Origin of the sequence: Eubacterium sp. AF16-48 (genome assembly GCF_003479405.1) — a bacterium.
Classification (GTDB): Bacteria; Bacillota; Clostridia; order Lachnospirales; family Lachnospiraceae; genus Eubacterium_G; species Eubacterium_G segne.
This window is the reverse complement of record NZ_QUHB01000003.1, coordinates 1-101,953: the sequence shown is the minus strand read 5'-3', so window position 1 is coordinate 101,953 and position 101,953 is coordinate 1. Positions and strand designations below refer to the sequence as shown.

Genomic DNA, 101,953 nt, shown 5'->3' with positions numbered 1-101,953 from the left:
TTTTACATGATTTTTTTTGTTATATTTTCAATTTTAATGTACCTACGTTCTCTGGAGCTTCTCTCAAGCCTGTGAATCTGCTTTTTTTACATGAATTATTTGATATATTTTCAATTTCAATGCACCTACGTTCTCTGGAGCTTCTCTCAAGCCTGTGAATCTGCTTTTTTTACATGAATTATTTGATCTATCTTCAATTTCAATGTACCTACGTCCTCTGGAGCATCTTTAGATTTGTATGGAGTTTAATATTTCTTTGTTAAGAGTCAAAAATACCCGGATATGAATTATAAATCCATTTTCCGGGTATTTCGCCGAATAGCTATTCCCATCTAACAATAATATTTCAACGTAAATCATTACAACAAATATTTCCATATAAAATAGATCATTACAACAAATATTTCCACATAAAATAAATCATTGCAACAAATGTTTCCATATAAAATAAATCACTACAACAAATGTTTCCACATAATTTACATCATAAAAAGTGTCCCTATATATTACATCATAAACTCTTCCTATGCTTTTCTCCTGTCTAACTTCTTAGACAAAAGCATTCCTACCCACTGCATTATTTGTACCAGCAATACAAGTATAACAATTGTTACAAGCATTATGTCTGTCTGGTATCTGTAGTATCCGTATCTTATGGCAATGTCACCTAAGCCACCGCCTCCTACTACACCTGCCATTGCGGAATATCCCAGAATTGTGCCAAGGGCTATGGTGACTCCCACCAAAAGGGATGTTCTCGCCTCTGCCAAAAGAACTTTCCATATTATAGTGAAAGTTCCGGCACCCATACTCTGGGCTGCTTCAATCACTCCACCGTTTACTTCCTTGAGAGAAGATTCCACCATTCTGGCAATAAAAGGTGCTGCTGCTATTACCAAAGGTACAACAGTAGCTGTGGAGCCATATGTTTTTCCCACAATGGCTCTTGTTATAGGAATAACTAAAATTAATAAAATAAGAAACGGAATACTTCTTAATATATTCACAATTATATCTAATATCTTATATATAAAAGCATTTGGCTTTATGCCGTCTTTGTCAGTAACTGCTAATATGACACCTAAAGGAAGTCCTAATACATATCCGAAAAAAGTGGATGCCAGTGTCATATATAAAGTATCTCTCACGCCTTCTAAAAGCATTGTTATTGTTGCGTTATCCCACATATTCATCCAACTCCTTCTGACTTAAATTAACACCTCCACCAATTAACACAAGTTTTTTTGCTATATTGGTTTTAGGATTTTCAAATAATTCCTTTACTGTTTCAATTTCCACTGCTTCTCCATTTTCCATTACTGCAACGTTGTTGCAAATATCCTTTACCACACTCATGGAATGAGTAATTATAACTATGGTAATGTTTCTTTCCCTGTTGATTTTCTTTAATAAATCCAAAATAGATTTTGTAGTCTGAGGGTCTAAGGCACTTGTTGCCTCGTCGCAAAGAAGTATTTCCGGGTTGTTAGAAAGCACTCTTGCTATGGCAACTCTCTGCTGCTGTCCACCTGACAACTGTGCAGGATATGCCTTTGCCTTATCCTCCAATCCCACTGTTTTCAGCAGTTCGTACGCCCTTTTCCTTGCCTCACTTTTCTTAACTCCGGCTATTTCCATTGGAAAACAGACATTGTCTAAAACATTTCTCTGCATAAGTAAATTAAAATGCTGAAAAATCATGCCGATATTTTGTCTTGCCTTTCTCAACTCCTTGTTAGGAAGCTTTGTCAAATCTTTTCCATCTACGAGAACTCTTCCTGAAGTTGGTCTTTCAAGGAGATTCAGGCATCTTACTAATGTACTTTTTCCTGCTCCGGATAATCCGATTATTCCAAAGATATCTCCCTTTTCCACTTCAAAGCTTACATTTTTTACAGCCTCAACATTTCCGCTTTTTGCATTAAATGTCTTATTTAAATTTTCTACCTTTATTATTGGTGTCATAATTTTCTCCTAATTTAAGCACCTAAAGGGAGCCTCGGCTCCCTTGGTTAATATTGTATTTTTTATTTAAAAGGAACAACGGCTCCGTTAAATTTTTCATTAATAAACTTCTTTATTTCATCTGATTTAAGAACTGAAATAAGTGCCTTAATTCCTTCATTATTTTCATTGCCTTCCTTTACCGCAATTACATTTACATATGTTTTTGCAGCTTCTGAATCAGACTTTTCATATGCAATTGAATCTTTTTCAACTGAATATCCTGCTTCAAGGGCATAATTTCCATTTAATACTACAAATGCCACTTCATCTTTTACTCTTGATACCTGAGCAGCCTCTAATTCCTGAATTTTAATGTTCTTGGGATTTTCTGCAATATCCTTAACTGTTGCCTCTAATCCGGCACCATCTTTTAACTTAATAATTCCATTATCCTGTAATAGCAATAATGCTCTTGCCTCATTTGTTGTATCATTTGGAACTGCTATTGTGTCCCCTTCCTTTAATTCGTCAAGCTTCTTTTCTGTTCCCGGATAAATTCCAAATGGTTCGTAGTGGATTCCTCCGGCATTAACAAGATGTGTTCCTTTTTCTTTGTTAAAGTTTTCTAAGTAAGGTATGTGCTGGAAATAGTTTGCATCAAATTCACCACTTTCAACAACGTTGTTTGGCTGAACATAATCATCAAATACCTTAATTTCCAAATCCCAGCCCTGCTTCTTAAGCAATGTTTTTGCTTCTTCTAAAATAATTGCATGAGGTGTAGCTGATGCTGCCACTTTTATGGTTTTGCCCGCTGCTTCCTTTGTTCCTGACTCCTTATCAGATGAACCGCAGGCTGTTAATGTTCCAATTGCTAATACTAATGCTAATAATAAATATGTTATTTTTTTCATAATGAATACCTCTTTCTTTCTTAAAATTAATCTATGTAAAATAGTACCTGTGTACTAATTGCTTTCCATGTAATTTTCCCCAATTGTTATTCCGGCATTTTTAAACTCCTTAAACATGAAAAATGGGAAGCACTCACCGAATGCTTCCCAGATATTACTCATATATTTATTTGCTTAAGGTCTAAAAATCCGACGCACACAAACAAGGCATGACGTAATATCTGCGAAAGCAGCACATCATACAGCACATGTATGTATCTTTTACAAGTCTTACTATTGTATGCATCTTTTTTCCTCCTTATACTTATCGTAATTCCTATATATTTAATAGGTTTTGTTTCATGTGTGGTATCTTATCATCTATTTCCTACGGTGTCAATAGAAAATTTATATTTTTTGAAATTAAATATAATACATCTGGTCATCAGTAGCATTATATTCTAAATAATCCTTTTCTAAATCAGCCAACGTAATATTAAGAAGTACATTGTCTAGCTGATCATTGATTATGTCAATAACTGACTCCTGAATTATTCTGTCAGCAACCCTTTCCTCTTCTTCATTTCCTGTAACATCATCCTCAATTCTATATGTTCCATCTAATGCCTCAATAATTTCTCCCACTGCTATTTTTTCGGCTGGCTTGTTTAACAGATAACCTCCCTGAGCCCCCTTAATGCTTTTTACTATTCCGTATCTTCTAAGTCCGGCAAATACCTGCTCTAAATACTGTGGTGATATATCATTACGCTCAGCAATACTGCTTAAAGACACGTGACCGCTTTTTGAATTAATTGACAGGTCTATTAATGCAGTAATACCATATCTGCTTTTTTTTGATAGTTTCATAATTTAGTTCCTCTTTTTATACAATTCCTATATGTTTAATGGGTTATAAACATTCTATTACTGATTCATATTTTTGTCAACTAATTTATTAAAAGAAAAAGTTATCCCAACCCTTAGGTCGAAATAACTTTTTACTGTCTCATTGCTATTTATTACTTACATTCCTGTCAAATCTTTTATGACTTCGCCTGCTATTATTAGCCCCACTACAGATGGAACAAAAGCATTACTTCCCGGCACCTGTCTTCTCTGGGTGCACTTTCCGGCAGTTCCCGGAGGGCATATGCAATTGCTTTTACAGCTTATTGCCATATCCTCTATAGGTGTCATGGCTTTTTCCTTTGAATACACCACTTTTAACTTTTTAATGCCACGTTTTTTTAATTCTCTTCTCATTACCTTGGCTAAAGGGCATACTGATGTTTTGTAAATATCTGCCACCTCAAAGGCTGTAGGGTCCATTTTGTTTCCTGCACCCATGGAGCTTATTATAGGCACATTGCAGCTATTTGCCTGCATTACAAGCTGTATTTTTCCTGTTACCGTATCTATGGCGTCCACCACATAATCATAAGATGAAAAATCAAATTGTTCCGCTGTATCCGGCATATAAAATGTCTTATATATATTTACCTTTGCATCAGGATTTATGTCCAATATTCTATCCCTTGCAACATCTACCTTATACTTACCTACAGTGCTTCTTGTAGCAATTATCTGTCTGTTGATATTAGTAAGACACACCTTATCATCATCAATTAAATCAAGTGTTCCCACTCCGCTTCTGGCTAATGCCTCAACTGTATATCCGCCTACACCACCTATTCCAAACACTGCTACTCTGGCATTCTTAAGGTACTCCATTTTCTCTTTTCCTAATAATAATTCTGTCCTTGAAAACTGGTTTAACATTTATTCCTCCATGGCCTTAATTATATCCTGCTCACATGAACGCACGGTAAGTTCATATCCGTGGCATACCACTCCATTATACCCTCAACTGTAAGTGCATGCTAAATGTGAAATGGTTCCTTATTGTATTTTTTCAACAACTCCAATGCATCTTTCCTTGAAATATGTTCTCTCATTTCAGTTCTCCCTATCCTATTTGACTAATAGGATTTTACTCCTATGTGTCATCAATTGTCAACAGAAACTATTTTAGCCTGCAATAATCCTGCAATAATCGAAAATAACAAATTTAACCACCTTTTCAAAGCTTGACTACATTCATCTTAATAAGCTTTCGTCGCACAAAAAAGAGACTGTTTCCACCGTTTATTACGGTTTTAACAGTCTCCATATTTGGATCATTTAAATATTTTATTTTTATAAATTACCACTTCAAATCAATAACAAGGGCATCTGCGTTGTCATACTGAAGTAATGTACTTTGATCATTTACATCGTCGTAACAGAAACCATATGCCAATCCTACTACTGAATTTTCATGGAAGAATCCTGCATAATAGTTATTTATTGAATTCTTGTAATATTTATTTGGCTTATACCAATTAGAAGGCTCTGTTGCCACACCTCTGTTAAAGGCTGCACAAAGCTGTGCTTCAATGGCTAATTCTACTGAATTACCCCTGGCAAATGCACCTTTTCCTTCTAACACATCCTGAGTTGATGGCTTATCTACCACATAAACAGTGCTGTCACCATCTCTTCTAAACTGAATCTGATTTCCTACAACACGTCCTCTAAAGGAACCTGCCTCGCTACTAAATACTAAATCTTCATTTGTGTACTTAGCCCAGAATTCATTAATATATCCGTCGAAGTAATTAGCATATGCCTGACCTGAATTTAATGCTGCCTTACATGGTGCCATAATACGTTTGTCATTTACACAATACTTATATGCTTCCGGTGCATTCTGTAAGAACTTAGCAAATATTCCATCTCTTGTACCGATATCACCAACTACCTTATCATATGTTTCATACTGTGTATGACCAATAAGTCTTGTAATCATTGGGAAGCTGAAATAATCAACTCTTGTTGTATTACCCCAATAATACTTGCCATCAATTGTAAATTCAGCAAATTCAAATAATGTATTAGCATTAGGATCTGATGCATTATTTAAATCCGGACCTGCAAAACCAATAGTTCCATCAGAAGCCTGATTGAAAGTGATGTAAATAGGCTTTTCATAGCTTAAATACATTCTTCCTGACTTAATAGATGGTACATATACATGGTCTGCTTCTTCTAATGTATAGCATACATCTGCAACCATTCTGTCCCCTACCTTAACGTTGTTCATTCCCATATTAGCAGGGATAAGATTTCCGTTTTTATCCATATAACAAAGCTGATGTGCAGCATTATATCCTAATAAACACCAATATACCTGACTGTTTGAATACTTGCCATTAGTCTTATTGTTAAGCTGCATTAAAATTTTATCATCCCTAAATGATAAATCACTTCTAAGCTGTGGTTTTAATTCCGGTGGACATGTTTCCGGCTCGGTCTCCTTTTCACCAATTCCCTTAACTGCAATTGTCATTTCAAGTCTCTTAGATTCTCTTGTTCCTACTACTGTAGTAATTGCTACCGTATGGGTTCCTTCAAAATAAACCGGCATTGTTATTGACTGTGCCTTAACACCTGTACGCCTGCGTTCACCATCAACATAAACATTGTAGCAGTTTACGGTTCCCTGTCCCCAAACCACATTAACAGCACCATCGTATGGAGAACTTACTACCATTCCAAATGGCATTGCTATTGAATCATCTGTTGTAAAATCTATTGAAGATGTTTCCTGCTGAGTAGGCGCCTGAGTCGGTACTACTGTCGGAGCCTGAGTCGGTACTACTGTCGGAGCCTGAGTTGGTGCTGCCGTAACAGGTTCTGAACTACCACCAACTGTAACAGTTGCTGTCACTCTTTCAGATTCACTGCTTCCTACTACTGTGGCTACTGCTACTGTATATGTACCCTGCGCGTATCCCTGATAATCATATGATGCACACGATACTTCTTTTGAAACTAATACTCCATTAATATATACATTATATAAATCTATGTCACCACGTCCCCAAACTATACTTATGGTTCCGTTAGAAGGTGAAGCTGCCACTAATCCAAATGGCATTGCTATTGACTTATCAGTTGTATAATCACCTGTAGACGGCTTAGCTGTCGTTGCTTCAGTAGCCTTAACTGTAGTTTCCTCTGCTGTACCCGGTTTAACTATAGTTGAAGAGCCTTTGAAATCCTTCTTAACATATGAAGAATCTACAAATGACAAAATATTGTTATACAGATAGTCATGCTTTGCTGCATTTCCCATTAACTGATTCTGATATAAAACATCAGCTATCTGATAAACGGATTTTGATACAATCTCTCCATATGCATAAGTTCCATCTTTTAACTTTGCATATGGTCTTACGCTAATCTGATTTTTAAAGAAATCAACATTCTTAACAAATTCCATTGTCATTACATATGTTTGTGCACTTTCCATTTCACTATAGCATATGTTATTCTTTCCTTCTGCTGTAGCTGAATGCGAGTATACTGTGTTATTTGTGCTTCCTACCACCATATCACTTTCACTCACATATTTTGTAAGTCCGTACACAAGACCTACCTCTTCCACTTTGTCTGAAGGGTCAGAAACAGAATACAATGTTCTAAACGCCTCCATGGATGTGTTAATCTGGTAGCCGTTAATTTCCAAACCAACACTGTCATCTGCTTTTACATTGGCAGAAAATCCCACAACCTGCCCAATCATAAAAACAAACATGATTGCCGACAAAACATACTTTCCCATTTTTGAAAATAGTTGCTTTTTCATAAAACTTCTCCTTTATAAATTATTGTATAATCCCTCCTATAATTTCGGATAAATTATAACGCTCATGTAAAGAAACAATTCTTTACATCTTACATTCAGTTTCTCTAATTGAATTGTTTTTATCAAGGTATAATATTTACAAAAACGGGTTCATTTTTTACTTATAGCTAATATTTTTTATATTTTATCACTTTTTTTGTGCATTATTTACAATTACATAATATAAATTCTATTTTTTCAAATAAATCTTTTCCTTGGGTAAAAAGCTTACTGCGGTCTCCGCCATTTCTTCAGGAGTTTCCTGCATACCCTTTTGTACCCAATTTTCCAAAACTGATATACAACCAAAAATAATATAGTACCTGTAATATTCAAATTGTTTTAACGATTTATCCTGAAATTCGTCTTTCCATCTCAGCATATATTTTTCATGTAAGTTATTTCCTATTTTTTCCTGACCACTAATGTTGTTTATGGGAAAACTTAGCAATTTGCCCTTTTGTGGGTTATTATAAAAATAATTAAACAGTCTGTTGAAAAAACCGTAGGCATCTCCTCCTTCTGTTTCTAAAACAATTTCTTCCACATCATAGGTGATTTCATTTTGAAGAGTTTCTAACATTTCCACAGGACTTTTATAATACTGATAAAATGTTGCTCTTGTAATATCCGCCTTTTTTGCCAATTCACTGACCGTTATATTTTCAACACTTTTTTCCTTCAGAATAGAAATAAGAGCATCTACAATTAACTTTTTAGTTCTTATAATTCGTCTGTCTTTTTTTTCTTCCATAAACTACCTCACAACAACTTATGTTATAAAAAATTTTTCCCCCTTTGTCAACTTTACCATCTTAAAACAACTCATCAATTACATTTTTTACAGTGCTAATATCCTTCTGAATGTATGCTTTCGCCCCACAAAATAAAAGTGCATTTTCAATATCACCCTTTGCTGCTGCGATAAGTCTCTCAGTAATACAATAATCAATTTCTTTAGGATTACAATTTTTCAAGCATCTAAGACATTTTGATGGTGGAAATTTTTCACCCTTTATAACTTTCTCCATAAATGAATTAATTATCGCCCTTCCCGGCATTCCCACAGGACTTTTGACTATAGTAATATCTTCCTTATTTGAACTGACATATGCGTTTTTATAACGTATATCCCCATCACATTCTACCGTAGTAACAAATTTTGAAGCTACTTGTATTCCGTCCATTTCTAAATCAAAAGCATGTTGTACATCATCTTTGCTCTCAATCCCCCCAGCTAAAATTAATGGTATATGTTCTCCATATAAATTTTCATATTCCATGACTACTCTTTTAATTTTTTTAACCTCATCGTCAAAATTTAAGTTGCTATTGTATTTTATAATTTCATCTTTTGAAAATCCCAGATGTCCTCCCGCCTTTGGTCCTTCTATGACAATAAAGTCAGCCGTTCTTCCATAATATTTGTGCCAATATTTTAAAATAACTTTTACTGCCTTTTCTCCCGACACAATCGGGGCAATTTTCACATTACTTTCCCCTATATATTCCGGTAATTTAACCGGCAGTCCGGCTCCCGAAATAATGACATCGGCTCCCGCCTTTACCGCTTCCATGACCTGCTCCTTATAATGGTTAAGTGCCACCATTATATTAAATCCTATTATTCCACCATGAGCTATTTCTCTTGCTTTTTTCATTTCGCTGTTTATTGCCCTTAAATTTGCCTGCAAAGTATTACTATAAAAATCCGGTTCTCTGTATCCTATCTGTGCTGTGGAAATAACACCTATTCCACCACATTTTGCCACTGTTCCTGCCAGAGACGAAAGAGATATTCCCACCCCCATTCCTCCCTGTATTAATGGAATCCTTGCTGTTAAATCTCCTATTTTTAATGTTTTTACTTTCATTGTTACTCCTACATTCTTCTAAATCTGTCATATCTTTTTTCCACAAGTTCTAAGGCATTTAATGACTCATATCTGCTAAGGAATCCCTGTATTTCTTCATCTATATTTTTTATGGTTTCTTCCATATTTTCAACAGAATAGTGCTCCGGTTCGTCAATTATTTTTTCTATTATATTTAATTGTAATAAATCAAAAGACGTAAGTTTCATTAGTCCTGCAACTTCTTCCGGCTTCTTCGTTCCCCTAAACAATATACTTGCGTATCCCTCAGGAGATAAAATAGAATATACCGAATTTTTCAGCATCCACACCTCATCTGCCACAGCCAGCGCCAATGCACCTCCACTTCCCCCTTCTCCAATTACAATGGACAAAACAGGCACTCTTAAGTCTGACATTTCAAAAAGATTATTAGCTATTGCCTCGCCCTGCCCCCGCATTTCCGCTTCCACACCACAAAAAGCCCCTGCCGTGTCCACAAAGCAAATTATTGGTCTTTTAAATTTTTCTGCCTGTTTCATAAGTCGTATGGATTTTCTATATCCTTCCGGATTTGCCATTCCAAAGTTACGCTTTAAGCTATCCTTTGTATTATGCCCCTTTGTATTGGCAATTACTGTTACCGGCTTTCCATGAAAATATCCTATTCCACCTACAATTGCCCTGTCATCTCCAAAATATCTGTCACCGTGAAATTCCATAAAATCATCAATTAACCCATTTATATAATCTAAACCTGTAGGTCTCATCTTATCCCTTGCCTTAACAACTCTTTCCCATGGAGTAAGCTTGTCCCTGACTACATTATCTGTTTTTGTTTGGCTTACATAATTTGCATTTTTGTCACTTTCATAATGCATCTTTATAATATAAGAAAGGGTATTTTTTAACTTATCTCTCTCAACAATTGCGTCAATAAATCCATGTTCTAATAAAAACTCTGAGCTTTGAAAACCTTTTGGAAGTTTCTGACCGATAGTCTGCTCTATTACTCTTTGGCCTGCAAATCCAATAAGAGCGTTAGGTTCTGCTAAAATAATATCTCCCAGCATGGCAAAGCTTGCAGTAACACCTCCTGTTGTAGGATCTGTCAGTAAAGAAATATACAGATTTCCACTGTTTCTATATTTTTTTAATGCTGCCGAGGTCTTTGCCATTTGCATAAGAGAAACTATTCCCTCCTGCATTCTGGCACCACCTGAACAGGCAACTATTATTAGGGGAAGATTTTCCCTTTGGGCTTTTTCTATTGTTTTCGTAATTTTTTCCCCTACTATGCTTCCCATACTTGCCATCATAAAACGTCCGTCCATAATTGCTATGGCTGCCGGACTCCCCTTTACCGAAATTTTCCCTGTTATAACAGCCTCGTCAGTTTTAGTTTTTTCCCTTGTGTCAGTCCATTTTTTCATATAGGCTGCATCTTTTAAAGGATTTACAAAATCACTATTGCAAAACCATTCTTCAAAAGACTTTTTATCGGCTATAATTTTCAATCGGTTTCTTGCATTTAATCTGAAATATCCACCACACTTAGGGCATACATAACTATTTCTTTTTACATCATCAGCCAATACCGGTGATTTACAGCTTTTGCATTTTACATATAATCCCTTTGGCACATCCGCCTTACTTTCTCTTATTTTTATGTCCGATTTTTTTATAAGATTTTTTATTATCATTTTTGTTTCCTATTTCTACCTATATAATATCAGGGCAAATTTCTTTGCCCCCTTCATCAACCTTTATTCCAATTAAAATGTTCAAGAAAATTTATATCAAAATTTCCTGAAATATAATCTTTGTTATTAATAATGTCATATGCATAGTCAATATTAGTGTGAACCCCCTCAATTACCACTTCCCCTAATGCACTTTTCATTTTCTTTATTGCCTCATTCCTGTCTTTTCCATGCACAATAAGTTTTGCCAACATTGAGTCATAGTATGGCGGAACTGTATATCCTGAAAATGCTGCTGAATCTGTTCTTATTCCGTTTCCTCCCGGAAAATGAAGAGCAACTATGGTGCCGGGACTTGGCATAAAATTCTTTTCAGGAATTTCTGCATTTATTCTGCATTCTATGGCATGTCCCGTTAATTTTATATCATTTTGTTTTAACTTAAGTTTCTCTCCCTGGGCAATCAATATTTGTTCCTTTACTATATCAATTCCGGTAATGCTTTCAGTTATTGGATGTTCTACCTGAATCCTTGTATTCATTTCCATAAAATAATATTTTCCTGTTTTATCCAACAAAAATTCTACTGTTCCTGCATTTTTATATCCCGCTGCCTTAGCTGCTCTTACTGCCATTTTTCCCATTTCTTTTCTTTGATTTTCACTTAAAACAACAGATGGTGCTTCCTCAAGTATCTTTTGATGGTGACGTTGTATGGAACAGTCTCTTTCCCCTAAATGAATGACATTGCCATAATTATCTGCAAGAATCTGAAACTCTATATGTCTTGGATTTTCTATAAACTTTTCCATATACATGGTATCATCCCCAAAGGATGCCATGCTTTCCTTACAGGCAGCCAAGAATCCCGATTTTAATTCATCCTTATTATAAGCAACTCTTATGCCTTTTCCTCCCCCTCCTGATGCCGCTTTTACTATTACAGGATAACCTGTTTTTTCTGCTTCCTGTAATGCATGATTTAAATCCTTTATCTCATTATTAGTCCCCGGTACTACAGGAATTTTAGCATTAATCATAGTTTGCCTTGCAGCAACCTTATTTCCCATTTTTTCAATTACAGTGTAATCAGGGCCAATATATGTTATATTGCATTGTTTACATAACTTTGCGAACTGGGGATTTTCAGATAAAAATCCAAATCCCGGATGTATGGCATCTGCCCCATGAGTAACCGCAGCACTAATAATACTTTCCATATTAAGATAACTGTCTTCAGAGGAAGCTCCGCCAATGCACACTGCTTCATCTGCCAACTGTGTATGTAGTGCTTCTTTATCTGCAACTGAGTAAACAGCCACCGTTTCTATTTCCATTTCACGACAGACTCTTATGATTCTTACTGCTATTTCTCCCCTATTAGCAATCAGCATTTTTTTAATCAATTTAAATCACCTCTAAAATCTACCCAACCATAAAGGTTAGTTCTCCTTTTGCCACTATTTCTCCGTCAACTGTTGCCACGGCACTTCCAATTCCTATGGGACCCTTAGAAGATATTATTTTAGTTTCTAATCTAAGCTTATCTCCCGGTTTTACCATTTTCTTAAATCGGAATTTATTTATCCCACCAAAAAACGCCGTTTTCCCCTTAAATTCCTTTTTACTTAAAATTGCCACTGCCCCTACCTGGGCTAATGCTTCAACTATAAGAACTCCCGGCATAACCGGCTGATTAGGGAAATGTCCCTTAAAGAAATCTTCTCTAAAGGTCACACACTTATATCCTACTGCAAATTCTCCCGGCTTAAAGTCCTCAATATAATCTATCAGTAAGAAAGGGTGCCTATGGGGGATTATTTCTTCAATTTCCTTTATTCCTAACATATTTTCACTCCTCTATAATAAACAATGACTGGGCGTACTCCACTGCCTCACCGTTTTTTACACAGATTTTCTTAAGTGTTCCGCTACAATCAGCCTCAATTTCATTCATTAATTTCATTGCCTCAACTATAGCCACTATCTGTCCTTTTTCTATCTTGTCCCCCACACTTACAAAGGGTTCCTCATTTTCCCCCGGTGCTAAATATACAGTTCCTACCAGTGGGGAAATTATCTCTTTTTCATTTATATTTTCTTCTTTATTATCCATGTTAATATCTGCTATGTCAGTTTTTGTAATATTCTTTTCAGTAGAAATATTTTCTGAAACATTATTTCCACCGGAGTTTTTTGATATGTAAACTCTTGTATTATTTTCCTCATATTCAAATGTATCAATGTCTGCCTGCGACACTTCTCTTATAAGATTTTTAATATCATCTATTCCCATTTTCTAATCCTCAATAAATTTTTTAATAATTAAACTGGCATTGTGTCCTCCAAAGCCAAGGGAGTTAGTCATTGCCACATTTACCTCTGTGTACTCACCCTTTCCTGCCATATAATTCAAATCACACTCTTCATCAGGATTTTTAAGTCCCACTGTCTGATGAATGTAATTATCCTCTATGCTTTTAACGCAGGTAATAAATTCAACACCTCCTGCCGCCCCCAGCAAATGACCTATCATAGACTTGGTAGAATTGATTTTCACATTATATGCAGCATCCTTTAATGCTAATTTAATTGCCCTTGTTTCAAATAAATCGTTATGATGAGTGCTTGTTCCATGTGCATTTATATAATCAATCTCTTCAGGCTTTACTCCTGCCTCTTTCATTGCAAAAATCATTGCCATTGCAGCGCCACTTCCATCTTCTGCCGGAGATGTAACATGATATGCATCACAGGTTGCACCATATCCCACTATTTCACAAAGGATTTTGGCTCCTCTTTCTTTTGCATGTTGTAATTCCTCTACAACCACCACTCCTGCTCCCTCTCCCATAACAAAACCACTTCTGTTTTTATCAAATGGAATGGATGCCTTTGTTTTGTCTGTTTCTTTGGTAAGAGCCGTAAGTTTATTAAAACCTGCTAATCCAAGAGGTGTAATGGAACTTTCAGTACCACCGGCTATCATTACATCTGTCTCACCACATTGAATGCTTCGGTATGCCTCCCCAATCGAGTGGGTTCCTGTGGCACAAGCCGTTACAACATTAATACACTTTCCCTTTGCTCCTAAATCAATTGCAACATTTCCTGCTGCCATGTTAGATATCATCATTGGCACAAGCATAGGTTTTACCCTGTCATTTCCCTTAGTCATAAGTTTTTGGGCTTCTTCTTCCATATCACCTAGTCCTCCGATTCCGGAACCGATACTTACCCCTACTCTATAAGGGTCTTCTTCCGACATATTTAATTGTGCCTGATTTACAGCCTGATTTGCTGCACAAACAGCATATTGAGAAAAGGCAGACATTCTTTTTGCCTTTTTAAAGTCCATATGCTCTTTTGCCACAAAATTCTTAACTTCCCCTGCTAATTTAATCTCATATCGGGATGTATCAAATTTAGTAATATTGTCAATTCCAATTATGCCTTCTTTAATATTCTCCCAAAATTCCTCTACTGTATTTCCTATGGGGGTAATTGCCCCTAATCCTGTTACAACAACTCTTCTCATTTCTGCCTCCCATATTACATAATCATTCCACCGTCAAGATTTATAACCTGACCTGTTATATAACTACTTTTATCTGATGCTAAAAAAGCTGCCAATTCTGCCACATCCTGTGGCGTTCCAAATCTTTTAAGGGGAATTTGGGATAAAATATTTTCCTTTACCTTATCTCTTAATACATCTGTCATTTCTGTCATAATAAATCCCGGTGCAATGGCATTAACATTTATGTTTCTTTTGGCAAGTTCCTTTGCAACTGATTTGGTAAGTCCTATAATCCCCGCCTTTGAAGCTGCATAATTAGCCTGTCCCGGATTTCCTGCCACTCCTGATATGGAAGATATATTTATAATTTTTCCATATCTGTTTTTAATCATTGATTTAGACACAAATTTAATACAGTTGAAAGTTCCTTTAAGATTAGTATTAATTACACTGTCAAAATCCTCTTCACTCATGGAAAGTATGAGACCATCTTTATTTATTCCGGCATTATTTACAAGAATATCTATTTTTCCAAACCTTTCTACGATATCTCCAATAAATTTCTCACATTCCTTAAAGGATGCCACATTGCATTTTACAGCCTCAGCATTTCCACCTTTGTCCTTTATCTCCCTTACCACCTGTGCGGCCTTTTCCTCTGAGCCATTGTAATTTACAATTACATAAGCTTCTTCTGCCAGTTTCACAGCTATTTCTTTTCCTATTCCTCTTGATCCACCGGTTACAACAGCTATTTTTTTATTATCCATTTCTTCTTTTCCTTTTGATATTCCTATCTTAAATCATCTAATTTTTTTAAATCTTCAACTGTGGAAATATTAATGTGTCTGACTGTTTTATCTATCTTTCTAATAAAACCTCCAATTGTCCTTCCGGGACCAATTTCCACAAAAGTATCCACACCATTTTCAATCATACATCTTACACTTTGTTCCCACTTAACCGGGGAATATACCTGCTGTTTTAATAATTCCTTAGTGTATTTTATATCGTCCACATATTCTCCGGTTACATTGGAAACATATGGAATGCTAAGGTTGTTAAAAGTTACCTTTTCCAAGTCCCTGCCTAATTTTTCTCCTGCTTCTTTCAAATATGGAGAGTGAAATGGCCCTCTTACCTTTAACTTTACGCATCTTGCTCCTAATTTTTTTAAATCCGGAACAGAACTTTCTATGGCTTCCACACTTCCTGTTATTACAATTTGTCCCGGGCAGTTATAATTAGCCACTGATACGCCATCCTTTTCTCTTAAGACATTATCAATATCTTCTTTATTAAGTCCAAGAACTGCTGTCATGCCTCCAAAGCCCTCCGGCACGGCATTATTCATATATATGCCTCTTTTCCTTACCAGACTTATTGCCTCTTTCTCATTCATTCCCCCTGCTACACATATAGCCCCATACTCTCCAAGACTTAACCCTGCAGTAACATCCGGGAAAATTTCCCTTTTAATAACTTCTCCTGTTATTGCCAGATAGGTTGTAACTAATGCTGCCTGAGTATACTCTGTATTGTTTATTAAATCATTTTCCTCAAAGCATACCTTTTTTATGTCAAAATCAAGAATACTTTCTGCCTCATTGTATATTTGTTCAGCTTCTTTGCTTTCCTTATAAAAATCAGCTCCCATGCCGGGGTTCTGCACTCCCTGTCCCGGGTAAACAAACGCCATTTTACTCATAATTTTCTCCTAACATTTCTAGCAATTTACAGCCCTTTTCCACAGTGTCCTTTATGATATCTTCACAGCTTTTTTTCTCTTTAACAAGACCTGCTATCTGACCTGCCATTAAGCTTCCCTTTACTGCATCTCCTTCTACCACAGCCCTTCTAAGGCCCCCAAGGGTTAGCATTTCCAGTTCATTAAATTCGGCACCTTCTGCCTCTTTTTTTATATATTCATTTGACATTTGATTTCTTAAGACCCTTACAGGATGTCCCGTAGTTCTTCCTGTTACCTTTGAATCAATATCTTTTGCCCTAATTATTTTGTTCTTATAATTTTCATGAACATTGGCTTCAATGGATGCCACAAAAACCGTTCCCATTTGAACGCCTTTAGCTCCAAGGATTATGGCTGCCATAAATCCTCTTTCATCTGCTATGCCTCCTGCTGCTATTACAGGTATGTTGACAGCATCTGCCACCTGTGGTACAAGACACATGGTTGTTATTTCCCCTATGTGTCCTCCTGCTTCACAGCCTTCGGCTACAACTGCATCAGCACCACATCTTTCCATCATTTTAGCCATTGCCACGCTGGCAACTACAGGAATTACCTTAATTCCACTGCTTTTCCACTGTTCCATGTACTTAGCCGGATTTCCTGCACCGGTAGTAACTACAGGCACCTTTTCCTCAATAATCACTTTTGCTATTTCATCTGCCTCAGGGTTCATTAACATAATATTTACACCAAAGGGCTTATCTGTTCGTTTTTTAACTTCTCTTATTTGCTCTCTGACCCAAACAGCCGGTGCACCGCCGGAACCTATAATTCCAAGCCCTCCGGCATTTGAAACGGCGGCAGCCAAATTAAAATCTGCCACCCATGCCATTCCACCCTGAATAATAGGATATTTAATTCCAAGTAATTTTGTAATTTCAGTAGTCATTTTCCACTCTTCCTTACTTGTTTTCATTAATGTAATTTACAATATCTTCTACTGTCTTAATTTTTTCCAGATTTTCTACAGGGATCTTTATGTCAAATTCATCCTCAAGTGCCATAACCATTTCAAATAAATCAAGGGAATCTGCATTTAAATCCTTTTCAAATGATGCATTAGGGGTTACTACTTCCTCATCCACTCCTAACTGTTCCACAATTATTTCTCTGATTTTTTCAAACATTTCTTTTCTCCTAACAAAAAATTTATTTACAATCCGGATTTACCGGTAATTGCCTCTTTTAAAATTCTAAATAAGTTGCCCCATAAGATAAGCCGGCGCCAAATCCTGCCATTATAATTTTGTCTCCTGCCTTTATTTCGTCTAAACCATTTAACTTATCTAGAAGCATTGGTATACAGGCTGAGGAAACATTGCCGTAATCCTCAATATTTAAAGGAATTTTTTTCAACGGAATTTTTGACCTTTTTGCTATGCCTTCTATTATTCTGCTATTTGCCTGATGCAAAAGATACTTATCAATTTCACTTTTATCCATATGGATTTTTTCAAGAAGCGCCTCTATACATTCCGGAACTTTTTTTACGGCGAACTTAAATATTTCACCGCCATCCATGTTTATGTATGTTTTGTGAACATCCTGAAAGGATATATCAAATTGCCCTTGATGATTTTTTCCCAAATTAGTTTTCCTTAATGCAAAGGGATTTTCCATTGTAAGGGCATCTCCATTTTTTCCATTAGAAAACATTACTGTTTCAAACATGGCATTTTCATCCTTTTTTATCACTACAGCTCCTGCTCCATCACCAAATAATATGCATGTTTTCCTGTCACTCCAGTCTGTAATTTTTGACAAGCTCTCCGCCCCGATTATCAAAGCGGTGTTTATTAATCCTGTATTTATAAATGTCTGGGAAATATTATATGCCGTTATAAATCCCGTACATGCAACATTTATGTCAAAGCAAAATGCATTTTTTGCATTTATCGCTTTTTGAACAAAACATGCCGTTGAAGGCAAAACAAGATTTGAAGAAACAGAGGATACAATAATCAAATCAATTTCATCAGGTAAAAGTCCGCTGTTGTCCAATGCTTTTTCTGCAGCCTTAACTGCCATATCGGCTGTGGTTTCTTTATCTCCTGATATATGTCTTGATTTCACACCTGTTCTTTCCCTTATCCATGTATCATCAGTGTCAAGATATTGTGCCAAATCCTTATTAGTTACTATTTCCTTTGGTACATAAGACCCGGTTCCAATTATTTTTCCAAACATTTTCTTCTCCTTGTCACAAATTAGTTGCTAGTATATCCGCACAAACCATCATCGTCAATACTTTAAAATGATGATTTACAAAGGGAAAAAATGTTGTTTAATATCATACATTTTCAAGGATTTTTGTATAATAATCCGGTAATTTATGTTTTTTAAGGCAGACTTTTTGAGGATAGAGTTATCTGATATTTTGCTTATCAAACCGGAACAACCCTTAATCTGTATCATCAAAAACTTTGATTACACAAAAAAAATCCATCTAAAGCACGTAGATTTTATCTATATGCCTTAGACGGATTTTTTTCTATTAAAATATATAATAAGCTATTGACGAAGAATCTTTTAAGACATACATTTTACTCCATCAATAGCTTATTATCTTATATATCATTATTATAATTTGTGTATTTTCAAAAAACTAATTTATTTCACTATATACTTTCTCAATTTCATCATTAAACTGATTACTAAGTTCTTCATAATTGTAATCTTTCCTGTTCTCTGCCTCCTTTAATATTCCCTTATACTTATCTAATACAGGTGTTAATTTTTTAATTCTATACTCTGCATCCGGAATCTTATCCTTTGGCATTGAACCTTCCGACATTTCTCTTTCCATATCTGATATTGCAACTTCTATTGTTGAAATTCTTGCATTCAGCTCTTCCTTATAATCAAATAGGCCATATTCAATTTGCTTATTTCCTAATTCCTCTATAGTTTTATTATATTCTTTTGCATCTTCATCACTAAGTCCTTTTTTGCTCAATATATCTTGTGCCTTATTCCTCAGTGATTCAATCTCCTGTTTTTGTTCCTTTACTGTTATGGGCTTTTTATAGCCTTTTCTTATGTTTCCTTCTGCATTATTGTAAGTAAAAAACAATAACGAAGATACCAAACATACGCCTACCATACTAACTACTACTTTTTTCATAACATACCTCCTATCGCTTTTCAACTATTTCTTCTTTCCCGTGCTGTTCATCACATTGTCATCGTATTTACATTGTAACGTGCTTATTTTTTGCTGTCAATATGTTTTCAATTAAGAATCTTCTCCTATTTAACCATAAAGTCTATTACTTCCTTAACACCCTTTTCATCATCTATAGGCAACATTGATAACTCTGAAATATTCATATGCTCTTCTTTGTCTATGTTATAATTTACAATCATATTCGTATATACATTTGTCCAATTAGATTCATCCCCTTCAATTTGAGGAGTCACCTCAATTCGCATAAAAAATCCTCCTAAAGCACCTAGATTTAATCTACACGCTTTAGAAGGATTATTTCCTGTCATTAAATTATTTACACATTATATTGTCCACAAAGTCTTTTTATTTCCTCTTTAACATCATCCACCACATACTGTGGCGAAACAATGGTTGCCCCATCTCCTAATGCCATTATCCAATGAATAAACTGTTTACTTACTACCACATTAACATTTACATTAAAATGTTCATCTCCATCAGGCACTATAATTATGTCTTTGCCAAATCTGTCGATTATTACACCTGCTAATGCATTTTCGCAGTGGATTTTTACCCGTTCTTCCTTCCCACTGTACATTCCAAAAACTTTTCTGGCATACACAGCCATATCGAATTCACTGAAGCACTCTTTTCCTTCACGTTTATCCTCAGTAATTTCTATATGCAACATTTTATCCACTCTGAAATGCTTAATTATTTTTTCAGTATCATCATATGCCACAAGGTAATAGTTTTCATCATCCCAGGATAATGCCCAAGGGCTTACCCTGTAATACTCGCCATTATGCCTTAATTCCATTTCCTTTTTAATATTCCACTGAAAATACTGAAATCTAATCTGCCTGTTTCCTGCAATCGCCGTATGTATGTTGTCAACGTTATAATAAATACTCTCATTCATAGTCTTAACCCGCTTTGTCACATACACCTGACGTTGAAGCTTAGATGCCTCATATTTACTGGCAAGACCTTCTATTTTCTTAATGAGTTCATTGGACTTCTTTGTTGTAAGAAACTTTGCCGACTGAACAGAATCCACTAATAGTTTCAACTCCGCCAATTCAAACTGACGGTTTGCCACATTATAATAATAGGTTCTGTCCCTTTGTACTCCAACAATGTCCACTCCGTATTGTCTAAGACTCTCTAAATCATTATAAATGCTTTTTCTTTCTGCCGTAATGCCATAATCCTTTAATTTTAAAAGAATATCCGACATACTTATAGAATGAGTTTCATCTGTATTTTCCATTAGAATCTTAAACAAATACATTAGTTTAAGCTTCTGATTAGACCCCTTTGCCATATTCTACCTCCCGATTAAATCTGTTTATAGAATATCATGCATTGGTTATTATTTCCACTGTTTTTTAGTTTGCAAGTACAACATCCGGTACTTTTCTTTTTATCTGCTGTGTAATAATTCTTCTATTTCTTCCTTTGTTGGCATTACACACAATGCTCCTTTTCTTGTGGTAATTATAGAAGCTGCCGCATTTGCAAAATTAAGCATTTCCCGAAGGTTATAGGTGTCTAAATTATCAAGACCTTTATTTAAAATATAATGAAGTATGCAGCCTGTAAAAGTGTCACCGGCTCCGGTAGTTTCAATGGTATCTTTTGTTAAAAACGGATTTGCTTCCACTACCATACCGTTATAATAAGCCCTGCTGCCTTCTTTTCCCATAGACACTAATATAAGATCTATGTCATATTTTTCCCTGATTTTCTGTACACCGTCAGAATAATCTTCCTCTCCTGTAAGCCATTGTATCTCATTATCAGATATTTTTAGAATATTACAATATTCTAAGCCTTTTTTAACCTGAGTGCGGGCATTTTCCATGTTATCCCATAAAGGCTCCCTTATATTAGGGTCAAAGGAGATTATACATCCGCTTTTTTTTGCCACCTCTAATGCCTTGATGGTTGCCTCTCTTACACCCTGATGAGTCATGGATAAAGTGCCAAAGTGAAATATCTTAGAATTTTCTATTAATTCTGAATTAACTTCATCTGCCCTAAGCATCATATCCGCTCCCGGATTTCTGTAAAATGAAAAGCTTCTGTCTCCATCTTCTGCCGTATGTACAAAAGCTAATGTAGTATTAACTTCCTTATCCACTACAAGATTTTCTATATTAATATTCAGTCCTGAAACTCTTTCTTTAAGCATTTCTCCAAATATATCGTCCCCTACTTTTCCTATAAAGGCTGTTGAATGCCCCAGGTTAGTAAGCATTGACAATACGTTACATGGTGCTCCTCCGGGATTTGCTTCTAACAACGGGTTTCCCTGATTACTTATTCCATTTTCAGTAAAATCTATAAGCAGTTCACCCATTGCGGTAACATCAATTTTACTCATATCAAATCCTCCTTATATTGTCTCCATCTATTTAATGGTTTCTTTCAACTCCCACATCTTTATTTCCCTAATATTAAGACATCCCTCATCAGTCACAATATAGTTGCCTGTCTGACTGCTGTCTGCAAAAACATTGCAGCTACAGTTGGTTTTATAGTCATCCGTATACACTTCAATAGAACTTTTATCCACAAAAGCCCTTATTTTCATGTTCTTTTTGTCCTTTAAAATCAACGGTCCTCGGGCAATGCCTTCACTCCAGTTATCAGAATTGTTTCTGTCAAAATATAGCATCTGATGTTTTAAATCGAAAGTTACTTTTGTTTTGTTGTTTTCATTGCATCTTAAAAGCAATGAAAATTTATCTGCTGTGGTACTTTCCAAATCAATATCCATTTCCATTTCAAAGCAGTCACTTTCTATACAATTAAACTGTTCCTCCTTAGTTACAGATATCTCTTTAATACACTTTTCTTCTTTTCGTATATTTTCAATTTCCTTTATTGGAACAAACTTAAGGGTATTATCCGGACACAAAACCACCTCTCTTGGTAAGTCAAAGAATCCGCACCAGCCTTCCTTAAAGCTTGGACCCCAATCTTTCCACCATGGCATCCAGTCCCAGGCATTTGCCCAGCCTACAATAATTCTTCTGCCTTTATTGTCTAAAAATGACTGAGGAGCATAATAGTCAAATCCATAGTCAATCTGACCTACATTGGTATATGTAAATTTTCCCGTGTCATAATTCATGTCTCCTACTAAGTACACTGATGTTCTCTCATTTATTCCCATAGGAGAAAACATAAGTACGTGTTTATCTCCTATTTCATAAAAGTCGGGACATTCCCACATATAACCGAACTCTCCTCTGCTCTCTGCAAGAACATTGAAAAACTCCCAGTTTTTTAAATCCTTAGACCGATATAACAGGGCACTTGCCAAATTATTTTTCTTAGAACCACAAACTAAATATAAGTAATCACCATGTTTCCAAACCTTAGGATCTCTAAAATTACTTTCATCATAGCCTTCCGGCGGGTGTGGAATAATAGGATTATTTTCATATTTTTCAAAATGAACACCATCCTCGCTGTATGCCAGACACTGTGACTGGATAAATCCGTCTCCATAGTTTGTTGTTCCTGTATATACAAGGTATAGCTTTCCATCATGTTCAATGGCACTTCCAGAAAAGCATCCACCTTCCTTATGATTGTCATATGGTTCGCTTGGAGCCAATGCCACCGGGAGATACTCCCAGTGTAGCATATCGTCGCTAATGGCGTGTCCCCAGTGCATTGCTCCCCAATACGCATCATAAGGATTGTATTGATAGAAAAAGTGATATTTATTCTTATAATATATCAGACCATTTGGATCATTAATCCAGCCCTGTTGTGCCATAAAATGATAATTTTGTCTCATTTTTCCTTCAGACACTTTATCTTTTGTTTTCTCAATTTCTTCCTGAGCCTTTTTTATATTCTCATTTAACAATTCCTGTGACATGATATATTTTCCTCCTAATCAATATGTATTGCCCCCTCCCTTCGGTCGGTGGCATTTCGTCGGAAACATTTTTATAAATGAACTTCGTTCATTTGGTTTCCTCCTGTATGATTATTTGTCGTATTCGTCTCTTAGTTTCTTTGCAAATTCAGTATTAAGTTTTGACTCACGTCTTGCCTTTGCTTCCTTAATTCTAAACTGCTCATCTCTTGCCGGCTTGTATACTTCCCAACGTTTTTCGTAGCTTTCTATAGCTGCCTTCATTTCCTCGGTAAGTTCAGGCTTTTCTAACTTTCTTTCAGGAAGTACCGGTACTACAGGAAGTCTGTCTTCCACCGGTGGCATTTCCATTTTCATTGTTGTTGGAAGTACCTGATACCAGTAAGCTGTTGAACTCCAGTCATCTGAAAGATGGTTTGCATGTCCATGCTCAATAGTAACTTTAAGACTATTTTCAAATCTTACAGGGTCAGTAATATGGAATCTGTAAGATACCTGGAATCCGTCAGTATCTCCTTCATGAACTATTGTTCCAAAGAACGGATATGCATTTCTCTGCATTCCCCATGCATGGTTAAAGTAATCTTCCGTTCCGGTTCCGTTAAGGCTAGGATATTCTTCTCCATCTATAAAAAACATATCATTTCCTTCGCCCCACCAGCTTCCCTGGAAGTGTTTTACCGTAAGGTTGCATCCTACATAATGTCCTTTTCCTTTTACATCTAACAAAACGTAGTTGTTTTCACCTTTATAATTTGTAACATTGTTTACTTCCGGTGAGTTTACCTGTAACTCAGGTCCCCAGCCTTTGCAAGGGTTCTCTCTATGCCAGCATGCATGGAAGTAAGCTGTTTCCTCATCAAGAGGTTCCTTATACATTTCATAATCAATATTAAAATAAAGAATAAACGGTAATTCATTTTCGTTTATAATTTCAATTTTTGCCTTTTTGTTAAATGGCATTGGGAAGTAACATGATACTGAGCAAGGTGCTCCATATCTTCCTGCCTCTTCCGGTTTTAATGATACATTAAAAGGTAATGATGAGAAATTGCCCGGATAGCAGTTTCCTATACAGAAGAAGTCTCCAAAAGGTACATATACACTTGGATTTTCCTGATCATCCCATGTCATTTTAATTAATACTTTTCTATAGTAATATGGATCATAATCATCCCATATTACGCCAAGAGGTGGTGCAATTTCCATTACCGGTGCTGCTGATGCATTTAAAACCGGATCAAGTATACTAGGTGCCTTTACTCTTCTACATGAAGATGTCATCCATATATGTGTAATACATCCGGGACCTTCTACTTCCCCTAATGTAATTGATTCACCTGCAGGTATTTCCCAATAATCCTGATTTTTTCCTCTCTGATCCCAACTTGCAAGTCTTCCGTTTCTTGCCTTCTTTACTGATGTTAAATCTTTAAATAATCCTGATACGCTGCTCATTTTTTTCTCCTCTCTTTAACCTTTTACTGCGCCTGCCGTCATACCTTCTACGATGTTCTTCTGGAATAATCCATAGAATATTAATTCAGGTACGATTATCATAATACTTGAAGCTATAATTCCGCCGTAATCTACTGTGTATGTACCTTTAAAGAATGATGCTCCCATGGATAACGTATAATCTGATGCATCTCTTAAGATAACCGATGCAAACGGATACTCATTCCAGATATAAAGAACATTAAATATTACAACAGTGGCTATTACCGGCTTTGTCATTGGTAAAATTACTTTAATAATTAACTGCCTCAAATTACATCCGTCCATTACTGCTGCCTCATCAATTTCACTTGGAAGGGATTTTAAATAACCAACTAAAAGTAAGGTATTAAAGGATATTGATGTAGCTATGTATGGAAGAACCAATCCTACCTTTCCGCTTAATCCAAAAAATACATTTATTTTATATACCGGGAAAAGCAATATAAATGGAGATATTGCCAATCCTAAAATCAGATAACTGTAAACTGCCTTTCTGATTTTCTCATTCATCTGCATTCTTGCTAAAACAAATGCACTTAAAAAGGTAATTACTAATTCTACTACGATTGATATGATACATACAAAGAATGTGTTACCATACAATCTTGGGTAATCAAGCACCTCCAGGGCATGCTTGAAATTTTCTAAGTTAAAACTCTTTGGTAATGCCAGGGGATTTGACATAATATCTGAGTTAGTTTTAAAGGATAGCAAAACCATCCATATAAAAGGAAACACAATTATAAGTGTGATTAATGCCATAACAATGTACATTGCGATTTTTTTCTTTTTATTAATCATATCTTTATGCCTCCTTGTCTCTTTCTCTCATTAAAAACTGGAATACAAACATTATTATAAGAGAAATAATAAATGTTATTGTTGCCAGAGACATTCCATATCCATATTCACCATTTCCAAAAGTTGTTGAATAGCTGTATGTAACTAATGTTTCTGACATATGGTTCGGGCCACCGCCTGTAGTCTGCTGTACAATTTCAAATATTTTAAATATTCCTGTTATAAGTAATACGGCAACTGTTGATATGGTAGATTTCATCATAGGTATTGTTACATATCTAAGCTGCTGCCATGAAGAAGCACCGTCAATCTTAACTGCTTCTATTACATCGCCTGGAATCATTCTAAGTCCTGTTATATATATTGTGGTAAGGTATCCCAGTTGCTGCCAGAAATATATAAATCCGATACAATAAGGGGTGAGTTTATTTCCCCCAATCCATGTCTGTTTAAGTCCCGGTAATCCAATGGCATCTAAAATACCATTTATTAAACCAACATGAGGATCTAATATATAAACCCATATAATACCAACTATAATAGGTGCTATAATTGCCGGAGAAAATATCAATGCCTTAGATGTGTCAACAAACTTTAAGTGATTATTTAAAAGCAATGCCACAAAAAATGCTCCCACCAGCAACAGCACAAATGCCACACCAAATATAATCATTGTATTTTTAAATGAAATCCATAATGTATCATCCTGCAAAAGTCTTTTATAATTTGTTAGCCCGTTAAACGTTGCTTTTCCTATTCCGGAATATTTTGTGAAACTATATCCTATAGCCATTATTATCGGTGCAATAATATACACTGTATAAATTATTAATGTAGGCAACAGCAGTCCTATTAAATATCTCTTTTTACTCAACCAAGACACGTCTTTGCCTCCTTTCTCCCAACATTCTCCTTCCTCGCCCACATTCCGTTGTGAAATGTGGGGAAGAGGAGAATCTAATTATAATAATATTAAAGAATTTTAATAGTTCATTTTCTCATCAATTTTTGCAAGGGCATCCTTTGGTTCATAGTTACCTGTAATTACACCAAAAATTGAATCATATAACTGACTCTGAACAGATGATGAAAGCATCAAATCCGGCTGTTTTGCAGGGCTTGCCCATCCTTCATTGATTGATTTCACTACCTCATTTAATGTATGCTGTGCATCTGCCACTTCAATTCCTGTATAGTTTGTTGCAGGGAATACAGAGCCTTCATATGACATCTTTGCTGCTTCTTCGCCATAGTAATATTCAAGGAACTTATAAACCGCTTCTTTCTTTCCACTATCATCTGCTACCTTTGAGCTTACACAAATAGGATTTGATGGTACTTTCATAGCTGCCTTTTGTTCGTAGCTGCTGTCTGAGAATGTAGGTCCCCACCAGAAGCCAACTTTGTCGCCCATCTTTTCATCTAACTCTGCACTATCCCATGCACCTGAATTGAATAAAAGTGCCTTGCCTGACTCAAATGTATTCTTTGCATCAAAGTATTCCTGGGTTGCCATGTTCTTTGCAAATGCTCCTGCCTTTGCAAGACTCTGTAACTTTTCAAAACATTTAAGTAAATCGTCATTGTTAAATTTCTTCTTGCCATCAAGAATATCATTAATGTAATCTGAGTATCCGTAACGGTCTAACATTGCAAGATAACCCCAGATTGCATATGAGCTGTTTTTATTTCCCTGAGCAATTGCTGTAATTCCTTTGTCATTACATTTCTTTACAATATCAAGTAATTCGTCAAAAGTTGTTCCGTTCTTAATTTCAACTCCTAACTTTTTTGCAACTTCTTTATTGTAGAAGAAGCCTTCAACATTACACTGATATGGAAGTCCGTACTGGATTCCATCCTTAAATGCTTCCTTAACACTTGCATCAAGAGCTGAATCTGTACTAGTGTATTCTTTTAAAAAGTCTGATAAATCAAGTAAATACCCACCCTCATTATATTCAGAGGTCTGTGATGCATCCAACCAGAATATTTCAGGTAATTTTCCACTTGAAGCTTCAAGCTTCAGATTCTTTAAATGTGCTTCCGTGTCTGCTGCTTCAAATTCAACTTTGTACTTTCCTGAATACTTTTTGTTAAATTCCTGAACAATTTTGTATGTAACTGTCTCCTGTGTTTTTGGATCAGCAACATGTATTCCAAACTTAATTGTTACCTCTCCGTTTCCTTTAGCGCTGTCATCTGACTTAGATGAACTTCCACAGCCAACCATCATTGCTGCTACCATGGTTACTGCCATTACTAATGCTATAATTTTCTTCATTTTCTTTCCTCCTTTAGCATTTATTAATTTGCGGAACCCTTTTCTTGACCCTTTTCCACATTTTTACAGTGTGTTATTTGTTTTTGTGATTTTTGTATGTGGAACGGGTTCCATTTGATAGCTTTATTATATATTTTTACTTATGTTTTGTCAATATCATTTTTAACCTTTGTGCATATTGCTATATATTCTCTCTTTTAATTGGTTATTAAGTATATATTTTTCATTGTTCAAACGTTTTCATTGTTATTTTTTTAACATTAAAATATATCAAAAAATAAAAAAAATAAACTTTATACCGGCGATTTTATTAATCGCCAACATAGAGTTTATTTTTTTACCTGTTATTTATATATTAATTTGTAAATTATACTCTGGTACTGTCTCCTCTTATAAGTACAGTTTCTAAGTATATATTTTTTTCCGTAGCAGCATTTCCATCTATGGCTCTTGTAATTATTCTTGTTGCCTCTTTCGCCAGTCTTTCAATAGGCTGCTTAATCTTCGTAAGGGAAGGATGTGCCATATCTGTTACATATGTTCCGTCATATGCAATAATTTTTAAATCTTCAGGAATTTTTCTGCCTTTGCTTAACGCATACTTCTCAAACAGCATGGCAACAAGGTCCGTTCCAAACATTCCATCTGCATCCGGATACATATCGTATACTTCTTTTACTACCTGAGCGAAATATTCCGTATCAAATTTGTTCCACTCCATTTCATAAGTGTACACTTGAATTCCTGCTTTCTTTAATTCCCGCTGAAAGTATTCATGTCTCTCCAATGCCGGAGACTGAACTTTCTTAGCTCCCTGGAGTTGAACTACCTTTTTGCATCCACATCTTATAAACTCCCTTGCTGCCATAATTCCACCATGTCTGTGATCCACTGACACTATGGTAATCCTGTCGTCAATATATCGATCTAATGCAACAATAGGCATATCGTTTATAAGATATTCATCCACATTTAATGAATGAACACCGGTTATAATACCATCTACAACACATTTCTTAAGCATCTGCAAATACTCTGTTTCATATTCGCTATTCTTAGCTGTGCTGCACACCATAGTTTTATATCCCTTTTCATGCAATGCACTTTCTACCTGATTCACAAACTCCGAAAAAAAAGGATGTTCCAAAGCAGGCACCAAAACTGCAATTATACCACTTTTGTTTCTAAACAAATTTCTTGCCAATTCATTTGGCATATAATCCAGCTCCTTCATTGCTTTTTCAATTTTATCTTTTGTTTCCTCAGAAACATAACCACTGTTGTTAATAACTCTCGATACGGTAGCAACTCCTACTCCCGCTCTTCGTGCCACATCCTTAATTCCAGGCATCTTTTTCCCTCTTATTCTCCAAATTTCACTGATACTGACTCAAACATTTTAATATATGAATTGCCCTTTACATAAACATATTCATTATTATCAAGCTGTGCCTTTTTGTATCCTGCGTCTAACAATTCCTGATAATTACTTATTGTTGAAAATACTATATTATCCTTTGTTAAATTCTCCGGCTGTTTTGCATATATGGTGTATTCGTTTAAAATCAGTTGATATGCGTAAGTGTTTCTCTGTACTCCACTTCTTTCATAGTAATCCACTACATAAATATCTTTTGGTACATCGTAACCTTTCTCCTCTAGCGTTCTGACCACACCTGTTCCTGCATCGCTAACTTTTTTAACATTAGTACAGTAATTATTATCCCAAACTGTTGCACCATAAATATATTCGTAACCAAATAACAGCGTAAGAATAACTAGTGGAATCATAATTTTTTTCTTGTAATAGCTAATTAAAAATATTACCAGCAATACGACAGTAATAACTGTCGCCATTAAGTAATATCTGGTTCTCATAGGCACTTTGCCGCCTATGTCATAACCGCTAAATGCATTGTACACTTCTGAAGCCACTCTTGATCTTCCCATTTTAGGTAAAATAAAGCATACCCATACTGTCTGGAATGACAAAAGAAGTATTGCAAATCCCACAAGATATTTTCTAATACTTTCTCTTTTCTCATATATCATAGCAATGCCTGTCATAAATACCGGTCCTAAAAACGGTCCCACATATCGTACATAAGTAAGAGCCTTAAATCCGTAAGGATTTCCACCATCCAGTGCCGGTACCACACGCTTTAACCATGTAAAACACTGGGCAAACATTACAGCTCCAATACACATAATAAATAATGCTGAAATTACAAGACAAAATGGTTCTGCATTAAAGTTTCCTTCTTCATCCTTCACTGCCAATGCTTTTTTTGTAACTATAAGCTGTGCTATTGTATCCTTATATCTGAAAATAAGCATTATAAGTATAAGGGCAAAAATGCCTCCTGAAAATACCAATACAGTATTAATCTGCCCGAAAATTGTAGAACCTACTGCATTCCACGTTTTTGGATTTGCCAACTTCTGTGGTGTTATATCCATTTTTGCCTTTGTATTTCTCAAAAACTTTCCTTCCTGCCAATTCCAGATATTTTTTTTAACCATGGTATTAAACTTACCTGCCGCAAAATAAAACACTCCAAGGGAAATTATTCCTGATATTGGTTCTACAAGCCACTTTCTGTAGAATATAAGATAACATACAACAACAATACAGAAAGCAATAAGAATAACCTTTGTTCTGGCATGGGTTGTAAGCAAATATGTAATTAAAAACATAATGCCAACCGTGTATATGATTTTTTTCTTTTTATTGTTACCATATTCAATTAGCTTGCAGGCAAACAAGGTTATAATCCATACACAGCCAATAACTATATGTTCATTAAACACTTCCATTGCTCTTGTTACTACCATAAATGAACATGCAATGGAGCCTATAAATAAATAAGCTCTTTTATCAACCTTAAGGTATTTCTTCATAATGTAGTAGCTTATTGGTGCGCTGATACTTTGTAAAATTGCACACACGCTAAGGATTGTTCCATAAATTACTGTTACGTTATTTGTCAAATAAAACAGTGGTGCAAATAGTATTGTAAAACCGCCACCGTAATAATATTTTGCAAATGTAGTTAATGCTGTCCAGTCTTTTCCACCAAAATATGCACCTGTTGACAATGTTCCTAACTCGTCCATAGGTGTTCTCATTGGAGAACTAAAAAGCGCAATACAAATAAGACGCGGAATAAGTGCAATTAAAAATACCCACAGCAAATCATATTTTTTTGCCTTCATTTTAATTTCTGTCTCCTTCTTCATATAACTTTATTGACTTTCTGACTCTAAACGGGAATAACAGCTGGCTTCTTATTACCACTGAATGATGCTTTTTCTTGGAATTTAAAGCATTTTCAAGCCATGCCATTGATTTCTTTCTTTCGTTGTTTAATATTTCATTAACCTTAGTGTAATCTAATTTCATTTCGTTGTCAAAAGTTCCCAATTCATTAGGATCCCACACAAATCTGTCCATTAAACCAAATTCTTCCATTAAAGAAATAAAGCGGTCTGCTCCTCTTCCCGGATTTGAAATAGCATAAAAAGGCTTTTCAAATAAAATTGAAATACAAGTTCCATGGAAAGAATCAGTAACAACCATATCACTATGTTTAAAATAGAATAACCAGTCATCTACTTCCACATCAGATACTACATATTGGTCTAAATCCATTTTTTCCCTATTAGTTTCGAACAAATGTGGCCATCCGTCCAACATAACTACCAAATCTTTGTTATATTTTTTTGCAAGCCTTAATAATGCTTCCCTCTTTTCAGGGGTAGGATCAAGTATATAAGCTGCAATGTAGTTTGACTTTACTTTTCTGTCTGATTCATTAGCTATGTCTCCTAAGCAGTTGCTTTCACATAAAAGCACCGGGTCTAAAACGTGTTCTGCACGGATTCCCAAAAGTTTTTCGCACATATTTACGTTGACCTTTTCCCTTACGGAAACATAATTCATTCTTCTTAAGCATTTTACCGCTTTCCACATATATTCCTTTGGAGCCTTAAATCTGTCAGTACCAAAGGATGTGGCATAGGATATTTTTTTATTCTTACGATTTACAAAATCCAGAAAATAGCTGTGTCCGAATATTTTAGTAACATTGTATTTCCACAACTGATCAGCTCCTAAAACAAAGGCATCACATACATCATTCAACTTTCCTATTTCATCCACATGATAAGCAGGACTTATATCGTAATGTGCCCTGGCAAATCTTAATGAATGTCTGTCTTCCATTGACGCCTCTTCAAAATGATCTAAATATGGTCTGTGAATCATTAAAACTGACTTTCCCATATTTTTAATTGCATAATATAATGAATAATAAGTCGCGATGCTTCCATAATTGCATCCAAACCATACTCCAAGTATTCCCACATCATACTTTTTCTTCATTCTGCGCTCCATTCTTTATCACAAATTACTTTAAATTAATTACTTTTTTATCTTTCTTAAAACTACCTTCAGACGCCACTTAACTCCTGCCTCAATTCTGTATAAGCTCCACTTATCTTCATAGCTTAGTTTTTTCTTTAATTTATTAATAATCTGCTTTTTTTGTTCACCATCAGATTCAGGGATCTTTATGTTATCAGGCAAAAGCTTTCTAACATTAATCTTCTTTGCACCCTTTGCCACATTAGCCTTACCCCATGTTACATATTCTTCATTAGTAAACACGAAGTTTCTGCATCTTCCCTGAACACCCAGTGCCTCGTCATCATTTTTTATTTCCACATAAGCCGGAAAATGTTCCCTTACAAATTCATATACCTGGTACTTAAGAGGACTTATTTCCTCATTTCGTCTGTCCCATACTAACAGCACTGAGAAATTTCCCATGCTTATTAATTTATATTCTTCCAATGCCCTGTATGCATCATCCATATTTTGTGGTTTTAATGCAAAGTAAGCATAGTCAAAAGTATCCTGTTCACAGCATTCTAAGCATTTAGTAAATGAGGCATACTTTGCCATGGACATAAATCTGTCCCTTAAAGGCTCTGCATGAAAAGGTTTATCAAGAGGCTGTCCTCTTCTTAAAACAAAATCAAGAGGAACCGTCTCAAATAACTTAAGCTTTGATTTTATTCCTGATAGCACTTCCATTCCCTTATCATTATTGGCAATTATAAGAGAGGTTCCCTTGTCATCATTAAAATCCGGGTTATATTTAAAAACTCCCCAGAAATCTCCAAGAGTAATATCTCCCTGCCTTGGAAGGGTTGCATAATTACAGGTCTGACAATGAGGTCTCACAGTAAAGGCTCTTGTAAAAGCACGGTAAAACTTATCTTCCGCCTTTATTTTTCTGTATTCACTTCCATCTTCATACTTAACTGTCATTCCTGTGGAATTAATTTCCCACTTGTAAATGTCTTTATCTCTAAATCCTACGTATTTGACCTTTTTATCTTTATGAACATCATCCATATATTTCTTAAAGCTTCCCGGTGTGGGCCCACCGTGGCATAAAAGGTCAATAGTTATAAGTTTGTCGTATTTTTTTCCAAGAAATCTTTTAAATCCGGCTATCTGGCATCCGCATCCTGCGTACAATGCACTTCTTCCTTCATCTAAGGCTTTCTTAACTTCCTTAAAAGTGTCTTTTGTAATACTTTGTATATATTTAGAGCTTCGTAGTTTTTCCAGACCTTCTTTTGTGTCAACTACAATATGGGAAATATTGAAATCATCATCAAAAGCTGCTCCGCAAACTACTCCTCCCTCATCTATAATTTGTTCTGCAATAATGGTAAAAATGCCACCTGAAGAACTTTTCTTTCTTATTTCGTCATTTCCAAATCCCGCAAAGCATTTAGGCTCTTTAAAATTATCTGAATAAGGATGTAATCCCGGACAGGTTCTTGAACACTTGCCACACTGAATACACTTGTTAAAGTCTATTTTAGGATAAATTGCTCCCTCATCATCAAATTCCATTGTTATGGCATCTACAGGGCATACCCCATAGCATACTCCACATCCGCAGCATTCTTTTTTAAGCACCTTTTTAACTGTTTTATCTGTATCCTTCGGCTTTTGAAGTGCCTCTTTAAGCCATGTCATCGAACGCTGTTTTTCCATGGAAATAATCTTATTGTGTTTGTTTCTATCGTATGTTTCTAACAAGTCACATCTCTTTGTGATTTCACCGGGACCGGTAAAATATCTGTCTTTTATGTCTAACATTTCAGAAAGTGAATTAAATCTTGCGGCACCACGGTTTTCATTGTTTATAATCACAAAAGGTGTTCCAAATATTGCCGCAAAGCTTGCCCCATGACAGGAATCAGTAACTACGCATTTAGCATTTTTAATGTAATAAAGCCAGTCCTGGGTAGTTATGTCCGAAACAGTATTTGGAAGATTTAAAGCCTTCTTAAATCTTTCAAATTTGTTTGGATTTCCATCTAATATATTAATAAGCTTCAGATTTTTCTTTTCTGAAATTTTTAAAAGACTTTCCCTGATTTCATCTGTAGGATTTAAAATATAAGCCAGCATGTAATCTTCCTGTATGTCAAGATTGCTTTCCTTTACTAGCTCATTGTAGTCATTTTCATCTAATAAAAAAACAGGGTCTAACACCTGGGTTCCTTTTATTCCAAACTCATCCTTTAAAACCCTTACACCGCTTTCTTCCCTGACAGATATGGCATCAAACTTCTGAAGTTCCCTGGTAACTCCTGCCACCTTTTCTAAAGGCGTAAAAGAAACTTCGTGTCCAAAAGATGATGCGTAGGCAATTCTTTTTTTGTCAGAATTTGCAAAATCAAGATAGTAATTGAGTCCATAGCTTTTTGCAATGGTGAAATTCCACACCTGGTCGCATCCTAACATAAAAGTGTCACAGTAATTGTTTAGCACTTTCATGTCCTCTACAGGAAGGGATGGAGCAAAATTCTTATAATGTGTCTTTGCAAAAACCCTTGCATGAGATGTATCATCTAATTCAAATTCAAAGCCCTTTGTTTCCACTGCCTGTTTATCCAACATTAAAACTGAATAACCAAGTCTTGACAAAACAGTATTAAGGGCATAATAGGTCATGACGCTACCGTAGTTAGCGCCATACCACATGCCCATTATTCCAATATCAAATTTTTGTGTTCCCAGTATATCAAATACTTTCTGTTCACTTTCCGTCATGAAACCACCTGTTAATCTATTCCAAGATATTTTTTCCAGAAGTCTTCGCTTACAAGTTCCTTGTATCTTTCCCTATAGCTCTTTGCCGCTGCATCATACTTTTCGTCTATAAGCTTCATTGCCTGCTTCATTACTTTTCTGCCACGGAAGAATTCTTTTCTGTCCCTTGCTATATAAATTGCGTTCTGGTAATTGTCTGTAACAATATATTCCCCAATTCTGAATAATTTATAAACGCTTCCATAAGGTGCGTTAACGGTAACCTTATCCTTTTTAACCGGGAAGAAATATCCGTTAAGGGTTATTTTGTGGAGCAATCTTGAAATAAACGGAAGCTTGTAATCTCCCTGCTCGCCACTTACTAATTCTTCCTCTGTAAGTCCCTTATATCCGATATAATCTTCAATCTTTTTAGCCTTATAATTCATTCCTATAAGTTCCTTGTGAAGCTTCTCACTGTCTGTTTCTAACAACCAGTCAATTCCCTTACAGAAATCCTCTGCCGCCCTGTAGTTATATTCAATATACTTGTAACGGTATCTTGAAATATTAACCCATATTGCACGCTTAACCGCTTTCTTAAAATCTTCCTTTGTGTAATCAGGGCACTGAATTGCATTAATAATAGCCTCATTTCTAATGTCATAATAATCTAGCATTCCAGGCATTTTCCCTGCAAAAGCTTCATGCCAGATACAAATTCCGTTAATAAGAATAAATCTGCCACGTCCTACTCTTAAACCATACTCAATATCATCTCTGTGAATAAATATTGGTAACGGAAGATTGTTATCATCAATTTCTGAAAGTGGTATACAGCAGTACCACCATCCTGTATATTCAATAGGCTTGTCTTCAATTTCTGATTCAAGCACCATATCTAATTGTCTAATATCCAAATCATTCTTTAATGCCTTTATTTTACCTTTATTCCACTGTGCTCCTGCTTCAAACTGAAGATATGGAACATTAAGAACTAAAAGTTTTCCTCCGATTGTATGTCCGAAGTATTCAGGCTTTAAATATGATAATAAAATATAATTTAATTCTATTGCAGCTGAACTGATAGTTGCATCATCATCCATTAAAAGTACATGGGTAAATCCCATTTCCTTCTGGCGTCTCTTTGTTTCAATAATACCTCTTGTGAAACCACCAACTCCACCAAGGTTTGCGTTCTTGCTTACTGTTATAAATTCATTTGAATCTACAATTCCGTCAAGGGATGATGCATTATCTGAAATGTGAATCCACAGATTTCTGTATAAAGGTGAATCCTCATTTTCCAAAATATCATGGAAAATAATTCCCATATTTCTCTTAACGTACTTTTCACGCTTAAATGTACATATATCTATGGCAAGCTTTACTGTCTGTGTAGGCTCCATGTCTACTGTGTCATATGAACCGCCATATATTGTAACTTCACTATCCTTTGCTTCGATTTCAGCATAATAAATTCCTTCATCAGCCAGTTTACCAAAATCAAATACTGATTTCTGTCTTGTTTCATTGTTTACATCAAAGGACTTAATTTCATTAACTTTAATGTCATTACCTTCTTTTTGTGCATGCATTAATTTAACAGTGGCACTTCCTTCCATGTCAAGTAATAATGAAATAGTATCAATTACTGTGTACTTTGCCCATTTTCCAACAGAAAAACTGTTTGAGTAAGTATCAAGTGAAACCTTTCCTCCTTTATGGATTTTTATGCCGCTTTCGTCGTTTCCGAAAAACTCAGCATTTTCCATTCTGCAGTAAATTGATGCAGTCTCTAAATCATAGCCTTCCTTGTTTTTCATTAACTCTTCATCTGCGCATATAATTTCTTTATATGCAATGTCCTGTAAAATTAATTTCTGTATTCTCATCTTTTCTTCTCTCTTATTCACTTTCTATATTTTTATAGGTTATGTTATTAACCTTTACTAACTTTTTTGTTTAATATAATAACAAAATCTTGCCAGCGGATATGCCTTGTATCCTGTTTTTCTAAGTATCCTTACAGCCGAATTAATATTTGACTGATAGATTGCAGGATAATTGTTCTTTATTTTTTCATCAATAACTTTCATATCCTTAGAAACCTTTTTTGAAAATGGAAAACTTAAATATATTTTCATTCTGCTGGCCACTAATCTTGCAATTACATTTTCAATGTATTTTTTCTTTGAATCTGCAATGTTTAGTTCTACATTTTCATCGTAGAACTTAAGTAATGCCTTAAGCACCCTGTCAAAATTAGTGGAATTGCGTTTCATTTTTTCCACATTCATGCTTTGGTTTGGCAACCCTATTCTGTACTGATATACAAAATCCGGAATAAACTTTACCGTGTTTATATATGGTATTGGATAAACAACAAATTCCATATCAACATAAAAGCAGTTTTCATCGATTTTCCTTATTTGTCTGAGAATATCCGTCTTAACAGTATATCCGTGCATTTTGAGGAAAATTTCATGGGGCAGCTTTTCAAAATTATATTCCCTGTTGTAAACCACACCATCAAAAGGCTTTTGAAATTCCACTGTCTTCTTTCCTGTGTCATTGTCTACCCAGTAATAATTGGAGTAAACCAAATCGCAATCATCTTTTTTAAGTGTTGCTATAAGGTTAATCATAGATTTTGTATCCACCCAGTCATCACTGTCTACCACTTTAAAATATTTTCCCGTGGCATTTGCTATTCCTGTATTTATGGTTGAACCGTGGCCACCATTTTCCTTATTTATTAATTTAAAAGTATCCGGATATTTCTCTGTATATTCCTTAGCAATGATAGGAGATGAATCTGTAGAACCATCGTTTACTATTAAAATCTCCATATCATCTATTATTTCCGGTATTATAAAAGAATCCAGACACTGTTTTAAATATCTTTCCACATTGTATGTTGGAATTGTTACTGACAATATCTTTGACATTTTATCTTCCCTTCACAATTCTTGCAAGTAATCTTGGCAAAACCGTTATGGCATGTCCCACTTTATAAGAAAAAGAATCATACACTTCCTGCACTCTGCCTTCAAGCTCTCTCTTTTCTTCTTCCTTTACTCTTAACTGTTCATCCCTGTCTTTTATCTGATTTTTCAGGTCTTCAATTTCACCTTTTAAATTATCAATCCAGTTAACATGATTTTTTATGTCTTCTTTTATTTGCATAATAATAGGATTATATACCTTATATATGTCCCTATTATTTTCATCTAACATATTAACATCTATATAATTCATGGTTTTAAGCATCTCTTCAAAAACATCACAGGCATATTCCTCAAAGAAAATACTGTCTCCTAACAACTGTCTGTACTCATCATTTAATCTTCGTATTGTCAGGTTATGAAGCTTTTTCAATCCATATTTCGATGATATCTGAAGATTATCACTTATTCCCTTTAATAAATCACAAACCTTTTGTCTGTTCCATTTTATTTCAGTATGACCATATCTGTAACAATATGCCGGCTTATCTACTCCGTAAAAACGCCTTGCCGCTATCATTGCCTCCACAAAAAACGGTGGATCCTGATATCTCACATATTTTTTAAAGCTAATATGATTTTCCGTCAAAAGACTTTTTTCAAATATAAATCTCTGATATCCGAAATCAAACTGATAATCAGTATATTCAATAACACCGTCTTTTTCAAAATGATAGCCAAAATATCTGTCAGGGAATTTTTCATTATAAATTCCATCGTGATAGTCCATAAAACTTCCACCTGCAATGCTGACATTATTTTTCTCAGCTCCCACATAAAGCGTTTCCAATATTTCCTTATCAGGATACCAGTCATCAGGATCCATGAAAATAACATATTTTCCGGATGCTTCTTCTATTCCCAGATTTCTGGCACAAGAAACCCCCTGATTATTCTGTTTTATAACTCTGATTCTGGAATCTCTGTTACAATATAGCTTTAAAACTTCCTCTGAGCCATCTGTAGAGCCGTCATCAATACACAATATTTCTATTTCCCTTAAAGTTTGAGACACTATACTGTCTAAACACTGGGGAAGATATTCTTCCATATTGTATATTGGAATTATTACAGAAATTTTTATCATTTACTTAATCCTTCCCTTTAATTATTTTCCATACTTTTTAAACCCATTGTAGGTATACGCACAAAAATAGAATGCGGTCTTTATTAATCCGTATCCTAAATATCTGTAACATCCTATCTGCATCTTTGCTGACTTAAATTTGTTTCGGGACTTTCCATTTTCACTTAATCTGCTACACAAAAACGGAACATCTATTCCATATACACGATTATATTTCCTTAAAATCTCCATCCACATAATGTAATCTTCATGGAGTTCATCGTGACACATATAAAATTCCTCTGCCAGTTCCTTTTTCATTACAACTGACGAACACGGTATATAATTTGTCCTAAGCATCATTTTATATGTTATTTTTTCAGGGATAGGAATTACCTTTCCTGTTGTACTGCCATCAGCATTCATTAATTCTCTTCCGGTGGCTGTAAAAGATAAATTATTTTCTTTCATAAAAGCAATTTGCTTTTTTAACTTGCCTTCCTTCCACCAGTCATCTGCATCTAAAAATGCAATGTATTCACCTTTTGCTTTTTTAATACCAAGGTTTCTTGCCTCAGCCACACCCATGGACCTGCCGCTAGTTAACAACCTTACGGAAACACCGTTATTAAGATTGTTTTCTCTAGTGGAAATCCTGCATGCCATATCTAAAACTATATTTTTTGTGGCATCGGTAGAATTATCATCTATAACTAATATTTCAATTGAAAAATCCCCCTCCTGTGTGCAAACGGAGTCTAGAGCCTTTTCAATATATTTCTCTTCATTGTATGCTGGCATAATAACCGAAATCATTGTCATTTTTTTATTTTCTGCCATTTTTCTTTCCTATATTTAATACGAATAATTCTTTTCCTATCTCTTATACCATATTTACACTATGATAACAAGTAAATTTGCATAATAAACCTCTTTAATTATACTGTCTATTGGCAAAAAAGTCATCATAAATTTTATCCGTTGCAAATACCACAATGTTATTGCGTCAAATGTCTCATTGATTTATAATCTTAACTAGTTATATTTTTACATATAAGACTGTAATGCCTTTATTTTTGCAGTCAAAAGGAGATTTTCTATGAAAAAAGATTACTTAATGGGTAACGGTGCCATTGCCCTTGGGGCACTTGCCGCAGGAATAAATCTTGTGTCAGGCTACCCCGGCACACCGTCATCTGAAATACTTGAAACAGTAAGTAAATATAAGCAGGGAGATGTACACGTAGAATGGTCTGTCAATGAAAAGGCAGCCTTAGAACTGGCGGCTTCTGCTTCCTATGCCGGAGCCCGTACTTTAGTTACCATGAAGCAGGTGGGACTAAATGTTGCCTCTGACCCCCTTATGTCTCTTGCATATGTTGGTGTAAAAGGTGGTATGGTTATAGTTTCTGCTGATGATCCCGGCCCAATTTCTTCCCAGACAGAACAGGACACAAGAATGTTTGCATCATTTTGCCGCATTCCTGTTTTTGATCCTTCCTCACCGGAAGAAGCATTTTCAATGATTCAGGATGCCTTTGACTATTCCGAAAAGTATAAAACACCTGTACTTTTCCGCCCTACTACCCGTGTATGTCACGCATATGCGTCTATAGACATTCCTGAAACAACAACGCCTAAATTGTATGATGGCTTTGTAAAAGATTCAAAACGTTGGGTTATTTTTCCAAAGCTTTCATTTATGAATCACGCCATGATTGAAAAAAGAAATCCTCTTATTGGTGACGATTTTTCTACATATTCTAAAAATATTGTTACAGGCAGTGGAAAGAAGGCTGTTTTTACAGGTGGTATAAGTTATGCTTATGCTAAAGAATATCTACAGGATTATCCTGAAGTTAAGCTTTGTAAAATTTCCACTCCTTATCCATTTCCTGAAAAGTTTGTTTTATCATGCCTTGAAGGAGTAGATGAGGTTATATGCCTTGAAGAGCTTAGTCCTTTCATTGAAGCTGAGGTGACTAAATTAATTGGTAAGCACAGGCTTAATATAAAGGTATATGGTAAGGAAAGTGGTTATGTTAAAACCAGTGGAGAAAATTCAGCAGATTATGTGGCTAAGGTTTTAAGTGATTTTCTTAAAATTCCTTCACAGGAAGCAGGAATTTATTTAGGTGATATGCCTGATTTACCTGTCCGTCCTCCTGTTTTATGTGCAGGATGCCCCCACCGTGCCTCATTTTATGCAGTGAAAAAGGCAATGGAAGGTAAGAATGCTTATTTTTGTGGTGATATAGGATGTTATACCTTAGGAAATGCAATGCCTCTTGACATGGTAGACACCTGTCTTTGTATGGGTGCAGGAATTACAATGGCTCAGGGTTTTCACTGGGTAGATAAGGAAGGTACCTGTTTTGCCTTTGTTGGAGATTCCACGTTTTTTGCCTCCGGCATGACTGGTATTGTTAATGCTGTATACAATGAAGCTGACATGATTCTTTGCGTTCTTGACAATTCAACCACAGCCATGACAGGACATCAGCCTCACCCCGGAACCGGAAAAAACATGATGGGTGATATTGTTGATAAAATAAGTATTGAACATATATTAGAAGGCATGGGAGTTAAGAAGATTGTTACGGTTAATCCTCTTGATTTAAATAAATCAGTTGAGGTTATTAAGGACTGTGCCTCTCTTCCGGGTGTAAAAGCCATTATTTTTAAATCACCATGCATTGCACTGTTTAAGCCTGAAAAGAAGCTTTGTATATCCGATAAATGTATTCAGTGTAAGAAATGTATTCGGGAAATCGGTTGTCCTGCAATAAGTACGGTAAAGGGAAAGGTTACCATTAACGAAGACCTTTGTACCGGTTGTGGCTTATGTAGTCAGGTATGCCCGGTAAATGCTATTGGAGGTGATTTAGATGAATAAAGATATTTTATTATGTGGTGTAGGCGGTCAGGGAACTGTTCTTGCCTCAAAGCTTATTGCCTCAGCTGCAATGCATTTGGGAAACACCGCCCACTCTGCCGAAACCATTGGTATGGCTCAGCGTGGTGGTTCAGTTACAAGTCATATCAGAATCGGTAACAGAGCATTTTCGCCTCTTATTCCTTTAGGAAAGGCAGATATTATTTTAGCTTTCGAGCCTTCAGAAGCCGTTAGAAATCTTTGTTACTTAAAGCAGGACGGAATTGTTATTGTAAATAGCGTTCCCGTTAAACCTACTACAGAGTCATTAAATGATTCAACTTACGACGGTGTGGAAATGATAGAATATTTAAATAAAAAATGTAAATGCGTTGTGGTTGACGCTGATGAATTATGTAAACCGTTTGGCAGCTCAAAGTTTTTCAATGTAGCTATCTTAGGGGTTGCAGTGGGAACTAATGCCACGGGGCTTAATGCTGATACTATTATGTATGAGATTGAACACAGGGTACCGGAACGTTTTGTAGAAACAAATAAAGCGGCTTTTCTTGCCGGCATAAAGATTGGAGAAAAATATGGAATTAACTAATATTCAATTGGAGCAGGTTGATGCTCAAATTAAACGTCTTTTAAATACAGACAGTTATTATGGAAATATTTATCGGAAAAAGGGAATTGACGGTGTTACTTCTCAGGAAGACTTTGAGAAACTTCCTTTTTCAAGTAAGGATGACTTAAGAAATGCTTATCCTTTAGGCATTCAGGCTGTGCCTGATGAAGATGTTGTAAGAATCCATTCTTCTTCAGGTACTACGGGAAAACCGGTTATTATTCCCTATACAGCCAAAGATGTGGATGATTGGGCAATAATGTTTGCAAGATGCTACGAAACTGCCGGTATCACAAAAAAAGACCGTATTCAGATTACTCCGGGATATGGACTTTGGACAGCAGGTATTGGTTTTCAGGCAGGTTGCGAAAAGCTTGGTGCCATGGCTGTTCCTTTGGGCCCGGGAAATACTGAAAAGCAGTTACAAATGATGATAGATTTGCAGTCAACTGTTATTACCGCCACTTCATCTTATGCCCTTCTTTTAGCCGAAGAAATCAACAGACGTGGTCTTAAGGATAAAATCAACTTAAAAAAAGGTGTATTCGGTTCTGAACGTTGGAGTGACAAAATGAGGGAAACCATTCGTGAAAGCCTTGGTATTGAACTATATGATATTTATGGTCTTACGGAAATTTACGGACCGGGTATTGGTATTACCTGTAAAAACGAATGTGGAATCCATTACTGGGATGATTATGTTTACATAGAAATCATTGACCCAGTTACCGGAAAGCCCGTTCCTGATGGAGAAGAAGGAGAAATTGTTATTACAACCTTGGTTAAAGAAGGAGCTCCTCTTATTCGTTTCCGTACCCATGATATTTCAAGGATTATTCCCGGAACATGTGCCTGCGGAAGTAAATATCCAAGACTTGACATTATTAAAGGTCGAAGTGATGATATGTTTAAGGTTCACGGTGTTAATATGTTTCCTAGCCAGATTGAAGACTTACTTTCAAATGTTGATGGAGTTTCATCTGAATATAATGTTACAATTGCTCATGACGATTCTAAAAATAAAGATATCATGATTGTAACTGTTGAAGCGGAAGGACGTGTTGATTTTGAAAAAACCGGAGCTACCATTAGAGAATTGTTTAAATCCAGAATTGGTGTGACTCCCAAAATCACAGTTGTTCCTGCGGGAACTCTTCCAAGAAGCGAAAAGAAAACAAAACGTGTTATTGATTACAGATATAATAACTAAATATTTATTGAATATAAAAGGGGCTGCGAATTGCAGCCCCTTTTACATCTATTCAGCTTTTTGCTGATAATTATTTAAAATCCTAATAAACACAATAAGTCCTACCATCAATGCTATTGCTATTGGAAGTACAATCCATGGATTCTGAATAAAACCTGCCAAAATAAAGGATAGGAAAGATACTGCTGCTGCAACTATTGCATATGGAAGCTGTGTAGATACATGATTTACATGTTCACATTGTGCCCCTGCTGATGCCATAATAGTGGTATCCGAAATTGGTGAACAGTGGTCACCACATACAGCTCCTGCCATACATGCTGAAATAGCTAAAATCATGAGTTCATAATTGTCCTTCTGGAAAACAGCCACAACAATAGGTATTAATATGCTAAAGGTTCCCCAGGATGTTCCTGTTGCAAAAGCAAGGAAACATGCAACAAGGAAAATAATTGCCGGCAAGAAATTTACGAAATCTCCTGCTACTGACTTCATGGAATTAGCCACGAAGTCACTTGCTCCAAGGGAATCTGTCATAGCCTTAAGTGTCCATGCCATAATAAGTATCAAAATAGCAGGTACCATTGCCCTAAATCCCTCAACAAGGCAATCCATACATTCCTTAAACGGTAACACCCTTCTAATTACGTATAACAATATGGTAATTACCAATCCAAAGAAACTTCCCAATGACAAACCTACTGACGCACTACTGTTGGAAAATGCCTCAATAAATCCTACTCCACTGAAGAATCCACCTGTATATATCATTCCAATAACACAACATACAACAAGACATATAATTGGAATTAACAGGTCTTTAACCTTACCTTTTTTCTCAGCACCATAATCCTCTGATGAATCAATTTCCTTTCCTGTTGTAAATAAATCACCATTTTTTGCATTTTTTTCATGCTTTGCCATTGGTCCGAATTCAACTTTAAGTAAAACCATTGAAACCATCATAACAATTGTAAGAATTGCATAATAGTTATAAGGAATTGCTTTTACAAATAACGAAAGACCATCTTCTCCCTCTACGCATCCGCTAACTGCTGCTGCCCATGAAGAAATTGGTGCAATTATACACACCGGTGCAGCTGTTGCATCAATTATGTACGCAAGCTTCGCACGGGAAATATTATGTTTATCCGTAACAGGTCTCATAACACTTCCTACTGTAAGGCAGTTAAAATAGTCATCAATAAAAATCAAAACTCCCAATAAAATTGTTGCTAACTGAGCTCCCACTCTTGTTTTAATATGCTCTCCTGCCCATTTACCAAAAGCTGCCGAGCCACCTGCTTTGTTCATAAGTGCAACTATAGTTCCAAGGATTACAAGGAATATTAAAATTCCCACATGGTCACCGTCTGATAACACACTTACGAATCCACCTTTAAAAGCATGCATAACAACCGTTTCAGGATTTGTTCCATACAAAATTGCCCCTACTAAAATCCCTATAAAAAGTGAACTATACACTTCTTTTGTAATTAATGCCAATGCAATAGCTACCACCGGTGGCAAAAGTGCCCAAGCCGTAGCATATAATGACGGAACGTAATCTGCATCGTCCCCTGCCACAACTACCGTTGCACATATAAGTGTCATTAGTGCCACCAATGACATAAATACGGAAATCTTTTTAAGTTTCCATTTCTTCTGTGATTTTCCCATAATTTCCTCCTGTGGTATGTCAAATACGACTACCAAATATATTTGCACCTTCTATTGTAAGATACAAATATATTTTTCGCAATTAAAAATTAAAATATTTGTTACATTTCCGTCAGCTTTAATATTGTATACTCCAACTGCTTCTAAATTAATTGAAATAAAGGTCATCGCCACAATAACAATTAATCCAATTAATTTATTATCTAATTTCTGTTTGCTACTTCCTATGTAATTGCTCATATCTTCTCCTCTCATTCTACGCTACATAAGTTAATACCAAATTTAACCTGTTTTTTATGATACAATATTTTTTGAATTTTGGTGAAGCCATTAGGTAATGATTAAAACCGGCTTTGCACTAAATATAAGTAAAACCGCAGTTTCCTGTAAAAATACACTTAATGTACTTGCACATAGAACTACGGTTTTTATAATTTTAATTTATTCTATTTTATTTTAACTTTTTTAACTTTTGACCATTTCTTTGCTCCTACTGCCATTACCCTTACATAAAGCTTTTTCTTTCCCTTAAGCTTTCTGCTCTTTATTACCACGGTAACTTTCTTCACGGTCTTTTTAAGCAAAACTTTCTTAAATTTCTTATTAGAGGCAATCTGAACTTTATACTTCTTTGCCCCTTTAACCTTCTTAAATTTAAGACTTAACTTAGCAGCTTTTTTCTTCTTAACCGCCTTAGTTATCTTAGTCTTTGCCAATGCTTTCTTCAGCGAATTAGGTTTTTTATTGCCATTATTAGTAGGCACTTCCACTGCATTCTTTGTTGTAGGATTTTCCACTGCCGGCTTTGTTGTAGGATTTTCCACTGCCGGCTTTGTTGTAGGATTTTCAGGAGTCTTTATTCCTAATTTGTAATCACCGTACAGGTGGTCATGGGCTCCATCAGTAGTAACTCCCTTATTCTTGTCCGGTTTCTCATCTTCTGTGTCTCTTAATATTTTCTGATATACCCTTACATAATCTACCTTCATAAGCCCTGATGTAAAACTATCATCAGGAACGTAACCGCTGTCAAAAGTTCCTCCTGCAGCCAGATTTAAAATCAGATAAAATCTCTGGTCAAAAGGTGCATAGGCATTTCCTCTGTCTGAGCCTGAATACCATTCCCCGTATGTGCATTTAAAATAGCACTTACCGTCACAGTATATCTTTATTATTTCTGCATCCCACACAACGCTGTATACATGCCAGTCTGCAATTCCTGTTTTTTTCTTTCCATCCTGCACCATATTAAATACATCTGATGTGTTTATATTGTTAGGCCACTGTGCGCCATAGTGAAGAGTACCAAAAACCATATCCGGTGTTCTTCCACGTCCCTCAAATACATCTATTTCTCCTGAAAGAGGCCATGAGCCATATCTTGAGTCATTTGGAAGCATCCACATTGCCGGCCATACACCTGTTCCTGTAGGCATTTTTGCCCTGAAATCCACTCTTCCGTATTTAACGGAAAATTTATTTTGAGTTGTAATTTTTCCTGATGAATATTTTGCAGTTGCCTTCTTTGTGGAATCATTTTTCTGTGAAAATTCCTTTGACTGCTTTTTCATAATAATATTCAAATTGCCATCTGAAACAGATACATTATCTTTTGTATAATACTCTAACTCCTGATTTCCCCATCCGGCAGTGTTAATATCATTTTCATCTAACAGAAAACCTTCCTGATAGTTCCACTTAGTTGTGTCAAGTTTATTTCCCGTAAACTCATCATTCCAAATCATTTTCCAGCCTGATGGTGTATAAGGATTTGAACTGTCTTCTACTGTTATATCTGCCATGTCTGATGGAAGCTTATCTTTATATGATGAATTTCCTTTTATTGTATATGTTACGGAATTTCCACTCATATCTCCGCCTTTCTTTCCATCTTTTGGGTAGCTTATTCTAATCTCTGTATCCCTCTTAACAGGCTGGAACCATAATCCATATATGTTATCAACAAAATATCCCCATTGCTGGCTTATGGAACTGTTATTAAATCCATTTCCCTGATAAACCCATCCGCTTGTGGCTACATCCGTAAGAGGAATCCATACATTATTTACCTTAACTTCATATTTAAACAGTTCCAAATCCTTTTTAATTGCACTGGTTCCTCCAATTTTAGGAAGTGGTATTCCTACAGATGCTGTTTCTACGGAACCTGCATCATAAGATGTTTTTCCATCGTAAGATGTAAGATTATAATTACTTCTTGCAGGCTCAGTATATGTAACATTTACGTCCTGATAAATACTGCTGTTACCTACTTTTTGGAAACGAAGGGTAAATGACCAGCCTATATTTTTAAACCAGTAACCTCCGTCACCCTCTGAATAATAACCAAAATTCTGATCCCATAAAAATCCTGATGAAGCATTGCTTAAAAATTTAACAAATCCCTTTCCATCATGATTATCTACCAAAATGTTAATATCATCCTGAACCTGTTCATATTTAATGTTTTTATCACCATTAAAAGTCCAAAGTCCCCAATGGGTTGCTGAACCTCCTGTTGAATCAGCTGTTATATTTGCCTCTGTTGTTGTAATACTTGTAAGCTTAAGCTTATCAAGTTTGTTTAATACAAGGTTATAAATTAAGTCAACATCATTTGTTTTTCCATGAAATTTAAGTTCAGTGGTTTCAGTTAATTTCATCCAGCATACCCAGCCACCCCAGCTTTGGTACTCCCATGCCCAGGTGTCATTCCATTTGAAATACTCAACATCTTCTATTTTTTTCCACTGTCCCTTTGTACCTTCCTGCTGTCTTACATATACCTGCAAATCCTTTTCCACGTCGGCAATTGACAGTTCGCTGCTTTCCTTGCCGTTAAATTTAGGCATAACAAATCCGTAACTTGCCTCTCCTACTGCCGAATGGGTAATCGTAGGGCCATTTTCTCCCGGATAATAGCTCATGGATGTAATTGCGGTAGTTGCTCCTAACACTTCTCCCGGCTGATTCCATCCGGGAACATTTGCCATTCCTAAAGTCAGCGCACAGGTTAATGCAACTGCCATAATTTTTTTTAAAAGCTTACTGAAATGTTTTTTCTTCCTTTCCATAATTTCCTCCTTTTCTTCCGCTCCTTGACTTTAATGTCATTTACAATACCCATTATACCAGTATCATTTTTTTATTACTATGTTTCATTTTTTATTTTAGGCGCAAAAAAAAAAGTTCCCTGACTATAGCTTATTTGCCATAATCAGAGAACTGCTTTACTTACTTATTTATTTAGGTCTTACTACAATACTTCCCCAGTTGTAATCTACCGGTTTGTATTCAGGGTCAACCACCTTTAATATGTTATTGTACAAATATTCGTGAGCTCTGTTGGTGCTCATCTTGCAATTATCATACAATAATTTTGATACTCTATATATTGAAAAATATGAAACACTACTGTATACATAACTTCCATCTGAAAGTTTTGCATATCCTCTTATTCGGTATTCCTGAGTATATGCCGCCTTGGTGCTTCCATTATCCTTCATTGTCATTACATAGTTGGTTGCCGTATCTGATGCAGAGAACTTTTTGTTAATAATACCTTTTTCCGTAGACTTAAAAGCCGCAACATATTTACTGGTGCTTCCAACTACCATATCTTTATTTTTAACTTCTCCGTTGTCTACAGCATAAATATTACCATACTCTACTACTTTCCTGCCATCGATTTCAGGTTCTACAGAGGAAACCGTTCTTAAGCCCCAGTTAGTCTGACTTATCTGGAATCCCTCAATATTTATCTTATCTGAAATAACAACATCTTCCTTTCCCTCAACACTTTTTACATCAAAGGCAATATTGTCAACATTTGCCACATGTTTATGTGAGCCATCATTCTTAAATACAATATATACATCATGAAGACCACTTATGGATTTTTCAAGCTGCTGACTTACAGTAGTATATGTACTCCAATTATCTCCTGTAACCGGAAGATTAATAGTTGCTACAGGTTCTCCTACCTTGCTGTCTATATACACCTGTGCATATCCGCCTGCATCACTCTTTTGTCCCGAATAGTTAAAGCTTACCTGAGATGCCAAACCGTTAAAGTACACACTGTCATATCTTACCCATGTATTATTTTTCACTCCACCAATGTTTTTGCCATCATTAACTATATGGTCGGACTTTGCATCAAACTCTTCTGCTTCTACTTTGCTTGCATCATGTATTTTAATTGTCTTCTTCTCAATGTCCACAATTCTACCCAATGACTGATAAGCTTTTAGAATTTCATCATCTGATGCTTCTCCATTATCATACACACTGCATGCCTCTTTTAAATTATTTTCAAGACGTTTTGCAATAGGCAGATATTCACCTGTGGTGTCTATTGATTTTGCTACATCAATGGCATTTTTTAAATCACTCTTTAATATTCCGTTATCCTTATATCCCAGCATCTCAACTTCTGACAAATAAGCATCTGTTCCTGTAAGAACAACTTTATATCTTGAGTATTTGCCCACTTTGTCTGCACTTATTCCAAATGGTCTTGTATACTTGCCCCAAACATTAAAGAACAAGCTGCCACTGTCATGGTAGTCTCCCAGTAAAACCCAGTTACCATCTTCATTATCGCCATACACCTGTGCCCTATCCGGTGTTCTTCCTGATTTTGATGATGTCAGAGTCAACATTCTTACAGCTTTTTTATCGGTAAACTTAAACATAAGTGTAGTTGTATTATCAACCTTTGTCTCTGTATCTGAATTATCATCAAATAAGTTATCCAATGTAGTCACTCCTGTACTTGAAGACTTATCGGCATCCTTTGAATAGTCCGTATATACTTGTGGCTTATTGTCACCTGTAGTTATGGATGTAAGGCTATCCTGTTCAAGTCCGCGCTCTTTATTAGATGTTGAGGACATATTAAATTCAATTGTTCCACCTTTAATTAAATCCTCGTATTTTATAAATGTTTTATCATACTTTTCTCCATTAACGTACATACTGTCTACATACACATTTTCCCTACTATTGTTATTTGCCTTAATTACCAGTTTTTTATTTCCTTCCAAATTAACAGTTACTTCTTCAAACTGTGGTGAACCGATAGCAAATTCATCATTTCCCATTGACAATGGATAAAAGCCGATGGAAGACAATACATACCATGCTGACATTTCACCATTATCTTCATCACCAATATAACCCTGCCCAAAGGTACTTCCTGCATAACATCTTGCAAGAATGTCTCTTACATACTTCTGTGTCTCCCACGGACGGGATGAGTACAGATACATATATGGAATATGATGGGCCGGCTGATTGCTGTGTCCATACTGACCCAGTTTTACTTCTCTTGCTTCCCTCTGTTCATGAATACCGCCAACACCATCCATGGCGCCATATCCAATATATCCTCCATCAGTTGTAAAGATTGTATCAAGCTTGTCTGCCAACTGGTCGCGACCGCCATATAAGTTTGCAAGTCCAAGTCCATCCTGTGGTACAGAAACTGCCATGTTAAATGCATTGGTTTCTGTATAATCTGCCCCCCACCAGAATGGATTAAATCCCGTATTATTGTCACTGTTTCCTAAATTCAAAGAACCGTCAGCTTTTCTTCCTCTCAACCATTTTGACGTGGCATCAAAACCAGAATTGTCAAATAAGAGGGAATAGTTCTTTGCTCTGTTTAGATAGTAGTAATATTCAGACATATAGTTTGCTTTCTTTGTTGCATCGTTCGTCTGACTTGCCAATTTCTTTGCCATCTGAGCAATTCCGTAATCGTTAATATATCCTTCCATGGACCATGAGAAATTTTCATTTTCATCAGCAGGTACATATCCGATAAAGTTCGAAATATTTAATTTCTTTCTTCCTCCATTTGTAAGGTTATCGGATACAGTAGCTGCATTTCTCAATGCGGACTTGTATGCATTTTCATAATCAAATGATATGCCCTTCACCATTGCATCGGCAAAAATAGCATCACTGCTTGTTCCCACCATACTGTTGGTTCCACCCGGTGCAATCCATCTTGGAACCCATCCTTGATCTTTATAATGCTGTACCAAACCGTTTAACAACTCTGTTGCTTTGGACGGTGTAAACAGTCCATACCCTGACCATGCAGTACGATATGTATCCCAGAAACCATTATTAATATAAATCTTTCCCTCCACAGGAGCTGCATTATCATCTTTGTAAGGGCTCTTGTATTTCCAAACCGGATTACTGTTTGACCCTGTATTTTCTGACATAAGATTTGGATAACAATACATACGGTAAATACAAGAATAAAGTGTAACTAACTGTTCATAATTTGCGCCTTTAACATCTGTGATAATTCCAAGCTGATTATCCCATTTAGACTGTGCCTTGTTATAAACCGTTTCAAAACTGTCTCCCCCAATTTCAAGCTTCAAATTCTTCTTTGCCTGATCATAGCTGATGTATGATGTGGCAAGTTTCATTGTAACTGTATTGGAATTAAAGGATGCAATACTTTTCCTGTCATTTATTTTAGTTCCCTTAGGAGTCTCACTAAATTCTCCGTAAATGTACATACGCTTCGAACCATTCCCTGTATGGTCAGAATATGTTTTAAATGTATTTCCACTATATTCGGTCCTACTTCCACCATTGGCACAATCAAAGATAACACTCTTGTTTGCCGTGTTATTATAAGTAAACCGTACCACTGCACCATGAGATGTCGGTGTCAGCTCTATCTGTGAATTTGCTGCATCGCCTCCATTGCCATCAAAAGAAACTTTATAATAATGCGCTTTTGCTACCTCATTATCATGACTAAAGTTTGCTTTTAACGTTCCCAATCCATAATCGTCATTTGTATTATAATCTTTGCTGGTATTTACCATAAATTGCCAGGTTCCTCTATCACCAACCCATATAGACGGTTCATGGCTTATTCTCATACAACGAAATTCATCTGTTTTCTGATATTCATAAGCCGAATTACTGCTTGCGTTGGTTGCAGGAATCCAAAAGTTGAATCCGTTTGGCACTGTTACTGCCGGAATTGTCAACCCTCTGGAGAAGTTTCCTGTATTGTTCGTTCCTCTTAGAATATTTACATAATCTGATAAATGAGAATATACCGGATAATCCTGATTATATATTTCAATGTCATCAAAATATGTCTGGAATTTTGCTAAAGCCCCCGCATTATGAGCTTTCATATCGTACACAACCAAAATCTTTTCAATGACTTTTCCCCTTGCCACATCACCAATTTTGCTGTAAATTTCATTCCACTGTTGTGCCACCAGTGTACGACTATCTCCCTGAGACTGTGCATCCACCTTATTTCCATTTTGATCAATTGCACCTAACTCACTTAAATAAGTTCCATCCTTAAACTTTAAATCCACAGCCATATGCATCTGTGTATATTCATAGTCATATTCGTCTCCATTAGACATGGAAGGAAAAATTACATATCTTAAATTTGTATTATCACTTACTGTAAGATTCAAGTTGTCATAAATAACATTATAAGAATATGCATGACCAGTTCCTACATGAGCTCCCTTGCATACAAGAGAGTGGCTTCCTGTCCAACCCACATTGGATTTTTGATTCCATGCATCGCTCGGTCCGGAAGTAATCTCACTATTCATTTTGCTAATAGAAGCACCAACTTCCTGACACTTGCCTGTTGCAAGAATAAACTCTGAAAATTGTGTCATGGAACCACCATTTTTATTTGCTGTAATCCGCAATCTATACTGGCTATATGCTGTGCTGTTATCCAATTCAAAATAATTTTGTTTATATCTGCCATTAAACACCTGATTTGTTTTATTGTCGATGGTTACCCAGCTTTCATTATCCGAATTTCTACCCTGAAGACTCCAATTCTTAGGGTCTCTTCCGGAAGCATCATTCGCAGAAGTTATCGCATACGATTTTATAACCTGTTGACTCTTTAGTTTTACAATAACTTCCGACGGCTTTGCCTCAGTTAAATATTTTGTTCCAGAGTCTCCGTCAAACAAATTTTTCAAAACTTCATTATCATTTTTCGCGGCACTTCCCGAGTAACTCTCGATTTCACCGGATAAATTTCCATTTATCTGATACCTTAGTTCATTTGTCGCAATATTGGCGGTGCCCTTCTTATCATCTACTGTAGAAGTTTTAAATCCATCTGCTGATTCAAAGGATGTAGACCACAAAACGTCCTTATTATAATCCGAATCAATCACTTTTGCTTCTACTGATGTCTCTCTGTATGACATGCCTACCGGAAAAGTCATACTCAAAACTAAGGCAAATGAAACAACTTTTTTCAAATGCTTTTTCATCATATTTCCTCCTCCCTTTCCTTTTACATTTACCAGGCGTTTGCGAAACGCCAAAATCACTGGCATTGCATATGCCACTATCCTTTTCATATAGTTCTCCTTTCTAGGCGTTTGCGAAACGCCAAAAGCCGCATAAATACGGCATTTTTTTGTTGCTAAAATCAAAAATCTCCTCACGGTTTGTGATATAATAGAGTTGACTAAAAACCATAAATCACGCCCGAAAGGAGACATTACTATGATACCACAAAAACAACTCACTTTGGCAGATATTTTTGAAGATTGTAAAGAAATTTATGATTCTGACAAACCTCAGTTTCTTACTCTGCTTGAAAATCACATTGACCTTGATGAACATATCAGAAGCTTAAAATCTTCCATAGCCTAGGACTTACCATAAAATGCCATATCACTTATGCCGTATAATCATTAAAATACATTTTAATTTTACTTAAATTGTTGTTTTCAATAAATACTTTCTAAAATTCAGATACTAATAACAAAAAAAGGCTACTGCATTTCTTCTTTAATGCAATAGCCTATACTTATAATTGCTTTTTATTCCTTTCCATCCCAACAGAAAGTACATAATTTACTTTTATCAATTCCTACTGAATCAAGCATATCATCTAATCTGTTAAATCTAAGAGATGTAAAATTCAATTCTTTTCTGATTTCTTCAACCATGTTTTCGTATTTCTCAGATTCAGGATCAGCGTACTCCTGCAATACTTCTTCCGTTACCTTTCCATTTTCTAATCTTTCTATTACACGCCTTGTAATTAAGTCCATATCAGAACGGGAACGGGAAAAGTTAAGGTATTTACATCCATATAATAATGGAGGACATGCCGGTCTTATGTGTACCTCCTTAGCACCACTCTGATATAAAAACTCCGTTGTTTCCCTTAGCTGTGTTCCACGTACTATTGAATCATCTATTAGCAAAAGACTCTTATCTTTAATTAAATCCTCTACTGCCAAAAGTTTCATTTTAGCTATCATATCCCTCTTGCTTTGCATTGTAGGCATAAAAGAACGGGGCCATGTAGGTGTATACTTAATAAACGGTCTTGAAAAAGGTATTCCTGATTCATTGGCATACCCTACAGCATGGGCTATTCCTGAATCCGGAACTCCTGCAACAATATCAGGGTGAACATTATCACGCTTTGCCATTTTTTCGCCACAGTTATAACGCATTTTTTCAACACTGATTCCTTCATATGAACTTGCCGGATATCCATAATAAACCCATAAAAATGTACATATCTTCATGTCATTATCAGGCTTATATAATGTAACACAATTCTTTGGAGTCATAACAATAATTTCTCCCGGTGTTAATTCCTTATAATCTGAATATCCAAGATTCTTATAAGAAAAGTTTTCAAAAGCAGCACAAAAAGCATCTTCTTTTCTTCCTATGGCAATAGGTGTACGTCCCATTTTATCCCTTGCAGCATATATACCTGCCTCATTCATTAAAAGAAGTGACAGGGAACCGTCAATTTTTTCTAAGGCATAATTAATTCCATCAATTAAATTATCTTTCTGGTCAATAAGTGTGGCTACAAGTTCTGTGGCATTAATGTCCCCTCCGCTCATTTCCTGAAAATGAGTATGCCCGTTTTTAAATAAATCCTTTATAAGTTCGTCAACATTGTTAATCTTGCTAACTGTTGTAAGAGCATAAGTTCCATGAATAGAACGTATTATTAATGGCTGTGACTCATAATCAGAAATACAACCTATTCCATATGTACCCTTCATTTTCTGTACATCTTTATCAAACTTTGTTCTAAAAGGAGAATTTTCTATATTATGAATTGCACGGTCAAATCCGTCTTCTCCTAATACAGCCATTCCTCCACGCCTTGTTCCTAAATGTGAATGGTAATCAATACCATAAAATAAATCAAATACGCAATCTTCTTTAGATGCTACACCAAAAAAACCACCCATTTTTTCTCTCCTCAAATATGTATTTTTACAAAATCTCCTCTATATCTTACCTTGTTTTGCCACTAATTTCAATGAATATCCGTTTTTTGATAAAAAAGCTGCTGCCAAAACGTACATAACCCGCCTTAGCAACAGCTTCCTTTTTAATAATCCCTATTATTTATTGTACCTTATAAAAGTGTTTGTTTTATTTACATTCCTTTTAACTAAAGATTTAAGTTTCTTTATTTTTGAACCCTTTACGTATCCGATTACCCCATTACTAAATACCACCTGATAGTAACCATTAATTTTCTGACTGTTAAGTACAAGTCTTGTATTTCTTGAAACAATACCTAACTTTCTTCCGGTTCCTCTGGCATTTGAATAAATTGCCGTTTTGCATGAAACTCTTGCAGTTCTAAATAATGTTACATTCGGTGTACTACTTACCTTCTTCTTTGTGATTTTTTTAGAAGGTGTAGCAATACCGTACTTAAATCCACTATCAAGACTTACACTGTTTACTGCAACATATCCTGTTCCAAGTGCATTAGTACCGTACTTTATCTTATAATAATTTCCAACCTTGTTTACTACCAACACTCTCGTTCCCTTTGGAGCCTCAGTATTAAACCCTGTTCCTACTCCCGTATAAATACCGGTAGTTGATGATACTACTGCATTAGATTTATTTCCTTTATAACTGCTGCCTGTTGAAGTTAAAACCGTAACATATGCACTTCTAAGATATGCATATCCTGATTTGTATTTTATTTTATACCATTCTCCAACTTTTCCTACAATTGTAACCGATACTCCGGCGTTATACTGTCCTAACTGAACTCCCTGTAAACTTGGAGATTTTCTGATATACAAGCCATTAACATTTGTAACACCGTACTTAATCTTGGTCTTTCCCTTCTTTACAGTAAGTTTGCATTTTGCTCCATATCCATCTGTTGTAAGTGCTGTTATTGTAGCCTTTCCTTTTTTATGACATGTTACAATACCAAATTCATCAACAGATGCAACTGCTACATTTGAACTGGTCCAATATATAGCCTTATTATAAGCATTTGACGGTTTCACTGTTGCTGAAAGCTTAAACATATTACCCACTTTCTTTGTGAGTTTTGATTTTGAAATCTCAATACCTGTTGTTCTCTGCTTAACCACAACCTTAACCCTGTCACTTACATTTCCAAAATGTGTATCATTGGCGGTTACAGTTATGTAACATGTTCCTCCACTAACAGCAACTATTTTCTTTGATGCTGTATCGTAATATGCTACATCTTTGTTAGTTGACGTCCATGTTACTGCCTTTTGTGTAGTGTAATCAGGATTAAATGTATAACTTATATTTTTCCTTTCTCCACTGTAACATGTGATACCATGTCTGCTAAGTTTAATGCTCTTTGGAGCAGCTATTACATTTATAAATATCTCTGCTCTCTTTCCATTATATGCTGTAGCATAAACCCATGTAGAGCCAAGTTTCTTTGCATAAACTTTTCCATAACTATCCACTGATAATATGCTACTGTCCTTTACACTCCAATTAATATTTGTATCTGATGGTACAGTTGTTCCTCCATTAAATACCGGTGAAAGGTTTACATCTTCATATATGTACAAGTTCATAGAAGATTTTTCAAATTCAATGGTCTTAACCGGTGTTTTAACGTATACCAAAGCTTCAGCCTTATACTCATCTCCATCAACTAATTTCATAGTTGCAGTTACAGTTATAAGTCCTGCTGATGCGTCAGGAGATACCGTAGCATATCCCTTTGAATCAAGGCTTATATCACTACTGTCAGCTGACCATGTAACCTTACCTTCAACAGCATTTTCCGGTAGAAGATCTGCATCAAATTTAATCTGTTCACCAGGATATACGATACTTCTTTCCGGTGTAATGTTAAGAGAATATTCATCTCCACCAACTATGATTTTAATCATACCTACTGCCGGTGTACCATTTCCATCCATACCATATCCGTCGCTTGTGCACTTTGCATAGATATAAGTTGTTCCTTTGCCCTTTGTAGTCACAATTCCATTTGCGTCTACTGTAGCAATACCGTCATCCTCTGCACTCCATAAAACCTTTTTGTCATATGCATTTACAGGAGTAATAACAGCTTTTAACTGAACTTTATCACCTATTTTCTTTGAGTAAATTGTATCCGGTGAGTCTGTACTTACAGTTCTTATTTCAACTGATTTTACACTTGCTTTTACCAATACTTTTACTTTTCTTACTATAGTTGCCTGATTTCCATTTTTATCTGTATATTTTGCAGTTACAACCACATTTGTCTTTCCGCCTGAAATAGCTTTAATCTCACCACTTGCATCCACTGTGGCAATGCTATCATCCTCTGATGAATACTCAACCTTTTCATAATCTGCATCTGCGGGTACCGGAGTTATCTCAATATCATCGCTTTCTCCTTCCCACAGGGAAATACTGTCTTTAGAAAGAATGATATTTTCTAACTGCTGTAATACTTCTATGGTAATCTTAGCACGTTTGTTATTATAGCTTTGAGCATAAATAACTGTCATTCCTGCTTTTTTAGCTTTTATTATTCCTGCTTTATCCACAGAAACAACCTCTTCATTGGCACTAGTCCATGTAATGTCCGTATTATAAGGTTCAGACGTTCCTCCATTCCATAATACTAATGAAGATAAATCAAAAGAATCTCCTGTATATAGAATCTTATTATTTTCCGTAAAGGTTATGCTATCTACATCCTTTAATGATTTCACTGATAATTCAGCTGTTTTAGAAAATGATGTTCCATCAGCTGTAACTCTTGCCTTTACTATAAAATTACCGTTTACGAGCGGTGTAAAGGTTATGCTGTCACCATTTTCAGCAAGCATATATGTTGAAGTATCAGCTGTTTGGCCGTCTAATTCTACTTCATATGTTACATTTGCATACTCAGGAGCAATTTTAACCGCCACATCTACTGCTGTTCCTTCCACAACTTCTGCCTTATTAAATCCAAATGCTACAGTAGGTTTAACTAAAACATTAACGGAAAATGTAACAAAATATCCGTCCTTTGTAGTAGCAGTTATAACAGCCTTTCCTCCGCTTACAGGGGTTACCATACCATTTACTACTGTTGCCACTTTTTCATTATCAGATGACCATTTTACATTTTCCGAATTAACCTCCGGTGCACTTAAAACCCCATCCTGAACTAATGAAATACTTGGAATAAGATCCTTTGGTTCCTGTCCCAATACCATATCAAAACTCTTTTCAGCATTTGTGGTATACACTATTCTGATAGGTTCCGGTACTGTTGTATCAATGACATGGAATGTAAACGTAATCTTCTCATTTCCTGCTTTTGCAGTAACATAAGCAATTCCAACATTCTTAAATGTAACAAATCCTGAGTTATTTACATCTAATATTGTATTGTTTGATGTTTCATATGTAATTACTTCGTTGGAATTTTTAAGGCTAATTACTGATGATAAGTCAATTCCAAAACCTGCTATGGCATTAACATCCTTCATGTCAACAGTATATTCCGTTACACTGGCAGAAAGCTCAGGTTTTCCTATTACAGTTACCGGGAAAGACACAGAATATCCGTCTGCTGTGTAAGCTATAACAACAGCAATTCCCGGATTTTTTCCTAATACATATCCGTCTACAACCTGTACAATGCTTTCATCACTTGAACGCCATGCTAAATCTTTATTTACATCACCATTATTATTTTTAAATGAAATATACTTCTTTAAGTTCTCACTGTAATATTCACCGCTTACAACTTCAATTGATGAAACCGGCTGATTTAATTCAATTTCTAAAGATGAAACTTTAACATTAACAGTAAATGTTACATACTGACCATTTGGAATAGTTGCTGTAATTATTGCTGTTCCTTCTCCGTTGGCAGTAATAATTCCATTAGTAACACCTGCCACCTTTGTATTATTACTTTCCCATGATACATCAGAAATACTGTACTCTGTTACGCTAACTTCAGTTTTTACTGTTGCTCCAACTTCACTTAAAGAAAAGCCGTCAGCTCCATTTATGCTAATTGTTCCACTGTCTTTTTTTGTAGTATCTGTTACATGGAAAATTATAGTTGTATTTGCACTTCCTGCAGTGTTGCTTACACTTGCCTTGACTGTATAATATCCCACTTCACTGAAGCTTATTATATCATTTGCAATTTGTGCTTTAGGACTGGAAATATCATAAGTAATTACCGGTTCAGAAGACGTAAGAATTGACTTTAAGTTAAATGAATCTGTTTCACTTAAATTAATATCAACTTCTTTTACACTTGAAGATATAGTCGGCTTAGGTGTCTGCTTTTCTACTTTAACTACCTTGTAAATAATACTTGCACTTACATTACCTGTAGGAAGTGTAGCTGTAAGAGTATACATGCCCGGTTCATGGAATGTAATGCTATTTTCACCAAGCTCTGCTTTTGTTGCATCATTTGGTGTTAATGTATATACTACCGTATCATTGGTGTTTGATGTATTTGCCTTAAATGTAACTACAGGATTTGGATTATCCTCAGTTATTTCAACTGTCTGTTCTAATCCTCCCACTAAGCTTATTTCCGGCTTTGCAACTGTTATATCCACATCTTTAGTATACATATGTGAATTACCATAAGTATCCTGAAACTCTGATTTAACCGTAATAACTGCTTTTCCCGGAGCAACTGCTGCAACTGTTCCGTTATTATCCACTGTTGCAACATCATCCCTACTGCTTGAATAACTTCTGACAACTGTTGCCATATCCATTTCATCACAAATTTCGACAGGTGAAATCTTTAATGATTCTCCTACTAAAAGTTCTCCACTAGAAGGAGTAACATTTAATGTACCCGCAGGCTTCTTAACAGTTACTGCAACACTCTGAGTCCCATTCAAAGTAATAACACCACTTGAACTTCCGCCTGCTACCTCATATTCTGCAGCAACCTTTACAACAGCTGTTCCTTCCTTCTTTAATATGTATGCGCCATCACTATCCACACTTATAATATCACTATCCGTAGATGTGTATGATACACTTACAATATGTGTTATTACTGTGGCTCCATATTTCACTACAGGCTTAATTGTTCCCTGCTCACCTGAAGTTCCGTTAATCTGGTAGCTATTTAATTCGATATCAATACCCAAATCATCTGCAGCTACGCTAAATGAACCTGTAGGAAGCATTGTCACAACCATGACAACTGCCAAAACCATTGAAATTATGCCTGACACAATTTTCTTTGTTCCTTTTTTCATATATAACTCCTTTCATCTTTTTCAGCATTCCGGTGCTTTTAACGCTCCACGTTATTTATATGCACAGTTAGCTAATGTTATTAACAATTATTGTTTATTTCAATACAAATATCAACGAATCTGACTCAAGCGGTTAATTTCTTACTTAAGTGGTTTATTATGTTTTTTACCTTTTATGGTTTATGTGTTATAATAATTCATGGTTTTCAACCTATTTCATACAAAAAAGGAGAAAAATTTGAGAGCGGCATTTGTAGACAATAACAGACAGGATATGGACACCTTAATTTCAATGATTACAAAGTATTCCAATAACTCTTTTAACATTACTTCCTATGACATATATTTAAATGGTGAAAGCTTTTTATCGGAATTTTCCACTAACAAATATGATATTGTTTTTCTTGATATATTTATGGACAAGCTTACCGGTGTGGATGTGGCTTTCGAGCTTAGAAAAACAGACAAAAATGTTCAAATTGTATTTTGCACCACCAGTAATGAATTTGCCACTGAAAGTTATCAGGTTGATGCTTTTTATTATCTTGTCAAACCCTTCAGTGACAGCAATATACAAAACCTTATACATAAATTAAGCTCCTTTGATTTTGAATTGTCACAGTTTATAACCCTTCCCGGAGGTATTAAAATATATCCAAGAAATATTATATATACTGAATACGAAAACCATAAAATTATTATCTATCAAAAGGATGGTAATAACCCGTGCTTTCGCATGTCACAGCATCAATGGGAAGAAATGATATGTAACTACTCTTATATAGTTAATTGTTTCAAGGGTGTTATTGTAAATCTTTATGAAGTTGAATCTAAAACCGACAATTCCTTTTCTATGTCAAATGGTGAGACTCTTCCCATAAGCCGTAGAAATATTAAGGATATAAACACCATATACTCTGATTTTCTATTTCAAAAATTAAGAAAGGATATGTTAAAATAATGTCACAGGGCTTTTCTACTGAAGAATTAATAGTTTATTCATTATTAAATTTTTTACCCTATGTTACCGTAGCGTTGTATCCATTTAGGGATTCCTTTAGATTTTCCAAAAAAAATACAGCCCTGCTTATTCTTTTAGCGTCATTTATTCAGATAATTTTAGGACTATGTGCAGGATATGGCTCAGATAATGCCATTTCTTTGATTTCTTTAGTGAGTACCTTTCTTTACATATTTTTCTATTTTCTTTGTGTAAAGGCAAAATTTGGCAAGTCCTTATTTGTTCTTTTAATGCTTTCAAATATTTCAAATTTCATAGTTTCCCTTTCAAAATGTATAGAGGGACTACTATTTCCAGATATGGCTTCTGACATTTACAGGTGGACTTTCTGTGTAACCACATTATTTACCCAATTAGTGGTTTTATCGGCAGTATCCCTTTTTATAAACAGGATTTTAAGACCAGTACTTTTACTTAGAAATCAGGATTACATATGGCATTATTTATGGCTTGTTCCATCCACCTTTTATTTAATCTGGTATTACAATATATACTTTAATTCTACTTTATCAAGTTTAAAGTTGGCTCTTAACCCTAAAAATAATATAATTTCTTTTTTAATTAATTTAGGTGCCTTTTTGATTTATTACATAATTGCCCGTATGCTATCTGAAAATAATAAAAATATGCAACTTGAAAATGCTAATCACAGTTTAAAAATGGAACAGCTTCAATTTGTTAATCTTCAAAATAAAATCAGTGAAACCAGAAGAGCAAGACACGATTTAAGACATTACTCAACGGTTATAAGAAGTTATATAGAGCAGGATGATTACCCTCATTTAAAGGAATATCTTGAATCTTTCTTAAATGTTTTGCCTGATGATACTCCTATGAGCTTCTGTGAAAATACAGTAATTAATGTTTTAATATCTCATTTTTATGGCATTGCCAAGGACAATAACATTGATTTTGAAGCAGATGTAAACATTCCCGCTTCCATACCTGTGGAGGATGTTGACCTTACTGTTGTTGTGGGAAATCTCATAGAAAACGCAGTGTATGCGTGCATTTCCAAACCTGACATGCCTAAAAATATAATAATAAAGGGAAAAGTTCAAAATAATGTTCTTCTATTTACAATAGATAATACATATAGTAATGCAATTAGAAAAGATAAAAGTGGCTCCTACTACTCCACTAAACATGAAGGGGTTGGTATCGGTCTTGAATCAGTTGCCGGAATTATCGAGAGATATAACGGAGTATTAAAAATAGAGCAGCACAACAACGTATTCTACATTTCTGTTATGCTGCAACTTCTATAATTCTTTTTAAACATATGTAACCTAAATTCATTTATCTTCAAGCAAACGTTTTTTCTGTTCATAAACCCTTTGCAGTTCCATCTCAAAATCCTGCCTGTTTTTCTGCATCATTGTTTGTAGCATAAGACCTGCAAAAAATGACTGAACAGCTGTCACTACCATAAAACCACAAACAATTAATGTTGGAAACTTAGGAACCAGTCCTGTTTCTAAATATATTTTCATAACAGGTACAAAATTAATTAATGCAGTGATGCATAATAATATTGCAATTGCACCAAAAAAGCCCATGGGTTTGTATGTTCTATACAATTTTACAATTGTTTTCAACACTTTCATTCCGTCTGAATATGTATTTAATTTAGATTCGCTGCCCTCAGGCCTGTCACGATAATCTATAATTACATTTTCAACATACATATTTTTTTCAACGGCATGTATACTCATCTCCGTTTCAATCTCAAATCCCTTTGATAAAACGGGAAATGTTTTTACGAACTCAAAACTAAAGGCACGAAGTCCTGTCATTATATCCTTAATATCATTTTTAAATAATACATTTATACTTTTTCTAACGAGAGAATTTCCCATGTTGTGAAAAGGTCTCTTATTCTCCTTAAAATATGTAGACGATAAACGATCCCCTACAACCATATCAACATTCTTTTTAAGCACTAAGTCCGCCATTTTTCCTGCTGATTCTGCCGGATATGTATCATCCCCATCCGTCATTATGTAACATTGTGCATCTACCTCACGGAACATTCTCCTTATAACATTTCCTTTCCCCTGACGATGTTCATAACGCACTATGGCACCGGCCTCTTCTGCTATTTTATCAGTTCCATCTGTAGAATTATTATCATATACATATACCACAGCCTCCGGGAGTACCCTCTTAAAATCTTTTACCACCTTACTTATTGTACTACTTTCATTATAGCATGGTATTAAAACTGCAATCTTGTCCATAATTTTCCTTCCTCATTAACATCATAATACATAGTGATACGGCAAAAACAGATATTGCCAGTTCACGATATGCAAACCAATAATGAATGTATGAATGGTTTTGAATAAGAACATACCATGCAATAGGATAACACGCCATTATGGCATATGGGATAATATTGTTCACCTTAATATGCCTTGTTTTATATAATGTTATAACAAATATAACAATTAAAATAATCAATGCTATAACCACCCCTATTTGATATGAAGCCTTAAACTCTCTATATAATACATTAACAAAATTGATTTTCTCTTTAGCCGCACTTGAGGATGTTCTCACCTCAATAGTATCAAATGCATTTCGTATTATGTTTTGCCCTGTTATTATGCTTCCAAGAAGCCATTTCAGTGCCCACATTCCGCCGTATCCAACAGCCCAAAAAAACGACTTTTCCACAATATTCATAATATCGCCCTTAACTTTATCCCTCTGATACATACACACCCACAATGTTAATGGTACGCCTAGGGTTATCAATGGGAAAGTAAGCAAATCCATATAACTTGTAATAATTCCTACAAACATAAAGAAAATATTCCATAGGAATAAATTCTCCTGCCATTTCCTGCTTTTACATAAAATAAATAACATTGCACAAAATGTTATTATAGTCACTGAACCGAACTGCAATGACATCATTGTTGACACAGGGTTCAAAAAAATCCATAAAAAAATTATTGGGAATATAAGTCTTTTATTTATAGTCGAAGATTTTGATACTAATAATGCAAATAAACCTATTTGTAGAAACATTAACAGATATCTGATTGTACCATAATCAAATAAAGCTATTAAAGGTTTTAAAAAAACAAGGTATCCATGCCAATATCTTGAATATTGGACCTCACTATAACCTTTTCCCTTTCCCAGATAATTGTCCACTAATACCTCATCCGGTTTTTTATCACTCCTATAGTATCTCGATACATTAATTGCCCCTTTCCACGCATTCTCTGTTGTGGGATGAGATGCTGTTAAAAGCATTAATGAATCTGTATAATTATCCAGCTGGGAATTTTCCCGGTTCATAGTTCTAAAATATCTTCCCTCTGTTTTGATTATCCCGGCACTTTCAGACATATTGCCTTTCATATAATCTGTCGGAATACCATAAGCCATAACCAACAGCATATATCCCACAAGGCAACTTAAAATCAATAATATGGCCACTAGAGCAATCTTCCCTTTTATGTTCAATTCATTCATTCTCTTATTATTCATATCACTTTTTTCCTTGCTTACATACCTCCACACAATATACCACGTTATATGTCAAAATACAACACCACTAATTGGCATAAGCCTGGAAAATCTACGTATTAATTTTCCCTGTGGATTAAAATTTTCTAACATATTATTACCTATTCCGATACAAACCTTGACATTATTTTCAGCAAAATTATACTATATTTTAGTTAGTAATATTTTAGGGAGTGATAATATGGTTCAAAATAATATTAAAAAAAATCATATGGATATTTATTGGCATGACTATGCTGACAGTTTGGGAAACATTCCTATTACAAATGCCGGTCTTGTTGAAAAGGCATCAATAATCGGACGTACCGGTCTTATGCTTTTATCCTGTGGAACAGGAGCATGGCGTGTGAGAAGTTCCATGAATACTTTGTCTGAACAGCTGGGAATAACATGCACCGCCAACATTGGTCTTATGTCTATAGACTACACCTGTTTTGATGGTGATAATTGTTTTTCCCAGTCTCTCTGTCTTACAAATACAGGAGTAAATACATCCAAACTTAACCGTTTAGAGCATTTTATAAATGACTTTTCATCAGAAGGTATTAAAATGTCCGGTGAGGAACTTCATGTCCACCTTGATGAGATTGAACATATACATGGTCTTTACTCACCTGTTGCCCTGGGACTTGCTGCGGCACTTGCCTGTGGGGCATTTACGTTTCTTCTTGGTGGTGGACCCTTTGAAATGATTTGTGCTTTTTTAGGAGCAGGAATGGGAAATTATTTGAGATGTAAGTTATCAGAGCATCACTTTACACTTTTTTTATGTATTGTTTCATCTATAACATTAGCATGCCTTGTATATGCCGGAATACTCAAATTTGCCGAAGTATTTTTTGCCATTTCACCTCAACACGAGGCGGGTTATATATGCTCGATGTTATTTATAATTCCAGGATTTCCTTTTATAACCAGTGGTATTGACTTGTCAAAGTTAGATATGCGTTCAGGCCTTGAGCGACTTGCCTATGCCATTGTTATAATTGTTGTGGCAACAATAACAGCGTGGATAATGGCTCTTATATTAAATCTGAAGCCTCTTAATTTTCCTGAACTTTCCCTTAGTGCAACGGCACTACTGCTTCTAAGATTACTAGCAAGCTTCGGAGGAGTATTTGGTTTTTCAATAATGTTTAACAGTCCTATTCCTTTAGCAGCATCAGCAGCCGTAATAGGTGCCATTGCCAATACATTAAGACTTGAACTGGTTGATCTTGCGGCATTTCCACCGGCAGCCGCCGCATTTATCGGTGCATTGACCGCCGGAGTACTTGCGTCTCTCTTAAAAAATAGTTTGGGATATCCCCGCATAGCAATCACTGTTCCTTCCATAGTAATTATGGTACCGGGACTTTACCTTTACCGTGCAGTATACAATTTAGGTGCTATGTCCCTTACAACCTCAGCCTCCTGGTTTGCATCAGCAATGCTTATTATTCTGGCACTTCCTCTTGGACTGATTTTTGCAAGAATTATCACAGACAAATCCTTTAGATACTGCACCTGATATTTTGACTATAGTTTTTCTCTTTCAAAGTCAATAAACATTAAAAAGAATACAAAGAATAACAGTGCGGAACAACATAAAATTGCTTTTTCCTGCAATATGTGAATAAATAAATTTCCAATTATCGCACCTATTACAAAGCATGCAATTATACCATAATAAAGCAATGAGCTTTTAAAATATTCAATGTCTTTATTATGGAAGTAATTGCATAAATTCTGCGTACCACTTCTCAAATTTCCAATACACATAGTTGTTGCTATACCATTTCCACGTATCTTTCTAAAGCTTTCTACCTGTATGCCACAGGCAAAGGATGTCAAGGAATTTGCCAACAGGTTTAAAGATAATGGGAAAAAGCTGACTCCCACAAGCATCACTGCTTCAATAAGAACTGCCGCCTGCCTCCAATGCAAAATTTCCAATTCCTTAGTATGTACTATTTCTGCTAACGCAATTCCCAGTGCAAATGCCAGTACCGGCAGAAAGTAATGTATTGCCATTTTAAAATTTCCCTCTGACAAATTTACTCCAAATAATAAAATATTACCTGTCTGGGCATTTGCAAAAACGTGTCCACGCTCAATATATGAATATGCATCCATAAATCCTCCTGAAATTGCCAAAAGCATTCCAAGTCTTATGGATTCAGACATCTGCTTTGTTTGTTTCATTCTATCCTCCTACAATTCAAGGCTGTCCTCGCCGGCTTCTTCCATCATTTTTTCTCTGCATGATAAAACTATTCCGTCAATTTCCTCTAAATGATGTAACATTCTTTTCTCAAACTGATGTATCGGAAGTAAAATTCCTATTTCATCAAACTTCTTTTGATTTTTCTTCCCTGTTTCCTGTCCATAATAAACCATTGCAGAAGGAGCTACACTTTGAATCATTCTAAAAGTATCCCATATAATTGCATATGCCTGTGCCTCCGTCATTCCCAATTTTACCGTATCCGGAAGCGCATACAATATCATTATTCCACGACGTCTGTTTTCTAATTTTTCTTCAATTTCCATATCCTTAGTGTAATATCTTGCTATGTCAAACCCGTCTGCTAAATACAATTTAGACCTTGGTGCACATACATGATTTTCAAATATTTCCTTAAATTTAGTATATTCGTGATGTGACACAGGTTCTTTAATATCCTTTAACAATTTTCCCTCCACATCAGAAAGAAGTATTGGATTTCTCCCATTTTTTCCATAAAATCTTTTCGGAATAAGATATGCCTCTCTTAACAAATCAAACATACTTTTTTGGCATACCTCTAAAAGCAAAGCACTTATATCCTGAGTTTCATATGCTGAAAATAGTATTTTTGCAAAGCGTTCCGAATTTGAATCCACCACTAAATGATCATCATTTAGGTGCTCATAAAAAGTCTCACTTAACCGTTCACAGGCAACAGGTGATTGAATAATTTTTGAAAAAATAGCTTCCACTGCCTCTTCTCTTGGTATTTTTGAAATTTTCGTAGACATATAAATTCCTCCTTAAATATTATTTTCAAACAAATTATAAAACTGTAAAGTTGATGCGTCAATGTTTATCCTTACATTATTTTAATCCCAAAACATAAATTTATTTTTTACATTTTTAAGGGGATATAATATAATGATGTAAGTATTTTAACGTTAAATAATTGTTTAGGAGATTTGTTAATATGAGCAAAATTAAAATTATAAAGAAAAACAACGATTATTCCATGGAATATGAAGTTGGCGATATTTTTGAAGTTGAAGGTACCTGGTATGGAGGAGTACACATTTCCGGTAAATCCGGAGCACCTGTTTCCCTGGATAAGGAGGAATATGAGGAATTGCCGGATACAGAAAAAAAACCGGATATTGATACTGATGTATACAATAATCCGGATAATTTATCTACCCATAACATAAAAGTTGGGGATATAGTAAGGCATTTCAAGCGTGAGCTTGTTTCTTCTAATACCTCTGAATATTTATATAAAGTTCTGGCCTTTGCCGCCCACACGGAAAATGGTGAAAGGTTAGTTATTTATCAGGGATTATATGCACCTTTCAAGGTATGCGCCCGCCCCTTTGATATGTTTACGAGTGAAGTAGACCACAATAAATACCCTGACATTAAGCAGAAATACAGATTTGAAAAAATTGAAGTATGATTAATTTATTCCATACATTTCTTTAAAAATATTTCTTATTTCATCAAACTTCAGCACTTTATCGGGATGGTCTTTATGAGGTGCAATTATTTTTTCCATCCATACCATATTGTACCATCTTCCGAATTTATAACCACAATTATAAAATTCTCCTACCATCCTGTAACCTAAGTGCTGATGATACTCTACACTGTTTTTTGTAAGATATTCATCCTCCTCTTTAGGATATGCTATACAGGCATACAAATTGGTAATTTTCTGCAGTTCAAGTGCCTGTTCTAAGGCCTTATACAGCTTTTTTCCCATTCCCCTATGTTTAAGATTTTTATCCATATAAATAGTAGTTTCCACAGCCCTGTCATATGCCGCTCTTGACTTAAATTCCCCGGCATATGTATAACCTAAAATTTTTCCTTCTTCCTCTAAAACTAAATAAGGATATTTTTTTAATGTATTTGAAATCCTATCACTAAACTCTTCAACTGATGGGACATCATATTCAAAGGTTATAGCTGTATTTTCAACATAATAAGAATAAATTTTAAGTAGCTCTTCTGCGTCTTCTCTTTTTGCAACCCTAATCATAAATTCACCTTCTTTAGTTGTTTAAAGCTTCTGCTTTGTGCTTTTTTGTATTTATATATGCAATTACGGATATTATTGTGTCTGCGCAGAAAACAAAGGAGAAAACAGACATTACAAGCTGTATTCCATCGGTAATCATTCCTTCATTTTTCATGCAGCTAAAACATGCAATGGCAAATAGTCCTGTTAAAATTATGCTAAAAGCATCGAAAAGAAACAGTGCTATGGAAAATGCAAATGTAAAAATAGTTAGCAAACATAATAATCCCATAATAAAAATTCCAATATATGCCGGAATCTGGACTAGTTTTACAATCATGTGGGTTCGTGCCATAACTGAAGCCTCATATTTTAATTTTCCCACTACCACCAATGTCAGGAAAACAATATTCATGGCAAGCCACACCGCGCCGAATATAATAAAAGCCAATATCATTATGTACACATCATCGAAAAACAGATTTTTCATAAGGTACATTCCTGTAGGTGTATTACTTCCAAATATCATGGCAAGCATTCCCAAAATTAAATATACATATAAAACATTCCCAATTGCTACTATCCTTCTCATACCGTTACCTCCTGATAAAAATTAAATTTTCTATGCCCCTAAGGGATGTTATTTCTTATCCATATCTACACATCCCTACATTTATTTACTGTTTAGTATAACAATTGTATTCATTTTTTTCAATTTAACTCCGCAACATATGTTATAATCTGTTATAATTGTGACATATTATGAATAAGGTAGGTGATAATTATGGCAGGTAGTCATATTTCCATTCCAACTATTCTAAAAGTTGGAAAAAATACTTTAGAAAATCTTGGTTCATATCTTAAAAGCAGTGGTTTTAAAAATGCCGTTTTGTATTTTGGGAACGGTTTAATCAGCATGTTTGGAAATGAAATAATGGATTCTCTAAAAAAAGATGGTATAACAGTTCTTGATTATATGGAATTAGATACAACTAAAATAGAAGATATTATTAACTTAGCTTTTAACATTGATTCTAAAGCTCAGGTTATTGTTGGAATCGGAGGTGGCAAGGTTATTGACACTGCAAAATATGCGGCATACCTTAGGAAACTGCCTTATGTAAGTATTCCTACATCTGCTTCCAGTGACGGTTTTTCCAGTGCCAGTGCCTCTCTTTTAGTCAATGGTCGTCGTACTTCGGTGCCTGCCAAAATGGCTTATGGTATTGTTGCCGACACTGAAATTTTGAAAAGTGCCCCTGAAAAATTTATCTTTTCAGGTATTGGTGACATGGTATCAAAAATTACGGCATTGTATGACTGGAATTTTGAAGCTGAACGGGGATATTCAGAAATGAATGATTTTGCCGTTATGATTGCAAAAAAGGCAGTAAACAGTTTTGTAAGAACTCCTTTTGAAACAATACATGATGACCTTTTTTTAAGGGAACTGGTGGACTCTCTTGCCATGAGTGGAATTGCCAACGAAATTGCCGGAGGCAGCACTCCTACTAGTGGAAGTGAGCATCTTATTTCCCATTCCCTTGACAAAATGCTTGAACATCCTCAATTACATGGTATTCAGGTGGGGGTTGCCACTTACCTTATGAGTCGTGTTCAAAATCACAGATATATACGTGTTAATGCAATTTTTGAAAAAACAGGATTTTGGGATTATGTAAGTACACTTAATTTAAACAGGGACGACTATATGAGAGCTATTGATATGGCTCCGGAAATTAAGCCTCACAGACACACATATCTCCACGAGGAGCAATATAGAGAACTGGCAAAAAAAATATTATGTGAAGATGACGTTTTAAAACGTGTATTCGGATAGATTGGAGTAATATATGAAATATGATGGTTTATTATTTGATTTAGACGGCACCCTTTGGGATGCCACGGAAAATATACGCACATCCTGGAATATTGCAATAAAAGATTTTATAGGGTTAGAAAACCGTGAACTTACTGCTGAAGAATTGCAAGGGGTTATGGGGCTGCCCATGGATGAAATTGCCGCTAAACTTTTTTCAGAATATCCAAAGGAAAAACAGCTGGATATTTTACAGCATTGTTGCGAAATTGAAAATGAATACTTAACAAACCATGGCGGTATTTTGTTTCCTAATGTAGAAAAAACTCTTAGTAATCTCTCTAAAAACTTTAAATTATGTATTGTAAGCAATGGACAGGCAGGATATATTCAAACATTTCTTACCTCCCATAACATGAATAAATACTTTACTGATTTTCAGAACTGGGGTGACAATCAGGTTCCAAAGGGCGAGAACATCAAGCTGGTTATGAAACGTAACTCCATTAAACATGCCGCCTATATTGGTGATACATTAGGGGATTTCAATGCTTCAAAACTAGCCGGCATTGACTTCATATATGCAAAATACGGTTTTGGCGAAGTGGAAAAACCTGATTATACAATTAATTCCTTTGAGGAGTTGGAACAAATAGTTGGTTAGATGTATAAAAAATAGTGGAATATTATGAAAACATAAAATTCCACTATTTTTTCATCTAAGACAATTTATATATCGTCTCTTTTTCTTTTTAATTTAAACATTGACGGTAATGCCAGTGCTACTGCAACCGCAAGTATTATTTCACAACTATTACGCTCCAGTCATAATCAACTTTCTTGTAATTGCTGTCCACAACCTTCAAAATATTATCATATAAATACTCGTGTCCTGCGTTTGTATTCATTTTTGAATTATCATATAAAGTCTTTGCCACATTAAATATGGAAAATTTTGCAACTTTACTATACAAATATGTTCCATCAGATAACTTTGCATATGCCCTGATTTTATAGGACTGTGTAAGCGCCGGCACTGTCTTTCCATTATCTGTCATTGTCATAACATAATTAGTAGCTGTATCTGACTTGGAAAACTGTCGGTCAGTAATTCCATTACTTGTTGAATTTACAGCTGCCACAAATTTATTTTCCACTCCTACATACATATCGTCATCGGATACACTGTCAACATCCACTGCATATATATTTCCAAATTCAACAACATTTTTTCCATTAATAGATGGCTCAACAGAAGAAACTGTCCTTAAGCCCTCTAAAATGTTACTTATCTGGAATCCTTCCACCTTAACATCATCTGAAATTGTTATACCTGATGTATCATTCTCTGTTGCTTTTTCTGTTGGTGCTGCCGTAGGAGCATCTGTAGTAACTTCCCCTGCACTATAGAAATTAAAGCACTCCCATGCGCCCCCTATATTATCGCTAACTGCCTTTAGCTGTCCCTTATCTGATGAATCGTCAAAATCTGCCTTTACATATTTTCCATTTGCAATGGAACGAAGGGCATATTGATTTCCTGTTACATGGACAGGTTCAAACTGTTCCCACAAACTTATATTATTACTTCTTGCCAACAACTGATTATTTTCATCTATAACTGCGCATACATACTTTCCGTTTGCCTTTGATTTTAAGGAAATTGTTCCATTACCATTATTAATTACTTCCAACACATCATCTGTGGATGAGTACGATGATTTGTTTGCTGATAAAGGACTGTTACCACTATTTACTGCCGTTACAATATTATCTGTACACCCTAAATAGTAACTTCCCTCATTCATACATTCAGGTTCTGAACTTGAAATCACTCCCGGAGTGTATTTCTTAAATACGTTTGTAAGGGATGTATTTAAATATCCTGAACCCACATTAGACCATTTTGCCAAAATAGTATCATAAGAATCACTCTCTGCATTGACACTTGAAACTGACTGATTAACCAGTCCCCAGTTTCCGTATGTGGATACGCATTTATATGTCCAGTTTGTCCAATTTAAACCACTGTCGTTTAACAGCTTAAGTCCCTGCTCCCATGTAGACGGACTATTAAAGTATGAAAATTCTCCCATATAACTTGGAACATTATAATTTGCACTGTTTATGTTATTTATACGCTTTTGCATATTGGCAATCTGCTGACCATTTGCATTCTCATAATCATCATATAAATAATTATGATACTCATACATAACATTTTCCCATCCATATGTATCAGGATTTGGCAAATCTGTAGGTTCCCATGTTGCTTCCATAATAATAACATGGGTTGGATCCTTTGCTCTAATTCTTTTATATGCATTATCATAAATATTCCACAACCATGAATGTAACTGATCGTCTGAATATCCTGAATTATAACGATATTCATTATAAGGTTCATTTAGCAAATCATAACCTGCCACTACAGGATTGCTATTATAGTGTTCAGCTATTTTTTCCCACATCTGATAATACTTCTCCTGATTAGAAGCTGCATTACTTCCAAAGAAAAACTCAGAAGCACCTTTTTTATCGTTTCCTCCATCCACGCCTGAATGGTCGCTTCCGTTTTGTGAACCATAGGCACCGTGCATATCTATAATTACATAGATTCCTCTTTTTCCTGCCTGTTCAACAAACCAGTCAACCCTGTCAAAAGCATTGCTGTACCAGTTATTGTTTTCATCAACAAAATTCCTGTACCAAATTGGAAGTCTTATACAATTTATCCCCAGACTTGCACATGTATCAAAATCTGATTCCTTCCAGTAATTACTTTCATATGTGTTAATAAGAGTTTTTGCGGCATCACTGCCAAATCTGTTAGTTAATGTATTAATCAAATCTGTCTGGTCTGTTACATTAGCAGTATAATCCGTAGGCGTAAGCCAAAACTCCTGTAACATATATCCCCCTGCATTTGTTCCCCTAAGATATACGGTATCCCCCTGTCCATAATTATTCTTAAGAACCTTACCGTTTGCTTTTAAGAAATCCTTATATTTAATTTTGTTTGTAGTTGTAGCACTTACATCACTTGTTTTATATACCGTAATACCGGTAATTGACATTGCTGCTATAAGCATATACACAGTGATTTTCTTAATTAATCTTTTCAAAATCTGCCTCCTTACTTTGTCCACTACTTACCAGGATCATAAAGGTTGTCATTCCATCCGTAATCCACTTTTGTTGATAAATAGTATTTATTACCGCTTATTCTGCTTAAAATCGTATCATACAGGTATGCATGTCCATTATAGTTTGATGACATTGCATTTTTATAGAAATAATAAGCTACCTCCGGTATAGACATTGACTCAACATTATTTCCATATATAATGGTTCCATCTTCTGCCACTACAAAAGCTCTTGCATGGAAAGAGTTAGTAATCACATTAAGTGAGTTATCACTTCCATAATATGAATTATTTCTCACGGTTCTTACATATTCCATATATCCGTCTTTATTACTTAAAATACCATCATCCGTAGCAAGATATCCTAATGTGTAATTATTACCATTGTACTCTTGAGCTCCAATATATGTATGAGCTGCTCCTGATATCTGACTTGTATTCAACACTGAATAGGAGCTGTCAAATACATCTTTTGTTTCATCGCCTGTAGCGTTAGGATCAATTGTATATATAATTCCAACATTTTTAACCTTATAAGACTTGTCTGATACGGTAATTGTTTCTCCTACTGCCGGTGCCCTGCATATTGTTCTAAATGCTACTTTTTCCGCACCTTCCTCATCAAATACAACTTCTCCACTTGCATTATAATATCTGTTTCCATTTGTTTTTATCTGGAAACCTTTAATGCTGATTTTATCAGTCTTTATAATAGAAGATTCTGTTACTACTTCAACTTCGTTAGATATATCTTCACTAGAAACTGCCTCATCAACAGACGCCTGAATACTCACACTATGTTTTCCGGCTTCCACATTAGCTATTGTAGCTGTTGCTGATGGACATATAAAAGTAAAATCCTTTACATTTGCAATATTTCCACTGGTATTATTCACAAATTTCATATATACCGTATGCTTTCCTGCACTTAATGGCTTATACAAATCTATTGTAGCTGTAACATAGTCTGACCATGATGCTTCAGTTTTCGGCGGTGTCACCTTTAATGAACCAATTATTTCTCCGTCCATGGAATCCTCATATAAATAAATCATTCCGCTGTTTCCTTTAGCACAGGAATAATTTATTGAAAGTGATGTTGCCGGTGAACTTAAGGAAATATCGTCATATTTAGTCCAGGCACCGTTATGGGTTCCTCCTATATTATAGTTAACACCATCTTTTTTATCATTTACTATTCCATATTGGTTTGAATAATCCGTAGCCTCCTTAGTCACCTTTGATACTTTAACAACTGATTGATTAACTGTCATTGCAGGAGTTGTAGAACCGTCAACGTATATATTATACTTTGGGTTACTATCCATATCAGCCTTAGGATACCATGTTACGTTAATGGAATTAAGCATTCCCTGAGCATTTACACCTGAAACTGATTTTACCTTTGATGTAGCAATATTTTCTACTACTCCCGGAAAATAATCTTTAATTTTTGATGTCAATCCTGTATTTTCAGTGCTTTCTCCTACTTTTGACCACTTGCTTAATATAGTATCATAAGAATCATTTTCAACATCCGCCCAATAGTTATTAGTATCTGAATCTGAGCCGTTTCCCGGAGTATTGTATAATCCCCAGTTTCCATATTGCTTTGTACACTTATAATTCCATATTGTCCAATTCAGATTGTTGTCATTAAGCAGCTTAACTCCTGTATTCCATGTATCGTTGTTGCTCATGTAATTAAACTCACCAATATAGCTTGGCACATTGTGTGCTGCACTGTTAATGCTGTCGATTTTGCTTTGCATAGAACTTATTTGTGTTCCTGATGCATTGTCATAGTCATCATACATATACTGATGATATTCATAAACTACATTTTCCCAACCCTTTTCTGTAGGGTTTGGAAGTGTATCAGGATCCCACACTGCTTCCATCATTATTATATGATTTGTATCAACTGTTCTTATTCTTTTATATGCCTTGTCGTAAACATTCCACAAAATCGACAATCTTTCCTGCTTAGTTTCATTTAAACCTGAATCACTCATATAATCTGCCATAGGTTCATTTAACAAATCATAACCGGCAACAACAGGGTTGTTTTTATAATGGTCTGCTATTTTGTACCACATCTCATAGAATTTTGCCTGATTAGTAGCTGCATCTGTTCCAAAAAATAATTTTGAATTATCCCTTTTCTGCTGATTGGTACTTCCACCATATATTCCTGAGTTATGACTTCCGTTTTGTGAACCATAGGCACCATGCATATCTATAATTACATATATTCCATAACGTCCTGCCGTTTCAATAAACCAGTCTAAACGGTCAAAAGCATTACTGTACCAGTTTCCATTTTCGTCCACTAAATTTCTATACCATATTGGAAGTCTTATACAATTAACTCCCAGTCTTGCACAGTTTTCAAAATCCTTTGATGTCCAATAATTTTCCTCATATGTATTAATCAGCTCTGCTGCTCTTTCACTTCCCAAACGGTCTGTAAGTTGATTGATTATGTCCTGTTGACACCTTATATTTCCACTGGTGTCGTCACTTGTTGCTCCTTTTGTGGCACATAGCCATATTTCCTGTAGCATATACCCTCCGGCATTAACACCTCTTAAATATACTGTGTTACCATTGGTATTTTTAATTTCTTTTCCTTCTGTTTTCAAAAAATTAGGATAAACTTCCTTTTGTGTTGAAGCAGCTTTTACCGTATTTAACGTCATGGTATTCACATTAATACCTGTAATTATTAATGCAATACTTAATAATAAACTGCTTATCTTTTTCAATATATTCATAACTGTTCTCCTATAGATACAAAATCCACTGTTACTTTAGTCAAAAAGGTCTCCTATGTTTCCTCCTGTAACTTCCGGTGGTGAAAACCAATCTCTTGTTTCAGTGTCCCCAGGGCCATCCGGAGACGCAGTTGTCTCCGGTGTAAGGCTCACCATCATATTTTTATTAACTTCAAATTTTGTAACTATTACTTCCGGTGTTGTATATAATTTTCGTTTAATCATTTGCTTTCTCCTTTTCAACGCTACTTTCTTATATAGATTCCACCATTCCACTCATACTGGACTTTTCTATAATATCCTTTATAATTTCCTATCTTTTCAACTTCATTATAAATCCATTGGTTTAAGTCCGTATAAGTTGTACCTCGTGCATTGTTTAATGCATCTAACAGTTCCTTATTTTGTTCTTCCGTCAGATTTTTTGAATAAAATTCCTCTCTTTGTGAGTATTCACCCTTATAACTATTCTGACAGTAAATAAAGTCATTCATGTCTCTATATACTGTATTTAACAGGTTATAATACTTGCTACTGGTACTTGTAACATTAAGAGTTTTCATCATTGCCTTAGCAATTCCGACTCTGTTATGCTGCATATCAACCAGATTTAATACATTATCATATAAGAACCTGTGTCCCTTTAATGTACTCATTTTCTGATTGCTGTAAAGATGCTTAGCTATCTCGTACATATCAACAGTATAAATATTATTTCCATATTCTATTTTTCCGTCTGCCATTTCAGCATATGCCCTTACAGTAACTTTTTCCTCTAATGTGTCAAACATGTAGCTTAAACACTTAAAAGTTAAACCATAGTAACTCCAATATTTTGTAGAGAACTCTGAACCGTCCTTTGTACTCCAATCTGCATACACACCATTTGGTGTTTCCTCATGTACTTTTACGTTACTATTGCCTGATGCCCCTTCTTTTGTCATTAATTTTTCCAGCTGTTCCCTATCCTTTCCAACTGTTTCTCCTTTAATGGCATATACAACACCAAACTTTTTAACTTTCTTTCCTTTAATAGTATTTTTGCTTACTCTGCATACTACCCTGAAAGACGGACTATATTCAGATACTCCTCCTTTATCTTTATTTCCATTCATTTGGAAGCCCTGTACTTCCACATCACCTAAATCATTATAAGTATTGGTGCATGAAAGAACTGTATCTCCGGTTACTTTATTTACCGTAACTTCCCTTCCGTCTGTGCTGTCTCCCTGATTTATAACCCAGGAGGTTTTGTAATACTCATCACTCCATATGTTAGTATCAACATCTTTTTTACTATAATCGTCCTCTGTTACTGTAACCTTACAATTGTTATATACGTATAACTCTATTTCTTCAGAGTGCTTTAAGCTAAACCTGTACTTTCCTGTTTCAGTTTCTGTAAGTCCTGTATTAGGAAGCTTTGCGGCATCTATTGCTTTTCCATCCTTTTCAATGGCTATTGTAAAGTTAAAGTTTTTATCCTTCTCAGCCATATTCCCTGATACATTTTTCTTTATGGTAACTTTTCTAATAGGATTATAAATATTTATAAACTCAACAGAATTACCCTTAGCTGATGAATATGTAAATTCAGCAGTATATGCAAGATTTGTCCCATTAATATGGCTTATACCAACCTCTTCCTCTGTTCCGTTTTTATTAACTTTTTCTAAGTAATAAGGAAGATAATTGTTGCTTACAATCACCTCTTCTACTGTATATTGATTTTGATTTGTTAATTTTGCTCCATCGAAAGTAACGGTCTTAAAATATCCGCTTGCCTCTCCTCCCTGAGCCTTTTCTATCTTGACAAAATCACTTTGATTAATAGTTTTACTTTGTAAAATATTACCTGATTTATCTTTCAGTTTTGCAACTATGGTGTAGCCATCAGGTATTGTATCTAAACCTTCTACCTTAACTGTTGCAACTACAATTCCACTTTTGTAATAAAGCTTTAATACATTGTGGTTATATGCCACCGTCATGTTTCTGTCGTTTTCATCTACATAGAAATCTTTAGAATCAGCATCATTTTCACCACTTATTTTTGCCTGATATAATGTAAGTTCACTAACTTCTGACGGACTAGGTACAGCCACTCTGTCATAAGGATTAACAGTACCATTTACTGTTAAATTATCCTGTTTTTGTCCATCAACATAATACTCAATGGTGTATGACTGTCTCTGCTCAAATGTTACATTATCCAATAAACTTCCTACAGTTTCATTTGCTGTATCACTTTCATTTCTCTTTGCACCTCCTGCTGAGACAAAGAAGAAACGTGTAATGTAGTTTTTATCTCCTGATGGAGCATTGTATATACCATTATGGTCGTTCCACTCTCCTGCATTTTTCTTACTTGTTACCTTCCACATAGTTGCAGTAACTCCGTCAGATAATGTAAGAGTTGTACCTGTTGTTCCCTCCTTATTGGTTTCTATAGCCTTAACGTCATCTTTGCTTATTAATGCCTTAATCTGCTCAGCTGTCGTATAATTTTTTGCATCTTTAGCTGACATTGCCACAACATACATACTGTTCTGACACCAGCGTCCTGCATAATCCAAATCCCAATAACACTGTGAATTAGGTGTTGTTAAAATATCCTGATATAATGCACCTACATTTTCACAGTTAAGCTCTGCAAACTGGTCTCCATGAGCATTGTTTTTGTACATTTCATCCTGTGTTACGGAGAACTGGGATACCTGTTCGTTTTCTCCTGAGGTTTTTAACTTTCTTCCATTTACAATTTCAATATCATGTCCTACACGGTTACTATTTGGCCCGTTAGTCCATCCCGGTGCTGTTGTTTTCCACATTAAACCTTCATATCCGTTAGGATACTGCTGTTCATCACCATTTGAGTTAAATGGGAAGATTTTTCCATCTTCATCTGTTGAAAACATTGCCGGATACTCAAAATCTCCATTTTGTATATTGTTATAATATTGTACTTTGTAAGAATGTGACCACTGTGTAGTGCCACTTTTTCTTACTCTGTAGTATTTACCACCGCCTAAATCTTCTGCAACGTGAACAATGTCATTTGTTATTCCATCCTTAATGTTTCCCAATATCTCAAGATCATATCTCTTCTTTGCCACATCAGTCCATGTTTCTCCGTCACTACTCTTTTGCCACTCATATGTACAGCCACTTTCAGGATTCTTAACACAAAGACTACCATTTTCGCTTAATTTATCTTCTATAATAATTGCCGACTTCCAAACTCTTACTTTATAAACCAAACTAAACTTTAGACTTTCCTTGCCTGAATCAGCTTTTTCAAAAATCTGACATCCTATTTGTGTCTCAACATAATCTTTGTCTCCAAAATCAAGGTTTGCCGGTAGCTTATACTGAACAGTTGCCTGCTGTTGCCCCTTATAGGAAACTATTCCCTCATCATGACTTTCAGCACCTCTTAATTCATCACCTGAATTTCCTGATGACCAGTAAATTGTATGCTTTGATGCTTCATAATACAATTCTCTCGGGTTTACATAAAAATATAAATCCTTATTTGCTTCATATACAACGTCATATGTATCCCCTGTACCTATTACATCATCCTGTACAAGACTGCTGTCAATCATTCCGGCTTTTTCCGTATCCTGTAGTGCTGATATGGGATAAATTCCATAATTTTTCTTAGACTGATTAGTCCAATAATCTGTCTTATCTGTTTCTTTTCCCCACACTTCAAATTCATAAAGGGATAATCCCCAGCTTCCACCTCTTACTTTTTCATCTGTATATAATCTAACGTATCTTGTTTTTACATTATCCATATGAATGCTGTTTCCTAATTCAAGGTTTGCATAATAGGCATCTTTTTGAATTTCATCAGCATCTCCCGGCTCTGTCCAGTTTGTAACAGTCCGATAATCAGTCCATGTTTTTCCGTCATCTGAAATCTGAATTTTAAAACTTTTTGCATAAGCACGCTCAAATTTCAAATCTACCGAATCTATTGCACACTGCTTTCCTAAATCAATCTGATACCATGGATTAGCGTCTTTCTTCGGTGCTGCCCATCTTGTGTCATCCTTTCCGTCTACTGCATTTTTAGGATTAGAAGTAGTTGCTCCATTGTCAGAACTGCTTACCTTTACATCCTTTCCTACTGAAAGGTCTGACAGCTCTCCCTTAACTGCTGTACCATAAACTCTGATATCTCTTATGGACATTTTATCATGATATGCCATTTTTATACAACGTACTTTTACATATCTTGCCTTTCCTAAACATACGCCATCCGACTCATATTTAAGTTTGTCTGTATCTGTTGTTTTAAAACCTCTGACTGTTCTTGCAACAGTCCAATTCACCTTATCTCTTGAAACAAGAATCTGAAAATCATCAGGATACGCTTTTTCAAACATAATGCTGACTTTTTCAATTTCATATAATTTTTCAAGGTCAATTATGAAATATCCTTTATCACCAATTTCACCACTTCCCCATCTTGTGTCTTCATCTTCATCTACGGCATTTTCTGCGCCAAAATTAGGCTGTGAACCGGATGCCTCCACCGGTTTTCCAAAGGCAAGGTTATCCTTATCAGTAACTCTTTCCAACTTGAAATAGTCTACATTTGCCTGCTGCCATGAATTGCTTTCAGAATAAGGAATATTAGAAGCACCTGTAATATCAATTACATTTACTCCCTTATTTAAGGTAACTTCAGTAGATATTGTTTTAACTGTTGTCCATCCACCTGTAACAGGTGCTGAAATACTTGTCCAACTGGAATTACCTGTACTGTTAATTCTGCAATCAATGTTTGTATCTTTTGAACTTCCTGATGCATACGCAACAGTGAGTTTATACTTTCCTGCATGTTTTACGTCAACATAAGAAGTAAGGTACGCCCTGCCATTATCCGGCCATGCGTTCATTCCACCTACTGCTTTTCCATTAGAAAACGCATTATCTTCCTGTATATTATGTTCGCTATCTGCATCTCCCTGAATGTAAGCATGGGCATTTTCTGCTTCGTGCTTATCATTACTGTCTGAAACCGTTTCCGGTTCGTACTCAAACTGGAAATAATCAAGATTACATGCTCCCTTTGAGCCATCTGCAACAAATTTTAAATATATTTCATGATTTCCTGATGGAATACTAATGTTTTCTGACGTATCAACATAATTTTTCCAGTCAGAACCTGTTCCCGTTGTTTGCACTGTAGCAACAGGCGTTCCTGACATTGAGCTGTCATCAACATATATTTCAACTTTTCCACCATTATCATTTTTTACGCTGTTTCTTAAATATATCTTTGATACCTTCCTATCAAAGAAAACATTGTATTCTGCCCATTTTCCATTTCTAAGTCCTCCAAGATTTGTTCCATCTACATAACTGTCATTTTCACCTTCTACTGTTATATCCCCTGAACTTTTAGAAAAAGCCTCTGCCTGTATTTTATTTCCTTTTAATGTTGTATCTAAAACGCCTGAAAATGCCAATTTAACATCTTCACTATATTCCAATGTAAAACAGTCTATGTTTAACCATTCGTCCCAGACATTGTTGTTATCCTCACGACCATGTTCTCCGCCTTTCCAAACCCATACTGCTCCTGAAATATCAATTTTATTAATTCCCTGTTTTAATTCAGCATTTACATCTACAGATTTTACCTCATCCCATGAGGAACCTACATCTGTTATGTCACAGGTGTTCCAACTGCCATTATTTATTCTGTATTGAAGTGATGTGGTCATAGTTCCGGAATACTTTATTTTCATATTATAGTATCCTGCATTTGCAGCTTTAACATAGGTAGTTAAATATGAACGGTCATGTTCCATATATGTATTCATTTTTCCTATTGCCGCACCATTTGAGTATTTATCGCTTAACTCTTTAGATACCTTATTTCCGGCAGTGCCTCTTACATATGCATGAGCCTTTTCTGCCTCATGCTTTATATTTGCATTTTCCGGCTTATATTCAAACTGGAAATAATCAAGATTACATACATAATTCTTTCCTGTGTCTGTAGTGAATTTCAAATATATTTTGTGATTTCCCGCAGGTATACTAACCTCACCGGATATATCAGTATATGTGCTCCAACTTCCTGTGGAACTTACATTTATAGTTGCAACAGGTGTTCCTGACATTGTGCTGTTGTCAACATAAACATCTATTTTTCCTGCTGAATTTTCATTACCACTATATCTTAAATATATTCTGGATGTCATTCTGTCAAAATTAATGTTATACTGAACCCATTTTCCGTCTGACAGTCCTCCTATATTTTTGCTTCCACTGGCTGAGGAATTATCATCATCTTTTACTCCATCAGCTCTACTGTCTGTATTCTCTGCCTCTATTTTATTACCAACAGTTTCTTTATTTCCAACAGAAAATTCTTCAAAAGCTTTCTTACTATAAGATTTTTCCTGCTCATTTCCGTAAATACCTACCTCATAAAGGGAAATTCCGTTATACTGTCCTCCGTTGTAACCACTTTTTTTGTAGGTACGCTGTACAGCTTGTATTTTTATATATCTTGCATTAACTGCACTAAATTCTATTTTATCCACCCTTGCATATGAATCCGAATCATAGGCTTCACTGTTGTAAACTGTGGTAATAAGGCTGTAATCTGTTCCATTTTCTGATTTATAAATATTATATACAGTGGCATTGGCCTGCTCCCAGCTTAAATATACCTTCTCCACACTGTATGTTGCCCCTAAGTCCACAGTATAGTATGTGTCATCACCACTTGGATTATACCATCTTGTATTTGCATCATTATCAATAGCCCCACTTATAGGAGTACTGCTATTCTCCTCTCCACTGGCTGTGGCAGATACTCCGTTATTTCTCACATAGTTATAATACTGGTCATTTAAAATGTCTGAAAAAGCCTCTCCTGTATTATTTGTCTTTTTTGTAAAGACTCCGGTGTCACTAATGGTACTTTCTACCGATGCTTTAGCCTCACTTCCAAATATGCCTATTTCCCATATAGATACACCATAACGTCTGTTGTTGCCTGAATCTGCCAAATAAGAATCACCAACATCTGTTATTTTTACGTATCTTGCAGACACTGCATTACTTAATGCTACAGTATCCACCCTGTTTTTAGGGTCTGTATAATCACTTATTTTAACCCTTGAAACTTCCTTGTAACTTCTTCCATCATTTGAAATTTCTATTTTGTAGTCAATGGAACTTGCTACTTCCCAGCTAATCCCAATTTTAGACACGGAATAACTTTGCTTTAAGTCGATTTGAATCCAGTGTCCGTTTGTATGGTTCGAGTTAGCCCATCTTGTATCTGTGCTTCCATCAACAGCTTTAGATGCATCCCTTCCATCCTCAACACCATCATCAGAACTTGTATTGACGCCATATTTAATATAATTATATAAGTCTCCGTCTTTGCCGCCAAATGCCTTCTTAGTATTATCCTCCATGGTGACATCTGCATTGGTTGCCGTAGCAGATGCCGCGGCTTTAACATTGATATTCGTCACTGAAATACTTGTCATCGTCATACTTACGGCAAGAACCGTCGCAAGCACTTTTCTTAGTAACTTCTTCACTTTTTTCTCCTCCAAAATATTTAATAAAAATCCCTTTTGCACATAATATATTATACTGCATTTATTTTCCAAAATCACTTTGATGAAAGTATCAATTTTTCATTATCAGTATCAATTTTTCATTATCAGTGTCCTTTTTTTATAATTGTGCATAATAACGCAACGATATCTGTATTTTTATCTGTGTGTTGAAAGATACACTATAAAAGGACAGCCTTCCTATTTTGGGGAAATACTGTCCTTTTATCTTTACTATCTTATTCTTTTATTTACATACTTTGCCTTGTATTTAGAATAAACTATTGTCTGATCTTTATATAAACCATAGTATCCTGACAGGGCATAGCTTATTGATATGGCAATTAAATAATATGATACCCCCTCAAATCCAAATAATTCAAAGGAAATGAGCATTGATGTAACAGGACAGTTGGTAATTCCACAAAACACCGCCACCATTCCTGCCGCTGCAGCTAATTCCGGTGGAAATCCTATGATTTGTCCACATACACATCCAAAGGTTGCACCTATACAAAATCCCGGAACTATTTCGCCTCCACGGAATCCTGCCCTCATGGTTATTGCAGTCAAAACCATTTTCCACACAAAATCAAGAGGTCGTGCCCTACCGTTTATAGCACGGGCAATTAACTCACTTCCTGCTCCCATGTAATCACTCGTATTTAGGAAGAGCGTTATCACAATTACAACACATCCTGCCACAAAAACACGAATATATGGATTCTTAAGGCATTTTGTATAAATTTTGGAGGCTATTTTTAGTGCAATACAAAACAGTATGCTTACTGCTCCGCACCCTGCAGCAATAACGCCCATTTTTAATCCGTTTTCAATGGTGATTTCAGGAATATTGGTAACATTAAAAACTTCCGGATGAATTCCTAATCCTGCTGCAAACTCTGCTGCTATTATTGATGCTATAACACAGGGCAGCAATGCGGCATAATACATAACTCCAACACTTACTACTTCCATGGCAAAAACTGCCGCTGCCATGGGAGTTCCAAACACCGCTGAAAACGCGGCACTCATTCCACACATTACCATAACATGCTGGTCAAATTCATCTAGCTTCACTATTCTCCCAAGCTGATTGCCTATGCTTCCACCAAACTGTATTGCCGCACCCTCTCTACCTGCCGAACCTCCTGTTAAGTGGGTTAGCAGGGTTGCCACAAAAATCAAGGGAGCTGATTTAATGGGGACATCATCTTTAGACCTGATGGTGGATAAGACCTGATTTGTTCCCCTATCATCCTTGTCTAACATCTGATACATAAAAACAATAATCAGTCCGGCAATGGGAAGAAACAGAAATACCCATGGGCTGCCGGTTCTAAACTTTATTGCTCCTTTTATGCAACCTGCAAACACGCTACTTGCTCCACCTACTATAACTCCTGTAAGTATGGCAAGAATTATCCATTTGAAAAAAGTAGTAATATCCTTTTTCATCCTGCCTTCATAATAATGAACTACTGCCTTATTTCGTTCTTCCCTTGTCATATTTTTGCTATCTATATGCATTGTATTTTCTCCCTGCACGGAGATAAAAAGTCCGACATCACAGAACATAACCGGCATTCTGTAACGTCGGACCTTACATGGAAAACTCTTGTATTTTCCTACAAACTCCGCTGTTAATTACCCTCTAAAATATATTTATTTTAATTATACACTGTATTTTCAGAGTGTCAATTAACAGTATCTCTTCCTTATTATATATAATCTTTTGTTTTGTGCATCAGACATTAATCTATGCTTCTGTACTTTCCTTTTTAGCACTGAATAATTTCTTTAAACAACTGAATGCAACCAACACTCCAAGAACCATAAGAAGTACCGCAACTATAAACTGAAGTCCGTCTACAAGGAATGTAGCATTGCCATTTACCATATTAGCAACTAATGCAATTGTCTTCTGAACTAATGCCGTAAAGGTTACTGCTAACATTACAAACATTGGTATGTACAATGTCCAGCCTGTTCTTCCTGTTGTTTTAAGGAATACTGCTAATGCAATTAAAACTAATGCTGCAAGAAGCTGGTTTGCAGAGCCAAATAAAGGCCATACATTGTTGTATCCACCAAGAGTAAGTAAATATCCAAAGAATAATGTTATAACTGTTGCAAAATATTTATTAGTTAAAACCTTCTGCCATACAGGCATTTTGGATGTGTCTGTTGTGTCGCCATAGAATAATTCCTGGAATGACATTCTTCCGATTCTGGCAACTGAATCTAATGATGTAAGGGCTAATGCTGATACACACATTGTCATGAAAACTGTTGCAACCTGTACAGGTAATCCTAATTTTTCCAAAAATCCTGCAACACCATTTGAAAAGATTGCAAAAGGTGTTCCATCAGGCTTTGTTCCATTTACTGCAACTGCGCCTACAACTACAAGAGATATTATTCCCAGCAATGATTCAACTACCATGGCTCCATATCCAACCATCGGCATATCTTTCTCATTGCTAATTGTTTTTGATGATGTTCCTGATGATACAAGGCTATGGAAACCTGAAACTGCACCACATGCAATTGTTACAAATAATGTAGGAAACAAATAATTTCCTCCTACGTTAAATCCGTTGTAGGCATTTAACTGCATTGTAGGATGTGCAACTACTACACCAATTACTGCTCCTGCAATCATGCCTAATAACATAAAGGTTGTCATGTAGTCTCTAGGCTGCATTAAAAGCCACATTGGCATAACTGATGCCAGGAATAAATAAGCCATAACAATGTATATCCAAGCTGTTTTTGTTGCATAAATAGGAAGTTTCATACCTATTGCAAACATAGCTACCAAAAGTGCAATGGCAATTACAGCACGTACTATTTCATTCATTTTTCCTACACGTTTTTGAATTACTCCAAAAACAACTGCTACAACAATAAATAACATTGATATGGAAGCTGCTGCTGAATTTGCGTAGCTTACGCTTTCTTTCATTCCTGCAACTCCTTTACCTACGAAGGTTCCTGCAACCATATCTGTAAATGCTGCAATTACCAGTAATGTAAACAACCAGCAAAACAGCATAAATAATTTTCGTCCGCTTCTTCCGATATATTTTTCAATAATCATTCCCATGGATTTTCCTTCGTTTTTAACTGATGCATATAATGAACCGAAATCCTGAACAGCTCCAAAGAATAATCCACCAATTACTAACCATAACAAAACTGGAACCCATCCGAATACTGATGCAAGTATAGGCCCTGTTACAGGTCCTGCTCCTGCAATTGATGAAAACTGATGTGCAAATACCGTAAATTTAGATGATGGCACATAATCCTGTCCGTCTTCATGAGTGTATGCCGGTGTTTTTGCCTTAGCATCGATTCCCCATTTATTTGCCAACCAACGTCCGTAAAATAGATAGCCGGCACCTAAAACTACAATTCCGATTAAAACAATAACTAAACCATTCATTTCTTTCTTTCGCAAAAATGCGACTCCTTTCTTATATTTGCAAAGAGTCTATATCGAAGGGATTTCTATTAAGTAAAAAAACCTCCGTCCTTATTCTACATAAAGACGAAGGTTAAAACTTCCGCGTTACCACTCTACTTGTCATTTCCATGACCACTCAGTCTCATCTCACAAGCCTACGCTATAGAAATAAGCTTCTTTTTAACGGTAGAAAACCGGTGACACCTACTATTCCAAAAGAACTTCAGTGCACTGCTCACAGAGGATAATCATCAAAAACATACACCGGCTCACACCAACCGCCAGCTCTCTTTAGTACTTACTTTCCAATGACCTTATTCTGCTCTTCGCATTTTCTCTTTGTTGACACCCACGATAGCACTGTGTGAAAAACTTGTCAATGCTGCTTTTAAAAAACTTTGTTTGTTTTAATTCTACTTTATTTTTTTAAGTGTCTGGTTGCTTTTTGTATATTTTTTTAATTTTTTCAACAAATTTTCTTTTATGTCTTCTACTATCTGCTTTGGTGTCAAATGATTGTCCCTTAACACTTTCTCCAGGTTGTAGCGGTCAAGAAATTCTGTTTTGATTCCATAATTTAAAACTTTCATGTCTGTATTTCCATAGAATCCTGAAATTTTCTGACCAAAGCCACCATCTAAAAAGCCGTCTTCTAACGTAATGACAGCAAAATGATTTTTCTTTAAGTCGTTAAGAGTTTTTTCATCTAATCCCGTTATATAATAAGGATTAATAACTGTTGCGGCAATTCCTGTAGTTTCTTTTAAGAGTGTGGCGACTTCTCTTCCTAAGTGATAAAAAGCACCAAGTCCTATTATGGCAACATCACTGCCCCTTTCAGTTATTTCATAAGTATTAAGTCTGCTAAAATCCTTTGAAACTATTTTGCCATCAGAAACAACCTGACCACCCGGAACTTTAATTGCCACCGGATAATCCTTCTGCTCAATGCTCCAATCAAGCATTGCCAAATATTCCTCTTTAGTTGTTGGTGCTAAATAAACAAGATTTGGAATATTTGACATCATTGGAATATCCTGTAAACCAATGTGGGTAACATCATTCATGCCATATACGGAGCCTGCGAAAGTAACAATAGTTGCAGGATTTTTATCAATACACAAATCCTGTGAAATCTGATCGAAAGCACGCTGAATAAATGTGCTGTAAACACCAAATACAGGCTTTCCTCCGTTTTTTGCAATACCGGAAGCCATGGCAACTGCCGTTTCCTCTGCAATTCCCACATCTACAAACTGACTTCCTGCCTCTTTTCTTTTATCCTCTGTAAATCCCATTATAGTAGGAGTTCCTGCTGTAATTGCCACAACTTTTGAATCCTTCTTCATTTTATCCAAAAGGTAGACATTAGTTACGGATGAATAATCCTCTCCGTCAAAAGTATATAACGGCTTACCTGTTTCAATATCAAATGGAGCACAAAAATGCCATTTTTCCTTGTTATGCTCTGCTATTTCATAACCTTTTCCCTTTAGGGTTTTAATATGGACAACTACAGGCTTTTTACTGTCTTTAACCTGTTTAAAAGCCTCAATAAGGGAAGTAACATCATTTCCTTTGTCCACATAAATATAATCAAAATTCATTGCCTTAAATAAATTACACTGAGCCTGTCCGTCTGTCTTCCTAAGAAGCTTCAGATTTTTGTATATGCCTCCATGGTTTTCGGCAATGGACATATCATTATCATTTACCACAACAATAAAATTACTGTTCATTTCACCGGCAACATCCAAGCCCTCTAATGCTTCACCACCACTTAATGAGCCATCACCAATTACGGCTATTACGTTGCCGTCCTCACCATTTAAATCCCTTGCCTTTGCCAAACCACAGGCAAGACTTACAGATGTGGATGTATGACCTATCGTAAAGAAATCATGTTCACTTTCCTTTGGATTGGTAAATCCTGACACATCATCGTAATGTTCCTCGTACAAATATGCATCTTTTCTTCCTGTAAGCATTTTATGGGGATAGCTTTGATGGGAAACATCATATACTATCTTATCTTTAGGTGAATCAAAAACGTAGTGAAGTGCTATTGTAGCCTCCACCATACCAAAGTTTGGTCCGAAGTGTCCGCCATGCTTACTTGCTCTTTTAAGTAGTGCCTGTCTCATTTCATCCGCCAACACCTCAAGCTGTGGCATTGATAGTTCTTTTACATCTTTTGGTTCATTTATATTTTCTATATACATTGTAATCCTCCATATTTACATAATATTATTTGACTATTTTTATTTTCTAGTCATTGTTACATGTGTCCTTATCCCAGTTCAATTCTCCGGTATCTACTGCCTTTTGATATCTTGATATTTTATAATCAAGACGTTTCATTGCAGTTTCTAACTGACTTCTCTGCTCCTCTAATTTTTCTTTTTCCTCCTGCAACAGATGAAGTCTTGCAGAAAATGTTGTATCTCCCTGCATACACATTTTCACATATTCAATTAGAGATTCCACTGATACTCCGGCTTTTCGCATACAAATTACCAGTTCCACCCAGCTTAAATCACTTTCCTGATAATCACGTATGCCACCTGCAGTACGTGTAACTTCGGGAATCATACCTATTCTCTCATAATATCGAAGAGTGTCCGATGAAATATTGTATTTTTCGCTTACTTCTTTTATGGTCACAAAAAATCACTCCTTTCTGATAAAGGAATTATAAAACTTAGAGTATACTCTAAGTCAAGGATTTTTATATTAATCACGGTATTTCCGCAAAAAACCGGTAAAATTATACTTTTTATAAAGCATAACTTTACCGGTTAGTTTTCGTTATATTGATTTACATAATTTTATTTTGCTAATGAATTATCCCAATTAAACTTTAACTCTCCCCCCAATTTGTATTGTTCTCAACCGTTCGTGAACCATAACCATAAAAAGTTCCTACTATAACTTCTTCATCCCCACCTGTTGCCGCCTTAACATTCGTTACTATAATGCCGTCTGTCCTCAATGCCGTAAACATCATTATAACGAATAAAAGTATGGCTAAAACCTTCCTTTCCATTTAATACTCCCATTTGTTTTTTATGAATATTGTTGTAATAACATTATTACCTTCCGTCACCTCAGTATTAATAAAAAATATACATTTCACTTTAAATATTTTCCATTTCTTTTAATACTTTATCAATATCACATTTATCCGGATTATCACCAATTAAATTACATATTTTTTCTATCAGTACAATGTCTTCTTCCAGTTCATCAGCTATCTGGGATAGTGGCTTTTTCTTTGTTAGTTTCTTGCATACTTGTGTAATAAGCTTTCTGTTTTGTCCTATATTTTCCCCTTCTGCCAGTCCCTCTTCATAATAGTCCTCTTTTAAGTGTTCTCTTGTTTTTTCCTCATCATATTCCATCATAAACATATCAAGCACCTCCGACCTGTGTTCCTGCAGGAAATCTATTAAGACACCATTTTCTATACAATAATCTATTGCCTGTAGAATTGCTTCTCTCTGGTCTTCCGTTTCCTGCCGAAACTCTTTTATCTTTGCCACCATTATAGCATAGCCTTCAAGAATTGAACACTTTTCCATTAATTCTTTGTTACATCCGTAATTGATATTTAGAACTGTTGCAGTCCATTCAAAACATCCTTCACCAACCGGCACCTTAAAGGCGTCTGATAACTTAAGTATCTCCCTTTCGGGGCGTTTCTCATTTCCATTATAAAACACATAATACTGGGGTGTGGGAATCATTATGAGCTTCCTTCTGTTAAGGTCAAGGTCATTTTCAACTACATACTTATTATATAATTCCCCTGCATATCTGAATCCACGAAAGGGCATATTAGGATTCCATGTACTTTGATGCTCCATTAGTGCCATTCTGTTGTCAATTATGCAGGACACATCATTTTTCATATTCATATAAAACACATCGTCTAATGTGTAAATTTGTAAATCATCAGGGTTAGTATAGTTAGTACCGTTTAATGCATTAAATAATTCCAGTAAATTCCCCTTATATTTTTCATATCCGAAAAGCATTCTGAATACCCTGTCTTTATGCTGCCTATTAACTCCTGCCATAAGTCCTCCTTTGTTTTTAATTTAGTATGTTTTGTTTTATATACACAGTGTAACATAATTGCAGGTTTTATTGCAACATAATTATTTTGTTACTATAATTATTTTATGTGATGTTTTATTTTCAGATGAATTTTCAGCATTAAACAAGAATAGCTACTCTTTAATTGCTGATTATTATTTTCCTAATCATAAATAATGTTATTTTATTTTTTCTTTTTGTATTGAATATATGTGTTTTCCCCATTTCTTCATACTTACTTTCGTTTTTACAAGCATTTATCTCAATATATCTTATCATTGTAATTGCTGTTCTAAAATTAGCTCATTAAGGATTTTCGAGGTAACAAAGGTGGATTCACTTTCAGCAAAAATTCAGAAAATGTACGGATACAGCGACTATGAAATGGCACTTATAAAATATTCTGTTACTGCAATGCTTTCTGAAATCAGCAAAATCGTCATTTTAAGTATTTTTTATTTGTTTATTGGAAAATTTGATTTATTTGTAGCATTTTTAGCACTGCTGATTTTTCTGCGAATTAATGGTGGGGGATATCATTGCAAGCATTATATTACATGCTTGATGCTTACAACTTTAATATCTGTTTTGGCTATAATTGTTTTACCGTTAATATCTCTCCCTAATTATTCCATAATGATATGCGTTTTAATTGTATGTTTACTTGTTACCTATTGCATTGGGCCTGTTCCATCACCCTTTAGGCCCAATCCTGATATGTTACTAATTAAGCGCTGTAACATCAAATGTTTTCTCGTAATTCTAACTTTCATTATAATTGTTAGCATTTTCAATTCTAACAATGGGATTAAACCTTATCTTGTTGTTGGCTTTTGGACTATTACATTACATACATTACAATTGATTATAGCTAAAATACTTCGGAAAGGAGACTAAAAAATCATGAAAAAATTTGCTTATTCAAGAATTAACAAGCTTTGTAGTATGTTCTTAGCACTTGGAGTGCTTTCACATTTCCATGGAGTAAGCTTTTTCTTCTTTGGAGAACCTAAATACCCTTCAAAAGATAACTACACGCAAATATAAAATCTGCAAAAGGTGGCTCACCCTAATTACTACTCTTTGTAAGATGAACCACCTTATCTATTTTATAATGTTAAACACTATCCATTCCATGCTATTATCATTTTCAATATGCGTATACACATCGTATTTGTACTTTTGTTGTAATTCCATAAGTTTATTTAACCCTATTCCTCTTTCCCCTTCCTTTGTAGAATATCCCCTTTCAAAGAATTTTTGTATTTCGCTATTTAAAATATTTACAACGGGATTTTTAACCAATAAATTAATACCCTCAGCATCGCTTAACTCAAACACTATTTTCTTTGATACTTCCGTACTGGTAACTGCTTCAATTGCATTATCTAAAAGAATCCCGACAATATCAACTAAATCATATATTACTATTTCATTGCTATCTCTATATGAAATCTCATACTGAATCTCAATTCCATTGTTTTCGGCTTCAACAAATTTAGTATATATAAAACCTGCCAATATAGAATTTTTTGTGCAACTCAGAACTTTTGAAAATCTATTTTGATATAAAACATTATCACAATATTTCTTTTGTATTTCAATTAATTCTTCCATTGATTCTGCTTTTAAATGAGAGCTATAAATAGCATCAATTTGATTTTTAAAATCGTGCTGTTTGTTTCTCATTGTTTTAATCATTTCCTCAAACACACCATTATATAAATTAGTAATCTGAAGTTCCTGCTCTCGTCTATTTAGTTCATATGTTGATTTTTGCCAACGATATATAAAAATCAAAAACATCGTCATGAATATGCTAATCAAAACAAATATATCTATTTCAATTACTTCACTCTTTTTCAATGAATACATAAAGTAAACTAACACGATAACGCATAATGTCAAAGAAGTTTTCAATATCCAATCTCTTTTTGCAAATATTTCAACTACTGACATAAATATTTTATTATTTCTTGTAAAAAATAATATCAATAATATCGCTCCATTAATAAACATTATTATGAGACTTTCGTTTGGAGTTATGTAATAAAAAAAGCTAAATGGAATATAAACTAATATTTGTAAAGCCCCTATTATTAATGTTACCAGTAAGCATTTTAGAACTGTTCTTTTTACACTGTCTCCAAATTTTAAATAAGCATATATAAAGTAAATTAAATAAATCACAAAATACATACCCTTAGAAACTATGCCTTCCTGTATCATTTGCATGAATGCCATTTCAATCCCAACAAATCCCACATTATAAACGTCTATTTTTAGTTTTTCTCCATTTAGGCTGTGCAGACATACTACAAGAGCGAGCATTTCAAATAGACGATATGTTATTTCGAGCATCTCTGAAGTCCCTCCAGAAAGCTTTGCTTAAGCCTGATTCCTATTTCCAGTTTTCCGTATCCGTCTCTCAGATATGCATACCTGTTTACTATATCCACACTTTCCACATAATCTGCGTTTACTATTGTATTTTTATTACATTTGAGAAATCTTTCAGAATTTAATTCCAACAAGGTATTTTTTGTAGATTTATATGGGGCATCCACTACCTCATCTTTACAATGGATATGTGAAGTATTATGGTCAATTTCAAAATATACGATATCTTCAACCTTTATTATGTAATGTACAAAGTCCTTCTTGTATTTGTAGTAGCGGTTTTCCTTCTTTTCAGTCTGAAACTTCAATGTTTCCTTTACTGTTTCCAAAAATTCATCATTATCATATGGCTTTTCAAAATACCTGTAACAATGTAGCTGTGCATATGCATACAAATTGGCGTCTTCTAATGCCGTTGTAAAAATAATCGGAGTAAATTTATACCTGTCTATTTTTCTTATACTCTCAACGAATTTAGTTCCGGCAATATCTCCCGGTATATTTGTGTTTAATATGATATCTACAATGAACAAATCGATGTGATATTCTAAAGCATAGCGATATGCCTGTTCGCTATTTTCAGCTTTATGAATAAATACCCCATCGATTCTATTAATCAGTGCACAGGCTTTATCCATACTGTGCATATTATCTTCTACTATCAATATTTGTTTGTCTGTTGATTGCATAAACATTTATCCCCTGTGTTAATTTATTTCTTTTTTCTTACATTTATATCATATTCCTGTTGAACCTTAAATGCACTTTTGGTTATTTCCAAATATATTTTTATCTTTTCATCTGCCGGTAGTCTGACAAAATCATATACATATTCCTGCTTGCCTTCTACCTTTCCCAAGAGAATATAATTTGGTGATGCATTGAATTTATCGTAAAGTATCTGCAATTGATTTGTAGTAACCTTGCTCTTACCGTATTCAATATTTTGATAATGCGTTGTGGAATGTATTCCCAGTATTTCCGCCATCTTCTCCTGGGACAATTGGTTCTCTTTTCTTACCGCGCGAATGCGCTGTCCGATTTCTCTATCTGTATTCATTTCTGCACCTTAGTTTATATTAATATCCCAATACCTACTTTGTCAATTTTAATATTTTTACTATCGTCATTCCACATTTATATGAGTGTTATTAACACTGTATTACAGTGTGTTTTTTCAAAAAAAATATAAAGGCCTTTTGTTACCTTTATATTTTTTCATTACACTTATGATATTTTATTGTCAAACATAATATGTACTTTACTTTCCTTCTTTTGCAAAGTATTCTTTTACAAGTTTTACCACAACTCCTGATAATAGGAAAACCGCAATAAGGTTTGGTATTGCCATCAATCCATTAAAGGTTTCGGCTATGCTCCAAAGAAGTCCCAAATCCATTGTAGCTCCCACAATGGCAACTAAAGAGTATACCAGCATAAAAGGCTTGTTTACCTTTGAGCCAAACAAGAATTCGATACATCTTGCGCCATACAGTCCCCAGCCTACAATGGTCGAAAATGCGAAACAACACATTGCCACCGCAGTAAAAATTGAAACCCAGCTACCGTATGTTGAGGTAAATCCTGAGATTGTAAGCTCTGCTCCTGCTGTGCTTCCAAAGTTAATAGGCACTTCACTACATAAAATAACCAGCGCTGTCAGGGTACATATAACAATAGTATCCACAAACACCTCAAATATTCCAAAGAATCCCTGCTTTACCGGCTTTCTTGTATCAGCACATGCATGGGCAATAGAACCTGTTCCCAATCCTGCCTCGTTGGAAAAAATTCCTCTTGAAACACCTTTTTTCATGCTCATAAAAAAGCTTCCAACTGCACCACCTGTTACAGATGCCGGATTAAAGGCTCCCTCTATTATTAATGAAAAAACTGAAGGAATATTTTGTATGTTTAATGCAATTACACCTATTGCAAATACAATATATAAAAGTGCCATAAAAGGGACCAATTTTTCAGTTACCTGACCTATTCTCTTAATTCCTCCTAAAAGAATCATTGCCAATAAAACAGCTAAAATTATTCCAATTATAAGATTTACTGTTTTTGCACTATCTCCTGACATTATTCCATAATTTTCAAGAGCTGAATCTATGGCAGTTGTAATTGTATTTACCTGAGTTGCATTTCCGGTACCAAATACTGTCAGAACACCAAATATTGAAAACAGATACGCCAACCAGTGCCAATGCTTCTTTAATCCGTTTTTTATATAATACATTGGGCCACCAACTAATTCACCCTTTTCATTTTTTTCTCTAAAATGTACTGCAAGGGTTACTTCAGAAAATTTGGTACACATTCCAAGTATTGCAGAAATCCACATCCAGAAAACTGCTCCCGGTCCACCTATTGCAATGGCTCCTGCCACTCCTGCAATATTCCCCGTTCCCACTGTAGCTGCCAATGCCGTACACACAGCCTGAAACGGTGTCATTGCACCATCTGCCGCCTCTTTCTTTTTGAACATCCTACCGATGGTAACTTTCATTGCATAAGGGAATTTTCTGATTTGTATAAATTTTGTTCTAAAACTCAAAACCAGTCCCACTCCAATAATACATATCATTGCCGGGACACCCCATATAAAATCATTAACTGCTGAGTTTATACTTTCAATAACTGATGTCATTTCACTTAATCCTTTCGCCTTTGTATCACCCACGATATTATTTAAAAAAAGCACGCATAACTGCTTGATTATACCATAAAAAAGTAAAAACTCCAATGCAGCTAACTATTTTAAATATCTCATAAATATATTAAATTTCCAATTTTATAAACTTTTTCATAATATCCACATCAATTATATCCTCAATATTAATAATCATCCCCTCACTCATAATTATCTTATGCTCATATATATTAATTTTCTTTACTTTTCCTGTGATTTTCCTATATTCTCCACCTGCTTTTTTCACATCAGGCACAAAATATGTAAAAGTCACAGTTATATCTTTGTCTATATTATTTTTTATAAATTGTAATTTCTCATTTATTCTTATTTTTTCATCTTCATCTAATTCCAGTTTTTTCTCTGTGAGACGTGCCGACTCATTAATTTCCTCTTCGTGACCTGTAAGAGCTGCAAAAGGCGAGAACTGGGCAGCCCTGTCATGTAAAGACATCCTGGGATGTGTCTTAGACACATGGTGAGGTAAATTAATAATATCATTGTAATTGTCATCCTTAGAATCGTTAATCATGCCTTATGACCTCCAATCTGAGCATTCCTATCCTTTGCTGTAGCTCCTTTTTCTAAATTCATACCTTTAAGTACCGCATTTTTGCCAAATCGTTTTTTTATGTCAATCATGGCTTTTTGCATATTCTTTTCTCTCTGTAAACTCTCCTTTTCCTTAGCATTTTCCTTACCTAATTCATTGTAATCCGTAAAGAAATCCAGTTGCTTAAACTGATTGTTTTCCTTTATTGAATCCTCCCATACAACCTTATTTGCCGTTATATTTATTCTTCTTATAAGTAGGCTTTTATCAACGGTTTCATCATATGCTTTCGTTACAGCTTCCATAATAATTCTGGTGGATGAGGTCTGATAATCAAGATTAATGGTTACGTGAGCATGTTTAGGTATTCTTCTTCCATAACGGTCTATAGTTATTTCTCCCTGATATTTCCCACGTTTTTTTGAATTAAGATTCTCAATATCATATCCTACAGTTAAAACCAGCTGATTGGTGACAAGTTTTTTATCCACCAAATCCAGTACCAACGCATCTGTCATTTCTTTTACAACCAACCTTGCCTTATAAAAATCATAAGGGCATTGCAATACCTGACCTGAACCCAAGCTATTGGTTTCCGGTCTGTATGCTTTAATATCAGCTATGGTACAGGGTTCGTACCCCCATGCGTGATCTATGAGCAATTCAGCATTTATTCCTAAAAGTTTATAAAGTAAATCTTCATTATGATATTCATTCTGTTCTCCCAGAGAACATCTGGCTATATCCCCCATAGTAAACAAACCATTTTCTTCTAACTTTTTGGCATATCCTCTCCCAACCCTCCAAAAATCCGTCAATGGTTTGTGATTCCACAACAACCTGCGGTACGCCATTTCATCAAGCTCAGCTATACGGACACCATCCTGATTGGGCTCTGTGTGTTTTGCAACTATATCCATGGCAATCTTACACAAATACATATTAGTGCCTATGCCTGCCGTCGCCGTAATTCCTGTTGTATTTAACACATCACGAACTACCATGCTTGCAAATTCCTTAGCAGTCATCTTATAAGTGTTAAGGTATGATGTAACATCCATAAACACCTCATCCACAGAATATACATGCATATCTTCCGGTGCAACATACTTCAAATATATATCATATATACGTGTACTGTATTCCATGTAAAGCGACATTCTGGGAGTTGCCACTACATAATCTAACTTAAGGGCAGGATTCCTCCTAAGTTCCAAATCATCATAAGATTCTCCCTGAAATTCTCCACCCGGAGCCTTTCTTTTACGCACCTGATTAACCTGTCTTACCTTCTGTACCACTTCAAAAAGTCGTGCTCTGCCGGGAATACCATATGCCTTAAGAGAAGGTGAAACTGCAAGGCAAATAGTTTTCTCTGTTCTACTAATATCTGCCACTACAAGATTAGTAGTCAATGGGTCTAAATTTCTCTCATTGCATTCCACAGATGCATAGAATGATTTTAAATCTATGGCTATATATGTTCTATTCTGTGACATTTTCCCTCTCCTTAATTTAAATTGCGCCTCATATCTCGAACATTTGTTCTAATGCTATGATAGCATATTTTTTATAAAAGTCAACTTGGAATATATTGTTAAAAGTTATTTTCTTGATTTAATATATTTATTTATGGTCATAAATGTAAATGTTACTATTTTTTTAATGTATATTTATACTGTATTATTTAATTAACGTCAAAAGAGCCCTCCACACCACAGTGCGAAGGGTTCTTCCCATTTCAAACATTAATTCTTATGATACATTCTTTCATCTTCTTCATATTTCGGTTCGCAGGTAAGCTGGATTCCCAACTTTTTAAAAATCTGCTCATCAACTGATGAAAGTAAAACTGTTGAATGTGCATCGCATCCCTTTAATAATGGAAGTTTCTTCATTGCTTTCATGGCAATTTCATTATTTGCCGCTGTAGCTGATAATGCCGTAAGCACCTCATCAGTATGAAGTCTTGGGTTTTTGCTTCCAAGGTAATTTATCTTCAAATCCTGTATCGGGTCAATTGCCTTAGGGTCAATAAGTTTTACTTCTTTATCTATACCTGCCAAAACTTTTAAAGCATTTATCAAAGCTGAAGAAGCCGCACCAAGAAGCTCACTTGTACCTCCTGAAACAATAGTTCCGTCTCTTAACTCAATAGCCATTGCCGGATTTCCATTTTCATTCTTCTCCCTTTCAAGAGCAACAATTGTAACTTTTCTGTCTTCCACAGTTATTTCTGCCTGCTTCATTAAAAGTTCTAACTTACATATGTCATCTTTTGTTGTGCCGTTACGTCTCTTTTCGCAAAGGCACTTGTAGTATCTTCTGATAATCTCCTGTTTTGAAGCTTCACGACATGCCTCATCATCTATAATGCAGTTTCCTGCCATATTTACACCCATTTCTGTTGGTGACTTGTAAGGACTTTTCCCAAAAATAAGTTCAAACATTGCATTTACAACAGGGAAAATTTCGCAGTCTCTATTGTAATTTACAACCGCTTCGCCACGGGCTTCTAAGTGGAATGGGTCAATCATATTTACATCATTTAAATCTGCTGTTGCAGCCTCATATGCCAGATTAACCGGATGTTTAAGAGGAATATTCCAAATAGGAAATGTCTCATATTTGGCATACCCTGCATCTACACCTCTTTTATGTTCATGATACAACTGTGAAAGGCAAACTGCCATCTTTCCGCTTCCCGGCCCCGGTGCAGTAACTACAACCAGTGGTCTTTCTGTTTCGATATATTCATTCTTTCCGTAACCTTCATCACTGACAATAAACTCTACATCACTTGGATATCCTGGAATTTTGTAGTGTTTATATGACTTAATGTTCATGGAATCAAGCCTTTTAATAAACAGGTTGGCTGACGGCTGCTCTGCAAATTTTGTAAGGCACACACTTCCTACAAACAATCCCACTGACTGAAATTCATCAATAAGTCTTAAAACATCCATATCATAAGTAATTCCGTAATCTCCACGTACCTTATTGTTTTCAATGTCTTCCGCACTAATTGCTATAACGATTTCTGCCTGATCCTTAAGCTGTAAAAGCATCTGAAGCTTTGAGTCCGGCTCAAATCCCGGCAAAACTCTTGAAGCATGGAAATCATCAAATAACTTTCCACCAAACTCCAAATATAGCTTGTTTCCAAACTGGGCAATTCTTTCCTTAATATGTTCTGACTGCATTGTCAGATATTTCTCATTATCAAAACCTTTTTTAAACATTTTACTTAACCTCTTTTGTTTTGCAAATTAAATCCACCCGTAATTTTATCATATTTAGATGGCTTTTTGAACCATAATATATTTTCTTTTATTGCACCAAAATTAAAATTTTAAATTCCACTCTCCCATCTCACAGTGGAATTTACTT

At 35.3% G+C, this 101,953-nt stretch carries 75 protein-coding genes, 1 pseudogene and 1 other annotated feature; of the genes and pseudogenes, 11 read left to right on the top strand and 65 right to left on the bottom strand.

Annotated features, from left to right (window positions below):
* Positions 1 to 524 precede the first annotated feature (524 nt).
* The 36 genes and pseudogenes from DWW68_RS04830 to DWW68_RS04655 form a co-directional block, all read right to left on the bottom strand.
* Complete coding sequence (locus DWW68_RS04830; RefSeq protein ID WP_021953696.1) at positions 525 to 1,187, bottom strand: methionine ABC transporter permease; 663 nt, start codon at positions 1,185 to 1,187, stop codon at positions 525 to 527.
* On the bottom strand, positions 1,177 to 1,965 hold the full coding sequence (locus tag DWW68_RS04825) for an ATP-binding cassette domain-containing protein (RefSeq protein ID WP_118589139.1): 789 nt from the start codon (positions 1,963 to 1,965) through the stop codon (positions 1,177 to 1,179). The genes DWW68_RS04830 and DWW68_RS04825 overlap by 11 nt, the downstream gene beginning before the upstream one ends.
* A gap of 62 nt (positions 1,966 to 2,027) precedes the next feature.
* Positions 2,028 to 2,861 carry a MetQ/NlpA family ABC transporter substrate-binding protein gene (locus tag DWW68_RS04820; RefSeq protein WP_118589140.1) on the bottom strand — a complete coding sequence of 278 codons (834 nt, stop codon included), beginning with the start codon at positions 2,859 to 2,861 and terminating at the stop codon, positions 2,028 to 2,030.
* A 402-nt stretch (positions 2,862 to 3,263) separates the two neighbouring features.
* Positions 3,264 to 3,710 (bottom strand): Rrf2 family transcriptional regulator, encoded by a 447-nt coding sequence (locus DWW68_RS04815; protein ID WP_118589141.1) that lies wholly within the window; start codon positions 3,708 to 3,710, stop codon positions 3,264 to 3,266.
* 156 nt (positions 3,711 to 3,866) lie between these two features.
* Positions 3,867 to 4,622, bottom strand: a complete 756-nt coding sequence (locus DWW68_RS04810; RefSeq protein WP_118589142.1) for a tRNA threonylcarbamoyladenosine dehydratase — start codon at positions 4,620 to 4,622, stop codon at positions 3,867 to 3,869.
* Between the two features lie 104 nt (positions 4,623 to 4,726).
* Positions 4,727 to 4,798 (bottom strand): annotated as a pseudogene (locus DWW68_RS13685) (hydrolase); the annotation flags it as partial.
* Between the two features lie 248 nt (positions 4,799 to 5,046).
* A complete protein-coding gene (locus DWW68_RS04800) occupies positions 5,047 to 7,533 on the bottom strand; it encodes a beta-1,3-glucanase family protein (protein WP_118589143.1) in 2,487 nt (828 codons plus the stop codon).
* Positions 7,534 to 7,762: 229 nt separating this feature from the next.
* Entirely contained in the window at positions 7,763 to 8,326 is a 564-nt protein-coding gene (locus DWW68_RS04795; RefSeq protein WP_118589144.1) for a TetR/AcrR family transcriptional regulator, read from the bottom strand.
* 61 nt (positions 8,327 to 8,387) lie between these two features.
* Positions 8,388 to 9,446, bottom strand: coding sequence for a nitronate monooxygenase family protein (locus DWW68_RS04790; protein WP_118589145.1), 1,059 nt, complete (start codon positions 9,444 to 9,446; stop codon positions 8,388 to 8,390).
* A gap of 8 nt (positions 9,447 to 9,454) precedes the next feature.
* The gene (locus DWW68_RS04785; protein WP_199641180.1) at positions 9,455 to 11,128 is read right to left on the bottom strand and encodes an acetyl-CoA carboxylase carboxyltransferase subunit alpha; all 1,674 of its coding nucleotides are present in this window, start codon (positions 11,126 to 11,128) and stop codon (positions 9,455 to 9,457) included.
* Positions 11,129 to 11,184: 56 nt separating this feature from the next.
* On the bottom strand, positions 11,185 to 12,534 hold the full coding sequence (locus DWW68_RS04780; protein ID WP_118589146.1) for an acetyl-CoA carboxylase biotin carboxylase subunit: 1,350 nt from the start codon (positions 12,532 to 12,534) through the stop codon (positions 11,185 to 11,187).
* 19 nt (positions 12,535 to 12,553) lie between these two features.
* Entirely contained in the window at positions 12,554 to 12,976 is a 423-nt protein-coding gene (gene fabZ / locus DWW68_RS04775; protein WP_021953686.1) for a 3-hydroxyacyl-ACP dehydratase FabZ, read from the bottom strand.
* 4 nt (positions 12,977 to 12,980) lie between these two features.
* Positions 12,981 to 13,424, bottom strand: coding sequence for an acetyl-CoA carboxylase biotin carboxyl carrier protein (gene accB / locus DWW68_RS04770; RefSeq protein WP_118589147.1), 444 nt, complete (start codon positions 13,422 to 13,424; stop codon positions 12,981 to 12,983).
* Positions 13,425 to 13,427: 3 nt separating this feature from the next.
* Entirely contained in the window at positions 13,428 to 14,666 is a 1,239-nt protein-coding gene (gene fabF / locus DWW68_RS04765; RefSeq protein WP_118589148.1) for a beta-ketoacyl-ACP synthase II, read from the bottom strand.
* 14 nt (positions 14,667 to 14,680) lie between these two features.
* Positions 14,681 to 15,418 (bottom strand): 3-oxoacyl-[acyl-carrier-protein] reductase, encoded by a 738-nt coding sequence (gene fabG, locus DWW68_RS04760; protein WP_118589149.1) that lies wholly within the window; start codon positions 15,416 to 15,418, stop codon positions 14,681 to 14,683.
* 23 nt (positions 15,419 to 15,441) lie between these two features.
* Positions 15,442 to 16,356 (bottom strand): ACP S-malonyltransferase, encoded by a 915-nt coding sequence (gene fabD, locus DWW68_RS04755; protein WP_118589150.1) that lies wholly within the window; start codon positions 16,354 to 16,356, stop codon positions 15,442 to 15,444.
* On the bottom strand, positions 16,349 to 17,290 hold the full coding sequence (gene fabK / locus DWW68_RS04750) for an enoyl-[acyl-carrier-protein] reductase FabK (RefSeq protein ID WP_243053042.1): 942 nt from the start codon (positions 17,288 to 17,290) through the stop codon (positions 16,349 to 16,351). The genes fabD and fabK overlap by 8 nt, the downstream gene beginning before the upstream one ends.
* Before the next feature lie 13 nt (positions 17,291 to 17,303).
* Positions 17,304 to 17,528 (bottom strand): acyl carrier protein, encoded by a 225-nt coding sequence (acpP, locus tag DWW68_RS04745; protein WP_118589152.1) that lies wholly within the window; start codon positions 17,526 to 17,528, stop codon positions 17,304 to 17,306.
* Positions 17,529 to 17,586: 58 nt separating this feature from the next.
* A complete protein-coding gene (locus DWW68_RS04740) occupies positions 17,587 to 18,588 on the bottom strand; it encodes a beta-ketoacyl-ACP synthase III (protein WP_118589153.1) in 1,002 nt (333 codons plus the stop codon).
* Between the two features lie 418 nt (positions 18,589 to 19,006).
* Positions 19,007 to 19,525 (bottom strand): hypothetical protein, encoded by a 519-nt coding sequence (locus tag DWW68_RS04735; RefSeq protein WP_118589154.1) that lies wholly within the window; start codon positions 19,523 to 19,525, stop codon positions 19,007 to 19,009.
* 125 nt (positions 19,526 to 19,650) lie between these two features.
* Entirely contained in the window at positions 19,651 to 19,833 is a 183-nt protein-coding gene (locus tag DWW68_RS04730; RefSeq protein WP_118589155.1) for a hypothetical protein, read from the bottom strand.
* Positions 19,834 to 19,904: 71 nt separating this feature from the next.
* Positions 19,905 to 20,897, bottom strand: coding sequence for a WYL domain-containing protein (locus DWW68_RS04725; protein WP_118589156.1), 993 nt, complete (start codon positions 20,895 to 20,897; stop codon positions 19,905 to 19,907).
* Between the two features lie 99 nt (positions 20,898 to 20,996).
* A complete protein-coding gene (locus DWW68_RS04720; RefSeq protein WP_118589157.1) occupies positions 20,997 to 21,959 on the bottom strand; it encodes a PfkB family carbohydrate kinase in 963 nt (320 codons plus the stop codon).
* A 27-nt stretch (positions 21,960 to 21,986) separates the two neighbouring features.
* Positions 21,987 to 23,471, bottom strand: coding sequence for a glycoside hydrolase family 32 protein (locus DWW68_RS04715; RefSeq protein ID WP_118589158.1), 1,485 nt, complete (start codon positions 23,469 to 23,471; stop codon positions 21,987 to 21,989).
* A gap of 111 nt (positions 23,472 to 23,582) precedes the next feature.
* A complete protein-coding gene (locus DWW68_RS04710; protein ID WP_118589159.1) occupies positions 23,583 to 24,929 on the bottom strand; it encodes a glycoside hydrolase family 172 protein in 1,347 nt (448 codons plus the stop codon).
* Between the two features lie 15 nt (positions 24,930 to 24,944).
* Positions 24,945 to 25,772, bottom strand: coding sequence for a carbohydrate ABC transporter permease (locus DWW68_RS04705; protein ID WP_021953671.1), 828 nt, complete (start codon positions 25,770 to 25,772; stop codon positions 24,945 to 24,947).
* Positions 25,773 to 25,776: 4 nt separating this feature from the next.
* The gene (locus tag DWW68_RS04700; protein ID WP_021953670.1) at positions 25,777 to 26,655 is read right to left on the bottom strand and encodes a sugar ABC transporter permease; all 879 of its coding nucleotides are present in this window, start codon (positions 26,653 to 26,655) and stop codon (positions 25,777 to 25,779) included.
* A gap of 99 nt (positions 26,656 to 26,754) precedes the next feature.
* A complete protein-coding gene (locus DWW68_RS04695) occupies positions 26,755 to 28,056 on the bottom strand; it encodes an extracellular solute-binding protein (protein WP_021953669.1) in 1,302 nt (433 codons plus the stop codon).
* A 367-nt stretch (positions 28,057 to 28,423) separates the two neighbouring features.
* On the bottom strand, positions 28,424 to 29,407 hold the full coding sequence (locus tag DWW68_RS04690) for a LacI family DNA-binding transcriptional regulator (protein WP_118589160.1): 984 nt from the start codon (positions 29,405 to 29,407) through the stop codon (positions 28,424 to 28,426).
* A gap of 11 nt (positions 29,408 to 29,418) precedes the next feature.
* Complete coding sequence (locus DWW68_RS04685; RefSeq protein ID WP_118589161.1) at positions 29,419 to 31,272, bottom strand: hypothetical protein; 1,854 nt, start codon at positions 31,270 to 31,272, stop codon at positions 29,419 to 29,421.
* A gap of 1 nt (position 31,273) precedes the next feature.
* Positions 31,274 to 32,440, bottom strand: a complete 1,167-nt coding sequence (locus DWW68_RS04680) for a polysaccharide pyruvyl transferase family protein (protein ID WP_158576806.1) — start codon at positions 32,438 to 32,440, stop codon at positions 31,274 to 31,276.
* Between the two features lie 39 nt (positions 32,441 to 32,479).
* Positions 32,480 to 35,197 carry a polysaccharide pyruvyl transferase family protein gene (locus tag DWW68_RS04675; RefSeq protein ID WP_118589163.1) on the bottom strand — a complete coding sequence of 906 codons (2,718 nt, stop codon included), beginning with the start codon at positions 35,195 to 35,197 and terminating at the stop codon, positions 32,480 to 32,482.
* 11 nt (positions 35,198 to 35,208) lie between these two features.
* Positions 35,209 to 37,071: a glycosyltransferase gene (locus DWW68_RS04670; RefSeq protein ID WP_118589164.1), complete on the bottom strand. Its 1,863-nt coding sequence runs from the start codon at positions 37,069 to 37,071 to the stop codon at positions 35,209 to 35,211.
* A gap of 57 nt (positions 37,072 to 37,128) precedes the next feature.
* Complete coding sequence (locus DWW68_RS04665; protein WP_118589165.1) at positions 37,129 to 38,127, bottom strand: glycosyltransferase; 999 nt, start codon at positions 38,125 to 38,127, stop codon at positions 37,129 to 37,131.
* A gap of 1 nt (position 38,128) precedes the next feature.
* Positions 38,129 to 39,271 carry a glycosyltransferase gene (locus DWW68_RS04660; RefSeq protein WP_118589166.1) on the bottom strand — a complete coding sequence of 381 codons (1,143 nt, stop codon included), beginning with the start codon at positions 39,269 to 39,271 and terminating at the stop codon, positions 38,129 to 38,131.
* Positions 39,272 to 39,292: 21 nt separating this feature from the next.
* The gene (locus DWW68_RS04655) at positions 39,293 to 40,090 is read right to left on the bottom strand and encodes a glycosyltransferase family 2 protein (RefSeq protein ID WP_243053043.1); all 798 of its coding nucleotides are present in this window, start codon (positions 40,088 to 40,090) and stop codon (positions 39,293 to 39,295) included.
* A gap of 259 nt (positions 40,091 to 40,349) precedes the next feature.
* Here DWW68_RS04655 and iorA point away from each other — a divergent pair, with 259 nt between their 5' ends.
* Genes iorA through DWW68_RS04640 form a run of 3 tightly spaced genes read left to right on the top strand, consistent with a single transcriptional unit; the run spans position 40,350 to position 43,966 of the window.
* Positions 40,350 to 42,146, top strand: a complete 1,797-nt coding sequence (iorA, locus tag DWW68_RS04650; protein ID WP_186839790.1) for an indolepyruvate ferredoxin oxidoreductase subunit alpha — start codon at positions 40,350 to 40,352, stop codon at positions 42,144 to 42,146.
* Entirely contained in the window at positions 42,139 to 42,735 is a 597-nt protein-coding gene (locus DWW68_RS04645) for an indolepyruvate oxidoreductase subunit beta (protein WP_021953659.1), read from the top strand. The genes iorA and DWW68_RS04645 overlap by 8 nt, the downstream gene beginning before the upstream one ends.
* Entirely contained in the window at positions 42,722 to 43,966 is a 1,245-nt protein-coding gene (locus tag DWW68_RS04640; protein WP_021953658.1) for a phenylacetate--CoA ligase, read from the top strand. Before DWW68_RS04645 ends, DWW68_RS04640 begins: the two co-directional genes overlap by 14 nt.
* A gap of 48 nt (positions 43,967 to 44,014) precedes the next feature.
* Here DWW68_RS04640 and DWW68_RS04635 read toward each other — a convergent pair whose 3' ends face one another.
* From DWW68_RS04635 to DWW68_RS04620, 4 genes are all read right to left on the bottom strand, one after another.
* Positions 44,015 to 45,646, bottom strand: coding sequence for a Na+/H+ antiporter NhaC family protein (locus DWW68_RS04635; RefSeq protein ID WP_347497887.1), 1,632 nt, complete (start codon positions 45,644 to 45,646; stop codon positions 44,015 to 44,017).
* A gap of 51 nt (positions 45,647 to 45,697) precedes the next feature.
* Positions 45,698 to 45,886 carry a hypothetical protein gene (locus tag DWW68_RS04630; RefSeq protein ID WP_118589167.1) on the bottom strand — a complete coding sequence of 63 codons (189 nt, stop codon included), beginning with the start codon at positions 45,884 to 45,886 and terminating at the stop codon, positions 45,698 to 45,700.
* 206 nt (positions 45,887 to 46,092) lie between these two features.
* Positions 46,093 to 48,720, bottom strand: coding sequence for a glycoside hydrolase family 16 protein (locus tag DWW68_RS04625; protein ID WP_118589168.1), 2,628 nt, complete (start codon positions 48,718 to 48,720; stop codon positions 46,093 to 46,095).
* 168 nt (positions 48,721 to 48,888) lie between these two features.
* Positions 48,889 to 54,045, bottom strand: a complete 5,157-nt coding sequence (locus tag DWW68_RS04620; protein WP_158576805.1) for a GH92 family glycosyl hydrolase — start codon at positions 54,043 to 54,045, stop codon at positions 48,889 to 48,891.
* Positions 54,046 to 54,193: 148 nt separating this feature from the next.
* Between DWW68_RS04620 and DWW68_RS13405 the strand changes: the two genes are divergently transcribed.
* Complete coding sequence (locus tag DWW68_RS13405) at positions 54,194 to 54,343, top strand: hypothetical protein (protein WP_158576804.1); 150 nt, start codon at positions 54,194 to 54,196, stop codon at positions 54,341 to 54,343.
* Positions 54,344 to 54,513: 170 nt separating this feature from the next.
* Here the strand turns inward: DWW68_RS13405 and DWW68_RS04615 are convergent, their stop codons facing one another.
* Both DWW68_RS04615 and DWW68_RS04610 read right to left on the bottom strand, forming a co-directional pair.
* A complete protein-coding gene (locus DWW68_RS04615) occupies positions 54,514 to 55,920 on the bottom strand; it encodes an amidophosphoribosyltransferase (RefSeq protein ID WP_118589170.1) in 1,407 nt (468 codons plus the stop codon).
* A 156-nt stretch (positions 55,921 to 56,076) separates the two neighbouring features.
* Positions 56,077 to 61,209 (bottom strand): Ig-like domain-containing protein, encoded by a 5,133-nt coding sequence (locus DWW68_RS04610; protein WP_118589171.1) that lies wholly within the window; start codon positions 61,207 to 61,209, stop codon positions 56,077 to 56,079.
* A 238-nt stretch (positions 61,210 to 61,447) separates the two neighbouring features.
* Here DWW68_RS04610 and DWW68_RS04605 point away from each other — a divergent pair, with 238 nt between their 5' ends.
* A complete protein-coding gene (locus DWW68_RS04605) occupies positions 61,448 to 62,170 on the top strand; it encodes a LytTR family DNA-binding domain-containing protein (RefSeq protein ID WP_021953651.1) in 723 nt (240 codons plus the stop codon).
* A gap of 638 nt (positions 62,171 to 62,808) precedes the next feature.
* Entirely contained in the window at positions 62,809 to 63,498 is a 690-nt protein-coding gene (locus DWW68_RS13400; protein ID WP_158576803.1) for an ATP-binding protein, read from the top strand.
* A gap of 27 nt (positions 63,499 to 63,525) precedes the next feature.
* On the opposite strand, the gene DWW68_RS04595 is transcribed toward DWW68_RS13400, so the two are convergent.
* Together DWW68_RS04595 and DWW68_RS04590 are read right to left on the bottom strand one after the other, a co-directional pair.
* Complete coding sequence (locus DWW68_RS04595; protein WP_118589174.1) at positions 63,526 to 64,470, bottom strand: glycosyltransferase family 2 protein; 945 nt, start codon at positions 64,468 to 64,470, stop codon at positions 63,526 to 63,528.
* Positions 64,436 to 65,734, bottom strand: coding sequence for a hypothetical protein (locus DWW68_RS04590; RefSeq protein WP_118589175.1), 1,299 nt, complete (start codon positions 65,732 to 65,734; stop codon positions 64,436 to 64,438). The genes DWW68_RS04595 and DWW68_RS04590 overlap by 35 nt, the downstream gene beginning before the upstream one ends.
* Before the next feature lie 220 nt (positions 65,735 to 65,954).
* On the opposite strand from DWW68_RS04590, the gene DWW68_RS04585 reads away from it, so the two are divergent.
* Positions 65,955 to 67,283, top strand: coding sequence for a threonine/serine exporter family protein (locus DWW68_RS04585; RefSeq protein WP_118589176.1), 1,329 nt, complete (start codon positions 65,955 to 65,957; stop codon positions 67,281 to 67,283).
* An 8-nt stretch (positions 67,284 to 67,291) separates the two neighbouring features.
* Here DWW68_RS04585 and DWW68_RS04580 read toward each other — a convergent pair whose 3' ends face one another.
* Together DWW68_RS04580 and DWW68_RS04575 are read right to left on the bottom strand one after the other, a co-directional pair.
* Positions 67,292 to 67,957, bottom strand: coding sequence for a YoaK family protein (locus DWW68_RS04580; RefSeq protein WP_021953647.1), 666 nt, complete (start codon positions 67,955 to 67,957; stop codon positions 67,292 to 67,294).
* Positions 67,958 to 67,966: 9 nt separating this feature from the next.
* The gene (locus DWW68_RS04575; RefSeq protein ID WP_118589177.1) at positions 67,967 to 68,773 is read right to left on the bottom strand and encodes a DUF4866 domain-containing protein; all 807 of its coding nucleotides are present in this window, start codon (positions 68,771 to 68,773) and stop codon (positions 67,967 to 67,969) included.
* A gap of 182 nt (positions 68,774 to 68,955) precedes the next feature.
* On the opposite strand from DWW68_RS04575, the gene DWW68_RS04570 reads away from it, so the two are divergent.
* The gene (locus DWW68_RS04570; protein WP_118589178.1) at positions 68,956 to 69,435 is read left to right on the top strand and encodes a DUF1653 domain-containing protein; all 480 of its coding nucleotides are present in this window, start codon (positions 68,956 to 68,958) and stop codon (positions 69,433 to 69,435) included.
* Here DWW68_RS04570 and DWW68_RS04565 read toward each other — a convergent pair whose 3' ends face one another.
* The gene (locus DWW68_RS04565) at positions 69,436 to 70,020 is read right to left on the bottom strand and encodes a GNAT family N-acetyltransferase (RefSeq protein WP_118589179.1); all 585 of its coding nucleotides are present in this window, start codon (positions 70,018 to 70,020) and stop codon (positions 69,436 to 69,438) included. It abuts the gene before it with no gap.
* A 13-nt stretch (positions 70,021 to 70,033) separates the two neighbouring features.
* Positions 70,034 to 70,591 (bottom strand): hypothetical protein, encoded by a 558-nt coding sequence (locus DWW68_RS04560; protein WP_021953643.1) that lies wholly within the window; start codon positions 70,589 to 70,591, stop codon positions 70,034 to 70,036.
* Positions 70,592 to 70,783: 192 nt separating this feature from the next.
* On the opposite strand from DWW68_RS04560, the gene DWW68_RS04555 reads away from it, so the two are divergent.
* A complete protein-coding gene (locus DWW68_RS04555) occupies positions 70,784 to 71,839 on the top strand; it encodes an iron-containing alcohol dehydrogenase family protein (protein WP_021953642.1) in 1,056 nt (351 codons plus the stop codon).
* 13 nt (positions 71,840 to 71,852) lie between these two features.
* Positions 71,853 to 72,482 carry an HAD family hydrolase gene (locus DWW68_RS04550; protein WP_021953641.1) on the top strand — a complete coding sequence of 210 codons (630 nt, stop codon included), beginning with the start codon at positions 71,853 to 71,855 and terminating at the stop codon, positions 72,480 to 72,482.
* Between the two features lie 136 nt (positions 72,483 to 72,618).
* On the opposite strand, the gene DWW68_RS04545 is transcribed toward DWW68_RS04550, so the two are convergent.
* The 10 genes from DWW68_RS04545 to DWW68_RS04500 form a co-directional block, all read right to left on the bottom strand.
* Positions 72,619 to 74,943, bottom strand: coding sequence for a cellulase family glycosylhydrolase (locus tag DWW68_RS04545; protein ID WP_118589180.1), 2,325 nt, complete (start codon positions 74,941 to 74,943; stop codon positions 72,619 to 72,621).
* 23 nt (positions 74,944 to 74,966) lie between these two features.
* Positions 74,967 to 77,741 carry a cellulase family glycosylhydrolase gene (locus tag DWW68_RS04540; RefSeq protein ID WP_021953639.1) on the bottom strand — a complete coding sequence of 925 codons (2,775 nt, stop codon included), beginning with the start codon at positions 77,739 to 77,741 and terminating at the stop codon, positions 74,967 to 74,969.
* Positions 77,742 to 77,777: 36 nt separating this feature from the next.
* Positions 77,778 to 77,966: a hypothetical protein gene (locus DWW68_RS04535; protein WP_021953638.1), complete on the bottom strand. Its 189-nt coding sequence runs from the start codon at positions 77,964 to 77,966 to the stop codon at positions 77,778 to 77,780.
* A gap of 20 nt (positions 77,967 to 77,986) precedes the next feature.
* Complete coding sequence (locus DWW68_RS04530; RefSeq protein ID WP_118589181.1) at positions 77,987 to 85,327, bottom strand: discoidin domain-containing protein; 7,341 nt, start codon at positions 85,325 to 85,327, stop codon at positions 77,987 to 77,989.
* 252 nt (positions 85,328 to 85,579) lie between these two features.
* Entirely contained in the window at positions 85,580 to 86,875 is a 1,296-nt protein-coding gene (locus DWW68_RS04525) for a chloride channel protein (RefSeq protein ID WP_243053044.1), read from the bottom strand.
* Between the two features lie 229 nt (positions 86,876 to 87,104).
* The gene (locus DWW68_RS04520; RefSeq protein ID WP_118589200.1) at positions 87,105 to 88,796 is read right to left on the bottom strand and encodes a carbon starvation protein A; all 1,692 of its coding nucleotides are present in this window, start codon (positions 88,794 to 88,796) and stop codon (positions 87,105 to 87,107) included.
* Positions 88,797 to 88,894: 98 nt separating this feature from the next.
* Positions 88,895 to 89,153: a binding site (T-box leader), on the bottom strand.
* A gap of 77 nt (positions 89,154 to 89,230) precedes the next feature.
* The gene (locus DWW68_RS04515; RefSeq protein ID WP_118589182.1) at positions 89,231 to 91,039 is read right to left on the bottom strand and encodes a 1-deoxy-D-xylulose-5-phosphate synthase; all 1,809 of its coding nucleotides are present in this window, start codon (positions 91,037 to 91,039) and stop codon (positions 89,231 to 89,233) included.
* A gap of 46 nt (positions 91,040 to 91,085) precedes the next feature.
* Positions 91,086 to 91,481: a MerR family transcriptional regulator gene (locus DWW68_RS04510; RefSeq protein WP_118589183.1), complete on the bottom strand. Its 396-nt coding sequence runs from the start codon at positions 91,479 to 91,481 to the stop codon at positions 91,086 to 91,088.
* 196 nt (positions 91,482 to 91,677) lie between these two features.
* Positions 91,678 to 91,863 (bottom strand): hypothetical protein, encoded by a 186-nt coding sequence (locus tag DWW68_RS04505; RefSeq protein WP_118589184.1) that lies wholly within the window; start codon positions 91,861 to 91,863, stop codon positions 91,678 to 91,680.
* Between the two features lie 91 nt (positions 91,864 to 91,954).
* Positions 91,955 to 92,896: a hypothetical protein gene (locus tag DWW68_RS04500; protein ID WP_021951974.1), complete on the bottom strand. Its 942-nt coding sequence runs from the start codon at positions 92,894 to 92,896 to the stop codon at positions 91,955 to 91,957.
* A gap of 922 nt (positions 92,897 to 93,818) precedes the next feature.
* On the opposite strand from DWW68_RS04500, the gene DWW68_RS13395 reads away from it, so the two are divergent.
* Entirely contained in the window at positions 93,819 to 93,962 is a 144-nt protein-coding gene (locus tag DWW68_RS13395; protein ID WP_158576801.1) for a hypothetical protein, read from the top strand.
* A 57-nt stretch (positions 93,963 to 94,019) separates the two neighbouring features.
* On the opposite strand, the gene DWW68_RS04490 is transcribed toward DWW68_RS13395, so the two are convergent.
* The 7 genes from DWW68_RS04490 to DWW68_RS04460 form a co-directional block, all read right to left on the bottom strand.
* Positions 94,020 to 95,276, bottom strand: a complete 1,257-nt coding sequence (locus tag DWW68_RS04490) for a GHKL domain-containing protein (protein ID WP_118589186.1) — start codon at positions 95,274 to 95,276, stop codon at positions 94,020 to 94,022.
* Positions 95,264 to 96,004, bottom strand: coding sequence for a response regulator (locus DWW68_RS04485; RefSeq protein WP_158576800.1), 741 nt, complete (start codon positions 96,002 to 96,004; stop codon positions 95,264 to 95,266). Before DWW68_RS04485 ends, DWW68_RS04490 begins: the two co-directional genes overlap by 13 nt.
* Before the next feature lie 23 nt (positions 96,005 to 96,027).
* Positions 96,028 to 96,375, bottom strand: a complete 348-nt coding sequence (locus DWW68_RS04480; RefSeq protein ID WP_021951979.1) for a helix-turn-helix transcriptional regulator — start codon at positions 96,373 to 96,375, stop codon at positions 96,028 to 96,030.
* Between the two features lie 201 nt (positions 96,376 to 96,576).
* Positions 96,577 to 97,968, bottom strand: coding sequence for a sodium:alanine symporter family protein (locus tag DWW68_RS04475; protein WP_118589201.1), 1,392 nt, complete (start codon positions 97,966 to 97,968; stop codon positions 96,577 to 96,579).
* Between the two features lie 130 nt (positions 97,969 to 98,098).
* On the bottom strand, positions 98,099 to 98,542 hold the full coding sequence (locus DWW68_RS04470; protein ID WP_021951981.1) for a hypothetical protein: 444 nt from the start codon (positions 98,540 to 98,542) through the stop codon (positions 98,099 to 98,101).
* Entirely contained in the window at positions 98,539 to 100,062 is a 1,524-nt protein-coding gene (locus tag DWW68_RS04465) for a DNA methylase (RefSeq protein WP_118589187.1), read from the bottom strand. The genes DWW68_RS04470 and DWW68_RS04465 overlap by 4 nt, the downstream gene beginning before the upstream one ends.
* A gap of 249 nt (positions 100,063 to 100,311) precedes the next feature.
* A complete protein-coding gene (locus tag DWW68_RS04460) occupies positions 100,312 to 101,805 on the bottom strand; it encodes a DUF1846 domain-containing protein (protein WP_021951983.1) in 1,494 nt (497 codons plus the stop codon).
* Positions 101,806 to 101,953 lie beyond the last annotated feature (148 nt).

Excerpts from the sequence above, each read along its gene's own strand:
- DWW68_RS04830 (WP_021953696.1), bottom strand. The coding sequence starts at position 1,187 with ATGTGGGATAACGCAACAATAACAATGCTTTTAGAAGGCGTGAGAGAT.
- DWW68_RS04825 (WP_118589139.1), bottom strand. The coding sequence starts at position 1,965 with ATGACACCAATAATAAAGGTAGAAAATTTAAATAAGACATTTAATGCA.
- DWW68_RS04820 (WP_118589140.1), bottom strand. The coding sequence starts at position 2,861 with ATGAAAAAAATAACATATTTATTATTAGCATTAGTATTAGCAATTGGA.
- DWW68_RS04815 (WP_118589141.1), bottom strand. The coding sequence starts at position 3,710 with ATGAAACTATCAAAAAAAAGCAGATATGGTATTACTGCATTAATAGAC.
- DWW68_RS04810 (WP_118589142.1), bottom strand. The coding sequence starts at position 4,622 with ATGTTAAACCAGTTTTCAAGGACAGAATTATTATTAGGAAAAGAGAAA.
- DWW68_RS04800 (WP_118589143.1), bottom strand. The coding sequence starts at position 7,533 with ATGAAAAAGCAACTATTTTCAAAAATGGGAAAGTATGTTTTGTCGGCA.
- DWW68_RS04795 (WP_118589144.1), bottom strand. The coding sequence starts at position 8,326 with ATGGAAGAAAAAAAAGACAGACGAATTATAAGAACTAAAAAGTTAATT.
- DWW68_RS04790 (WP_118589145.1), bottom strand. The coding sequence starts at position 9,446 with ATGAAAGTAAAAACATTAAAAATAGGAGATTTAACAGCAAGGATTCCA.
- DWW68_RS04785 (WP_199641180.1), bottom strand. The coding sequence starts at position 11,128 with ATGATAATAAAAAATCTTATAAAAAAATCGGACATAAAAATAAGAGAA.
- fabZ (WP_021953686.1), bottom strand. The coding sequence starts at position 12,976 with ATGTTAGGAATAAAGGAAATTGAAGAAATAATCCCCCATAGGCACCCT.
- accB (WP_118589147.1), bottom strand. The coding sequence starts at position 13,424 with ATGGGAATAGATGATATTAAAAATCTTATAAGAGAAGTGTCGCAGGCA.
- fabF (WP_118589148.1), bottom strand. The coding sequence starts at position 14,666 with ATGAGAAGAGTTGTTGTAACAGGATTAGGGGCAATTACCCCCATAGGA.
- fabG (WP_118589149.1), bottom strand. The coding sequence starts at position 15,418 with ATGGATAATAAAAAAATAGCTGTTGTAACCGGTGGATCAAGAGGAATA.
- fabD (WP_118589150.1), bottom strand. The coding sequence starts at position 16,356 with ATGAGTAAAATGGCGTTTGTTTACCCGGGACAGGGAGTGCAGAACCCC.
- fabK (WP_243053042.1), bottom strand. The coding sequence starts at position 17,290 with ATGACTACTGAAATTACAAAATTACTTGGAATTAAATATCCTATTATT.
- acpP (WP_118589152.1), bottom strand. The coding sequence starts at position 17,528 with ATGTTTGAAAAAATCAGAGAAATAATTGTGGAACAGTTAGGAGTGGAT.
- DWW68_RS04740 (WP_118589153.1), bottom strand. The coding sequence starts at position 18,588 with ATGTTTGGAAAAATAATTGGAACCGGGTCTTATGTACCAAAGGAAATA.
- DWW68_RS04735 (WP_118589154.1), bottom strand. The coding sequence starts at position 19,525 with ATGAAAAAAGTAGTAGTTAGTATGGTAGGCGTATGTTTGGTATCTTCG.
- DWW68_RS04730 (WP_118589155.1), bottom strand. The coding sequence starts at position 19,833 with ATGCGAATTGAGGTGACTCCTCAAATTGAAGGGGATGAATCTAATTGG.
- DWW68_RS04725 (WP_118589156.1), bottom strand. The coding sequence starts at position 20,897 with ATGGCAAAGGGGTCTAATCAGAAGCTTAAACTAATGTATTTGTTTAAG.
- DWW68_RS04720 (WP_118589157.1), bottom strand. The coding sequence starts at position 21,959 with ATGAGTAAAATTGATGTTACCGCAATGGGTGAACTGCTTATAGATTTT.
- DWW68_RS04715 (WP_118589158.1), bottom strand. The coding sequence starts at position 23,471 with ATGTCACAGGAATTGTTAAATGAGAATATAAAAAAGGCTCAGGAAGAA.
- DWW68_RS04710 (WP_118589159.1), bottom strand. The coding sequence starts at position 24,929 with ATGAGCAGCGTATCAGGATTATTTAAAGATTTAACATCAGTAAAGAAG.
- DWW68_RS04705 (WP_021953671.1), bottom strand. The coding sequence starts at position 25,772 with ATGATTAATAAAAAGAAAAAAATCGCAATGTACATTGTTATGGCATTA.
- DWW68_RS04695 (WP_021953669.1), bottom strand. The coding sequence starts at position 28,056 with ATGAAGAAAATTATAGCATTAGTAATGGCAGTAACCATGGTAGCAGCA.
- DWW68_RS04690 (WP_118589160.1), bottom strand. The coding sequence starts at position 29,407 with ATGCCTGGAATTAAGGATGTGGCACGAAGAGCGGGAGTAGGAGTTGCT.
- DWW68_RS04685 (WP_118589161.1), bottom strand. The coding sequence starts at position 31,272 with ATGAAGGCAAAAAAATATGATTTGCTGTGGGTATTTTTAATTGCACTT.
- DWW68_RS04680 (WP_158576806.1), bottom strand. The coding sequence starts at position 32,440 with ATGAAGAAAAAGTATGATGTGGGAATACTTGGAGTATGGTTTGGATGC.
- DWW68_RS04675 (WP_118589163.1), bottom strand. The coding sequence starts at position 35,197 with ATGACGGAAAGTGAACAGAAAGTATTTGATATACTGGGAACACAAAAA.
- DWW68_RS04670 (WP_118589164.1), bottom strand. The coding sequence starts at position 37,071 with ATGAGAATACAGAAATTAATTTTACAGGACATTGCATATAAAGAAATT.
- DWW68_RS04665 (WP_118589165.1), bottom strand. The coding sequence starts at position 38,127 with ATGTCAAAGATATTGTCAGTAACAATTCCAACATACAATGTGGAAAGA.
- DWW68_RS04660 (WP_118589166.1), bottom strand. The coding sequence starts at position 39,271 with ATGATAAAAATTTCTGTAATAATTCCAATATACAATATGGAAGAATAT.
- DWW68_RS04655 (WP_243053043.1), bottom strand. The coding sequence starts at position 40,090 with ATGGCAGAAAATAAAAAAATGACAATGATTTCGGTTATTATGCCAGCA.
- iorA (WP_186839790.1), top strand. The coding sequence starts at position 40,350 with ATGAAAAAAGATTACTTAATGGGTAACGGTGCCATTGCCCTTGGGGCA.
- DWW68_RS04645 (WP_021953659.1), top strand. The coding sequence starts at position 42,139 with ATGAATAAAGATATTTTATTATGTGGTGTAGGCGGTCAGGGAACTGTT.
- DWW68_RS04640 (WP_021953658.1), top strand. The coding sequence starts at position 42,722 with ATGGAATTAACTAATATTCAATTGGAGCAGGTTGATGCTCAAATTAAA.
- DWW68_RS04635 (WP_347497887.1), bottom strand. The coding sequence starts at position 45,646 with ATGGGAAAATCACAGAAGAAATGGAAACTTAAAAAGATTTCCGTATTT.
- DWW68_RS04630 (WP_118589167.1), bottom strand. The coding sequence starts at position 45,886 with ATGAGCAATTACATAGGAAGTAGCAAACAGAAATTAGATAATAAATTA.
- DWW68_RS04625 (WP_118589168.1), bottom strand. The coding sequence starts at position 48,720 with ATGGAAAGGAAGAAAAAACATTTCAGTAAGCTTTTAAAAAAAATTATG.
- DWW68_RS04620 (WP_158576805.1), bottom strand. The coding sequence starts at position 54,045 with ATGAAAAGGATAGTGGCATATGCAATGCCAGTGATTTTGGCGTTTCGC.
- DWW68_RS13405 (WP_158576804.1), top strand. The coding sequence starts at position 54,194 with ATGATACCACAAAAACAACTCACTTTGGCAGATATTTTTGAAGATTGT.
- DWW68_RS04615 (WP_118589170.1), bottom strand. The coding sequence starts at position 55,920 with ATGGGTGGTTTTTTTGGTGTAGCATCTAAAGAAGATTGCGTATTTGAT.
- DWW68_RS04610 (WP_118589171.1), bottom strand. The coding sequence starts at position 61,209 with ATGAAAAAAGGAACAAAGAAAATTGTGTCAGGCATAATTTCAATGGTT.
- DWW68_RS04595 (WP_118589174.1), bottom strand. The coding sequence starts at position 64,470 with ATGGACAAGATTGCAGTTTTAATACCATGCTATAATGAAAGTAGTACA.
- DWW68_RS04590 (WP_118589175.1), bottom strand. The coding sequence starts at position 65,734 with ATGAATAATAAGAGAATGAATGAATTGAACATAAAAGGGAAGATTGCT.
- DWW68_RS04585 (WP_118589176.1), top strand. The coding sequence starts at position 65,955 with ATGGTTCAAAATAATATTAAAAAAAATCATATGGATATTTATTGGCAT.
- DWW68_RS04580 (WP_021953647.1), bottom strand. The coding sequence starts at position 67,957 with ATGAAACAAACAAAGCAGATGTCTGAATCCATAAGACTTGGAATGCTT.
- DWW68_RS04575 (WP_118589177.1), bottom strand. The coding sequence starts at position 68,773 with ATGTCTACGAAAATTTCAAAAATACCAAGAGAAGAGGCAGTGGAAGCT.
- DWW68_RS04570 (WP_118589178.1), top strand. The coding sequence starts at position 68,956 with ATGAGCAAAATTAAAATTATAAAGAAAAACAACGATTATTCCATGGAA.
- DWW68_RS04565 (WP_118589179.1), bottom strand. The coding sequence starts at position 70,020 with ATGATTAGGGTTGCAAAAAGAGAAGACGCAGAAGAGCTACTTAAAATT.
- DWW68_RS04560 (WP_021953643.1), bottom strand. The coding sequence starts at position 70,591 with ATGAGAAGGATAGTAGCAATTGGGAATGTTTTATATGTATATTTAATT.
- DWW68_RS04555 (WP_021953642.1), top strand. The coding sequence starts at position 70,784 with ATGGCAGGTAGTCATATTTCCATTCCAACTATTCTAAAAGTTGGAAAA.
- DWW68_RS04550 (WP_021953641.1), top strand. The coding sequence starts at position 71,853 with ATGAAATATGATGGTTTATTATTTGATTTAGACGGCACCCTTTGGGAT.
- DWW68_RS04540 (WP_021953639.1), bottom strand. The coding sequence starts at position 77,741 with ATGAATATATTGAAAAAGATAAGCAGTTTATTATTAAGTATTGCATTA.
- DWW68_RS04535 (WP_021953638.1), bottom strand. The coding sequence starts at position 77,966 with ATGATTAAACGAAAATTATATACAACACCGGAAGTAATAGTTACAAAA.
- DWW68_RS04525 (WP_243053044.1), bottom strand. The coding sequence starts at position 86,875 with ATGCATATAGATAGCAAAAATATGACAAGGGAAGAACGAAATAAGGCA.
- DWW68_RS04520 (WP_118589200.1), bottom strand. The coding sequence starts at position 88,796 with ATGAATGGTTTAGTTATTGTTTTAATCGGAATTGTAGTTTTAGGTGCC.
- DWW68_RS04515 (WP_118589182.1), bottom strand. The coding sequence starts at position 91,039 with ATGTATATAGAAAATATAAATGAACCAAAAGATGTAAAAGAACTATCA.
- DWW68_RS04505 (WP_118589184.1), bottom strand. The coding sequence starts at position 91,863 with ATGGAAAGGAAGGTTTTAGCCATACTTTTATTCGTTATAATGATGTTT.
- DWW68_RS04500 (WP_021951974.1), bottom strand. The coding sequence starts at position 92,896 with ATGGCAGGAGTTAATAGGCAGCATAAAGACAGGGTATTCAGAATGCTT.
- DWW68_RS13395 (WP_158576801.1), top strand. The coding sequence starts at position 93,819 with ATGAAAAAATTTGCTTATTCAAGAATTAACAAGCTTTGTAGTATGTTC.
- DWW68_RS04490 (WP_118589186.1), bottom strand. The coding sequence starts at position 95,276 with ATGCTCGAAATAACATATCGTCTATTTGAAATGCTCGCTCTTGTAGTA.
- DWW68_RS04485 (WP_158576800.1), bottom strand. The coding sequence starts at position 96,004 with ATGCAATCAACAGACAAACAAATATTGATAGTAGAAGATAATATGCAC.
- DWW68_RS04480 (WP_021951979.1), bottom strand. The coding sequence starts at position 96,375 with ATGAATACAGATAGAGAAATCGGACAGCGCATTCGCGCGGTAAGAAAA.
- DWW68_RS04475 (WP_118589201.1), bottom strand. The coding sequence starts at position 97,968 with ATGACATCAGTTATTGAAAGTATAAACTCAGCAGTTAATGATTTTATA.
- DWW68_RS04470 (WP_021951981.1), bottom strand. The coding sequence starts at position 98,542 with ATGATTAACGATTCTAAGGATGACAATTACAATGATATTATTAATTTA.
- DWW68_RS04465 (WP_118589187.1), bottom strand. The coding sequence starts at position 100,062 with ATGTCACAGAATAGAACATATATAGCCATAGATTTAAAATCATTCTAT.
- DWW68_RS04460 (WP_021951983.1), bottom strand. The coding sequence starts at position 101,805 with ATGTTTAAAAAAGGTTTTGATAATGAGAAATATCTGACAATGCAGTCA.